105 protein-coding genes and 2 other RNA genes (2 of these 107 only partly in view) are annotated in these 115,343 nt (G+C 60.4%); 41 read left to right on the forward strand and 66 right to left on the reverse strand.

What is annotated here, in order from left to right:
* Together serB and ACQZ60_RS10080 are read left to right on the forward strand one after the other, a co-directional pair.
* Positions 1-868, forward strand: the 3' portion of a protein-coding gene (gene serB / locus ACQZ60_RS10075; protein WP_020812045.1) for a phosphoserine phosphatase SerB. It extends 23 nt beyond the left edge of the window; 868 of the gene's 891 nt are visible here — the last part of the coding sequence; its start codon lies off the left edge, out of view; the stop codon is at positions 866-868.
* Complete coding sequence (locus ACQZ60_RS10080; RefSeq protein WP_020812046.1) at positions 865-1,428, forward strand: GNAT family N-acetyltransferase; 564 nt, start codon at positions 865-867, stop codon at positions 1,426-1,428. The genes serB and ACQZ60_RS10080 overlap by 4 nt, the downstream gene beginning before the upstream one ends.
* Before the next feature lie 25 nt (positions 1,429-1,453).
* Here the strand turns inward: ACQZ60_RS10080 and ACQZ60_RS10085 are convergent, their stop codons facing one another.
* The 7 genes from ACQZ60_RS10085 to ACQZ60_RS10115 form a co-directional block, all read right to left on the reverse strand.
* The gene (locus tag ACQZ60_RS10085) at positions 1,454-2,203 is read right to left on the reverse strand and encodes an SDR family oxidoreductase (RefSeq protein ID WP_448735164.1); all 750 of its coding nucleotides are present in this window, start codon (positions 2,201-2,203) and stop codon (positions 1,454-1,456) included.
* A 90-nt stretch (positions 2,204-2,293) separates the two neighbouring features.
* Positions 2,294-3,838 carry a Do family serine endopeptidase gene (locus ACQZ60_RS10090; RefSeq protein WP_448735165.1) on the reverse strand — a complete coding sequence of 515 codons (1,545 nt, stop codon included), beginning with the start codon at positions 3,836-3,838 and terminating at the stop codon, positions 2,294-2,296.
* 192 nt (positions 3,839-4,030) lie between these two features.
* A complete protein-coding gene (hflC, locus tag ACQZ60_RS10095; protein ID WP_174057047.1) occupies positions 4,031-4,954 on the reverse strand; it encodes a protease modulator HflC in 924 nt (307 codons plus the stop codon).
* A 1-nt stretch (position 4,955) separates the two neighbouring features.
* Positions 4,956-6,074 (reverse strand): FtsH protease activity modulator HflK, encoded by a 1,119-nt coding sequence (hflK, locus tag ACQZ60_RS10100; protein ID WP_003522368.1) that lies wholly within the window; start codon positions 6,072-6,074, stop codon positions 4,956-4,958.
* 143 nt (positions 6,075-6,217) lie between these two features.
* Positions 6,218-6,745 carry a dihydrofolate reductase gene (locus ACQZ60_RS10105; RefSeq protein WP_448735166.1) on the reverse strand — a complete coding sequence of 176 codons (528 nt, stop codon included), beginning with the start codon at positions 6,743-6,745 and terminating at the stop codon, positions 6,218-6,220.
* Positions 6,742-7,536 carry a thymidylate synthase gene (locus ACQZ60_RS10110; RefSeq protein WP_104679532.1) on the reverse strand — a complete coding sequence of 265 codons (795 nt, stop codon included), beginning with the start codon at positions 7,534-7,536 and terminating at the stop codon, positions 6,742-6,744. The genes ACQZ60_RS10105 and ACQZ60_RS10110 overlap by 4 nt, the downstream gene beginning before the upstream one ends.
* 99 nt (positions 7,537-7,635) lie before the next feature.
* Positions 7,636-7,944 (reverse strand): DUF2853 family protein, encoded by a 309-nt coding sequence (locus ACQZ60_RS10115; RefSeq protein ID WP_003522365.1) that lies wholly within the window; start codon positions 7,942-7,944, stop codon positions 7,636-7,638.
* A 142-nt stretch (positions 7,945-8,086) separates the two neighbouring features.
* Between ACQZ60_RS10115 and ssrA the strand changes: the two genes are divergently transcribed.
* The 5 genes from ssrA (at position 8,087) to ACQZ60_RS10140 (ending at position 10,338) form a co-directional block, all read left to right on the forward strand.
* Positions 8,087-8,461: a transfer-messenger RNA gene (gene ssrA / locus ACQZ60_RS10120) on the forward strand.
* 229 nt (positions 8,462-8,690) lie between these two features.
* Positions 8,691-9,203: an SspB family protein gene (locus ACQZ60_RS10125; RefSeq protein ID WP_020812051.1), complete on the forward strand. Its 513-nt coding sequence runs from the start codon at positions 8,691-8,693 to the stop codon at positions 9,201-9,203.
* A gap of 44 nt (positions 9,204-9,247) precedes the next feature.
* Entirely contained in the window at positions 9,248-9,451 is a 204-nt protein-coding gene (locus tag ACQZ60_RS10130; protein WP_003522363.1) for a DUF4169 family protein, read from the forward strand.
* Between the two features lie 113 nt (positions 9,452-9,564).
* Positions 9,565-9,774: a ribbon-helix-helix domain-containing protein gene (locus ACQZ60_RS10135; protein ID WP_003522362.1), complete on the forward strand. Its 210-nt coding sequence runs from the start codon at positions 9,565-9,567 to the stop codon at positions 9,772-9,774.
* 234 nt (positions 9,775-10,008) lie between these two features.
* Positions 10,009-10,338, forward strand: a complete 330-nt coding sequence (locus ACQZ60_RS10140) for a hypothetical protein (RefSeq protein ID WP_020812052.1) — start codon at positions 10,009-10,011, stop codon at positions 10,336-10,338.
* A gap of 291 nt (positions 10,339-10,629) precedes the next feature.
* On the opposite strand, the gene ACQZ60_RS10145 is transcribed toward ACQZ60_RS10140, so the two are convergent.
* From ACQZ60_RS10145 to ACQZ60_RS10160, 4 genes are all read right to left on the reverse strand, one after another.
* Positions 10,630-14,355, reverse strand: a complete 3,726-nt coding sequence (locus tag ACQZ60_RS10145; RefSeq protein ID WP_448735167.1) for an AsmA family protein — start codon at positions 14,353-14,355, stop codon at positions 10,630-10,632.
* A gap of 91 nt (positions 14,356-14,446) precedes the next feature.
* Positions 14,447-15,859, reverse strand: coding sequence for an FAD-binding oxidoreductase (locus ACQZ60_RS10150; protein ID WP_448735168.1), 1,413 nt, complete (start codon positions 15,857-15,859; stop codon positions 14,447-14,449).
* Positions 15,860-15,993: 134 nt separating this feature from the next.
* The gene (locus ACQZ60_RS10155; RefSeq protein ID WP_448735169.1) at positions 15,994-19,143 is read right to left on the reverse strand and encodes an efflux RND transporter permease subunit; all 3,150 of its coding nucleotides are present in this window, start codon (positions 19,141-19,143) and stop codon (positions 15,994-15,996) included.
* Positions 19,140-20,306 (reverse strand): efflux RND transporter periplasmic adaptor subunit, encoded by a 1,167-nt coding sequence (locus ACQZ60_RS10160; protein ID WP_448735170.1) that lies wholly within the window; start codon positions 20,304-20,306, stop codon positions 19,140-19,142. Before ACQZ60_RS10160 ends, ACQZ60_RS10155 begins: the two co-directional genes overlap by 4 nt.
* A gap of 239 nt (positions 20,307-20,545) precedes the next feature.
* Here ACQZ60_RS10160 and ACQZ60_RS10165 point away from each other — a divergent pair, with 239 nt between their 5' ends.
* From ACQZ60_RS10165 to ACQZ60_RS10185, 5 genes are all read left to right on the forward strand, one after another.
* Entirely contained in the window at positions 20,546-20,956 is a 411-nt protein-coding gene (locus ACQZ60_RS10165) for a carboxymuconolactone decarboxylase family protein (protein WP_020812057.1), read from the forward strand.
* Between the two features lie 101 nt (positions 20,957-21,057).
* Positions 21,058-23,532, forward strand: a complete 2,475-nt coding sequence (locus ACQZ60_RS10170; protein ID WP_448735171.1) for an ATP-dependent helicase — start codon at positions 21,058-21,060, stop codon at positions 23,530-23,532.
* A gap of 102 nt (positions 23,533-23,634) precedes the next feature.
* Entirely contained in the window at positions 23,635-24,447 is an 813-nt protein-coding gene (locus ACQZ60_RS10175) for a glycosyltransferase family 25 protein (protein WP_448735172.1), read from the forward strand.
* A 272-nt stretch (positions 24,448-24,719) separates the two neighbouring features.
* Positions 24,720-25,202 (forward strand): DMT family transporter, encoded by a 483-nt coding sequence (locus ACQZ60_RS10180; RefSeq protein WP_269829055.1) that lies wholly within the window; start codon positions 24,720-24,722, stop codon positions 25,200-25,202.
* On the forward strand, positions 25,199-25,624 hold the full coding sequence (locus tag ACQZ60_RS10185; RefSeq protein ID WP_003522352.1) for a DMT family transporter: 426 nt from the start codon (positions 25,199-25,201) through the stop codon (positions 25,622-25,624). The genes ACQZ60_RS10180 and ACQZ60_RS10185 overlap by 4 nt, the downstream gene beginning before the upstream one ends.
* Positions 25,625-25,677: 53 nt before the next feature.
* On the opposite strand, the gene ACQZ60_RS10190 is transcribed toward ACQZ60_RS10185, so the two are convergent.
* Positions 25,678-26,964: a DUF2778 domain-containing protein gene (locus ACQZ60_RS10190; protein WP_020812063.1), complete on the reverse strand. Its 1,287-nt coding sequence runs from the start codon at positions 26,962-26,964 to the stop codon at positions 25,678-25,680.
* Positions 26,965-27,421: 457 nt separating this feature from the next.
* Here ACQZ60_RS10190 and pncA point away from each other — a divergent pair, with 457 nt between their 5' ends.
* On the forward strand, positions 27,422-28,048 hold the full coding sequence (pncA, locus tag ACQZ60_RS10195; protein ID WP_003522349.1) for a bifunctional nicotinamidase/pyrazinamidase: 627 nt from the start codon (positions 27,422-27,424) through the stop codon (positions 28,046-28,048).
* A 1-nt stretch (position 28,049) separates the two neighbouring features.
* On the opposite strand, the gene ACQZ60_RS10200 is transcribed toward pncA, so the two are convergent.
* Positions 28,050-28,286, reverse strand: a complete 237-nt coding sequence (locus ACQZ60_RS10200) for a DUF2164 domain-containing protein (protein ID WP_003522348.1) — start codon at positions 28,284-28,286, stop codon at positions 28,050-28,052.
* A gap of 183 nt (positions 28,287-28,469) precedes the next feature.
* Here ACQZ60_RS10200 and ACQZ60_RS10205 point away from each other — a divergent pair, with 183 nt between their 5' ends.
* Positions 28,470-29,189 (forward strand): AzlC family ABC transporter permease, encoded by a 720-nt coding sequence (locus ACQZ60_RS10205; RefSeq protein WP_020812064.1) that lies wholly within the window; start codon positions 28,470-28,472, stop codon positions 29,187-29,189.
* Positions 29,186-29,500, forward strand: coding sequence for an AzlD family protein (locus ACQZ60_RS10210; RefSeq protein WP_020812065.1), 315 nt, complete (start codon positions 29,186-29,188; stop codon positions 29,498-29,500). The genes ACQZ60_RS10205 and ACQZ60_RS10210 overlap by 4 nt, the downstream gene beginning before the upstream one ends.
* Here ACQZ60_RS10210 and ACQZ60_RS10215 read toward each other — a convergent pair.
* Entirely contained in the window at positions 29,497-31,338 is a 1,842-nt protein-coding gene (locus tag ACQZ60_RS10215) for an aminopeptidase P family protein (protein ID WP_035264392.1), read from the reverse strand. The two genes, ACQZ60_RS10210 and ACQZ60_RS10215, sit on opposite strands and share 4 nt — an antisense overlap.
* 293 nt (positions 31,339-31,631) lie before the next feature.
* Between ACQZ60_RS10215 and ACQZ60_RS10220 the strand changes: the two genes are divergently transcribed.
* A complete protein-coding gene (locus ACQZ60_RS10220; RefSeq protein ID WP_003522343.1) occupies positions 31,632-31,805 on the forward strand; it encodes a hypothetical protein in 174 nt (57 codons plus the stop codon).
* 146 nt (positions 31,806-31,951) lie between these two features.
* Here the strand turns inward: ACQZ60_RS10220 and ACQZ60_RS10225 are convergent, their stop codons facing one another.
* The 3 genes from ACQZ60_RS10225 to ACQZ60_RS10235 all read right to left on the reverse strand — a co-directional run bounded on the left by ACQZ60_RS10225 (position 31,952) and on the right by ACQZ60_RS10235 (position 33,962).
* On the reverse strand, positions 31,952-32,830 hold the full coding sequence (locus ACQZ60_RS10225; RefSeq protein WP_031234255.1) for a 50S ribosomal protein L11 methyltransferase: 879 nt from the start codon (positions 32,828-32,830) through the stop codon (positions 31,952-31,954).
* A 94-nt stretch (positions 32,831-32,924) separates the two neighbouring features.
* Complete coding sequence (gene sco / locus ACQZ60_RS10230) at positions 32,925-33,524, reverse strand: cytochrome oxidase assembly protein Sco (protein WP_003522341.1); 600 nt, start codon at positions 33,522-33,524, stop codon at positions 32,925-32,927.
* Between the two features lie 141 nt (positions 33,525-33,665).
* Positions 33,666-33,962, reverse strand: a complete 297-nt coding sequence (locus ACQZ60_RS10235; RefSeq protein ID WP_448735173.1) for a hypothetical protein — start codon at positions 33,960-33,962, stop codon at positions 33,666-33,668.
* 87 nt (positions 33,963-34,049) lie between these two features.
* Between ACQZ60_RS10235 and ACQZ60_RS10240 the strand changes: the two genes are divergently transcribed.
* Positions 34,050-34,517 (forward strand): chemotaxis protein CheW, encoded by a 468-nt coding sequence (locus ACQZ60_RS10240; RefSeq protein ID WP_003522339.1) that lies wholly within the window; start codon positions 34,050-34,052, stop codon positions 34,515-34,517.
* 234 nt (positions 34,518-34,751) lie between these two features.
* Here the strand turns inward: ACQZ60_RS10240 and ACQZ60_RS10245 are convergent, their stop codons facing one another.
* From ACQZ60_RS10245 to gcvA, 3 genes are read right to left on the reverse strand one after another with little or no spacing between them, the layout of a single operon-like run.
* Entirely contained in the window at positions 34,752-35,243 is a 492-nt protein-coding gene (locus tag ACQZ60_RS10245; RefSeq protein WP_448735174.1) for a CreA family protein, read from the reverse strand.
* Positions 35,244-35,289: 46 nt separating this feature from the next.
* Positions 35,290-35,898: a 3'-5' exonuclease gene (locus ACQZ60_RS10250; protein ID WP_448735175.1), complete on the reverse strand. Its 609-nt coding sequence runs from the start codon at positions 35,896-35,898 to the stop codon at positions 35,290-35,292.
* A gap of 43 nt (positions 35,899-35,941) precedes the next feature.
* Complete coding sequence (gcvA, locus tag ACQZ60_RS10255) at positions 35,942-36,844, reverse strand: transcriptional regulator GcvA (RefSeq protein WP_020810269.1); 903 nt, start codon at positions 36,842-36,844, stop codon at positions 35,942-35,944.
* A gap of 197 nt (positions 36,845-37,041) precedes the next feature.
* Between gcvA and ACQZ60_RS10260 the strand changes: the two genes are divergently transcribed.
* Together ACQZ60_RS10260 and ACQZ60_RS10265 are read left to right on the forward strand one after the other, a co-directional pair.
* The gene (locus ACQZ60_RS10260; RefSeq protein WP_031233882.1) at positions 37,042-37,971 is read left to right on the forward strand and encodes a DMT family transporter; all 930 of its coding nucleotides are present in this window, start codon (positions 37,042-37,044) and stop codon (positions 37,969-37,971) included.
* Between the two features lie 182 nt (positions 37,972-38,153).
* Entirely contained in the window at positions 38,154-38,687 is a 534-nt protein-coding gene (locus tag ACQZ60_RS10265; RefSeq protein WP_020810271.1) for a GNAT family N-acetyltransferase, read from the forward strand.
* Positions 38,688-38,693: 6 nt separating this feature from the next.
* Here the strand turns inward: ACQZ60_RS10265 and ACQZ60_RS10270 are convergent, their stop codons facing one another.
* From ACQZ60_RS10270 to ACQZ60_RS10310, 9 genes are all read right to left on the reverse strand, one after another.
* The gene (locus ACQZ60_RS10270) at positions 38,694-39,587 is read right to left on the reverse strand and encodes an aminoglycoside phosphotransferase family protein (protein WP_448735176.1); all 894 of its coding nucleotides are present in this window, start codon (positions 39,585-39,587) and stop codon (positions 38,694-38,696) included.
* Between the two features lie 64 nt (positions 39,588-39,651).
* Positions 39,652-41,826, reverse strand: a complete 2,175-nt coding sequence (ligA, locus tag ACQZ60_RS10275; protein ID WP_448735177.1) for an NAD-dependent DNA ligase LigA — start codon at positions 41,824-41,826, stop codon at positions 39,652-39,654.
* A 114-nt stretch (positions 41,827-41,940) separates the two neighbouring features.
* Entirely contained in the window at positions 41,941-43,614 is a 1,674-nt protein-coding gene (gene recN, locus ACQZ60_RS10280) for a DNA repair protein RecN (protein ID WP_020810274.1), read from the reverse strand.
* A 16-nt stretch (positions 43,615-43,630) separates the two neighbouring features.
* Positions 43,631-44,497, reverse strand: coding sequence for an outer membrane protein assembly factor BamD (locus ACQZ60_RS10285; RefSeq protein ID WP_060725092.1), 867 nt, complete (start codon positions 44,495-44,497; stop codon positions 43,631-43,633).
* 233 nt (positions 44,498-44,730) lie between these two features.
* Positions 44,731-45,690 carry a UDP-3-O-acyl-N-acetylglucosamine deacetylase gene (gene lpxC / locus ACQZ60_RS10290; RefSeq protein ID WP_004430769.1) on the reverse strand — a complete coding sequence of 320 codons (960 nt, stop codon included), beginning with the start codon at positions 45,688-45,690 and terminating at the stop codon, positions 44,731-44,733.
* A 272-nt stretch (positions 45,691-45,962) separates the two neighbouring features.
* On the reverse strand, positions 45,963-47,720 hold the full coding sequence (gene ftsZ / locus ACQZ60_RS10295; RefSeq protein ID WP_004430767.1) for a cell division protein FtsZ: 1,758 nt from the start codon (positions 47,718-47,720) through the stop codon (positions 45,963-45,965).
* A 91-nt stretch (positions 47,721-47,811) separates the two neighbouring features.
* On the reverse strand, positions 47,812-49,143 hold the full coding sequence (gene ftsA, locus ACQZ60_RS10300; RefSeq protein WP_004442783.1) for a cell division protein FtsA: 1,332 nt from the start codon (positions 49,141-49,143) through the stop codon (positions 47,812-47,814).
* Positions 49,140-50,072, reverse strand: coding sequence for a cell division protein FtsQ/DivIB (locus ACQZ60_RS10305; protein WP_035263162.1), 933 nt, complete (start codon positions 50,070-50,072; stop codon positions 49,140-49,142). The genes ftsA and ACQZ60_RS10305 overlap by 4 nt, the downstream gene beginning before the upstream one ends.
* Positions 50,060-50,986 carry a D-alanine--D-alanine ligase gene (locus ACQZ60_RS10310; RefSeq protein ID WP_059756663.1) on the reverse strand — a complete coding sequence of 309 codons (927 nt, stop codon included), beginning with the start codon at positions 50,984-50,986 and terminating at the stop codon, positions 50,060-50,062. The genes ACQZ60_RS10305 and ACQZ60_RS10310 overlap by 13 nt, the downstream gene beginning before the upstream one ends.
* Positions 50,987-51,529: 543 nt before the next feature.
* Here ACQZ60_RS10310 and ACQZ60_RS10315 point away from each other — a divergent pair.
* Complete coding sequence (locus tag ACQZ60_RS10315) at positions 51,530-52,834, forward strand: MFS transporter (protein WP_448735178.1); 1,305 nt, start codon at positions 51,530-51,532, stop codon at positions 52,832-52,834.
* A gap of 116 nt (positions 52,835-52,950) precedes the next feature.
* Here ACQZ60_RS10315 and ACQZ60_RS10320 read toward each other — a convergent pair whose 3' ends face one another.
* The 21 genes from ACQZ60_RS10320 to ACQZ60_RS10420 all read right to left on the reverse strand — a co-directional run bounded on the left by ACQZ60_RS10320 (position 52,951) and on the right by ACQZ60_RS10420 (position 74,456).
* Entirely contained in the window at positions 52,951-53,760 is an 810-nt protein-coding gene (locus ACQZ60_RS10320; RefSeq protein ID WP_031233977.1) for a GGDEF domain-containing protein, read from the reverse strand.
* A 192-nt stretch (positions 53,761-53,952) separates the two neighbouring features.
* Positions 53,953-54,918, reverse strand: coding sequence for a UDP-N-acetylmuramate dehydrogenase (gene murB, locus ACQZ60_RS10325; protein ID WP_448735179.1), 966 nt, complete (start codon positions 54,916-54,918; stop codon positions 53,953-53,955).
* The gene (gene murC, locus ACQZ60_RS10330; RefSeq protein WP_003522200.1) at positions 54,915-56,330 is read right to left on the reverse strand and encodes a UDP-N-acetylmuramate--L-alanine ligase; all 1,416 of its coding nucleotides are present in this window, start codon (positions 56,328-56,330) and stop codon (positions 54,915-54,917) included. The genes murB and murC overlap by 4 nt, the downstream gene beginning before the upstream one ends.
* On the reverse strand, positions 56,327-57,463 hold the full coding sequence (gene murG / locus ACQZ60_RS10335) for an undecaprenyldiphospho-muramoylpentapeptide beta-N-acetylglucosaminyltransferase (protein WP_448735180.1): 1,137 nt from the start codon (positions 57,461-57,463) through the stop codon (positions 56,327-56,329). The genes murC and murG overlap by 4 nt, the downstream gene beginning before the upstream one ends.
* A 6-nt stretch (positions 57,464-57,469) precedes the next feature.
* Positions 57,470-58,624: a putative lipid II flippase FtsW gene (ftsW, locus tag ACQZ60_RS10340; protein ID WP_003522198.1), complete on the reverse strand. Its 1,155-nt coding sequence runs from the start codon at positions 58,622-58,624 to the stop codon at positions 57,470-57,472.
* Between the two features lie 5 nt (positions 58,625-58,629).
* Positions 58,630-60,039, reverse strand: a complete 1,410-nt coding sequence (murD, locus tag ACQZ60_RS10345; protein ID WP_448735181.1) for a UDP-N-acetylmuramoyl-L-alanine--D-glutamate ligase — start codon at positions 60,037-60,039, stop codon at positions 58,630-58,632.
* Between the two features lie 3 nt (positions 60,040-60,042).
* Positions 60,043-61,143: a phospho-N-acetylmuramoyl-pentapeptide-transferase gene (gene mraY / locus ACQZ60_RS10350; protein WP_003522196.1), complete on the reverse strand. Its 1,101-nt coding sequence runs from the start codon at positions 61,141-61,143 to the stop codon at positions 60,043-60,045.
* 23 nt (positions 61,144-61,166) lie between these two features.
* Positions 61,167-62,600: a UDP-N-acetylmuramoylalanyl-D-glutamyl-2,6-diaminopimelate--D-alanyl-D-alanine ligase gene (locus ACQZ60_RS10355; RefSeq protein ID WP_448735182.1), complete on the reverse strand. Its 1,434-nt coding sequence runs from the start codon at positions 62,598-62,600 to the stop codon at positions 61,167-61,169.
* A complete protein-coding gene (locus tag ACQZ60_RS10360; protein WP_448735183.1) occupies positions 62,597-64,066 on the reverse strand; it encodes a UDP-N-acetylmuramoyl-L-alanyl-D-glutamate--2,6-diaminopimelate ligase in 1,470 nt (489 codons plus the stop codon). Before ACQZ60_RS10360 ends, ACQZ60_RS10355 begins: the two co-directional genes overlap by 4 nt.
* 57 nt (positions 64,067-64,123) lie before the next feature.
* Positions 64,124-65,866: a peptidoglycan D,D-transpeptidase FtsI family protein gene (locus tag ACQZ60_RS10365; RefSeq protein ID WP_003522193.1), complete on the reverse strand. Its 1,743-nt coding sequence runs from the start codon at positions 65,864-65,866 to the stop codon at positions 64,124-64,126.
* A complete protein-coding gene (ftsL, locus tag ACQZ60_RS10370; protein ID WP_020811527.1) occupies positions 65,866-66,420 on the reverse strand; it encodes a cell division protein FtsL in 555 nt (184 codons plus the stop codon). The genes ACQZ60_RS10365 and ftsL overlap by 1 nt, the downstream gene beginning before the upstream one ends.
* Before the next feature lies 1 nt (position 66,421).
* The gene (gene rsmH, locus ACQZ60_RS10375) at positions 66,422-67,447 is read right to left on the reverse strand and encodes a 16S rRNA (cytosine(1402)-N(4))-methyltransferase RsmH (RefSeq protein WP_020811526.1); all 1,026 of its coding nucleotides are present in this window, start codon (positions 67,445-67,447) and stop codon (positions 66,422-66,424) included.
* A gap of 14 nt (positions 67,448-67,461) precedes the next feature.
* Complete coding sequence (gene mraZ, locus ACQZ60_RS10380; protein WP_003522190.1) at positions 67,462-67,902, reverse strand: division/cell wall cluster transcriptional repressor MraZ; 441 nt, start codon at positions 67,900-67,902, stop codon at positions 67,462-67,464.
* Between the two features lie 430 nt (positions 67,903-68,332).
* Positions 68,333-68,686: a type II toxin-antitoxin system RelE/ParE family toxin gene (locus ACQZ60_RS10385; protein WP_020811525.1), complete on the reverse strand. Its 354-nt coding sequence runs from the start codon at positions 68,684-68,686 to the stop codon at positions 68,333-68,335.
* An 89-nt stretch (positions 68,687-68,775) separates the two neighbouring features.
* Positions 68,776-69,054, reverse strand: a complete 279-nt coding sequence (locus ACQZ60_RS10390) for a ribbon-helix-helix domain-containing protein (RefSeq protein ID WP_020811524.1) — start codon at positions 69,052-69,054, stop codon at positions 68,776-68,778.
* A 111-nt stretch (positions 69,055-69,165) separates the two neighbouring features.
* Positions 69,166-69,567, reverse strand: an RNA gene (gene rnpB, locus ACQZ60_RS10395) — RNase P RNA component class A.
* 56 nt (positions 69,568-69,623) lie between these two features.
* Complete coding sequence (locus tag ACQZ60_RS10400; protein WP_035263587.1) at positions 69,624-70,814, reverse strand: FAD-dependent oxidoreductase; 1,191 nt, start codon at positions 70,812-70,814, stop codon at positions 69,624-69,626.
* 59 nt (positions 70,815-70,873) lie between these two features.
* Positions 70,874-72,061, reverse strand: a complete 1,188-nt coding sequence (locus ACQZ60_RS10405; protein ID WP_448735184.1) for an FAD-dependent oxidoreductase — start codon at positions 72,059-72,061, stop codon at positions 70,874-70,876.
* 91 nt (positions 72,062-72,152) lie between these two features.
* On the reverse strand, positions 72,153-72,692 hold the full coding sequence (locus tag ACQZ60_RS10410; RefSeq protein ID WP_003522187.1) for a lytic transglycosylase domain-containing protein: 540 nt from the start codon (positions 72,690-72,692) through the stop codon (positions 72,153-72,155).
* A 247-nt stretch (positions 72,693-72,939) separates the two neighbouring features.
* The gene (locus ACQZ60_RS10415) at positions 72,940-73,719 is read right to left on the reverse strand and encodes an N-acetylmuramoyl-L-alanine amidase (protein ID WP_448735185.1); all 780 of its coding nucleotides are present in this window, start codon (positions 73,717-73,719) and stop codon (positions 72,940-72,942) included.
* Complete coding sequence (locus ACQZ60_RS10420; protein ID WP_003522185.1) at positions 73,716-74,456, reverse strand: J domain-containing protein; 741 nt, start codon at positions 74,454-74,456, stop codon at positions 73,716-73,718. The genes ACQZ60_RS10415 and ACQZ60_RS10420 overlap by 4 nt, the downstream gene beginning before the upstream one ends.
* Positions 74,457-74,775: 319 nt before the next feature.
* On the opposite strand from ACQZ60_RS10420, the gene ACQZ60_RS10425 reads away from it, so the two are divergent.
* From ACQZ60_RS10425 to ACQZ60_RS10455, 7 genes are all read left to right on the forward strand, one after another.
* Positions 74,776-75,987, forward strand: coding sequence for a pyrophosphate--fructose-6-phosphate 1-phosphotransferase (locus tag ACQZ60_RS10425; RefSeq protein ID WP_080816458.1), 1,212 nt, complete (start codon positions 74,776-74,778; stop codon positions 75,985-75,987).
* 52 nt (positions 75,988-76,039) lie between these two features.
* Positions 76,040-76,675 carry a LysE family translocator gene (locus tag ACQZ60_RS10430; RefSeq protein ID WP_448735186.1) on the forward strand — a complete coding sequence of 212 codons (636 nt, stop codon included), beginning with the start codon at positions 76,040-76,042 and terminating at the stop codon, positions 76,673-76,675.
* 136 nt (positions 76,676-76,811) lie between these two features.
* Positions 76,812-77,894: a transglycosylase SLT domain-containing protein gene (locus tag ACQZ60_RS10435; protein ID WP_448735187.1), complete on the forward strand. Its 1,083-nt coding sequence runs from the start codon at positions 76,812-76,814 to the stop codon at positions 77,892-77,894.
* Positions 77,895-78,093: 199 nt separating this feature from the next.
* Positions 78,094-79,344 (forward strand): BtaA family protein, encoded by a 1,251-nt coding sequence (locus ACQZ60_RS10440; RefSeq protein WP_059756626.1) that lies wholly within the window; start codon positions 78,094-78,096, stop codon positions 79,342-79,344.
* Positions 79,341-80,060: a class I SAM-dependent methyltransferase gene (locus tag ACQZ60_RS10445; RefSeq protein WP_020812113.1), complete on the forward strand. Its 720-nt coding sequence runs from the start codon at positions 79,341-79,343 to the stop codon at positions 80,058-80,060. The genes ACQZ60_RS10440 and ACQZ60_RS10445 overlap by 4 nt, the downstream gene beginning before the upstream one ends.
* 234 nt (positions 80,061-80,294) lie before the next feature.
* On the forward strand, positions 80,295-81,074 hold the full coding sequence (locus tag ACQZ60_RS10450; RefSeq protein ID WP_448735188.1) for a glycoside hydrolase family 25 protein: 780 nt from the start codon (positions 80,295-80,297) through the stop codon (positions 81,072-81,074).
* Between the two features lie 122 nt (positions 81,075-81,196).
* The gene (locus ACQZ60_RS10455) at positions 81,197-82,423 is read left to right on the forward strand and encodes a lytic murein transglycosylase (RefSeq protein WP_003522178.1); all 1,227 of its coding nucleotides are present in this window, start codon (positions 81,197-81,199) and stop codon (positions 82,421-82,423) included.
* A gap of 466 nt (positions 82,424-82,889) precedes the next feature.
* Here ACQZ60_RS10455 and metF read toward each other — a convergent pair whose 3' ends face one another.
* The 3 genes from metF to ettA form a co-directional block, all read right to left on the reverse strand.
* The gene (metF, locus tag ACQZ60_RS10460; RefSeq protein WP_020811805.1) at positions 82,890-83,783 is read right to left on the reverse strand and encodes a methylenetetrahydrofolate reductase [NAD(P)H]; all 894 of its coding nucleotides are present in this window, start codon (positions 83,781-83,783) and stop codon (positions 82,890-82,892) included.
* A 1-nt stretch (position 83,784) separates the two neighbouring features.
* On the reverse strand, positions 83,785-84,798 hold the full coding sequence (locus tag ACQZ60_RS10465; protein WP_031234190.1) for an ArsR/SmtB family transcription factor: 1,014 nt from the start codon (positions 84,796-84,798) through the stop codon (positions 83,785-83,787).
* A 160-nt stretch (positions 84,799-84,958) separates the two neighbouring features.
* Positions 84,959-86,608, reverse strand: a complete 1,650-nt coding sequence (gene ettA, locus ACQZ60_RS10470) for an energy-dependent translational throttle protein EttA (protein ID WP_003522791.1) — start codon at positions 86,606-86,608, stop codon at positions 84,959-84,961.
* Positions 86,609-86,756: 148 nt separating this feature from the next.
* Between ettA and ACQZ60_RS10475 the strand changes: the two genes are divergently transcribed.
* The 4 genes from ACQZ60_RS10475 to ACQZ60_RS10490 all read left to right on the forward strand — a co-directional run bounded on the left by ACQZ60_RS10475 (position 86,757) and on the right by ACQZ60_RS10490 (position 91,599).
* On the forward strand, positions 86,757-87,707 hold the full coding sequence (locus ACQZ60_RS10475; protein WP_035263583.1) for an alpha/beta hydrolase: 951 nt from the start codon (positions 86,757-86,759) through the stop codon (positions 87,705-87,707).
* Between the two features lie 101 nt (positions 87,708-87,808).
* Positions 87,809-89,011, forward strand: a complete 1,203-nt coding sequence (gene caiB / locus ACQZ60_RS10480) for a succinate--glutarate CoA-transferase (protein ID WP_035263582.1) — start codon at positions 87,809-87,811, stop codon at positions 89,009-89,011.
* Entirely contained in the window at positions 89,008-90,657 is a 1,650-nt protein-coding gene (locus ACQZ60_RS10485; RefSeq protein ID WP_020813635.1) for a thiamine pyrophosphate-binding protein, read from the forward strand. Before caiB ends, ACQZ60_RS10485 begins: the two co-directional genes overlap by 4 nt.
* Before the next feature lie 189 nt (positions 90,658-90,846).
* Entirely contained in the window at positions 90,847-91,599 is a 753-nt protein-coding gene (locus tag ACQZ60_RS10490; RefSeq protein WP_020813636.1) for a HugZ family pyridoxamine 5'-phosphate oxidase, read from the forward strand.
* 224 nt (positions 91,600-91,823) lie between these two features.
* Here the strand turns inward: ACQZ60_RS10490 and ACQZ60_RS10495 are convergent, their stop codons facing one another.
* The 3 genes from ACQZ60_RS10495 to ACQZ60_RS10505 all read right to left on the reverse strand — a co-directional run bounded on the left by ACQZ60_RS10495 (position 91,824) and on the right by ACQZ60_RS10505 (position 93,503).
* Positions 91,824-92,165: a RidA family protein gene (locus ACQZ60_RS10495; RefSeq protein WP_003494829.1), complete on the reverse strand. Its 342-nt coding sequence runs from the start codon at positions 92,163-92,165 to the stop codon at positions 91,824-91,826.
* Between the two features lie 48 nt (positions 92,166-92,213).
* Positions 92,214-92,552, reverse strand: coding sequence for a protein tyrosine phosphatase family protein (locus ACQZ60_RS10500; RefSeq protein ID WP_003494827.1), 339 nt, complete (start codon positions 92,550-92,552; stop codon positions 92,214-92,216).
* 117 nt (positions 92,553-92,669) lie between these two features.
* Entirely contained in the window at positions 92,670-93,503 is an 834-nt protein-coding gene (locus ACQZ60_RS10505) for an aldose 1-epimerase family protein (protein ID WP_448735189.1), read from the reverse strand.
* A gap of 155 nt (positions 93,504-93,658) precedes the next feature.
* Here ACQZ60_RS10505 and ACQZ60_RS10510 point away from each other — a divergent pair, with 155 nt between their 5' ends.
* Positions 93,659-95,047 (forward strand): L,D-transpeptidase family protein, encoded by a 1,389-nt coding sequence (locus tag ACQZ60_RS10510; RefSeq protein WP_020813638.1) that lies wholly within the window; start codon positions 93,659-93,661, stop codon positions 95,045-95,047.
* Positions 95,048-95,115: 68 nt separating this feature from the next.
* Here ACQZ60_RS10510 and ACQZ60_RS10515 read toward each other — a convergent pair whose 3' ends face one another.
* Genes ACQZ60_RS10515 through ACQZ60_RS10525 form a run of 3 tightly spaced genes read right to left on the reverse strand, consistent with a single transcriptional unit; the run spans position 95,116 to position 97,607 of the window.
* Positions 95,116-96,321, reverse strand: coding sequence for an MFS transporter (locus ACQZ60_RS10515; RefSeq protein WP_448735190.1), 1,206 nt, complete (start codon positions 96,319-96,321; stop codon positions 95,116-95,118).
* A 46-nt stretch (positions 96,322-96,367) separates the two neighbouring features.
* The gene (locus ACQZ60_RS10520) at positions 96,368-97,015 is read right to left on the reverse strand and encodes a TetR/AcrR family transcriptional regulator (protein ID WP_448735330.1); all 648 of its coding nucleotides are present in this window, start codon (positions 97,013-97,015) and stop codon (positions 96,368-96,370) included.
* A gap of 37 nt (positions 97,016-97,052) precedes the next feature.
* Positions 97,053-97,607: a Crp/Fnr family transcriptional regulator gene (locus ACQZ60_RS10525; protein WP_020813641.1), complete on the reverse strand. Its 555-nt coding sequence runs from the start codon at positions 97,605-97,607 to the stop codon at positions 97,053-97,055.
* Positions 97,608-97,664: 57 nt separating this feature from the next.
* Here ACQZ60_RS10525 and ACQZ60_RS10530 point away from each other — a divergent pair, with 57 nt between their 5' ends.
* Positions 97,665-98,183 (forward strand): Spy/CpxP family protein refolding chaperone, encoded by a 519-nt coding sequence (locus tag ACQZ60_RS10530; RefSeq protein ID WP_448735191.1) that lies wholly within the window; start codon positions 97,665-97,667, stop codon positions 98,181-98,183.
* 51 nt (positions 98,184-98,234) lie between these two features.
* On the opposite strand, the gene ACQZ60_RS10535 is transcribed toward ACQZ60_RS10530, so the two are convergent.
* The 6 genes from ACQZ60_RS10535 to ACQZ60_RS10560 form a co-directional block, all read right to left on the reverse strand.
* Positions 98,235-98,951 carry a ParA family protein gene (locus tag ACQZ60_RS10535; protein ID WP_448735192.1) on the reverse strand — a complete coding sequence of 239 codons (717 nt, stop codon included), beginning with the start codon at positions 98,949-98,951 and terminating at the stop codon, positions 98,235-98,237.
* A 379-nt stretch (positions 98,952-99,330) separates the two neighbouring features.
* On the reverse strand, positions 99,331-100,476 hold the full coding sequence (locus ACQZ60_RS10540; RefSeq protein WP_448735193.1) for an iron-containing alcohol dehydrogenase: 1,146 nt from the start codon (positions 100,474-100,476) through the stop codon (positions 99,331-99,333).
* Positions 100,473-101,861 carry an aldehyde dehydrogenase family protein gene (locus ACQZ60_RS10545; RefSeq protein ID WP_448735194.1) on the reverse strand — a complete coding sequence of 463 codons (1,389 nt, stop codon included), beginning with the start codon at positions 101,859-101,861 and terminating at the stop codon, positions 100,473-100,475. The genes ACQZ60_RS10540 and ACQZ60_RS10545 overlap by 4 nt, the downstream gene beginning before the upstream one ends.
* Positions 101,862-101,879: 18 nt before the next feature.
* Positions 101,880-103,247, reverse strand: a complete 1,368-nt coding sequence (locus ACQZ60_RS10550) for a glutamine synthetase family protein (protein WP_031234598.1) — start codon at positions 103,245-103,247, stop codon at positions 101,880-101,882.
* A 64-nt stretch (positions 103,248-103,311) separates the two neighbouring features.
* Positions 103,312-104,826 carry an amino acid permease gene (locus ACQZ60_RS10555; RefSeq protein WP_448735195.1) on the reverse strand — a complete coding sequence of 505 codons (1,515 nt, stop codon included), beginning with the start codon at positions 104,824-104,826 and terminating at the stop codon, positions 103,312-103,314.
* A gap of 226 nt (positions 104,827-105,052) precedes the next feature.
* Entirely contained in the window at positions 105,053-105,826 is a 774-nt protein-coding gene (locus ACQZ60_RS10560; protein ID WP_448735196.1) for an N-formylglutamate amidohydrolase, read from the reverse strand.
* Between the two features lie 175 nt (positions 105,827-106,001).
* Between ACQZ60_RS10560 and ACQZ60_RS10565 the strand changes: the two genes are divergently transcribed.
* The 6 genes from ACQZ60_RS10565 to ACQZ60_RS10590 all read left to right on the forward strand — a co-directional run bounded on the left by ACQZ60_RS10565 (position 106,002) and on the right by ACQZ60_RS10590 (position 112,254).
* Entirely contained in the window at positions 106,002-106,880 is an 879-nt protein-coding gene (locus ACQZ60_RS10565; protein ID WP_142779500.1) for a MurR/RpiR family transcriptional regulator, read from the forward strand.
* Between the two features lie 291 nt (positions 106,881-107,171).
* Positions 107,172-108,278 carry an ABC transporter substrate-binding protein gene (locus ACQZ60_RS10570; RefSeq protein ID WP_304981440.1) on the forward strand — a complete coding sequence of 369 codons (1,107 nt, stop codon included), beginning with the start codon at positions 107,172-107,174 and terminating at the stop codon, positions 108,276-108,278.
* Positions 108,279-108,379: 101 nt separating this feature from the next.
* Complete coding sequence (locus ACQZ60_RS10575) at positions 108,380-109,264, forward strand: ABC transporter permease (protein WP_020813650.1); 885 nt, start codon at positions 108,380-108,382, stop codon at positions 109,262-109,264.
* Positions 109,261-110,043: an ABC transporter permease gene (locus ACQZ60_RS10580; RefSeq protein ID WP_448735197.1), complete on the forward strand. Its 783-nt coding sequence runs from the start codon at positions 109,261-109,263 to the stop codon at positions 110,041-110,043. The genes ACQZ60_RS10575 and ACQZ60_RS10580 overlap by 4 nt, the downstream gene beginning before the upstream one ends.
* A 13-nt stretch (positions 110,044-110,056) precedes the next feature.
* Positions 110,057-111,115: an ABC transporter ATP-binding protein gene (locus ACQZ60_RS10585; protein ID WP_448735198.1), complete on the forward strand. Its 1,059-nt coding sequence runs from the start codon at positions 110,057-110,059 to the stop codon at positions 111,113-111,115.
* Positions 111,116-111,210: 95 nt separating this feature from the next.
* Positions 111,211-112,254: a zinc-dependent alcohol dehydrogenase family protein gene (locus ACQZ60_RS10590; RefSeq protein ID WP_035261253.1), complete on the forward strand. Its 1,044-nt coding sequence runs from the start codon at positions 111,211-111,213 to the stop codon at positions 112,252-112,254.
* Positions 112,255-112,298: 44 nt separating this feature from the next.
* Here the strand turns inward: ACQZ60_RS10590 and ACQZ60_RS10595 are convergent, their stop codons facing one another.
* Complete coding sequence (locus ACQZ60_RS10595; RefSeq protein WP_448735199.1) at positions 112,299-112,940, reverse strand: hypothetical protein; 642 nt, start codon at positions 112,938-112,940, stop codon at positions 112,299-112,301.
* A gap of 332 nt (positions 112,941-113,272) precedes the next feature.
* Here ACQZ60_RS10595 and ACQZ60_RS10600 point away from each other — a divergent pair, with 332 nt between their 5' ends.
* Both ACQZ60_RS10600 and ACQZ60_RS10605 read left to right on the forward strand, forming a co-directional pair.
* Complete coding sequence (locus tag ACQZ60_RS10600) at positions 113,273-114,049, forward strand: AAA family ATPase (protein WP_448735200.1); 777 nt, start codon at positions 113,273-113,275, stop codon at positions 114,047-114,049.
* A 78-nt stretch (positions 114,050-114,127) separates the two neighbouring features.
* Positions 114,128-115,343: the 5' portion of an MFS transporter gene (locus ACQZ60_RS10605; RefSeq protein WP_448735201.1), read on the forward strand. The gene runs 116 nt beyond the window's last position; only the first 1,216 of its 1,332 coding nucleotides appear in the window; the start codon lies at positions 114,128-114,130; its stop codon lies off the right edge, out of view.

The raw sequence follows: 115,343 nt of genomic DNA on the forward strand, positions 1-115,343 counted from the left end.
CGCCAATCCGTCAAATCCTGTTCTGACACCGGCCCTCGGCGAGGCGGCCGCAAAGGCCGTCAACGCATCGGGCCTTTATTGGCTGGCCGATGGCATCGCCTGCGATATCGCCCTGCCTTCCGGCACCGCAGCCGAACAGGCTCGCAGTGCCATTGCAGCCACGCTTGCCGGCCAGCCAGTCGATATCGTCATCCAGGAACAGGATCAGCGCCGCAAGAAACTGCTGATCGCCGATATGGATTCGACCATGATCGGCCAGGAATGCATCGACGAGCTGGCCGCCGAAGTCGGGCTGAAGGAAAAAGTTTCCGCTATTACCGCCCGCGCCATGAATGGCGAGATCGCCTTCGAACCCGCACTGCGGGAACGTGTGGCGCTGCTGAAGGGCCTGCCTGTCTCGGTTATCGACGATGTCATCGAAAAGCGCATCACGCTTACCCCCGGCGGCAGGGAGCTGATCGCCACCATGAAGGCCAAGGGCTATTACACCGCCCTCGTTTCCGGCGGCTTCACCGTCTTCACCGGCCGCGTCGCCGCCATGCTGGGTTTCGATGAGGACCGCGCCAATCTGCTCGGCGAAGCCAATGGCGAACTTGACGGCACCGTTGCCGAACCGATCCTCGGCAAACAGGCCAAGGTGGACGCGCTGAACGATATCGCCGCAAGGCTCGGCATCTCGCCGGAAGAGGCGATGGCGGTCGGCGATGGTGCCAACGATCTGGGCATGCTGCATCTCGCCGGCGCAGGCGTTGCCCTGCACGCCAAACCGGCCGTGGCCGCCGAGGCGCAGATGCGCATCGACCATGGCGACCTGACGGCGCTTCTCTACATCCAGGGCTATCGCAAGACGGATTTTGTCACTCCATGATCATCCGAGAGACGCCACGACTCATTCTGCGCGAGTGGAAGGAGAGCGACCGTGACCTGTTCCGCGAAATCAACGCCGACGAAAAAGTCATGGAGTTTTTCCCCTTCCGCCGCAGCCATGCGGAAGCGGACGCCGTGCTGGAAACCATCAACGGCATGATCCGCGGCAGCGGCTATGGCTTTTATGCGATGGAACTGCGCGAAACCGGCGAGGTCATGGGCTTCTGCGGCATCTCCCCCGTCATGAACCTCGATCCGCCCTTCCCGGTCGGCACCATGGAGATCGGCTGGCGGCTCGCCACCCGCTTCTGGGGGCACGGCTATGTCACGGAAGCGGCGCAGTCGCTGCTCGTCATGGCCTTCGATGAAAAGGAAACGCCGGAAATCGTCTCCTTCGCCGTCCACAACAACCACCGTTCGACGGCGGTGATGGAGCGCATCGGCCTGAAGCGCGATCCTTCCCGCGACTTCGACCATCCGCGCGTGCCGGAAGAGACGCATCCGCATCTGCGGCCGCACGTCACCTATGCGCTGACGCTGGAGGAATGGCGGGCACGATAAGACACCTGCCCGCCAGTTCCCAAGGTCATTTCACCGCGGCATTGCCGCCATCGGCGAACAGAGCGGCACCGGCGACGAAGCTCGCCATGGGGCTCGCGAGGAAAAGCGCTGCCCGCGCAATTTCCGGCGGCTCCGCGATACGTTTCATTGCATGCAGGCCGGCGGCCCATTCCTTCTGGGCGTCGTCTCCCGCAGCAGGTGTATCGACCCCGCCGGGCAGCAGCGCATTGGCGCGAATGCCTTTCACCGCATAATCGGCGGTAATGCCTTTCACCAGCCCCATCAACCCCGCCTTGGCCGCGCCATAAGCCGCCATGCCCGGTATGCCGGCGCTGGTGCCGACGAAGCTCGAGGTGAAGACGATGGAACCGCCACCCCGCATCAACATCGGCGGAATCTGGTAACGCGCGCCCAGAAAGGCGGAGGTGAGATTGACATTGAGCGCATGATCCCATTCCGCGGGCGAAATCTCCGCCAGCGGTTTCATGGCTCCCACCGCACCGGCATTGTTGACGGCGATATCGAGGCCACCGAAGACGCTTATGGCCGTATCCGCCAACCGGGAATGGGTTTCGGCAACACCGGCATCGCCGGCAACCGTGTGGACGCGACCGCCCGCCTCACGAATGTCTGCGGCAACCTCATGCAGGGCCTTTTCGCCGCGCGCATTGATGACAACGGCCGCACCTTCGGCGGCAAACAGCATTGCCGTCGCCCGGCCGATGCCGGATGACGCGCCGGTGATGATGGCAACCTTGTTTTCGAGTAATTTCATATCCTTGGCCTCCGTTCGATGGAGACCAAGAATTAGAGAGCAGCCGGGATCACAACCACCCGATTCCTGCCTGACCGGGCGGAAAGCGCCTTATTCCAGTGGCAGCGCCACGACGCGCAGATTGCCCTGCGCATCGGCCACCATCATATGCGCATTCTTGCGGCCTTCGGATTTCAGGCCGTTGACGCGCACCAGCACGTCGCCCGGAACTTCCATGAAGTCCTGCCCGACCTCGACGATGATATCGCCGGCCTTCATGCCCTTCTGCTCGGCGGGCGAACCCGGATCGACGCTCGCCACCAGCACGCCTTCAACGCTTTCGGCAATGCCCTTTTCGGTGCGCAACTCGTTGCTCAGCACCACGAGGTTCATGCCGAGCACGCTCTGCGGCGCCTCGCGCACTTCCGGCGTCTGGTCCTGCGCCTGATCGTCAGCGCCTCCATCATCTTCCGGTGCAACCACACCGCTATCGCCGTCTTCGCTCTGCTGATCTTCGGCCGAGGCCTTTTCGTCGGTCGTATCCTGCAATTGCCCGAGCTTGACCTTGACGGTCTCTTGCCTGCCGTCACGCAGGATCACCACATCGACCTCCTTGCCGACCGGGCTTTCCGCCACGATCCGCAAGAGGTCGCGCATCTCATGAATATCCTTGCCGTCGAATTTCAGCACGACATCGCCGGCCTGGATCGGGCCGTTCTCCACCGGTCCGCCCTTGGCGACGCCGGAGATAAGCGCACCCTTGGCGCTGTCCATGCCGAGGCTTGCCGCCACATCGTCGGTGACGGGCTGAACACGAACGCCGAGCCAGCCGCGACGCGTCTCGCCGAACTCGATGAGCTGCTGGACGATATTCTGGGCAAGCTCCGTCGGCACGGCGAAACCGATGCCGATCGAACCGCCGCTCGGGGAAATGATCGCCGTATTGATGCCGATCACCTCACCCTTCATGTTGAAGAGCGGACCGCCGGAATTGCCCTTGTTGATGGCCGCATCCGTCTGGATGAAATTGTCATAGGGACCGGCATTGATGTTACGCCCGCGCGCGGAAATGACGCCGACTGTCAGCGAGCCGCCAAGCCCGAAGGGGTTGCCGATGGCCATCACCCAGTCACCGATGCGCATGCTGCGCGAATCGCCGAACTTGACGGCCTTCAGCGGCGTTTTCGGCTCCACCTTCAACACCGAAAGGTCGGTCTTGGTATCGGTGCCGACCAGCGTCGCCTTGAGCTTCGAGCCGTTCGGGAAAATCACCTCGATGGCGTCGGCGCCCTCGATGACGTGGTTGTTGGTGACAACGTAGCCGGCCGGATCGATGACGAAACCCGAGCCCAGCGAACTCACCTTTTCGCCGCCCTCGGGCTTCTGGCTGTCGAAATAATCCTTGAAGAATTCCTGAAAGGGCGAGCCCTCCGGTAGACGCGGCGGAACCGGGCCCTTGCCCTCGGTCTTGACGTTCTGCGACGTGGAAATATTCACCACCGCATCGAGAAGCGGCTCGGCGAGATCGGCCACCGATTCCGGCCCATGGCTCTGCGCTCTCGCAACAACCGGTGCCGTCAGGCTACCTGCCACAAGCGCGATGCCCGCGACTGCGGCGATGCTGCTGCGAAAAGGCGAAAGAAGGGTCACGGCCATAAGCGTCCTCGCGTTTCAAATAGTCTTGCCCTGCATATATCGGCAAAGCATAAGGCGGAATGATGAAGTGTAAAAATACCTTTTCGTGAACAGGCGGGGGACGCCTTGCCCTTAGCCACAGCATTGGCACGAAAACGGACCAAAAAGAAAGGGCCGGTAAAACCGGCCCCTCCAAAATCATTTTATCCGCTATCAGTTCGCCGGTGCCGGCTGCGGGGCAGCCGGAGCGGCAGGAGCCGCACCGTCGATATTGTTGAAATAACGGAAGAAGGTCGAGTCCGGAGACAGAACCAGCGTCGTGCCGTTGCCGTTCAGCGCATTGGCATAGGCCGACATGGAGCGATAGAACTCGAAGAAGTTCGGATCGCGCTGGAAAGCCTCGCCGAACACCTTGTTGCGCTCCGCATCGCCTTCACCACGCAGCACTTCGGACTGACGGCGGGCGTCGGATTCCAGCTCGACGACCTGACGGTCGGCGATGGCGCGGCGGCGCTGCGCCTCTTCGTTACCGCGGGCGCGGATCAGTTCGGCCTCGGCCAGACGTTCCGACTTCATGCGCTCGAAGGTCTGCTGCGAGACTTCCTGCGTCAGGTCGGTACGGCGGATGCGGACATCGACGATGCTGATGCCGAGCGATTCCGCATCGGGACGCAGATCGTCGCGCACTTCCTGCATCATCGATGCACGTGCATCCGAAAGCGCCGATTCGAAACCGCGCAGACCGTAGACCCGGCGCAGCGATGCGTCGAGACGGGTACGCAGGCGCGATTCCGCCGACATCTGGTCACCCGAGACCGTCTGCCGGAAGCGGCGCGCATCCGTGATGCGATAAACCACGAAGGCATCGACCTCGTAGAACTTGCCGCCGGAAACCTGAACACGGATATTGTCGTGATCGAAGCGCAGCGCCCGGTTCTCGATATATTGCACCCGGTCGGCATCCATGAAGGCGAAGGGCAGCTTGAAATAAAGGCCCGGCGCGGTTTTCACATCCTGGATTTCACCGAAGCGGACGACGATGGCCTGCTGGCGCTCGTTGACGACGAAGATCGACGAATAACCGAGGAAAAGCACGACGGCGAGACCGACGAGAATGGCAGAAAGACGGTTACCCATATCAGTTGCCTCCCTGCTGTGCTGCGCCCGGATTGTTGCGCATGATCTCGTTCAGAGGCAGATAAGGCACCACGCCCTGTTTCTCGTCGATGATGATCTTGTTGGAGCCCTTCAGAACCTGTTCCATCGTTTCCAGGAACATGCGCTGGCGGGTCACGTCCGGCGCGGTGCGATACTGGTCATAGATGGAGACGAAGCGCTGCGCCTCACCCTGCGCCTCGTTGACGACGCGCGACTTGTACGCGTTCGCTTCTTCGAGGATCTGCGCGGCCTGGCCGCGAGCGGCGCCGAGCTTCTGGTTGGCGTACTGGTTGGCTTCCTGAACGAAGCGGTCTTCGTCCTGTTCGGCGCGCTGCACTTCGTCGAAGGCATCGGCCACTTCGCGCGGCGGCGCCGCATCTTCGATGGCCACGGCATTGATGGAAATGCCGGCGCCATAACCGTCCATGGTGGACTGGATGATGGTTCGCACATCCGCCGCAATCGCCTGACGGTTATCGCGGAAAATGTCCTGTGCCGGACGACGGCCGACGACTTCGCGCATGGCGCTTTCGGAAACCTGCTGCAGGGTTTCGGCCGGGCTGTCGACGTTGAAGAGATAGGATTTCGGATCCGAAACCGTATAGAGCACCGAGAACTGCACGTTGACGATGTTCTGGTCGCCCGTCAGCATCACGCCGCTCGACGAAGACGACGAGGCGCGCGAACCGATATTCTGCTGCTGCTCGGTAACCTTGACGATTTCAACCGTCTCGATCGGCCACAGATGGAAATGCAGACCGGGCATCGAGATTTCGTCCTTCGGACGTCCGAAACGCAGCTCCACGCCGCGCTCGTCCGGCTGGACGGTATAGATAGACTGGATGCCGAGGAAAACCAGCACGACGAGAACCACGATGGCAACCGCGCCGCCGTTGAAGCCGCCGGGCAGCACATTCTTGAAACGGTCCTGGCTGCGCCGGATGATCTCTTCCAGATCGGGCGGGCCGCCATTGCCGCCGCCACCGCCGCGAGGCCTGTTAGGCCCCTGCCCCCATGGGCCGCCACCGCCGCCCTGGTTGTTTCCTCCACCGCCGCCGCCCCAAGGGCCGCCGCCGCCATTCTGATTGCTCCAGGGCATCAATACCTCTTTATAAAAGCCTCTCCCGGTTCCGTTCGAAAGCGATTGCTCGCGTGCGGCGGGAATATCGACCCGTTATAGGAAGGAGAAGCGTCCGTTTCAACGCAGAGGTGGTAACTAAATACCCAATCAGGGTAAATAGTTCACTTTGACGCGGCTCTTCGCACATAAGTGGTAAACAGAACCGGATAATTGTCCTTTTCCCCTGCGGGAGCGGGGATTTCCTCGGTTTTCTCAAAAACGGCAGGATCGATTTCCGGAAAAAAAGTGTCGCCATCGAGCTTTACCGCGACATGGGTGACGGAAAGTTGATCGGCGAAGGGCATGGCCTGACGGTAAATCTCACCGCCACCGGCCACGAAGACCTCATCAACACCCAACTCCACAGCCTTGCTTCTGGCAAGCTTCAAAGCCTCCTCCAGCGAGGAGGCGACATTCACGCCTTGCGGCCGGTAATCGGCATTGCGGCTGACGATGATATGCGGGCGGCCCGGCAATGGACGCTCGCCGACGGACAAAAATGTCTTGCGGCCCATGATGAGCGGCTTGCCCATCGTCATCGCCTTGAAGCGCTTGAGGTCGGTGGAAAGCTTCCACGGCATGTCGAGGTCGCGGCCGATGACGCCGTTTTCGGACACCGCGACGATGATGGTGACGCGCTGCTCGCTCATACCGCGATCGGCGCCTTGATGCTTGAATCGGCCTCGTAGTTTTCCAGCGTAAAGTCTTCGAACTTAAAGCTGAAAAGGTCCTTCACATCCGGGTTGAGGCGCATCGTCGGCAGGGCCTTGGGCGTGCGGGTCATCTGCAGCTTCGCCTGCTCGAAATGATTGGCATAAATATGCGCATCGCCGAGCGTATGGACGAAATCGCCCGGCTTCAGACCGGTGACCTGCGCCACCATCAGCGTCAGAAGTGCATAGGACGCGATGTTGAACGGCACGCCGAGGAAAATGTCGGCCGAGCGCTGATAGAGCTGGCAAGAGAGCTTTCCATCGGAAACATAGAACTGGAACAGGCAATGGCAGGGCGGCAGCGCCATCTCGTCCACCAGCGCCGGGTTCCAGGCCGAAACGATGTGGCGGCGGGAGTTCGGATTGGTTTTCAGGCTCTCGATCAAAAGCGCGATCTGATCGACATGGCGACCGTCCGGTGCGGGCCACGAGCGCCACTGCGCACCATAGACCGGACCGAGATCGCCATTCTCGTCGGCCCACTCATCCCAGATGGAAACGCCGTTTTCCTTGAGATAGGCGATATTGGTATCGCCCTTCAGGAACCACAGCAGTTCATGAATGATGGAGCGCAGATGCAGCTTCTTGGTGGTGAGAACCGGAAAGCCTTCGGAAAGGTCGAAACGCATCTGGTAACCGAACACCGAGCGCGTACCCGTGCCGGTGCGGTCTCCGCGGTCGGAGCCGGTTTCCATCACATGCCGGAGAAGATCGAGATATTGTTTCATGCGTTCTGCCGCCGATTCCCTGATATCGAGGGAATATAATAGCACAGGGCGGCAGAACCAATCATCGGGGAAACGCTTATCCCCGCCTTTCAGGAAAAATCAGAGAGATTGCAGTTTCCCGAGTTCCTTGGCGACCAGATAATAAAAGGTCACGCGCGATTTGGAGCGGTCCGCAGCCATGGCCTTGGCGACAGCATCGATTGCCTGATCGGCCGTACCGTCGGTCACGCCGAGCTTCTTGCCGCACCAGCTCGCCTTCACACGTGCAAGCTCTTCCGGATCGGAAGCGGACACCAGCGAGGAATCCCGGTTGCGCAGGGCGATGCCGAGATGCTTGACGATCTTGCCGACCACGGCTTCGTCGGCTGCTGCGTCGTATTTCTTCACATCTGCGAGATAGTCAGTCATGTCCACTCCTTCGTGTGTCCCCGGCCCGGTGTTGCTTCTGGTGACCGGTTGCATGGACAATGGGACAGCAATCCCTCGTCGTCAAGAATTGTCTAAAGTGCGGACCGCAATCACGAAACCTTTTCATGGAATTGTCATCACCCCCCTTTTCTCAGGCGGTCGAAACGCCTATATGAGCCTTGCCGGGGCAACCCGGCTATGGCGATAAACGGTCGGTGTAATAAACCTATTGGACCCGGGGGCGGTACCCGGCGCCTCCACCAAAAACCGGCGGACTTTCATGAAGCGAAGGCCGGCTTTTGATGGGGGCGAAATAGGATCGACAAGGGCGTAAAGATCGAACTTTTGCTCGGCATGATACCGCCGTTATCGGGTCACAAGTGTAGTTGCAAACGACAACAACGCTAAGGAATATGCTCTCGCTGCCTAATGGCGGTGCGGGAATTCCGCTCTAAAGTCCTCACGGTTAGCCCCGTGAGGCGGGGTTCGGAGGTACCTGGCAACAGAAACCTCCACCTTCTCCATTTTGCCTGAATTGGTTATATGATAGCTGACTCGCAATCGGCATCGGCTTTTCCGTTGCTGCCGTTCAGGACATTGCGTATACTTGGCCAACGCGTGAGCGTCAGGATCGGAAATGATCCCGGCTCAAGGATTACGCGAAGATTCAAAGTGTTACAGCGTCCTTGGCGCGCAAGCCGCGCCGTGCATGAAAAGACGTTCGAATAAGGGAAAGACAGGACCGCATGGGGCAGGATCATATCCGTTACGACATTCTCGCACAGGATGCCCTTCGCGGCGTTATTCGTAAGGTTTTGGGTGAAGTGGCCGCAACCGGCCGTCTGCCCGGCGACCACCACTTCTTCATCACCTTCCTGACCGGCGCGCCGGGCGTGCGGATTTCCCAGCACCTCAAGGCGAAATATGCCGAGCAGATGACCATCGTTATCCAGCATCAGTTCTGGGACCTGAAAGTAACCGAAACCGGCTTCGAAATCGGCCTGTCCTTCTCGGATACACCGGAAAAGCTGGTTATTCCCTATAACGCCATTCGCGGTTTCTACGATCCTTCCGTCAATTTCGAGCTCGAATTCGACGTGCCTCTGGCCGAAGAGGAAGAAATCGAAGACGCGGAGATCACCGCTTATCCCGTTTCCCATGAGGCAAAGCCCGCTGCTGCTTCCGAGACGCCCAAATCCGGCGAGGAAAAGAAGGAAGGCTCGGTCGTTTCGCTGGATGCCTTCCGCAAGAAGCAATAACGGCTTTTACGCCGAGCTTACGAAACCCGAGGAGACATATCCCCATGGCGGCCGATATCGTCAATCTGCGTCAGTTTCGCAAACAGAAAGCCCGTAGCGAAAAAGAAAAGCAGGCGGAGCAGAACCGCCTGTCCTTCGGCCGCACCAAGACCGAAAAAAATCTTACCTCGGCCCTGAACGAAAAGGCCGAAAAGGCGCTCGATCAGGGGCGGCTCGAAAAAAACGATGACGGGACCGGCAAAGACTGACAGGCCGGCCGACCGTCGCGGATTTCGGGACTATCGGAAAAGAATCGCAAAACAGGGACTTGCCGGGGAGACATGATTCAGACCTCCAACCGGTTTCACCGGAGACCGATCTGATGATCCGCAAGCACTCCGCGACGTTGCACGGCCACCGCACCAGCATTTCACTCGAAGACGCCTTCTGGGACGAGCTGAAAACCATTGCGGAAAGACGCAAGATCAGTTTCGCGGCCCTGCTTGCAGAAATAGACGACAACCGCTCCGCCGACAGCAATCTGTCCTCGTCGCTGCGGGTTTATGTGCTGAACTGGCTGAAAACCCGCTGACCTTTCGCAAGCTTTCCTGTCAAAGACGCTCCGGCCACGAGCGGGCATCTCGCCCGCCGGATTTTACCCATCCAGCCACTACGAAAAATTCCGCCGAAAACTCGTAACGCCGTGAAAGTATTCATTAAACATTAGCGGCATAATCTGCGCTCCAAGGCATCCCCGTATTGCGTAGCCTTGCTTTCAGATTTTGTTTCATATCCTTCCATTCCACACATCCGCCACGAGGCGACCATGGTTTCTGCCGTTTCGGAAACGGGCACCGCTGTTTCCCTGCTGTCTTCTTCATCCACATCGTCTTCAAGCGTTTCCGAACTGAAAGCACAGATTGCCGAAAAGCAGTCGGAGCTTGCTGAGACCACGGAAGCGAAAGCACAGGAAGAGCTGAAGAGCGCAATCGCGTCCCTCAAAGCTCAGCTCGAGGCTCTCGAAAACAGTGGCGAAAAATCGGCATCGTCGAGCGAAAATGTGGAAAAGCCGAGCCTTTCCGGTGAAAGCGCCAGGATCGGCACCAAAAATTTCGACGCCGACACGCCATTCGGCGAACGCGAAACCTGGATTTGACAGTTTCGTCGGGATTTTTCCGTCAAAGCGATTGATGGGCGGCGCAAAATGCTCGCCGCGTAAGGCCGCAAACCTTTTGCGAGATTTGGCGCTATCGCTAGGTCAAGCCATTGCTGTCCGGTGCCCTTGAAGTCGCCCGTGACGAACGCACTTTCGTTCGATGCCCTCGGAACTGCGCCAAAAATCTAAACACGTTTTAAAACAAGCCGGAGCATGACGCGATATACGGAGGGAAGCCCCACGCCGTCCGTCAACTACTTAAAGGGAAATCGGCCTCCCTGCCACGCAAGCTTACGGCGTGGCGGGAGCGTTTTCCGGCGCCAGTTGCCGGATCGCGTTTTCCGTCGGAGGCACCACCAGAACCGGCGCGGATTGCCGCTCGGGCGTCGGTTGTTGCCCCTGTTCCTGTTGTTGCTGTTGCTGTTGCTGCTGCAACCGCTCCTGCTGTTCCTTTTCCTGACGCAGACGTTCTTCGGCCGCAGCCTTCAAACGCGCCTCTTCTTCGGCCTTGGCCTTGGCTTCCGCCTCTGCCCGTTCCTTCTCGGCCTGCCGCTCGGCCGCCTGCGAGCGATAAAGCGCCACTTCGCGGCGCAGGCGCTGCTTTTCGAGAACGCTGGCCTGCATGGCCTCCACCCGGCGGCGCTCCTTTTCGAAAGCCCGGAGCGATAGATAATTGCTGAGCGCCGAAACGTCGGTCGTCAAAGCCGGCGCGGCAAGCGGGCCGTTATAATTCAGGCGCACCGAAGGCTCGGCCCCCGCAACCGTTTCGGTGCCGGGATTGAACAGGAGATCGAGGTCGCCGTTCACCGTCGAAGCCGCGAGATCGACCGTTGCATCGGCCGTCAGCGTTACCGGATCGATCCCCGCACGCAAATTCTTGAAATGAAGCGCGCCGCCATTCAGCGAGAATGGCAAGGCCACATCGCCGAGGCCGATTTCACCCTGCCACAGGCTCTGGTCCACCAGCGGCCGCACCTTGGGCGCGTCGATCGGCTGCGGCAAGCCATCGGCCGCCTGCAGGATCGGCGGCAGGGTGCCGGGATTAAGCCCCTTCAGCACCAGCCCACCGACCCGGATTTCACCCGAACCGCCTGCCGATTTCAGCATTTCACCGACGCTCTTGCCGGTCGATTCGGCCGTCAGGTCGATGGCGACCCGGCCTGCCGCGACCGGCCCGTTGGCATTCGCCCACAGGATCGGCTCCGGATTGGCGTCGGTCACCGCGATCTTGGTGCGGAAAATGCCCGCCCCCTCGCCCGTGGACATGGCAAGCCGTCCCGTGAGTTTGCCGCCCATGAAGGTGCCGGCAACATCGTCGAGCGAGAGGCTGCCCGCATCATGCGTGACTTTGGCCGAAACACCCGTGACCGTGCCGAAGGGGCCCGCCTCGAAGCTTTCCGCTTTCAAGGCAAGCGAAGCCTTAAGCTGCGGGAAGGCGGCCATGGCCAGCGGCTTGGCGTTGAGCGCCCCGGTTTCCGGATCGATCACCGGCCCATAGATCGCATCACCCAGCCAGGCGAGATCGGCCGTTCTGACCGCAAGATCGCCGGTGACGGGATAGGGCGCGGCGCGCTGGAAGGTCAGATTGCCCGAGAACGGATTTCCGCCCGCCTGCCCGCCTATCGAGGAAAGCGCGATCTTTTGCCCATCCACCGCCACTTTCGCATTGGCCTTCAACGCCATGCCGCCGCCAAGCTGCGGCAGGCCGACGGCGTTCATGATGAGATAGGGCTCGATGTCGGCGCTTTCGAGCGCCACGTCAGCGCTGCCCTCACCGAAATTGGCCGACGAAACGGCAAAGGAACCGTTCATCGAAAAATGCGTGCGCTCCGTCGAGAAGCGCAGTTCCGTCTGGGCGGGCGAGCCGAGCGTGCCGTTGAGCTTGATGGACAAAAGCCCCTCGCCATCCGCATCGAAGGGCAGCGGATCGAGCCCCGCCTGCCCGAACAGGATGGCCGTCGACTGGTTTTTCAGAACCGCTTCCAGCGACATGGCGGTATCATCGGTGATCGACAGGAAATCCGGCATCTTGGCCACGGCCGACAGCCGGCTGCCATTGACGGTGCCGGAAACGGCGACATTGGCACCGCCATTTTCGCTATTGACCGAAACATCCATTGCCAGATCGGAATTGGCGTACCACGGCGCGCTCGCCGCCAGACGGCTGAGGAATGGATGGTTCGGCAATTTCTGCTGCAGCATGGTGAAGAACGGCTGCATATCCGCCGCATGCAGGTTCACCGTGCCCTTGCCCGCATATTTCAGCAGCGAACCCTGCAGCTCACCCCTTGCCCTGACTTCCGCACCGGCTATGTCTCCGGCCGTCATGTTCTCCAGCGAGAGAACGCCCCCCGCCATGGTGAAGGCGGTCTCGACATGATTGGCGGTCACACCGGCCATGTTGAACCGGTCAGCCTTGAATTTTGCGGTAATGCGGTGGTCGAGGACGGAACTGCCGACCTGATCGCCAAGCGCCAGACTGCCGAGCGCCTTCAGCGCATCGAGATCGATTTCGTTACCGGCAAGATCGATGGAAAGATTGGAGGTCTTGCCGTCGGAGCGCCGCTCCAGCTCACCCTTCAACGACGCATCGCCGACTGCAAGCTCCAGATTGTCGAAACGCTGGTTGAGCGTCGTCAGCGAGACATCAGCGGAAAAACCGGCGGCATTGAGCTGGCGGATCGCCGGATCGACGGAACCGGAAAGCCAGTTCGCCAGACCCGAAGGCTGGTTGGAGGCGAGAAGCAGATTGCCGTTGAAGGCGGGGCCGCCGAGAAGCGTCAGCGATCCCTTGGCTTCGAGCTGCGTCCGGCCCGGCAGGGTCGCCACGGCATTCACCACCTGCCAGCCGCTGCCTTCCGGGCGCACATCCAGCCTGATGTCGCGAATGGTCGTGTCATCGGAAACGAGCGCCGGAAGGCTGATACTGGCCTTGCCCGGCACCGGCGGCACCGGAATGCGGGCCACCATGGCCGCAAAGGCCTCGATACGCTGGCGCACCGAGGCGGTGGGCTGGCGCGAGGTCTTGCCCGCCTGCACAACGGGCGGCGCAAAGCGGGCGACATCGATCTGCTGGCCATCGGCCGTCAGCAGGAATTCCGGCTTGGCGCCGGTATCGAGCGTCGCTTCCCCGGTCACGACATAGGGATTTTCGCTACCACCGAGCTCCATGCGGTAGCTCGGGATGCGCACGCTTTCATTGGTGAGTTCAAAGCTGCCGCGGGTGCGCGGCGAGGAAAACAGCGATTGTCCGGCCTGCTGCTTCTGCTTTTCGTCTTCGCGGAAACTGAAGGAGAAAGAACCGCTATAGGCCGGCTTTCCCGCCGTTGCGGCAATTGCGCCATCGAGATCGACCTCGACCGGATGTTCGTCCGGCACCAGCCGCACCCTCAGCCCCATGCGGCCTGCGGCATAATCGGGCTCGCTGCTGGAGAGCGAGAAGGAGCCCGGATGTCCGTCAACGGCGGCGCGTCCCTCCGCCTTCCACGGCCCGGCCAGCGAATTGGCGGACATGTCGGCATTGAGACCGGTCACGACACGGTTGCGGCCGGATTGCTCGTCGATGAATTCGATCTGCCCGCCTTCGATCTGCACGCTCTCCAGAACCACGGTGCGGGCTGGAATTTCCGCGCGGCTGCCGCGCATCCAGTCCAGCGTGCCATCCTTCAGCAGCCTTATCTTGGCTTTCGGTTCCTCGATGCGCATGTCGAAGATGCGCGCCTCGCCGGAGAGGAACGGCGCAAGCTCGGCATCCATGGAAAAACGGGCGACCTGAATGAGCGGCGATCCATCCGCATCCGTTCCGGCGCGCACATCATGCAATGTTACCGAAGGGAAAGGCAGGAGACGGGCTTCGACGCGGCCATGCACCACCACCTTCTTGCCGAGAATGCGGCTTGCCTGATCCTCGAAATCGCGGCGGAAATCCGTCCAGTCGACGAAATAGGGAATAAGCAGCGCCGAAAACAGCACCACGGCCAGCAGTCCGCCCAGAAAAACCAGAATACGTCCGAGCACTGACCTGCATCTCCCTTCGCGAACGCTGCAAACCTATTCTTTTCTGCCTTAACGGCAAGCAGCCTTTTGTACCAATCAAATATGAGAATGATCAGACAAGACGGAACAACTTGCCCGGATTGAAGATGTTATCGGGATCGAGCGACGTTTTGATGGCACGCATCAGATCCAGTGCATTTCCCGCCTCTTCGGCAAGAAAACTCATCTTGCCCTGGCCGATGCCGTGTTCACCGGTGCAGGTGCCGTCCATGGCGATGGCGCGGCGGTTGAGGCGGGCGACGAAGGCCTCGGTTTTCGCAACGCTTTCCGCGTCCTTGCCGTCGAAGAGGATGAGGACGTGGAAGTTTCCATCGCCCGCATGGCCGACGATGGGGGCGAGAAAGCCGTTTTCCTCGATGTCCTGCTGGGTTTCCACCACGCAATCCGCCAACCGCGAAATCGGCACGCAGACATCGGTGGAAAGCCCGTCGAGATGGGGCGCGAGCGCGCGGGACGCCCAGTAGGCATCGTGCCGCGCTTTCCAGAGCTTGTTGCGCTCGGCCGCGTCACTCGTCCAGCGGAAGTCGACGCCACCGCATTCGGCGGCGATCTCGGCGAACTGCTGCGATTGCAGCGCCGCCGTTTCCTCGGTGCCATGGAACTCCACGAAGAGTGTCGGTTTCTCCGTGTAGTTCAGGCCGGAATAGGCGTTGCAGGCTCGCACCTGCACCTCGTCCAACAATTCGATGCGGGCGACCGGAACCCCCATCTGGATCGTCATGATGACGGCATCGCAGGCCGCCTTGATGCTGTCGAAAGTGCAGACCCCGCCGGCGATCTTTTCCGGAATACCCTGAAGCCGCAGCGTAACGGAGGTAATGACACCCAGCGTCCCCTCTGCACCGACGAAAAGCCGCGTCAGATCGTAACCCGCAGACGACTTGCGGGCGCGCCGCGCGGTGCGGATTTCCTCGCCATTGGCGACGACGGCCGTGACGGCCAGTACATTGTCCTTCATCGTGCCGTAACGCACGGCATTGGTGCCGGAGGCCCGCGTCGAGGCCATGCCGCCGATGGAGGCATTGGCGCCGGGATCGATGGGGAAGAACAGGCCGGTATCGCGCAGATAGACATTGAGGTCCTCGCGCGTCACGCCCGGTTCCACCGTCACGTCAAGATCTTCGGCGTTCACCTCAATGATGCGATTCATCCGGCTGAAATCGATGCAGATTCCGCCGTTCGGCGCATTCACCTGCCCTTCCAGCGAAGACCCCGTTCCGAAAGGAATGACCGGCACCTTGTATTGCGCGCAGACCTTCACCACGGCCTTCACATCGTCCGCACTCTCGGCAAAAACGACGCCGTCAGGCGCCTGCAGGGTGAGATAAGTGGTGGTGTGGCCGTGCTGCTCGCGAAACGCCTGTCCGGTCTGGAGCCTGTCGCCGAACTGCTGCTTCAGCACCGCGAGCGCAGACGCGATGCCCTCTTCGTTCCGCTTTCCCGCCACCACATCTTTCAGCGCCATCGTCCGTCTCCACCGCAACATCTGCCCGTAACGGATTCGATCCGTTACGAAATTCCGTCAGGTGGTATGGGATAAGGTTAACGCTTTGTCCAGCATCGCGATTGCGCCAGACACTGTTTGGCGGCAACCGTTTTTCACTCCGCCGCCAGCAACGGCTTGTCCTCTTCCAGCGCCTTGCGGCGGGCGGCAAGTTCAAGCTCACGGTGAAGGCGGATTTCCTCATCCGCCTGCGGTTTGGCGAAGCGGGCGATCAGCAGGTAAGAGACCGGCGTGATGTAAAGCGTCACCAGCGTCGCAAAGCCGAGGCCGCCGACGATAACCCAGCCGAGCGCGATGCGCGCTTCCGCGCCGGCACCCTGCGCCAGCACCAGCGGCACGCCGCCGAGAATGGTGGCGATCATCGTCATCATGACAGGACGCAGGCGGATGCTGGTGGCCTTTTCAATGGCTTCCCGCACGGTTGCGCCCTGATCGCGCAGATGATTGGCGAATTCGACGATGAGAATACCGTTCTTGGCCATCACACCGACGAGCAAGACAAGCCCAATCTGGCTATAGACGTTGAGGCTCGATCCGGTAACGAGCAGCGCGATGACGGCGCAGGCAAGACCGAGCGGCACCGTCGTCATGATGATGACCGAACTCAAGACGCTTTCGAACTGCGCGGCCAGCACGAGGAAGATGATGGCGATGGCAAAACCGAAGGTCAGCAACATGCCGCTCGAATTTTCCTCCAGCGTCGCAGCCTCGCCCAGCGGCAGGAGACGGGCGCCGGGCGGCATGACGGATTGCGAGAGCTCATTCACCTTTTGCAGCGCCTCACCCAGCGAGACGCCATCCTTGAGGTTGGCGGTAAAGCCGACGGAGGGAAGCTGCTGCTCGCGGTTGAGCTGCGGCGCAACCGCATTTTCCTTCAGCGTGGCGATGACCGACATCGGCACGATCTTGCCGTCGCCGGTTTTCAGGAAGACGTTTTCCAGATCGGTCGGATCGTTGATCGGCCGGGTAGAAGACAAAAGCCGCACGGGAATCGCATCGCCATCCACGAAGACATCGACAATCGAACGCCCTTCCAGCAGCGACTGCATGGCGCGCGACAGGCCGGTGATGTCGATGCCGAGATCCGACGCACGCTCGCGGTCGATGGAGACGGAAATCTGCGCCTGATTGGGTTCGTTGTCGAAACGCGGCGTGTCGAACAGGCCACTTTCCTCCATGGAAAGCAGCAATTTCTGCGTTGCCTCGGTCAGCGCCGCATAGTTGCTGCCAACCATCGCCATCTGCAGGCCGTTGCCGGCACCGCGAATTCTGAGGCTGTTTGGCTGCATCGCATTGCCGCGCAGCGCCGGCACCCTGTTGGCGGCGGAGGTGACATCGGCGGCAATCTGGTTCTGCGTCCTCTCACGATCGGCCCAGGGCGCCAGCGTCAGCACCATGAAACCGGTATTGGACGAGCCGTTCATGCCGGTGATGGAGTAAATATTGCGGATTTCACCGCTGTCGCGCAGCGGCTGCAGGTTTTCTTCGATCCGCTGCAACTGGTCGCGGGTATAGTCGAGGCTGACGCCTTGCGGCGCGGTGACCCGCATCATGATCGAGGCGCGGTCCTCGCGCGGCGTCAACTCGTTCTGGATCATGCCGAACGCGATCCACGACAGGCCGGAAAAGATGAGCGCCACGACGATGACGATCAGCGGATTGTTGAGGCAGGCGGAAAGGGTCGTTTTGTAGGTGGAGGCAAAGACATTGCCGAACCAGGCGAGCGGCCCCGTCGGCTCCTTCAGCCCCTCCTTCAGCATACGCGAGGCGAGCATCGGGCAGAGCGTCAGCGCCACGATGGAGGACAAGCCCACCGCGAAGGCCAGCACGAAACCGAATTCACGGAACAGGCCGCCAAGCTGGCCCGGCAGGAAGGAGAGCGGAATGAACACGGCGGCAAGCGTCGCCGTCGTCGCGATGACCGCGAAAAACACTTCCTGCGTGCCGAGAACGGCGGCGGCGCGCGGCCCCATGCCTTCCGCCCGGCGGCGCACGATATTTTCCAGCACCACGATGGCGTCATCGACCACCAGACCGGTCGCCAGAACGATGGCAAGCAGGGTCAGAATATTGACCGAGAAACCGACCATATAGATGGCGACAATGGTGCCGATCAGCGCCACCGGCATGGTGATTGCCGGAATGAGGGTGGCGCGCCAATCGCGCAGGAAGAGATAGAGCACGACGACGACGATGATCGCCGAGAGACCGAGCGCCAGCTCGACCTCATGAAGCGCGCCTTCGATGAAGACGGCGTCGTCACTGGTCACGACGATGCGCGTACCTTCGGGCAGATTGGCCGACATGGTATCGACGGCGGCCTTCACGCCTGTCGAGATACTGAGCGTGTTCGACTGCGCCTGACGGATGACACCGAGACCGACGCCCTGCACGCCATTGGAGCGCAGCGAGGTGGATTCGTCATCCGCCCCCAGCATGACGGTCGCGACGTCCCTGAGGCGGATATTGTTCTTGATGAGAAGATTGGAAAAGTCTTCGGGCTTCGTCAGGCTGGCCGTGGCACGCACGACAATATCCTGCGTCGTGCTTTTCAGCGATCCCGCCGGCACATCGAGGGCGGCGCTGGCAAGCGCGTTTGAAACATCGGTCACCGTCAGACCACGGCTCGCCAATGCCGCCTGATTGAGATCGACCCGGAAAACCTTTTCCTGATCGCCGTAAAGCTCCACATCGGCCACGCCGTCGACGGCGGCCAGACGGTCGATGATCTCGTCATCCACCAGCTTGGTCAGGTCTTCCATGCTGAGCGTGGAGGAGGTGACGGCAAGGCGCATGATCGGCTGGCTGTCGGAATCCGCCTTGATGATCTGCGGCTCGTCGGCATCGTCAGGCAACTGGTTGGTGACGCGGCCGATGGCGTCGCGCACATCGTTGGCGGCAACCGCCAGATCGACATTGTCGCCGAATTCCAGCGTCACGCGGCTGGTGCCGAACTGCGAGTTGGACGAGATGGACTTGACACCGCTGACACGCGCCACCGCACCTTCGATGGTCTGCGTCACTTCCTGATCGATGGTTTCGGGCGCCGCCCCCTCATAGGTGGTCCGGACGCTGATCGTCGGCCGGTCGACGTCAGGCAATTCGCGCACTTCAACGCCCACCAGCGCCGCAAGGCCGGCAACGACCAGCAGCGTGTTGAGAACCGCCGCCAGAATCGGCCGGCGCACGAACAATGCCGTAAAGGCGAGTTTGGAATCCTTAACCGAGGGCGGCTGCGTCGTCATTGGCTGGCAACCTCCTCGGGCTTCGGCTGGCTGCCGACACGGACCGCGCCGCCTTCCCTGACACGCTGAAGGCCCTCGATCACGACAGGCTCGCCATCCGCCAGCTCCGCCTTGACAAGAACGGCATCGGGATTGCGCTGCACGATCTGCACCCGCACCTTGTTCGATTTGTTGTCGGCCACACGCCAGACGTAGGAGCCTTCCGCATCCCACTGCACGGCCAGTGGATCGACCGAGGCATAGGTTTCTCCGGCGAAGCGCATGTTGACGCCGAAGGACATGCCCGCCCTCAGCTCGTCCTTCTCGTTGCTGAACTTCGCCCGGATACGGATCGTGCGGCTCGCCTCATCGACGCGGTTGTCAACGGCCTCGATCTCGCCCTTGAAAGTCTCACCGGGCCGGGAAATGGACGTCGCCTCCACCGGCATGCCGACCTTGATCGCGGTTGCGAACCGCTCGGGAGCCCAGAAATTGACGAGAATTTCGGATCGGTCGTCGATGCTGACGATGGTTGACTGCGTGGTGACGTTATCACCGATATTGGCGGCGACAATACCCGCCACACCCTCTATCGGCGCAACGATGTCGCGGCGCTTGAGATTGAGTTCGGCAGTGCTCAGCGCAAGTTTGGCGGCTTCCTCGGCAATCTGCGCATCCAGCACATCAAGGCGGGAAACGGATTTGAGGTTCTTGTAGGAATTGGATTTTTCAACGGCGCTGCGCAGCGCCACCTGCGCCTTGTCACGCTCGATCACCTGCTCTTCATCGTCGAGCCGCGCAAGCACCTGGCCTTTCACGACACGAGCGCCGGAGGAGGTGCGAATTTCGGAAAGCGTGCCGGAAACCTGCGGCATGACGACAACCGACTGGATCGCCTCGCCATTGCCGATGGCGTTCAGCCGGTCATTGACCGTGCCCTTCTTCACCGGGGCCGTCACCACCAGTGTGGCGTTGCCGTTGCGGCGCGCACCGCCGGCATTCTGCCCTGTGGACGCACCGGCTGCCGGGCCGCCGGATGCGGCGACTTCGATCGCCCCGGCAGGCGTTTTGCCAAGCCCCACGCTGGCGAGCACATTGCGGGCTTCGGGCGAATAGAAGCCCCAGAGACAGAGCCCCGCTCCCACCACGGCAACACTGACACCCACCTGTTTCCAGACCCGCATATATTTCTCCGGTTGATCCGCGCAGCACGATATGTTCCCAAAAACGACACGTTCCGGGACAGATGCAGTATTCCTGCTTGGCCAAGGCAAGGCAACGCACAAATCCGTTCCTTACGTAATTGTAATTTGGGCGCAATTGCCGCCAGAAGCAGCCAATCCGCAATCCATCCGTGCATTCCTGTCGCAAATATCCGCCATTGGGCTAATCTATCCCCGAGACGCCATAACCGGAGGAAGCCATGAGCACCGTGACGAAGACCGAAAACCCGGAAACCGATCCTCGCGTCAAGGCGGTGTTCGATGACATCCGCGCCACCCGCAAATCGGATTTCATCAACAATATGTGGCTCTACCTCGCCTTCGATGCCGATCTGCTTGAAAAGACATGGAGTGAGGTGAAGGCGGTGATGGCGACACCTTCCGCGCTCGATCCCGTGGTGAAGGAAATGCTCTATATCGCCGTTTCCGTCACCAATGGCTGCTCCTATTGCGCCCATTCCCACACGGCAGCCGCCAAAGCCAAAGGCATGACGACAGAGCAGCATGCCGATTTGCTACGCGTCATCGCGCTTGCCGCCAAAACCAACCAGCTTGCGGTGGCGCTGCAAGTGCCCGTTGACGCCGCTTTCGACGCCGACAGGCAGACATGAAACGAAAAAATGCCTTGGAATGGGCGTTTTGACGGTTGATACCGGAATAAAAGCAGAACACGGTTCTGGCCTTTATATCCCGAATCACTACATTGAGCCGCATGAGCAACAGTTTTGACGATATGCCGTTCTTCGATGAGGAACCCGCCGCACCGCGCAGGGCAACGAACAATGCCGGTGCGGAAAGCGGCGGCGGGCTTGGCATTGCCGCCCGCGCCATGGCGGCGCGCGATCAGACGCGTGCTGCGCCCGATTATCTTTCCGGCCTCAACCCGGAACAGCGCGAGGCCGTGGAAACGCTGGACGGACCCGTTCTCGTCCTCGCAGGAGCAGGCACCGGCAAGACCCGCGTTCTGACGACCCGCATCGCCCATATTCTGGCGACCGGCCGCGCCTATCCGAGCCAGATTCTTGCCGTGACCTTTACCAACAAGGCTGCCCGCGAGATGAAGGAACGTATCGGCGTTCTGGTCGGAGGCGCTGTCGAGGGCATGCCCTGGCTCGGCACCTTCCACTCCATCGGCGTCAAGCTTTTGCGCCGCCATGCGGAACTCGTCGGCCTGAAATCGGACTTCACCATTCTCGATACCGATGATGTCGTGCGGCTGATCAAGCAGCTCATTCAGGCAGAAGGGCTGGACGACAAGCGCTGGCCGGCAAAACAGTTCGCCGGCATGATCGACGGCTGGAAGAACAAGGGCCTGACGCCGCCGGACATTCCGGAGGGTGACAGCCGCGCTTTCGCCAACGGCAAGGGCCGCGAACTTTACACCGCCTATCAGAACCGCCTGAAAACGCTGAACGCCTGCGATTTCGGCGACCTTCTGATGCATCCGATCAGCATCTTCCGCCGCCACACCGATATTTTGAAGGAGTATCACCAGAAGTTCCGTTACATTCTGGTAGACGAATATCAGGACACCAATACGGCGCAATATATGTGGCTGAGGCTTCTCGCCCAGCGCGCCAAGGGCGAACCGCAGAATGTCTGTTGCGTGGGTGACGACGACCAGTCGATCTATGGCTGGCGCGGCGCGGAAGTGGACAATATCCTCCGCTTCGACAAGGATTTTCCGGGCGCCAAGGTCATCAAGCTCGAACGCAACTATCGCTCCACCGAGCATATTCTCGGCGCGGCCGGCCATCTTATCGCCCATAATGAGGGCCGTCTCGGCAAGACGCTGTTTACCGAACGCAGCAGCCTGGATGATGAAAAGGTCGTGGTTCATGCCGCCTGGGATTCCGAGGAGGAAGCCCGCGCTGTCGGTGAGGAGATCGAGCAGCTTCAGCGCAAGAACCATAATCTGAACGACATGGCGATCCTCGTTCGCGCCTCCTTCCAGATGCGCGAGTTCGAAGACCGTTTCGTCACGCTTGGCCTCAATTACCGCGTCATCGGCGGTCCGCGCTTTTATGAGCGTCTCGAAATCCGCGACGCCATGGCCTATTTCCGCCTTGTCTGCCAGCCGGCCGACGATCTCGCCTTCGAGCGGATCGTCAACACGCCGAAGCGCGGTCTTGGCGATACGACGATCCGCAATCTGCACGACTATGCCCGCGCCCGCGATATTCCGATGCTGGCAGCGGCCGCCGACATCATCGAGACCGACGAGCTGAAACCGAAGGCGCGCAAGGCGCTGTTCGATGTGGTGCAGGATTTCCGCCGCTGGCAGGGCCTCTTGGAAAACACCGAGCACACCACCCTTGCCGAGCAGATCCTCGACGAAAGCGGCTATACCGCCATGTGGCAGGCCGACAAGACGGCCGAAGCGCCCGGACGACTTGAGAACCTGAAGGAACTCATCCGCTCGATGGAGGCCTTCGAGAGCATGCGCGGCTTCCTTGAGCACGTTGCCCTCGTCATGGATGCCGAGCAGAACGAAAATCTCGATGCCGTCTCCATCATGACGCTGCACTCCGCCAAGGGGCTGGAGTTCGACACCGTCTTCCTGCCCGGCTGGGAAGAAGGCCTGTTCCCGCACCAGCGGGCGCTGGACGAAGGCGGGCGCTCCGGTCTGGAGGAAGAACGCCGCCTCGCTTACGTAGGTATCACCCGCGCCAAGAAGCTCTGCCATATCTGGTTCGTGTCGAACCGGCGCATTCACGGGCTGTGGCAATCCACCCTGCCCTCGCGTTTCCTCGATGAATTGCCGCCCGCCCATGTGGATGTCGCGGCATCCGACAGCAGTTACGGCGGTTATGGCGGACGCGGCGGCTACGGCCAGTCGCGCTTCGACAAGGCCGATCCTTTCACCAACAATTATTCCACCCCCGGCTGGAAGCGCGCGCAGCAGAACCGCAGCGACGCCACCCGCGACAATTGGGGCACGCGCTCCGGCCATGCGGTGGAACGGATCGGTTATGGCGAAAGCGGCCCGCGCACCCGCACGATCGACGGCGAACTGGTGGCGAAATCCGTCGCTGACACGCCATCGAAATTCTTTGTCGGTGACCGCGTGTTCCACCTCAAATTCGGCAATGGCAACATTTCCGCCATCGAAGGCAACAAGCTGACGATCGACTTCGATCGCGCCGGCCAGAAGCGCGTGCTGGACGGATTTGTGGAAAAGGTCTGATTCGACAACCATGAGTGCCTGAAGGCTGCTTTTTCCATAGCCCGTGTCATGCCGTTGCAATAAAGGAGTTGCAATGGGGAAGTGGAACTGGCGAGGACAGCTTTGCATATATTACCGAAAAGCCAGCGCAGGCTCGCCGTTTTCCTGATCAATATGGACAGCGCCACCAAACGCCTCGCGGATATGACCGCGCGCCTCGACGCCATGGGGCTCAAGGCGGAGCGTGTCCCCGGCGTCAATGGCAGGGAACTGAATTACCCCATCCCGGAATTCAGCGAGATTTCCTACATGCTCATGCATGGCCGCCGCACCTCGCCGCCGGAAATCGGCTGCTATCTCAGCCATGTCGCCTGCGCCAATAAATTCATGGCGGGCGATGCCGATATCGCGCTCATCCTTGAGGATGACGTGGTCTTCGACGATGATTTTCTCAACGCCATCGACGAGGCGGTGCTGAATGGCGGCGACTGGGATTTGCTGCGGCTCACGACGGTCAGCAATGGCCGGAAATTCCCGTTCCGCCCGCTTTCCAACGGTCGCTCGCTCGCCATTGCCATCACGCGGGAAAAAGGGTCGGGCGCCTATCTCGTCAACCGTCGCGCCGGAAAATGGATATCGAAGCTGATCCCCATGCGGCTCGCTTATGACATCGCATTCGATCTCGAATATCTCGCGGGGCTGAAGGCGGCCTTCCTCTATCCGCTCTGCGCCACGCAGGATGCGGATGGGGAAAGCCAGATCCAGAACAATCTGCGCATCTACCGCCTGCCGCGCTGGCGCTATTTCACCGTTCTGCCCTATCGCGCCTATCTGGAAACCAGCCGGTTCCTGCTGCGCGGCATTCGCTTCGCCGTCGCCAAGGCAAGCGTTGCGATGGAGCGCGGCAAGGGCAAGACCGCCCCGGCCGGTCATTGATCGATCGGTCTTACACTTCGCCGGGCGTGAAGCGGACGAGATAGACCGCCGCGACCACGGCTGCGAGAATGAAAATAGAAATGACGAAAATCGTCATCCGGTTCAATGGTTTGCGCGTCGTTTTCTTCATGGTGGAATAATGCGTGGCCGCATCGCTTGTTCCGCAACGCACAGGATAATGTCGTCTAAAACCGTGAGCCGCCGCAATTCGATTCCGCTTCAGGCACATATGGGCTAAAGCTCGTCTCCATCTTCAGCTTTGCCGGCCCGCCATGACAGACACGACGCATCCACGCCTCAACCCGCTGCATCTTGCCGCCGCCTTCGCCAGCGGCTGCCTTTTGACATTGATGGTGCATTTCAACGGTCAGCTTGCCCATTACGGCAATGCGCTGTTTTCCTCCTGGACGGCGCATGGCACCGGCACGGTGGCGGCGCTGATCTATCTCGCCATCATGCGTCCGAAGAAAGACGTGGGCGCGGCAGAAAAACCGAAAGCGCCGCTCTGGGCCTATTGCGGCGGGGTCGTGGGTGCGGCCATCGTCATCCTCACCTCCACCGCCGTCAATTCGCCGCTGGCGCTTTCCGGCACCATTGCGCTCGGGCTTGGCGGACAGGTGATCTTCAGCCTCCTGGCGGATCTTTTCGGCCTCTTCGGCCTGCCCAAAAGAAAGCCGGACCTGCGGGACATGGCGGCGGTGGCGCTGATCCTATGCGGCAGCGCCCTCATCATCCTTGTCGGGAGAACGGCATGATCGTCTGGATCGCCATGGCCTTTATCGGCGGCGTCTTCGTGGCGCTGAGCCGCCAGATCAACGGCCGCCTCAGCCTGTCCAACTCGCCGCTCATCGCATCGTTCTGGAACCACATTGTCGGTTTTGCCGTGCTGACGGTCATCGGCCTCATCGTCGGCGGCCTCATTCCGCCGGGCGCGGCCGATGCGCCCTGGCTTGCCTTTATCGGCGGGCCGATCGGCGTCGTCTTCATCGCTTCGGGAAGCTGGCTCATTCCGCGCATCGGTGCGGTCAATACCGCCCTTCTGGTCATCAGCGGCCAGATGGTCTCAGGCGTGGTTCTCGATCTTTTCGGCGATCATCCGCCGAAACTCTGGGCTAGCGCACTCGGCATCCTGCTCATCTTCGCCGGCATGGTGCTGACACAGCGGCGCGGTCGCTAGAGCATTTCCAGTAAAAGTGCGCAGCGGTTTTACGTCAGGAAAATACGGAAAGCTCAGGAATCGCTGCCGCGCGAAAACATGCCGAGCAGGGTCTTGCCGCCGCTTTTACCGCCGCTGCTCGCAAGTGTCGGCCGGTTGCCGTTCAACTTCGGCACCACCACCATGCGCTTGACTTCGCCGCGCTTGAAGGCCGCAAGAAAGCGCGGGTAATCCCGGAACACCACGCAGCCATTCGATTCGCCGCGTTTCGCCAGCATGTAGGTATGCGCCAGAAGACCGTCTCGACCATGCGGGTTGACGCCGTTTTCCGGTGTCAGGCGAATGGCCTCGACGCCATGGAACCGCGCCTCGCGCATCGTCAGACGATAGCTGGAAGGCGGCGTCGAACCGCGCATTCTCACATGCACGTAATCGGGGTTGTCGCGCATCTTGCCGATGCCGGAATGCGCTTCGAGCTTCTCGCCATTCGGCATGTGCACCACGCCGGAGGAAATATCGTAGATCGCCGTACCGTTGCCGCGATCCGGCCACGGAACCGCATCCATCTTGCTCGGCTCACGCATCGGATTGTCAGGCTTTGCAAAGGCGAGCATGGCGCCGGTGCTCTGCTTCGCCGGCGCAGGCGCGCGAAGGGGAACCGGCGCATCGAAAGCCGGTGCCGAAGCGACGGCCGGAACATGTTCCTCGGTCTTGGACGATGTCGCGGGACGCGGTGACGGCTCGACCGTCTGAGCCGTCGCCACCTCGGGACGGAAGCTCGGCAGCGGCACATCATCGGGCAGCAGGCTGCTTGCCTCTTCCTCGATCTGCGGCCGTGCCAGCGCCACTTCAAATGCCGGATGCTGCGGAACGGCGCTCTGATAGGCAACCTCGGAGGTACGCCCAAGCGCAGAATCGACGATCGCCGACGGCTTGAGCGCGGCAAGTTGCTTCACCGTCGCCTGCCCCTTGGCATTGACAGCTGCGCCAAAGCGTTCGCCGAATTCCTTCGCGCCGATCTCGGGCATGATGCCGGCGAGGCGAACCGCCTTCTGCTGGCCGTGGCTGTGGTCGCTCAGGCGGGAAAACTTGCGCACGTGAATATCCCGCGCGGCCGCATGGGCAATTGCCGTCTCCGTGGAAGCGAATCGCGTCACCAGCGTCTTTTCAAACTGCCCGACACCATGCGAAGCGGCGGCCATGCTGTGCAGCGAGGCAAAGGCGGCGAAGGCGAAAAGGCCGGCAAAGGCGCCGCCGCCAAGGAGGGCGGACATTCGGCCGAACGCAAAGGATTTGCCTCTCTTGACGGAAGACGAACCGGCAAGACCGGCGCCATTATAGGCCGCAGCAGAAAACGCCATGATACTCGTTACTCGAACCGTTCACGCACACCCGGCCGACGCCGGAGGGATTTTGGGACATCCGAAGGGCGGGCAAACACCGCGCCGGTTTCGGAACTGACTGGTTCGAAGCATGACGAATTATGGTAACCAAAGTGTTTACGAGTCCCTGCAAAAATAATTCGTTAAGGTCTGCGCATTGTAAGGCGAAGGCAAAACAATGACTTGCGCCGAGACTGCGTGCATCCGCACTGCGTCGTCCGGGGAAATGCCCCTTAGAGGGTCGTCATCGGCCTAAAAAATTTCCGTCGCCGCATTGTCAGGTAAATTCCGACTTGGCCGGAAATTTGCTGCAATTGCGGCAGGACTGCGACAGGGCAAGCCCCTGCCCGAAACACCCGTGCCTGCCGGAGAGGTCGAAAGGGGCTTGATCCGTTAAAGCCGGCTTGGCATCCTGCCCTAAAAAGGGAGGCACATCATGAAGGCGCTGCTGCTCATCGATATCCAGAACGGTTTTTGCCCTGGCGGCAATCTGGCCGTTGCCGATGGCGACAGGGTCGTGCCCATCGCCAATGCCCTGATCGACAATGGCGGCTACGATCTCATCGTCGCCTCGCAGGACTGGCACCCTGAAAATCACGGCAGCTTCGCCTCCCAGCATCCCGGCAAGAAGCCCTTCGACATGGGCGAACTCTCCGGCAAACCGCAGATGATGTGGCCTGACCATTGCGTGCAGGGCACGCCGGATGCGGAATTCCATCCCGACCTCAAGACGGACGCCTTCGATTATATTCAGCAAAAGGGCGAAAACCCCGCCGTCGACAGCTATTCAGCCTTTCGCGACAATGACCAGGGCGCGACGACGGGACTGGCCGACTATCTCAGCCGTCAGGGTGTCACGCAACTCGACGTCTGCGGCCTTGCCACCGATTATTGCGTCAGTTTTTCGGTGCTCGATGCCCTCGACATGTTGCCCGGTGTGAATGTCCGTTTCATCGAAGATGCCAGTCGCGGCATCGATCCGCAGGGCATCAAGGCCGCGATTTCGACGATGCGGGAAAAAGGCGCGGCGATTCTCAAAAGCCGCGACATTTTGCGGGACTAGTTTAGCGCGGCTTCGGCTTCTCCAGCACGTCGATATCGCCTGCTGCATCCTCAAGGCGTCTCAGGATCGCGGCATGCGCATCCCTGAGCCCCTCATTATAAAAAACATGCCCCAGCTCCTCGGCCAGAAAATCCACGAAGATTTCCGCCTGCAGATGCCCGATCTCGGCTTCGGTCTCCCGGGCAAGATAATCCCGGATACGTGCGGCCAAGGCGGCCTTTTCCTGCTTTTCCAGCATCGATCTTCCATCGTCTGACTGTTGAGGGGTACGGGAGGAAGGCGGTGAAACCGTCCGTCCGGCACCGGCCTTATGGGGCGTTACCGTAACGGAAGCTTCAAGGGAATCAATCGATCCATTCATGCAATTCGTTTGCCAGCCGGGCGGGACGGCGATAGAGCGGCGGGCAAGGAGTTTCCAGAAATGTTCAATGCAGATTTTCGCGAGGGATTGAAGAGCGGTTTCCCGATCGCCCTCTCCGCCGCCCCCTTCGGTGCGCTGTTCGGCGCGGTCGCAGTCGATAACGGGCTCAGCGTCACCGAAGCCACGATCATGAGCGGCACCGTCTATGCGGGCGCGAGCCAGCTCGTGGGTATCGAGTTGTTCGGCCAGAAGGTTGCCCCCTGGCTGATCGTTCTATCCGTCTTTGCCGTCAATTTCCGCCATATCCTCTATTCGGCCGCCATTGCCCGGATGATCTCGAACTGGTCTTTCCTGCAAAAAGCCGCGGGCTTCTTCGTGCTGGTCGATCCGCAATTCGCCGAATCGGTCAGGAAATACGAAAATACCGGCGCGGTCGGCTTTTCCTGGTACATGGGCTTTGCAGCGCCGGTCTATGTGCTGTGGCTGGCCATGACCATTCTCGGCGCATCGCTCGGCAATATGGTCGGCGATCCCAAAGCCATCGGTCTCGATGTGCTGCTGCCGATCTATTTCATGGGTATGGTCTTGAGCTTCCGCCAGCGGGAGAATTTCTACCCTGTCATGCTGGCAAGCGCGGTGGGTGCAACGGTTGCCTATCACATCGTCGGCTCGCCGTGGCATGTCAGCCTCGGCGCTGTCGCCGGAATTCTCGTCGCGGTCCTCTATCCACCGAAGCCGAACGACGGGACGAATTCTGAAAGCAGGGTGGAAACGCCATGAGCGACATGCTGCACACCGATACGCTGATCCTGATCGCGCTCGCCGCCATCGCCACCTATCTGACCCGCATCGGCGGTTATGTGCTGATGACGCGGATGAAATCCATCCCGCCGCGCATGGAGGCGGGACTGAACGCCGTTCCCGTGGCGGTTTTGACCACGCTCGTCGCACCCGCCTTTTTTGAAGGCGGATACGAGGTGAAGATCGGCATGGTGGCAGCGCTTCTGGTCTGCCTGCGCTTTCCCGGCCTGACGATGCTCGCCATCGGCTGGGCCATCGTCATCGCCATCAGGCATTTCGGGCTGCTCTAAGCGCCCCGCTCCAATGGCTTCGTCGCGGCAACGAGCCACGCCTTAACCTCCTCGTCGGTGATCAAGGGAGAAAGCTTCTCCAGAACCCCGGCGTGATAGGCGTTCAGCCAGCCCAGTTCTTCATCGGTCAGGAGAGCGGCAACGACCAGTCTGCGGTCGATGGGGCACCAGGTCAGCGTTTCGAAGGAGAACATCGGCTGGTCGCCGCCGGCGACCTCCTCCGCCTCGCATACATAGATGAGGTTCTCGATGCGGATGCCGAAAGCGCCAGGCCGGTAATAACCCGGCTCGTTTGACAGGATCATGCCGGGCAGAAGCTCCTGCGTCGAAAGCCGTGAAATACGCTGCGGCCCCTCATGCACCGAAAGATACGACCCGACGCCATGGCCGGTGCCATGGGCGTAATCCGCTCCCGCCTTCCAGAGCGCGATACGCGCCAGCGGATCGAGATCGCAACCGCGCGTTCCCTTCGGAAACCGCGCGGTGCTGATGCCGATCATGCCCTTCAGCACCAGCGTAAAGAAACGCTTCTGCTCTTCCGGAACGGTACCGATTGCGACGGTACGGGTGATATCCGTGGTGCCGTTGACATATTGCGCGCCCGAATCGACGAGGAACATCTCCCCCTCCGCAAGTGTGCGGTCGGTATCGGTGGTGACGCGGTAATGGATGATGGCGGCATGTTCGCCGGCACCTGAAATCGTATCGAAAGACACGTCCTTGAGCGGGTTTTGCAGCCCCTGCCCCACCTTGACCCGAGCGGCCTCCAGCGCCTTGACGGCGGCGATTTCGGTAATGCTGCCCGGTTGCTGGCGGTCCAGCCAGCAGAGATATTCGACCATGGCCGCGCCATCCTGCACATGGGCGGCTGCCGAGCCGGCCAGCTCCGCCTTGTTCTTCCGCGCGCGCGGCAGGCGAACGGGATCGGCCTCCTCTATCAGCGAGCCGCCCGCCGCGGTGATTGCGCCGGTCAGCGCCACCGGGGTCAGATCGGCATCCACCATGACGCGGCCCTTGGCGCTGGCGATTGCATGCAGACGGTCAGCGATCTTCGACGACGGCAATTGTGTCGAGAGCTGCGCCAGATAGGCCTCAGTCTCGATGCCGGTCTTGCGCTTGTCGAGAAAAATATCCGCCCTGCCGTCGGCGTAGATGATGGCGCGCGCCAGCGGATGCGGCGTATGCGGCACGTCGTTGCCGCGAACATTGAAAATCCAGGCGATGGAGGATGGATCGGTAACCAGCAAGGCATCCGCGCCCTTTGCCGAGACCGTCTCCGCCAACGAGGCGATCTTTTCCTTCGCCAGCTTGCCGGTAAAGGCCTCGGGCTGGATAACGACGGGCTCCAGCGGCTCGGAGGGACGGTCCTGCCACAGGGCATCGAGCGGGTTCTTTTCCAGGAGAACGACCGAACCGCCCTTGCCGGCAAGCACCTTTTCCAGCCGCTTCAACTCCGCACCAGTGTGCAGCCACGGATCGATGCCGAGCCGGAAACCCTGTGGAGCATGTTCGGCCAGCCAGACGGAGGGCGGCGCGCCAACCAGATCGCCGCCGCTGAAGACCGATTGGTCGACCTGCGATTTGAGCTGCGTCGTATAACGGCCATCGACAAAAACCACCGCCTCCGTGCGCGTCACCAGCGCAATGCCGGCGGAACCGGTAAAGCCGGTCAGCCAGGACAGGCGCTCGGCGCACTCCGGCACATATTCCCCCTGATATTCATCGGCGCGCGGCACCAGAAAACCGTCGATACCAAGGGCATCGAAACCGGCGCGCAGCGCCTCGACGCGGGCCTTGCCAAATTGCGGCGCGGATTTGTTTTCGAAGGTCTGGAACATAGGCGTCTTTCGGGAACTGTCATGAGAAAAGCTGCAAGGTTGCGCCGTCAAATCATTGGCGCGCAACGACAATGCCATGCGGACAAAGCCGGTTTCAAGCCATATATGACAGACCGGATTGCGGCGATAAATTGTGCACATTTTGCGAAATAAGTAATACTCAAGGCGAAGTGACATGCGATAAATGCATATCTACCCTGAGATATCCCCTCTAACTAAACAAAAACACATCGCTTATCTTCAGATCAACACAGCGAGAGAGACACTCTCCTGGCAAACAAGGATTTGAAGCAATGGCAAAATCTTTCCTCCGCACCGCCTTCGATCGCGTCGTTGAAGCACGCGAGCGTCAGGTCAGCCGCCATGTCAACGCCGCCCTTCTGAACCTCGACGACAAGTCGCTCGAAGCGCTCGGCATGAACCGCGCCGATCTTCGTCGCAAGGCAAAGTCTAGCTACGTATTCTGATGACGTCCGGCGCGGCGATCCTCCCTCCACCGCGCCGAACAGGAATACGTCGACCCGCTTGAGCAAGCTCCTCCCATGCTCGCGGGTTTCCAGGCGGCGCGAAAGCGCCGCCTTTTCTTTTGCCTGAAAGGAATATTGCCGCTGGTTCAGTCCCTGCGCAGATGCAGCGTGACCCAGCCATTGCGCCAGATGGTGCGGACATGGGAAAGCCGGGCGCCATTATAAGCGGAAAGCACCTTCCAGCGCTGCGACGCCAGAATGCCCGACAGGATGACGGTGCCGCCGGGCGCCAGATGCGTGACGAGCTGCGGCGCCATCTTGATGAGTGGCCGCGCGAGAATATTGGCGATGATGAGATCGAACGGGCCATGCTTGCGGAAGGCGTCCGAGTGGAAGCCCGGCGCGGTCTCCAGCGCCATCCCGGAGACGATGCCGTTCAGCCGCACATTCTCCTTCGCCACCTTGACGGCGATGGGGTCGATATCCGTCGCCAGCACGGGAATGGGGCGCATCTTGCGCACCGCAATCGCCAGAACGCCGCTACCGGTGCCGAGATCGAGTGCATTGCGCACGGTCCGCGCCCGCAGAACCTCCTCGATCATCTCAAGGCAGCCGGCCGTCGTGCCGTGATGGCCGGTGCCGAAAGCCTGTCCGGCCTCGATTTCGATTGCCAGATCGTTCGCCCGCACCTTGTCGCGATCATGGGCGCCATGCACGATGAAACGCCCTGCCCTGACCGGCTTCAGCCCCTCGAGCGACTTGGCGATCCAGTCGACATCCGGAACGGTCTCCTTTTCAATGACGAGACCGGGAAAGGCAGGAGCAAGCAGGGCGCTGACACGCTCGCGGAACTCTTCCTCCTGTTCGGCCATCAGATAGACCGAGGCTTCCCAGATATCGCGCTTCTCATCCACCTCGGTCGTGGCAATCGCGACATCCTCCTCGCCGAAATAGTCCGACATGAGATCGAGGATTTCACCCGCCTGGATTTCGGTCGTGGTGACGTAAAGTCGGATTTCGCTCACGGCGGGCTGCTTTCTCTGGATGAGGTTATTGTTCTTGCCTTTGCCACAAAACCTCGGCCAGTCCAATAAGCCCGGCGCAATTATGCCGCCTCTATCAGCCCTTCAGAAGATTCTGAAGCTTCTGCTCGGCAACTTCGGGGTTTTCACCATAAGCAATGGTGCCGGAAAAACGGCCATTGGCATCGAGCAGGATGACGGACGCCGTGTGATCCATGGTGTAATCGCCATTCGGATCCTTCTCGTCCACCGGCACCTTTTTGGCATAGATGCGGTAGCCCTTCAGCGTTTCGGCGATCTTGTCCGCCGGGCCGGTGATGCCGGTGATGCGCTTCGAGACGTTCGAGACATATTGCTGCATGATTTCAGGCGTATCGCGCTCGGGATCGACGGAGACGAAATAGGCCTGCAGCTTGTCGCCGGCCGGGTCCACCTTCTCCATCCAGCCGTTCAATTCGAAAAGGGTTGTCGGGCAGACTTCCGGGCAATGGGTGAAACCGAAGAACAGCGCTGTCGGCTTGCCCTGAAACGCCTTTTCGGTGATCGGCTGGCCGTTTTGCGCCGTGAGTTGGAAGGGCACGCCATAGGCCGTCTCCACCATTTCATTACGCGTCTTCGTCATTTCGATCGTCAACCAGCTGACGACGCCGGCGAGAACGAGCACGACGGCCCACAATACGATGCGAATATTTCTCATTGTCCAATCCTACCCCGAAAGCCGGCGGCACATCGCAGGCCCTGGCAGACAGATAACGAAAGGCGACGGGGACGGCAAATCAACTGGGCGTATTTGCGGGAACCGCGCTGATTTGTCACAAATCCGCAGCCGGAAAACGCGTCACAGGCACCAGGCGATGCCGCTCTGTACCGTGGACAGGAAAATATCCGTGCCGTGCCGCACCCAGCCGTCAAAGGCAAGAAGCACGATGGCAAGCGAAGCCATGGCTGCAAGACTTGCCAGAATAAACTTCAGCGGATGGGAAACGAGCGCGTTCATATGCCCATCATAACCTGTTTGCGTGAGCGCGAAAACCGCCAAAATACTGGGTTTTGCCGGCGGGGCAGCAGCAATTGTTAGGGAAAGTTTAAAATCTTGCTGTGCATTATGACCATAGCGGTTTTTAAGCCTCGACATGATGTCTCCCGGTCCATTCTCCGGCCACCGCATAAAGCTCAATCCTGCGCGGGCCTGTTAGAGAGCCATCAGAGGAAACCTGCCGCCATGTCCAACGCCATCAAGCAATCCGGCGCATATCTCGAAATCGTTTCCTTCCATCTGGGCGATCAGGAATTCTGCATCGACATCATGGCGATCCGCGAAATCCGCGGCTGGGCGCCGGTTACCCCGATGCCGCACACCCCGCCTTATGTTCTCGGCCTCATCAACCTGCGCGGCGCCGTCATTCCCGTCATCGACATGGCCGGCCGCCTCGGCATGAAGATGACCGAACCGTCCGAACGCTCCGCCATCATCGTCACCGATATCGGCGGCAAGCTGGTCGGCCTGCTGGTGGAACAGGTCTCCGACATGATGACCATCCGCTCCGAGGATTTGCAGCCCGCGCCCGATATCATTCCGGAAGAACAGCGCAGCTTCTGCCGCGGCATCGTGGCGCTGGAAAAGAGCATGGTCTGCTTCCTCAACCTCGATACAGTGATTGCGGACGAGCTGGCACGCGAAGCGGCCTGATTAAGCCGGCTCTTGCCTCTTGATAGGATTTGGAGCGCCTAGCGCCAGCGCCGTTGAAGCGGCGCGGGCTGCATAGTCTGGCAGTCCCGTTTCAGAAGTACTCCGTCACCCCGGACCCGATCCGGGGTCCAGCGCGATCAAGTCCTTGATCGCGAAAGACTCTTTCACGGCGCAGACGCGCCGTGGCTGGATGCCGGATCAAGTCCGGCATGACGGACAGAGTCGGACAAAATCTTACGGCTTGCCCTTCTGCCACATCACCTGCTGATTATAGAGCGGCACCGTGGAAATCGCCATCTTGGCCGAACCGTCGGTCAGCTCCCGCGCATGCACCAGATAGATCAGCGTGTCATTGGCCTTGTCATAGACGCGGCTGACGACGAGCTTCTTCCACACCAGCGACATGCCCTGCCGGAACACCTCTTCCCCGCCCTTCGACAGATCGATATCGCCGATCTCCACCGGCCCCGTCTGGCTGCAGGAAATGGCGTTGTTGGAAGGGTCTTCGAACCAGTTGCCGTTCTTCAGGCGGTCGATGACGCCGCGCTCGAAATAGGTCACATGGCAGGTCACGCCCTTGATCTTCGGATCGGCGATCGCCTCGATGACGATATCGTTACCGATCCAGTCGACGCCGACCTCTCCCACCACCTGCGAATGCGCCGCTGTCACCGGAAGCAATGCCAGAAAGCCCGCAAACAAACCCGACAGAGTTTTCATCGTCATCGCATCTTCTCCGTTACGCTGCTTCAAACATAAGTGCGGGGAACGGTTACGCAACCCGGGAGGCGGCGCGTTTTTTCATGCTGCAGGGCTGGTAACCGGTGGAGGTGAGACGCCCCGCGACCATGCCGATCTTTTCAGGCAGGTCGCGGATATGGGCGACGCGCAAAGCCCTGGCCGCCGCAATCGAAGCGGCCGCGCAGACGACGGCATCTTCGGCGGCATTGTGATGCACAAAACGCAGCTGGAGGTGATGGGCGATTACATTCAGCTTGTGCGAGGCCAGATTGGGCCAGACATGCCGGGCGATCTTGACGCTGCACAGATAGGAAAGATCGGGATAGGACTGCCGGTATTTATCGAAAGACGCCCGCATGACGCTGAAATCGAAGGCGGCATTATGGGCGATCATGGTGGCGCCGTGGAAGTCGTCGATGAACTCCTCCATAACCTCGGGAAATTCCGGCGCATCTTCGACATCGGCCGGGCGGATGCCATGCACGGCGATGTTGAAGGGCGAAAACCGCATGTCCTTCGGCCGGCTCAGCCGTTCCTCGACGCGAACGATCTCGCCGCCCTCTATCCACGCAAGTCCGACGGAGCAGGCGCTGCCCCGTTCCTCATTGGCGGTCTCGAAATCGATGGCGATGGTTTTCAAGAGTGATTCCCGTTGTTTCATTCCGGCATAGACCGGATTGACGTCAAAGAGAACCGGCCTCGGCAGAACCCGCTTCCGAAAGCATCCAGTCGATGAGCGTCACCAGATCGGGATTGTCCAGCATCCGCCGCGGATAAACGAGGAAATAGGCGAGCGTGCTGGCCATGTCCTTGCCGAAGGGCGCAATCAATGCGCCTTCCGCAAGCTCGCGGGAAACCAGCGAACGCCGGGTCAGCGCAATGCCGTGCCCGGCCTTGGCCGCATCCAGCGCACCATTGCTGTCGATGAAGACGGTGCCGCCGGAGGCATCCACATCCGAAACCCCCGCCGCCTCCAGCCAGCGCCGCCATTCATTGCGGTTTTCATCGTGCAGAAGCGGAATGGATTTCAGGTCCCCCGCCTCCTGAAGCGGCCCATATTTTTCCAGAAGTTGCGGCGAACAGACCGGCAGAGTGCCGTCATCGATGAAGCGGATGCTCTCCAGCCCCTCATACCGACCGAACCCGTGCCGTACCGCCAGATCGACGTCGTCCCTCGAAAAATCCACCAGCCGGTTCGTCACGCTGATGCGGACATCCACCTGCGGATGTTGCTGCTGGAAGGCAGGCAATCGCGGCATCAGCCATTGAACGGCGAAAGTCGGCGTGCAGCTCAGCGTCAGAACCGTAATCTCGGAGCGCGCCGTCAGTTCCGCCGTCGCCTCGCGCATCATCCGAAAGGCGGTGCGAAGCGCGCCGTAATAACGCTCCCCTTCACGCGTCAGCTGGATGCTGCGCGGCTTGCGGAAAAACAATTGCACCCCAAGCCGCGCTTCCAGCTCCCGGATTTGCAGGCTGACGGCACCGGGCGTGACATTCAACTCATTGGAAGCAAGCGTGACGCTGCGATACCGCGCTGCGGCCTCGAAGGCCTGCAACCCTTTCAAAGAAGGAAGTTCGACTGCCATGGTTTAGCTCATCTCAATTATCGAACGAGAAACAATCGTTTGAAAGCATCATAAAACAGGGAGTAAATAGACGCAACAAGACCTGAAACGCAGTGAAAACCACCCATTTCCAGTTTGAGCTAAACTCAACCGATATCGGGTGGATGGCGGCGATCCCGCCTGCGATCATGTCGATACTCATGCTTTGGGAGATGACGATGGCGATACAGAAACAGATGGATGCCGGTGAATGGGCAATGCTTGTCGCGCTTTCGCTTCTCTGGGGCGGATCGTTCTTTTTCATCGGTGTCGCCGTCAAGGAACTACCGCCCGTCACCATTGTCACGCTGCGCGTCAGCCTGGCGGCAATCGCGCTTCTCATCGTCTGCCGCATCATGGGCCTTCGCCTGCCGCGTGAATGGGCGGTATGGCGCGCCTTTTTCGGCATGGGTCTGCTCAACAACATCATCCCCTTCTGCCTGATCGTCTGGGGTCAGACCCACATTGCCAGCGGACTGGCCTCGATTCTTAATGCCACCACGCCCCTCTTCACCGTCATCGTCGCCCATTTTCTCACCGCCGACGAGAAGATGACCGGCAACAAGCTTACCGGCGTGCTGATCGGCTTTGCCGGCGTGGCGACCATGATCGGCCCGGCTGCCTTCACCGGCTCATCCGGCCTCTGGGGCCAGATCGCCATTCTCGGCGCGGCCATCTCCTATTCCTTCGCGGGCATATTCGGCCGCCGTTTCAAGGCCATGGGCGTACCGCCGCTGATGACCGCCACCGGCCAGATCTCCTCTTCAACACTGATGCTCATCCCGGCCGCCCTTCTTATCGATAAACCATGGACGCTCGCCATGCCGGGCCTCGGCACCTGGGGCGCGCTTGTCGGCATCGCCCTCTTGTCGACGGCACTCGCCTATCTGATCTTCTTCCGCATCCTCGCCAGCGCCGGCGCCACCAACCTCGCCCTCGTCACCTTCCTCATTCCCGTCAGCGCCATCCTGCTCGGTTCGCTGCTTCTCGGCGAGCAGCTGGAGATGAAACACTTCGCCGGCATGGCAATGATCGCCGCCGGTCTTGCGGCGATCGACGGCAGGCTGCCGGCAAAACTCAGAAGCCTGCTGCGCAACGCACCCGCTTGACAGGGTCATGCGGCAAAAGCATTCTGCGCGCATGATCGCAACGAAACAGAACATCACCCGTCGCCATACCATCACCGGCCACCCGGCAGGCAGAGGTATGTCGTCGCGTTAAGCGATCCATTTCCACCCTGCCACTAGAGCAGGGTCCGCAAACCTGCTCCCATACGCCCAAGGAGACAGGCATGCAGAACATGAAATTTGCCGATAGTGAAGATTCGCAATTCAGCTTGAACGAAGTCGTCCTGCGTGCGGCGCGTCTGGACGATGCCGAAGCCCTGACCGAAATGTTCAACCTACCCGGCGTCCGTCACGGCACGCTCCGACAGCCGTTTCAGTCCGTTGAAAAAACGCGAAAATCGATGGAAAACCGCGGCCCGAACGATATCGCCATCGTTGGCGAATGGCGTGGAAAGATCGTTGCCAATGCAGGACTGTTTCGCAGGGCGGGAAGGCAGTCCCACATCGCCGATCTGGTGATCAGTGTTCACGACGATTTTGCGGGCAAGGGCGTCGGATCATATATCCTCACGGCGTTGATCGACACGGCCGACAATTGGCACGATATACGCCGCATCGAGCTCAACGTATTCACCGACAATCTCCCGGCAATCCGGCTCTACGAGAAATTCGGTTTCGAACGTGAAGGCACCCTGCGCAACGACGCCTATCGTGACGGAAAATACGTCGATGCCCACGTGATGGCGCGTCTTCGATAGTTCCGGTCAGTTGCCCAGGTGATCCGCAAACAATTCCCGAATGGTCCGCCGCGACCATTCGGCCATTTTGTCGTTACGTCCGCGCTCCGCATCCAGCACGATCAAAGCCTTCCACAGCGCCCAGCCACGCCCGCGCTGCCATGTCGCCTCATCCAGCTCCAGCGCCCGGCGAAAAACGGCACGGCTTTCCGCATCGAGCACATTCCACGCGAGGATGAGATCGGAAGACGGATCGCCGACGCCGGAACTACCGAAATCGATGACAGCCGAAAGCCGGCCGTCCTTCACCAGCAGATTGCCCTCGGCAATGTCTCCATGCACCCACACCCCCTGCTTCCGCCAATGGCTTGAAAGCGCAAGCTGCCATATCTCCATGGCCAGCGCCTGATCCACCTCATCGGCAAGCCGCGCCGCCGAAGCCTTCGCCTCCCCGTCATAGACCGAAAGCGAGCCGCCGCGATGGAAATTATGCGCGCCTGCGGGTGGGCCATCCGAAGCATCCACCCCGTGCAATGCCCTTAAAAACGCGGCAACATCGATGGCGATGGTTGAAAGATCAACGCGATCCAGATCCCGGGCGAGCGGTTCGCCCTCAAGCCAGCGATAGACGGACCAGCGGAACGGATAACCCTGTCCCGGCTGCCCGAGCGCCAATGGCGCAGGGATCGGAAAAGGCAGCAGCGGCGCAAGCGCCGGCAGCCACCGGTGCTCCTTCTCCACCTGCGCAACATACCGGGCGGCACTTGGCATGCGGATCAGCATCTCATCGCCAAGACGAAAGCTGCGATTGTCCCAGCCGCTCAGTTCCACCGGTCGGATATTTAACCCCGCCCATTGCGGAAACTGGCTGTCAACCAGCGCCCGGACCTGCTCTGTACTCACGACAATGCGGTCATCCATGCTGTGCTCTCCCTGTCAGGCGCAAAGCTCTAGCGGCAGAGAACAACATTGCCATGACTATGCATCAGCCGCCGATCAAGGCCAGCCATTCGTCCTCGTCCATGGTCTGCACGCCCAGTTCCGTCGCCTTGGCAAGCTTGGAGCCAGCTCCCGGCCCTGCCACCAGAATATCAGTCTTTTTCGAGACGGAACCGGCCACTTTTGCACCAAGGCTTTCGGCCCGGGCTTTCGCCTCGTCCCGCGTGAATTTTTCCAGTGAGCCGGTAAATACCACCGTCTTGCCCGCCACCGGGCTGCCATCGGTCGAGGGCTTTTCGGCTTCCTTCGGGCGAAGCTCCCGTATCAGCCGGTCGATGACATCGAGATTGCGCGGCTCCTTGTAGAATTCGATGATGGCGCGGGCCACCACCTCGCCGATGCCGTCGATGCTGTTGAGTTCGGCCCAAGCATCGCTCGTCAGGTCGGCTGCCGCCTTCATGCTCTCTTCGAAATGCTCATAGGTGCCATAGGAGCGCGCCAGAAGCTTCGCCGTGGTCTCACCCACATGGCGGATGCCGAGCGCGAAGATCAGCCGGTGGAGATCGATCTCGCGGCGGGCATCGATGGCGTCGAACAGCTTTCTGACGCTGACCTTGCCGAAGCCATCGATATTCTCGAGCTTGGTCAGATGCGAGGCTTCCTGCCGCGCCTTGAGGGTGAAAATCTCGGGCGCGGTCTTGATCGAGAGCGCCGGATCGTCGCTTTCGAAGAAGAAATCGATCTGCTTGGTGCCTAGCCCTTCGATATCGAAGGCATTGCGCGAGACGAAATGTTTGAGATGTTCAACCGCCTGCGCGCGGCAAACGAACCCGCCCGTGCAGCGCGTGACCGAATCGAGCTTACCGGTCTTCTCATTACGCTCCCGCACCGCATGGCTGCCGCAGACCGGACATTTTTCCGGGAATGCATATTTCACCGCCTCGGGCGGGCGCTTTTCCAGAAGCACGTCCAGCACTTGCGGAATGACATCGCCGGCGCGCTGCACGATGACCGTATCGCCGATACGGATATCGTGGTCCTCCGGGCGGATACGCTCGCCGCTATTGCCGATGCCTTCGATATAATCGGCATTGTGCAGCGTCGCATTGGTGACGACGACACCGCCGACGGTGATCGGGGTGAGACGTGCCACCGGCGTCAAGGCACCGGTGCGCCCCACCTGGATTTCGATATTCTCAACGGTGGTAAAGGCCTGCTCAGCCGGAAACTTGTGCGCAGTGGCCCAACGCGGGCTGCGCGAACGGAAGCCCAGCCGCTCCTGCAGATCGAGCCGGTCGACCTTATAAACCACACCGTCGATATCGTAATCGAGATCGGGCCGTGCGACGCCGATTTCATTATAATGCTCAAGCAATTGCTCGGCAGAGGTGAATCGCTTCATCAGCGGGTTGACCGGAAAGCCCCACTCCCGGAATTTCTCCACGATACCATATTGCGTATCGGCGATCCGCGCCGGCTGGCCGCCATTCGAGACCTCACCCAGCGCATAGGCGAAGAACCGCAGCTTGCGTTTCGCCGTCACATTGGCGTCGAGCTGGCGCAGGGAACCGGATGCCGTGTTGCGCGGGTTCACATAGGTCTGCTTGCCTTCGGCCTCCATCTGGGCATTGAGCGCCAGAAAATCGCTCTTGGCCATATAGACCTCGCCGCGTACTTCCACCACATCGGGCGCATCGGCGGGCAGTTCGTCCGGAATTTCCTTGATGGTCCTGATATTGGCGGTGACATTCTCGCCCGTCGTGCCGTCTCCGCGCGTCGCCGCCGTCTTCAGCCTGCGGTTTTCATAGCGGATGGACATGGAAAGCCCGTCGATCTTCGGCTCGGCGGTGAAGGCGATGGAATCGTCCGGCAGATGTCCGAGGAAGCGATAGACGGAACTCACGAAATCCCGCAGATCCTCTTCCGAAAACGTGTTGTCGAGCGAAAGCATCGGCCGCGCATGCACAATGGGCGCAAAGGTCGGAAGCGGTGCGAAGCCGACTTTTCTCGACGGGCTGTCGGCCCGCACCAGCGCCGGAAAAGCCGCTTCGATCGCATCGTTGCGCCGCTTCAGCGCGTCATAGTCCGCGTCCGAAATCTCCGGCGCGTCCTTGCCGTGGTAAAGCGCATCATGGCGCGCAAGCTCGGCCGCCAGAAATGCAAGCTCGGAAGAGGCTTCAAGCTCGGTGAGGTTTTCGACGGATTTCTGGTCTTTCGACATGACGGCCTCTTTTCGGAATTACCGAACGCTTTTAGCCGAAATAACAAACATTAAAAACAGTTTTGCCGTTGGACTCACAAGCCGAATCCGCTCGCCCAACGCAGCGGGCAGCCGTCAGTCCTTGGCCGCCAGCAGGCGAGCCGCCGCAGCCCTCGCCTCGTCCGTCACCGACGCGCCGGCGAGCATGCGGGCAATCTCTTCGGTGCGGTGTTTCGGCTCCATGGTGGCTACGCGCGTGGCGATTCGCTCGCTGCCGTCGCCCGAGGGCCCCTTGGAAATGAGTAGATGGGTCGCCGCCCGTGCCGCCACCTGCGGCGCATGGGTAACGGACAGAACCTGCACGGTTTTCGACAGGCGGCGCAGCCGCTGGCCGATGGCATCCGCCACCGCGCCGCCGACACCCGTATCGATTTCGTCGAACACCAGCGTCGGTGCTGAGCCGCGATCCGCCAGCGCCACTTTCAGCGCCAGCAGGAAGCGGGACAATTCGCCGCCCGAGGCGACCTTCATGATCGGTCCCGGCCGTGTGCCCGGATTGGTCTGGACGTGGAATTCCACCGTGTCGATACCGTCGGCCGTCGCCTGTTCGGCATCGGAGGTCACCTCGACGGTAAATCGCGCCCGTTCCAGCTTCAGCGCCGGCAGTTCTGCCATCACCGCATTGGAAAGCGCATCCGCCGCATGGCGGCGTTTGTCGGAAAGCGATTGCGCGGCACGGTCGAAATCGGCCTTCACCACCCCGAGATTGGCCTCGAGCTTGCCGAGCTTTTCTTCGCCGGCATCGAGATCAGCGAGATCGGCCACCATTTTTTCGGCGAGAGCCGGCAGATCGGGCACGGCAACGTTATATTTGCGCCCGGCAGCACGCAGCGCAAACAGCCGCTCCTCCACCCGCTCCAGCTCACGCGGATCGAATTCGGTGCGGCGCAGCGCCGCCTCCACTTCCATCTGCGCATTGGAAAGGCTGTCGAGCGCGGCGTCCAGCAATTGCACGGTGTCTTCCAGCAATCCCGGCGCTTCATGGCTCTTGCGCTCCAGACGCCGCATCATCGAGGCGATGACAGGCACGGGCGAGGCATTGCCGTTCAGAAACTCGCTTGCCTCGGCGATATCGCCGGCGATGCGTTCGGATTTCTGCATCACCGCCCGACGTTCGGCCAGCTCGTCCTCTTCACCGTCGCGCGGCGAGAGCGTTTCCAGTTCCTCGACGGAGGAGCGAAGGTAATCCGCCTCGCGCGCCGCCGCTTCCACCTTGGCGCGATGCGTCTTCAGCGCACGCTCGGCATCCTTCCAGGTGCGGTATAGGCCCTGAACGGCACGAGCCTCATCGCTCAGCCCAGCAAAGGCATCCAGCAGCGTGCGGTGTGCATCGGTATCGACAAGCGCGCGATCATCATGCTGACCGTGAATCTCGACCAGCAATTGCCCGAGCTGACGCATCATCTGCACGCTGATGGCCTGATCGTTGATATAGGCCTTGGTGCGACCGTCAGAGGATTGCACCCGGCGGAAAATCAGGTCGCCATCGTCATCGAGACCGTTTTCGCGCAGGAGAAGCCGTGTCGGGTGATTGTTCGGGACCTCGAAAGTGGCCGTAACCTGCCCCTTCTCTTCACCGTGGCGCACAAGGCCGCCATCGCCACGGCCGCCAAGCGCCAGCGAGAGACTATCGAGAAGAATGGATTTGCCCGCACCCGTCTCGCCCGTCAACACGGAAAGGCCTGCCTCGAAACCGAGGTCAAGCCTTTCGATCAGAACGATATCGCGAATCGAGAGCTGGACCAGCATGGCCTATGCCCCGGTCTCAGGCGCCGATAAGCTTCTTGCCGGCGCGCGAAATCCAGGACCCCTTGTTTTCACGCGGCTCCAGCCCCTGACCCTTCAGCAGCTTGTAGGAATCCGCATACCATTGGCTATCAGGATAGTTGTTGCCGAGAACGGCGGCCGCCGTCTGCGCTTCGTCCACCAGGCCCATAGCGTAATAGGCTTCGGTCAGACGCGCCAGCGCTTCCTCGATCTGGTTGGTGTTCTGGTACTGCTCGACGACGATGCGGAAACGCGAAACGGCGGCGAGATATTCCTTGCGCTCAAGGTAATAACGACCGACCTGCATTTCACGGCCGGCGAGCTGGTCGCGGGCGAAACGGATCTTGGCCTGCGCGTCAGCGACATATTCCGAATCGGGATAGTCATTGACGACCTTGTTCATCGCCTCGACGGTGCGCTGTGCTGCGCGCTGATCCTGCGTCACGTCGGAAATCTGCTTCGAATAGGCAAGGCCGATCATGTACTGAACATAAGCGGCGTCCTTCGAGCGCGGATATTGCCGCAGGAAGCGGCTGCCGTTCGTGATCGCCACATCGTTCTTGTTGGTGCGCGTGGCAATGAAGGTCTGCATGACAAGCGCCTTCTGGCCCCATTCGGTAAAGGGATATTGCTTGTCGATCGCCTCGAACTTGCGTGAGGCCTCCGTCATGTTGCCGGCGTTCATGTTGGCAAGCCCCTGCTTGTACAGAACGTCAGGCGGATCGGTCTCGACGCCGAGCTTGGTAATGTCGATATCCGGATCGGACTGGCAGGCCGTGACGACGACACTCGCGCCGACCAACATCAACGAAACGGCGATCCCCCGCATCGTACCCTTCATTGCACCAGACCCTACATGCTTCATTCGACAGTTCCCACTTCCCGCGCAAATACATAAGCATCGGCTTTGCACTGGCGTTCTAGCCATAAAAGCATCCGCAGGGCAACGCAATGATGACGCATTAACGCATTTTTATGGCATCGACCCATGCAATCGCATGAATATCAGACGATATAACGCAACTTCTTGTTCGCATCACGAAAAAGCCGCCCCAAGGGGAGCGGCTTTTTCTGTCAATTGATAGCCTGCGAAGGAACTCAAGCAGACCAGGGTGCGAATTCCGGCATGTTGACCGCAACGAATTCGCGGGCGCGTACCATCTGGTTGCGGGCAGCCGGAGCCTCGACGATCTCGTAAGCGGTGCGGTCGCTCAGCAGGGCCTTCAGCGCATTCGCATTGACCTTGTGGCCGCCGCGATAAGAGCGGTAGCAGCCGATGAACTGCGCGCCGGCAAGCGCCAGGTCGCCCACGGCGTCCAGCGTCTTGTGACGGACGAATTCGTCCTTGGCGTAACGCAGGCCTTCCATGTTGATGACGCTGTTGTCGTCGGAGATGACGACCGAGTTCTCAAGCGAGGAACCGAGCGCATAACCGGCGGCCCACAGACGCTCCACGTCACGCATGAAGCCGAAGGTGCGGGCGCGCGACAGTTCATTCTTGAACGTATCCGCCGTCAGGTCGCCCTTCCAGGACTGCTTGCCGATCAGCGGCGTATCGAAATCGATGTCGACTTCAAAACGCGTGCCGTCATAGGGACGGAACTCCGCCCAGGAGGCGCCCGAATCGATGCGCACCGGCTTGGTGACGCGGATGTAACGGCGCTTCACGCCCAGGTTCTTGATGCCAACAGATTCGATCGCCTCGATGAAAGGTGCGGAGCTGCCATCCATGATCGGCGCTTCCGGACCGTCAACCTCAACGACGAGGTTGTCGAGGCCCATGGCGTAGATGGCAGCCATGACGTGCTCGATCGTCGCTACCGACTGGGAGAGCGAACGGCCGAGCACGGTGCACAGATCGGTATTGCCGACATTGGCCGAAACCGCCTTAAGCTCTGTAACACTGCCATTATCGTGAAGGCGGTGAAAGACGACGCCCGTTCCGGCTTCTGCAGGCTGGAAGGTCATCGAGACCGGATTGCCGGAATGCACGCCAATGCCTTTAAGCTGAACAGCATGTGCGATAGTTGTCTGAAATCCGAGCAGTCCGATAGTCATGCGTCTATGCCTTGTTTTGCAAACCGCGCTGCTTCAGCCAGCGCCGTTCAAGTTTTTCAAGCCGGTTTTTAACGACCGGAAAAGTCAATCTGTTCCTTCACCCAGCCTCATACATACGCACATGTAGGTGCCACGACAAATCACTGTTCGTTTCGGATTGTTACATGCGCAAGCCATTGAAAACGCGAATTAATTTAGTGTTAATAACGTAAAATAAACAAAACGCCCGGATCGTGTGATCCGGGCGTTTCAAGGGGCTTATGGAATCGCCTTTAGTTGGACTGGCGGCGCAGGAAGGCCGGGATTTCCAGCTGGTCATCGTCGTGATGGCTGGACGAAGCAGGCGTTGTACGGCCGTGGTCGTCAAGCTGGCCACGACGCGGTGCGTAGAGGCTTGCTTCCGGCGAAAGCGGGGCGCGGCGCTGCTGCGGTGCCATGCTCGGCGCATCCATCATGTCGGAAGGAACTTCTTCCTCTTCACGGCGGCCAAGCGAGTTGGTGATGCGCTTCAGAAGACCCATCGGGCCGCGCTCTTCCTGTGCGGCAGGAGCGGCATGGGTGCGGTGGTCCAGCTCGGCCTTCACGACCGGCGGGAAGTCTTCGACCTTCGGCATGCGAACCGGCTCGGGCTGACGGGCAACCGGCGCGGGTTCCTGGTAGACAGGAGCCTGCGGCTGCTGCATCCGCGGAGCCTGAGCGGCAACCTGTTCCGGAGCGTGATAGACCGGCGCCTGCGCAACCGGTGCCGGAGCGGCCTGCTGAACCGGCTGGGCCGGACGGAGGGCAGCCGGTGCTTCAGCCGGGGAAGATGCGAACAGCTTGCTCTGCGGACGGAAATCCTGGGCGGGCTGCTGGTGTGCGGCGAAACCGAGTTCACGTTCCATTTCGGCTTCCGCCGAACGGATGGTCTGGGCGATCGGGTCTACGGCCTTCTGTGCCTGCGAGACTGCTGCAGGCTGAACTGCGGCCGGAGCGGGAGCAACGGCCGCGGAAGGACGGATAAGCGGCTTGGCAACAGCAGCTGCGGCGCGCATCTCGGCAATGTTCTGTTCGCCAACGCCAGCAACGCGGTCGATGCCGGTTGCGACGACGGAGACGCGGATGAGGCCTTCAAGCGCTTCGTCGAAGGTTGCGCCGAGGATGATGTTGGCATCCGGATCGACTTCTTCGCGGATACGGGTCGCCGCTTCGTCGACTTCGAAGAGGGTGAGGTCGCGACCACCGGTGATGGAGATCAGGAGGCCCTGCGCGCCCTTCATCGAGGTTTCGTCGAGCAGCGGGTTAGCGATCGCCGCTTCCGCAGCCTGCATTGCGCGGCCCGGACCGGAAGCTTCGCCGGTGCCCATCATTGCGCGGCCCATTTCGCGCATGACCGAACGGACGTCGGCGAAGTCGAGGTTGATAAGACCTTCCTTCACCATCAGATCGGTAATGCAGGCAACGCCGGAGTAAAGAACCTGGTCGGCCATGGCGAAGGCGTCCGCAAAGGTCGTCTTGTCATTGGCAATACGGAAAAGGTTCTGGTTCGGAATGACGATCAGCGTATCGACGGACTTCTGCAGTTCCTCGATACCCTGTTCGGCAAGACGCATGCGGCGGCCGCCTTCGAAGTGGAAAGGCTTTGTGACGACGCCGACCGTCAGGATGCCCTTGTTGCGCGCAGCCTGTGCGACGACCGGGGCAGCACCCGTGCCGGTGCCGCCGCCCATGCCGGCGGTGACGAAGCACATGTGGGTACCGTTCAGGTGATCGATGATCTCGTCGATGCACTCTTCAGCAGCCGCGCGGCCGACTTCCGGCTGGGAGCCGGCGCCGAGGCCTTCGGTGACGTTGACGCCGAGCTGAATGACCCTGTCTGCCTTCGTCATGGTCAACGCCTGCGCATCCGTGTTGGCGACGACGAAGTCGACGCCCTGGAGGCCGGCCGTGATCATGTTGTTGACAGCGTTACCACCACCGCCACCGACACCGAAGACGGTGATGCGTGGCTTCAGCTCTGTGATATCAGGCTTCTGCAGCTGTATCGTCATTTTAACATTCCTTCTTTCTCTGGCCGCATCGCCCCGCTGGCCGATTCTTGAAACTCAACTCTGAAACCTCCGGCTTGCGCCACGAGGCCACTCAAAAACTCTCTTTCAGCCATTGCCCCACCCGGGCAATCCGACCGCTACCGTTACCAAACGGCGAGAACATTCCGCCTTGCGCCGCATGAATTTCGATGTCCGCCACCTGCGGGTAGATCATCAGTCCGCAGGCGGTTGAAAATGCCGGTCCCTTCGCCGCCACCGGAAGACCGGCAACCCCCATGGGGCGGCCGATGCGAACGTTGCGGGCGAGAATGCGCCGTGCCGTTTCCGGCAGCCCCGTCAGCTGGCTTGCGCCGCCGGTCAGGACAACGCGCTTGCCAACGATGGGACTGAAGCCGGACTTCTGGATACGATCACGGATCAATTCCAGCGTCTCTTCGATACGCGCCCGCACAATGCGGGTTACAAGTGCTCTTGAAACTTGCGATGGTTGATCGCGATCATCTTCGCCAATCGGCGGGATCGAAATCATGTCGCGCTCATCCGCGCCATTCAGCAAAGCCGAACCATGCACCACCTTCAGTCTCTCCGCATCTTCGATTCGTGTCGAGAGGCCACGTGCAAGATCTGTCGTAACGTGATGGCCGCCAAGGCCGATCGCGTCGGTGTGAATGAGACGGCCTTCGGCGAAAACCGAGATGGTCGTGGTGCCGCCGCCCATGTCGATGGCCGCGCAGCCGAGTTCGACTTCATCATCCACCAGCGCCGCAAGACCGCTGGCATAGGGCGTCGCCACCATGCCTTCCACGGAAAGATGCGCGCGGTTAACGCAAAGCTCGAGGTTCTTCAGCGCCGTGCGTTCGACCGTCACGACATGCATATCGACGCCGAGCAGATCGCCATACATCGACAACGGATCGCGAATGCCGCGCTCACCATCCAGCGAATAACCCGTCGGCAAAGAATGCAGGATCGCCCGGTCCTGACGCATGGACTGCTGGCTTGCCGCCACCAGAACCTTGCGCAGATCGCTTGCTTCCACTTCCTGGCCGCCGAGATCGATGCTCGCGGTATAGATATCGCTCGCCAGCCGTCCGGCGGAAACATTGACGATCAGGCTGTCGACGGTAAGGCCCGCCATGCGCTCGGCCGCATCGACCGAAAGACGGATGACGCCTTCCAGCGCGTCGAGATCGGCGATCACGCCGGATTTCACGCCGCGCGAACGCTGGTGGCCGATGCCGATGATTTCGACCTTATGGGTACGGCCGGGCAGGATTTCGCTTTCCTGGCGCGGCGTCAGCCGGCCGATCATGCACACGACCTTGGTCGAGCCGATGTCGAGCACTGAAACGATATGGCTACGCTTGGAAGAAAGCGGCTTCAGGCGAGGCAGGCCGAAATGGGAAGAACCGAAAAAGCTCATGTGTTCTTCTCCGCCTTCTTGAGAGCCTTGGTGCGCGCATCGACAGCGGCCTGGCGGCGCTCCGTGGCGCCCTCGGTCAGCTGGATCGTGGTGCGGTCCGCGAGCCGGAGATCGACGGCGGCGACATCGCGCGACAGCACCTTTTCCTCGAGATCGAGCCGCGCCAGCAATTGCAGCGCCTGCGGCAGGTTTTCTTCCGGCAGCTTGACGACGATGCCGTTATCGAGATGCAGATCCCAGCGGCGGCCGGCAATGCGGACATAGGCGCGGACACGATTGCGGATTTCCGGCCAGTCGGCCAGCTGCTCAACGAAACCGGCAGCACCCGTTTCCGCGTCGCGGCCGACGAAGAGCGGCAGGGAGGCGAATTTATTGTCCCGCAGCGGCGCAATCACGCTGCCGCTTTTTTCGATCAGCGACAGTTCCGTTCCATGCTGCCAGATGCCGAAGGCCTGACGCTCCTTCAGCCGGACTTCCACGGTCTTGGGGTACACCTTGCGAATATCGACATCTTCCACCCAGGGAAGCTGCACCAGCTTGCGGCGCGCCGCATCGATATCGAGCGCGATCAGCGAGGTGCTGCCATCGAGGCCGAGAAGCTGGAACACTTCGATTTCGGAGGTCTGCAGATTGCCGGAGACCTTCACGTCCTCGACCGCAAAGCCTGCTGCCGATGTCGTGGTCTGGGTAACGATATTGGTGTGCCCGCCGAGCGACATGCCGTAAAGCCCGGTCACCGCGTAAAAGGCAACGGCCGAAATCGTACCGGTATGGGCTGGAATGTGAATGCGTCCGGTCGCAAGGCTGACACCGAAACGCACGAAGCGACGCAGAGGACGCGGCAATACCATGCGGTCGTCGGCGCTGGCCGCCGCCGCGAATTGTTCGCGCTTTTTTGCCGTCGACTTTTTGCCGATCACCGCAAACACGAAGCGTCCTCCACCATCCAGCTGACAAGGTTACCAAAGGAGCGGCCAGCATGGGCCGCCATTTCCGGCACCAGGGAGGTCGGCGTCATGCCCGGCTGCGTATTCACTTCAAGCCAGATAACTTCGCCATCTTCTGAGAAACGGTCGTCGTAACGAAAGTCTGAACGGCTTACGCCACGGCATCCGATCGCCCGATGCGCCATAACCGCCAGTGTTTGAATTTTTTGGTAAATTTTCGGTGAAATTTCTGCGGGAATGACATGTTTCGAGCCACCAGCCGCATATTTCGCATCATAATCATAGAAATTGTGACCCAGCGGCACCACTTCGGTGACGCCCAGCGCCTCGCCGTCGAGCACACCGCAGGTCAGTTCGCGCCCATGAATATAGCGCTCGACCATGACCTGATCGCCGTAGCGCCATTCCGACGAGGTGAGAATCTGTGGCGGATGCGACTGGTCTTCCTTGACGATCACGACACCGAAGCTCGAACCTTCACGCACCGGCTTCACCACATAAGGGGGTGCAAGCGGATGCTCGCTAGTGAAATCGAAACGGTTCATGACGCGCTCGGCAGCCACCGGGATGCCGGCAGCAGCGGCAACCTTCTTGGCCTGCGCCTTGTCCATGGCGAGTGCGGAAGCGAGCACGCCGGAATGCGTATAGGGAATGGCGAGATATTCGAGGATGCCCTGAATGGTGCCGTCTTCGCCAAAGGGACCGTGCAGCGCGTTGAAAGCCACATCCGGGCGCAGCTCGGCAAGGACGGCAGCGATATCGCGCCCCACATCGACCCGGGTGACCTTGTAGCCCTCGTCTTCCAGAGCCTGCGCGCAAGCGTTGCCCGACGACAGGCTGACCGGCCGCTCCGACGAAAATCCACCCAAAAGAACAGCTACGTGCTTGCCGCTCATCGATACCTCTGACACCAACTCTCCGTTACGAACCACGCTCCGAACCGACCGAATTTGACGAACGGTGATTCTGGCACATGACCCTTGAGATCAGTTAAACGCCATTAAGGTTAATGAATCGTTTACTTTCGTTAACCGCCGCGTCCAACGTGCCGAGTTTCGTTAAAGAATCAGCACCGATCCGGATTCCCTCCTTGGAATCAGAGAGTTGCATGGATTGCAACATGCAGGTTTTCAATGATCGGAAATAAAACGGTGCTCGTGCGTCTGCCGCTCAGCGATAAAGGCAAGGCCGAAACGTTAACAGACGGGATTATTCCCCAGGGAAAATTATCTGGCGTTTCAGCGTTTTAAAACCGCGGCCTGAATCAGTCTCTCAATCGCCAAAGCATCCCCGAGAGGCATAACCACACGTGTCGCACTGATGGATCACATTATCTGCATTATTTCTTTTTTAGCATTCCATAAGAACAAAAATTGCGTTAACGCAGTCATCGCCTCCCAAGGCATGACATTGCAATCATCCAAAATGGAACCAATACCATGACCGACGCGATATCTCCGGTATCGCCGACCGCTGACACTTCGAACGTTGTAAAGACAAATTCGCCTGCACGAGTTCTCACTGCCAGCCTGGTCGGCACGACCATCGAGTTTTTCGATTTCTACGTTTACGCCACGGCCGCAGTGCTCGTGTTCCCCACTTTGTTCTTCCCGAACAATGACCCGATGACCGCGCTTCTGGCTTCCTTCGCCACCTTCTCCATCGCCTTTTTCGCCCGCCCGCTGGGCGCTGTGGTCTTCGGCCACTATGGCGACCGCGTCGGCCGCAAGACTACCCTTGTCGCCGCCCTGCTCACGATGGGCGTTTCCACGGTCGTTATCGGCCTCCTGCCCTCCTATGAGACCGCCGGCGTTCTAGCCCCGCTGCTGCTCGCGCTTTGCCGCTTCGGTCAGGGTTTCGGCCTCGGCGGAGAATGGGGCGGCGCCGTCCTGCTCGCCACGGAAAACGCACCTCCGGGCAAGCGCAGCTGGTACGGCATGTTCCCGCAGCTCGGTGCACCCGTTGGCCTGTTCCTTTCGTCCGGCGTGTTCTGGATCCTGCTGCACTTCATGTCGCAGGAAGCGCTTTTGAGCTGGGGCTGGCGCATTCCCTTCGTCGCTTCGATCATCCTGATCGCGGTCGGCATGTGGGTTCGCCTGTCGATCACCGAAACGCCCGACTTCCAGAAGGCAATCGAAAAGGAAGAACGTGTGGCCGTGCCGGTCGCGGAACTGTTCCGCAACCACAAGCGCAGCCTCGTGCTCGGCACCTTCGTGGCGCTGGCCACCTTCGTGCTCTTCTACATCGGCACCGCCTATCTTCTGTCCTACAACGTCAAGGTTCTGAAAATCCCGTTCCTCGACGCGCTGGAAATGCAGATCCTCGGCTCCATCGTTTTCGGCATCTTCATTCCGATCGCCGGCAAGCTTGCCGAAAAATTCGGCCGTCGTGAAATCCTGATCCTGACGACGGTGCTGATCGGCCTGTTCTCCTTCCTGCTGCCCGGCCTGATGTCCGGTGGCGAAGGCTCGATCTTCGTTTTCGCGGCTCTGGCCATGATGCTGATGGGCATGACCTACGGCCTGATCGGAACGGCGCTCGCCGCCCCCTTCCCGACCCGCGTGCGCTACACCGGCTCGTCCATCACCTTCAACATGGCCGGCATCTTCGGCGCATCGCTGGCGCCTTACATCGCCACATGGCTGCAGGTGAATTACGGCATGGGTTATGTCGGCTATTATCTCTGCGTATCGGCGCTCATCACGCTCGCCTGCATTCTTCTGTCCCGCAAGGACGAAGTCTGAGCCACGCAGGGTTCCAAATATAACAAGGCCCGCGGAACTTGAGGTTTCGCGGGCCTTTTCATATCTGCGCCCGACAGCGCAACAGCGCATCTCTTCCCGGCTTTGTTGAAAATACGCTAGGCAACGGATTGGCGGATGTCGCGCTGGCCTGACACGCAGATGCGGTTACGCCCCGTTCCCTTTGCCTGATAGAGCGCCAGATCGGCATTGTGCAGGACTTTTTCGAAGACTTCGGCATCCTTCCGGACAGCCACGCCAATCGATATGGTGACACCGATCCGCATCTCCTGATAATCGACCGGCACGGCCTCAATACTCGCACGCAGCCTTTCGCAAACATCCAGGAACGATTGCAGCCCGGTTTCCTGCACCACAACGAACTCCTCACCGCCCATTCTGGCAACGCTGGCGGAGGCAGCGAAGGCGGCGCGTATCCGCTGTGCGACACTGGAAATCACCGCATCGCCTGCCAGATGGCTGAACCTGTCGTTCACGGACTTGAAATGATCGATATCGAGGAAGGCGACGCAATAATGCGGGCCGAGATCGATACATCCGGCATAAAGCCCAAGGCGATTGCTGAGGCCCGTCAAGGCGTCCGTATGGCTCAGATACAGAAATCGCTCATGCGATTGCGCCAGAAGCTTCACTTCCCTGGCATTCAGCCAGCAAACCAGCAGCGTTATCGTAAACGAGATTGCGGCGGACAGCGTGATGCCAAGGATAAGCCCGTTGACGAGATCCGTTACCAGCCCGAACTCCGCCAGCAGAAGCAGACCGAAGAAACAGATAAGAACAGCTATAACCGTGACGACACAGGCGACCCGGATTGCAAATTCCAGCGGTTCAAGCCGCCGGCGGCGCTCCGACGTCGCAATCGAAAAACTCATCATCTCGATCAGTTTTTTCCAGAGACCCAATACCATCCCCAGCAGCGCCCAATCATCTAACGTCGTCGAAAACTCTAATATAAATCGTCTAAAATATGGGAGAGGGCCGACACCCTCTCCACTTTCATCTTGCTATAGACCATAACCATTGATCGACCGTTACGATAAACGCCAACGGCCGCATCAACGCAAGGTTTTGTCGCCAACCATACCGGCCAACACCGGATTTCAGCTTCCGAGGAAAGGCTCCACCTCACGGCCCGGCATGAAAAGGCCAAGCCGCTTGATTTCCCATTCCAGCCGGATGCCCGACTTTTCGAACACGCGCTTGCGGATGGTCTCACCCAGATATTCCAGATCGTAACCGGTCGCATGGCCGGTATTGATCATGAAATTGCAATGCAGCGACGACATCTGCGCGCCGCCGATGACCAGACCGCGACCGCCCGCCTCATCGATCAGTTCCCAGGCGGAATGACCTTCGGGATTCTTGAACGTGGAACCGCCCGTCTGCTCGCGGATCGGCTGCACGGTTTCGCGGTGGTGGCGCACGGCATCCATATCGGCACGGATTTTCGCCTTGTCTTCGGGATAACCCTCAAACAGCGCGCCCGTGAAGATCAGGCCCGCATCGGCGCCGGAATGGCGATAGCTGTAGCCCATATCGGCGTTCGAAAGCACATGCTGATTGCCCTGACGGTCGACCGCATAGACCTCCACAACACGCTCGCGCGTCTCGCCGCCATTGGCGCCCGCATTCATGCGCAGCGCACCGCCGATGGAGCCAGGAATGCCGTAATAGAAATGGAAACCGCCGATGCCATTATCCATGGCCATAGCGGCAATATGCTTGTCCGGGCAGATCGCGCCCGCCTTGATGCGGTTTTCACCGGCAAGCTCCACCTGGCCGAAGCCCTTGGCGGACAGACGAACAACGATGCCCGGAATGCCGCCATCGCGCACCAGAAGGTTCGAGCCGACGCCAACCACGGTCAATGGCACGTCTTCCGGCAGAATTTTCAGAAAGGCAATCAGATCGTCGGTATCGTGCGGCTGGAACATGACTTCCGCAAGACCGCCGGCTCTGAACCACGTCACGCGGTCCATGGGCGCATCCGGTGTCAGACGTCCCCGCAATTCATTTACCCCGTCGCCGAGCCTCCCCAGCAATTTAACCCCATCGACCTGTCTCATTCAGACTTTCCTGATATGCTCTTCAATTCCGAAGGCAGTACTGCTGCCCATTGCGTGATATTTCCAGCCCCCAAGAGAACCACGAAATCACCCGGATTCGCAATGCCTGCAACCACTGAGGCGAGATCTTCCCGTTTCTCGAGAAAACGGGCGTCACGGTGGCCGGCGGCCTTGATGGCCGAAACCAGCGCTTCCGAGCTTGCGCCCTCAATCGGATCTTCGCCCGCGGCATAGACCGGAGCAAGGATAATCGTGTCGGCATCGTTAAAACAATGCGCGAAATCGTCGAACAGGCTGGAAAGGCGGCTATAGCGGTGCGGCTGGTGCACGGCGATGATACGGCCCTTGCAGGCCTCCCGCGCCGCCTTCAGCACGGCCTTGATCTCCACCGGATGGTGACCGTAGTCGTCGAAAACCTGCACCCCATTGGCTTCGCCCGTCAGCGTGAAGCGTCGCTTGACGCCGCCGAAGGAGGCAAGGCCCTTCTTGATGTCGGCTTCCGAAATGCCGAGACGATTGGCAACCGCAATCGCCGCCGTCGCATTCGACACATTGTGGCGGCCGGGCATCGGCAGGACGAGGTCCTTGAAGGAGAATATCTTGCCGGTGCGGCGACGGCGGATTTCCACGTCGAACACCGAGCGCGTGCCGTCGATGCGCACATTAGAAAAACGCACATCAGCCTGCGGGTTCTCGCCATAGGTGATGACCTTGCGGTCCTCGATGCGGCCGACCAGTGCCTGCACTTCCGGATGATCGAGGCACATGACGCCGAAACCGTAGAACGGCACGTTCTCGACGAACTGACGGAATGCGGCGCGCACGGCATCGAAATTGCCGTAATGGTCGAGATGTTCCGGATCGATATTGGTGATGACGGCCACATCGGCTGGCAGCTTCAGGAAGGTGCCGTCGGACTCGTCGGCCTCCACCACCATCCATTCGCCCTCGCCCATGCGGGCGTTGGTGCCGTAAGCATTGATGATGCCGCCATTGATGACGGTCGGGTCGAGATTGCCGGCTTCCAGCAGCGTCGCGACCATGGAGGTGGTCGTGGTCTTGCCATGGGTGCCGCCAATGGCGATGGCGTTACGGAAACGCATCAGCTCGGCCAGCATTTCGGCCCGGCGAACGATCGGCAGGTGCTTTTCACGCGCCGCGATGAGTTCCGGATTGTTCTTTTTAATGGCGGTGGAAACGACCACGACCTCGGCATCGCCGATATTATCCGCCGTATGACCGACGAAAACCTCGATGCCCTTGTCGCGCAGGCGCTGCACATTGGCGCTGTCGGCCTGATCCGACCCCTGAACGCGGTGGCCGAGATTGTGAAGCACTTCGGCAATGCCGCTCATGCCGATCCCGCCTATGCCGATGAAATGCACAAGGCCTATGGCTTTCGGCATCTTCATGCCCCGACTCCTTCATTCTTCTTCTTGAATTCCTGTACGGACCGACCGGAAGCAATCGCCTCCACCAGATCGGCCAGCACATCCGCCGCATGCGGTTTGCCCGTCGCCTTCGCCGCCGCCGCCGTTGCCGAAAGACGGTCCGGCTCCGAAAGTGCCGAGGACAGCAGGCCGGAGAGCTTCTGCGGCGACAGTTCCGCCTGCTTGATGACGCTTGCCCCGCCCGCCGCCGAAAGCGCTGCCGCATTGGCGGCCTGATCGTGATCGAGCGCATGCGGATAGGGAACGAGGATCGACGGGCGGCCGATCACCGAAAGCTCCGATACCGTCGAAGCGCCCGAGCGGCTGATGACCAGATCGGCCTCGCCGATACGCGAAGCCATGTCGCCGAAGAAGGGTGAAACATCCGCCTTCACGCCGAGCTTCTGATAGGAGGCGATCACGCTGTCCTTGTCTTCCGGCCGCGCCTGCTGGGTAACGACGATGCGCTTGCGCTGCTCATCCTTCAGCAGGCAGATCGCTGCAGGCACGGCGCTGGAAAAGAACTGCGCACCCTGGCTACCGCCGAAAACGACAAGCTGGAATGCCTCACCCGTCTGCGAGGGCGTATAGGGTATCTCCGACGCCGCCAGCACCGCCGGGCGAACGGGGTTGCCGGTGGCCACGGTCTTGTCGGAATATTGGCCGTTGGCGGGCGGCAGGAAACCGCCGGCGATTGCCTTCACCCGGCCTGCCAGCGCCTTGTTGGCGCGGCCCATAACCGCATTCTGCTCGTGAATGATCGACGGCACGCCAAGCCCGGTCGATGCCAGAAGCGGCGGCACGGTGGGATAACCACCGAAGCCGACGACCGCAACCGGCTTCAGCTTCGTGACCAGCCGGCGCGCTGAACGCAGCCCCGTCCACAGTTTCCACAGCGAACGCGCCACGGAAATCGGGTTTTTCGAGCCGATGGTGGCGGACGGCACGACATGGATTTCGTCCGCCGGGAACTTGCCGGCATAACGCTCGGCGCGGCTGTCAGTGACCAGATGCACCTGATAACCGCGCGCTTTCAGCGTATGCGCCAAGGCCTCGGCTGGAAAGACATGGCCGCCGGTTCCCCCGGCGGCAAGAAGAACAATACCCTTGCTCATGATCGTTTACTCCGCGGGAACGCCGGAACCGACGCGGAAGAAACTCCGCTCCTGCGCCCGCTTTTCGGGTCTGTGGCGTGTCAGCGCCAGAAGGAAGCCGGCGGTCACGCAGATCGCCATCATTGACGAACCGCCATAGGAAATCAGCGGCAGCGTCATGCCCTTGGCGGGCATCAGTTCCAGATTGACGCCGATATTGATCATCGACTGCATGCCGATCTGCAAAACGAGGCCGGCCACGGCGAAGCGGCAGAAATCGTCCTTTTCCTTGAAGGCATGCGAGAGGCCGCGCAGCACGATGAAGGCGAAGATCGCGACGAGGAACATGCAGAAGACGATGCCGAACTCTTCCGCCGCCACCGAGAAGATGAAGTCGGTATGGCTGTCGGGAATGATGCGCTTGACGATGCCCTCGCCTGGTCCGCGCCCGAACCAGTCGCCGCGAATGATCGCCTCGCGCGCCGTATCCACCTGGAACGTATCGCCTTCGCCCGTCCAGAAACGGTCGATACGACCGGCCACGTGCGGCAGCATCAGATAGGCGGAGATGATGCCGCCGACGCCGACGCCGCCGAGCATGATGATCCAGAACCACGGCACACCGGCCATGAAGAACATGCCGCCCCAGACCACCGACGTCAGGATCGTCTGGCCGAAGTCGGGCTGGGCGATCAGGAGCGCCGCGACGATGCCGAATGTGATGATGGCGAAGAGGTTGCCGGGAATTTCAGGATGGCGCGCCCGCTCGGCAAACAGCCAGGCGCAGACGATGACGAAGGCCGGTTTCATGAATTCCGATGGCTGGATGGAAAAGGTGCCGATGGAAATCCAGCGTCTCGCACCCTTGACCTCGATGCCGAAGAATAGCGCGAAGATCATCATCAGCAGCGAAGCGATGAGCATGATGACCGCGACGCGGCGCACCTGACGCGGCGACAGGAAGGACAGGCCAACCATGATCGCCAGCGACGGCACCATGAACATCGCCTGACGCTCGACGAAGAAGAAACTGTTGAGGCCGATACGCTCTGCAACCGCAGGCGAGGCCGCGAACGACAGCATCAGACCGATGCCCATCAGCGCGATGAACGCCGCCAGAAAGAAACGGTCGATGGTCCAGAACCACTCCGCGACCGGACCGCGATCAACTCGGCTTACCATGGCCTTCAGCCCCCTTTTCCAGAGTCAACCAGCATCGTCATGCCATCGAGCGCCGCGACCTGCGCGACGAACGAATCACCTCTGATCTCAAAGTTCTTATATTGATCGAAGCTTGCGCAAGCCGGGGATAACATCACGATATTGCCGGCAGTCGCATCTTTTTCCGCATCCGCCGCCGCATGTTGCACAGCCTTGTCCAGCGTGCCGGATATTTCGTAAGGCACGGCTTCGCCAAGCGTCGCGGCAAATTCCGCCGCCGCCTCGCCGATCAGATAAGCCTTGGCGATGCGCGGGAAAAGCGGCGAAAGACTGGTGATGCCGCCTGCCTTAGGCAGACCGCCGGCGATCCAGTAGATGCGGTCGAAACTTGAAAGCGCCGGTGCCGCAGCATCGGCATTGGTGGCCTTGCTGTCATTGACGAAGGTGACATTGCCACGTCGGCCGACCGGCTGCATACGATGCTTGAGGCCGGGAAAAGACTTCAGGCCTGCGCGAACTTCCTCTTCGGAAACCCCGACCGCAAGGCAGGCGGCGATTGCCGCCGCCGCATTCTGCGCATTGTGGCTGCCGCGAAGGGTCTGGATACCGTCGAGATCGGTGAGCAGCGAAGAAGTGCCGCCATGCGCACGGAAAATGCGGCTGCCTTCGGCATAGAGACCTTCGGAAACGACATTGCGCTTGGAAATGCGCTCCACCTTGACACCGGTGCGTTCGATACGGTCGGCGATCAGCGTCGAATGGCTGTCATCCACACCGACGATGGCCGTTTGACTGCCAGCCACCAGCCGTTCCTTGACGTCGGCATAGTGCTGCATCGTCCCATGCCGGTCGAGATGATCGGGCGTCAGATTGAGCAGAATGCCGGCGGTCGGATTGATCGTCGGTGCGAGATCGATCTGGTAGGACGAGCATTCCACAACATAGAAGCGCTGCGCCTTCGGCGGATCGAGGCTCAGCACCGCCGTTCCGATATTGCCGCCGAGCTGCGTATCGCGGCCCGAAGCCTTGAGAATATGCGCGATCAGCGCCGTCGTCGTGGACTTGCCGTTGGTGCCGGTAATCGCGATGAAAGGGCAATCCGGAGCATGCGCACGGCGCTCGCGGATGAAAAGCTCGATATCGCCGATGATCTCGACGCCCGCAGCTTTCGCAAGGTCGACCGACCAATGCGGTTTCGGATGCGTCAGCGGCACGCCGGGCGCCAGAACGAAGGAAGAGAAGCTCGGCCAGTCAATCGTCCGAAGATCCGCCGTCTTGATGCCTTCGGCCTCGGCCTTCGCAACACTGTCGGGATTGTCGTCGAAAGCAACGACATCCGCCCCGCCGGCCACCAGCGCCCGGGCCGTGACGAGACCCGAACCGCCAAGCCCGAAGAGAGCGACCTTCTTACCTTTGAACGACGTGACCGGGATCATCGCTCACCTCAGCTTCAGGGTGGCGAGGCCAAGCAGCGCGAGACCCACGGAGATGATCCAGAAACGGATCACCACCTGGCTTTCCGTCCAGCCCTTTTTCTCGAAATGGTGATGGATCGGCGCCATCAGGAAGACGCGCCTGCCGGTGCGCTTGAACCAGAAGACCTGGATGATGACCGACAGGGTTTCCATGACGAAGAGACCGCCGACGATGACCATGACGATCTCGTGCTTCGTGGCGACAGCGATGGAACCGATGAGGCCGCCGAGCGCCAGCGAACCCGTATCGCCCATGAAAATGGCGGCGGGCGGCGCATTGAACCACAGGAAGCCGAGGCCCGCGCCGATGACCGCGCCGACAATGACGGCGAGTTCACCCGTGCCGGGCACGAAGTTGATCTGCAGGTAATTGGCGAAAACCGCGTTGCCGGCAAGATAGGCGATCACGCCGAAGGTGGCGGCCGCGATCATGACAGGCACGATGGCGAGCCCGTCGAGACCATCCGTCAGGTTCACGGCATTGCCCGCGCCGACGATGACGAAAGCACCGAACAGCACGAAGAAGTAGCCGAGATTGATCACGAATTCCTTGAAGAAGGGAAAGGCGATGGAGCTGCCGAGCGTGCCGCCATGCGGGGCGGAAGCAAGCGCCATCTTCATCATGAAGAACACGGCAATCGCCGCAATCAGGAATTCGATGCCGAGACGGGCCTTGCCGGAAAAGCCCTTGTCGCTCTGCTTCGTCACCTTCAGGTAATCGTCATAGAAGCCGATGGCTCCGAAACCGAGCGTCACCATCAAAACGGCAACGACATAGACATTCGAAAGATCGCCCCAGAGCAGCGAACCGCCGAGAATGCCGGCAAGGATCATCAGCCCGCCCATGGTCGGCGTGCCGGCCTTCTTGAAATGCGTCTGCGGACCATCCGCGCGGATGGGCTGGCCCTTGCCCTGGCGCACGCGCAGCGAATTGATGATCGCCGGTCCGAACAGGAAGACGATCAACGCAGAGGTGAACATCGCAGCACCCGCCCGGAAAGTGATGTACCGGAACAGGTTGAAGATTTGAATTTTATCCGACAGTTCGACGAGCCAGATCAGCATAATTGCCCTTTCAAAAGGCTATTTCAGACTTGGCGTTCCGTCTCGGGGAATGCCGGATACTTGTCAAGCAGGGCGGCGACAATCTTGCCGAAACCGAGGCCAAGTGACGATTTTACCATCAGCGCGTCTCCCGGTTGCACCCATTGCAGGGCAAAATCGGTCAGTTCCGCCGTCGTCGGGAACCAGATGACGGTCACACTATCAGGCAGCGCGTCGCGCAGCGCCGCCATCGCCTCCCCCGCCAGCCAGACATGTTCGATACCGGCCGCGAGCAGTGGGCCCGCCAACTCTTCATGCAATTGCGCGGAAAACTCGCCCATCTCCAGCATGTCGCCGAGAACGGCGACGCGCCGACCGTGACCCTGCGTTTCCGTTTCCGCCAGCACGGCAATCGCCGCCCGCATGGAGGCCGGATTGGCATTGTAGCTTTCGTCGATCAGCAGGAAGGTGCCGCCGTTGATTGCCAGCTGATGGCGCTGGCCGCGCCCCTTTACCGCCTCGAGCGTTCCCAGCGCCTCGAAGGCGCGGTCGAGATTGGCGCCGGTGACGGCAACGGCGCCGAGCACGGCCATGGCGTTATCGGCAATGTGCCGGCCGGGAATATTGATGTGCAATTCGCTGGTTTCACCGTTCAGGATCGCCCAGATCGTCGAGCCCGTCGTCGTGCTCTCGAAATCCGCGAGGCGGAAATCCGCCTTGGCATGCTGCCCGAAGGTGAGGATATGTTCGATGCCCTGTTCCTGCGCCGCTTCTTCAAGCTGTTCGAACTGGGCGTTATCGCGGTTGAGGATGACGGAACCGCCCTCCTCCAGACCCTCGAAAATCTCCGCCTTGGCGGCGGCGATCTCCTCGATGTTCCTGAAATTGCCGAGATGGGCCGGCGCGATGGTCGTGATGATCGCTACATGCGGGCGCACCAGCTTCACCAGCGGCCGGATTTCGCCGGAATGGTTCATGCCGATTTCGAACACGCCGAATTCGGTGTCGGCAGGCATGCGCGCCAGCGTCAGCGGCACGCCCCAGTGGTTGTTGAAGGAGGCCACCGCCGCATGCACCCGGCCTGAAGGGGCGAGCGCCTGCCGCAGCATTTCCTTTGTCGTGGTCTTGCCGACCGAACCGGTTACCGCAATGATGCGCGCCGACGTTCTTTCACGCGCGGCGATGGCGAGCTTGCCGAGTGCGGCAAGCACGTCTTCCACCACGATCATCGGCACGGTCAGGCGGCCGAGCGCCGGCAGCTTGGCCTCGGCAACGACCAGAAGTCCCGCCCCGTTCGCAACGGCGAAGCTGGTGTAATCATGACCGTCCACCCGGTCGCCTTTGATGGCGAAGAACGCTTCGCCCGGCTTGACCGTCCGGCTGTCGATGGAAATGCCGGTGATTCCGGTCGGCAGGTTGCCCACGGGGCGTCCTGCCGTGATGGCGATCATGTCGGCGACTGTCCATAACCAGCTCAAATCTTCGATCCTTCCAGCCCTGCCAGTGCAGCGCGCACCTGTTCATGATCGGAAAACGGCAGTGTTACCGAACCGACGATCTGCCCCTCTTCATGCCCCTTGCCCGCGACGATCAGCGTGTCGCCATGCGAAAGCAGCGACACCGCATGGCGGATAGCGTCCGCCCTGTCGCCGATTTCCAATGCGCCGGGCGCTGCCGCCATGACTTCGGAACGGATCGTTGCAGCATCTTCCGAACGCGGATTGTCGTCGGTGACGATGACGATGTCGGAAAGCCGCGTCGCAACCTCGCCCATGATCGGGCGCTTGCCCTTGTCGCGGTCGCCGCCGCAGCCGAAGACGGTGATGATGCGGCCCGAGGTGAAGGGCCGGACCGAGGTGAGCACATTTTCCAGCGCATCCGGCTTGTGGGCATAATCCACATAGGCAAGCGCGCCGTTCTTCGTCTGGCCTACGAGTTCCAGACGGCCGGCAGCGCCGATCAGCTTTTCAAGCGCCTTCAGCGCGGTTATCGCGGGAACGCCGGTGGACATGGCAAGACCGGCTGCGACGAGAGCGTTCGCAACCTGAAAATCACCCGCCAATGGGATGTCGACTTCATAAATCTCGCCGTCATGATGCACTTCGATCATCTGCTTGTGACGAAAGTGCTCCACCCGCTTCAGGGCCAGATATTCGCCCTTGCGACCGACCGTGCGCACATCAAGACCGGCTTCGCGCGCCGCGCGGATCGCCTGTTGCGACCATGGATCGTCGGCGAAGATCACGGCGGGAGCGCCCTTTTCCATCAGCGTATCGAAGAGGCGCATCTTCGCGGCCATATAGTCCTCGACGGTCGGATGATAATCCATGTGGTCGCGGCCGAGATTGGTGAAACCGGCGGCTGCCAGTCTCACTCCATCGAGACGGCGCTGGTCGAGACCATGGCTGGACGCCTCCATCGCCGCATGCGTCACGCCTTCGGCCGCAAGTTCGGCCAGAAGCGCATGCAGCGTTACCGGATCGGGCGTGGTGAGCGCGCCGTAGTCCTCGCGGCCGGGTGCAATCACACCTGTCGTGCCGATCTGCGCTGCGGCATGGCCGGCGAAAGCCCAGATTTGCCGCACGAAGGAAGCAACGGACGTCTTTCCCGCAGTACCGGTGACGGCGACCATGGTTTCCGGCTGTTTTCCATAAAAACGGGAAGCGGCAAGGGAGAGATAAAGGCGTGGATCGGTGACCGAAAGCACCGGCACATCGGCATCCAGCGCGTGTCCGGAAACGACAGCGACCGCGCCCTTGGCGACCGCGTCCTTCACATAGGCCGCGCCATCCGCCCTGGTGCCCGCAACCGCCACGAACAGGCTGCCGGGCGCAGCCTTGCGGCTGTCTGCGGTGATCCCCCCGATTTCGATCGCCCCGATCTCAGACAGGAGCAATTCTTTCAATTCCGGAAACGCATTTCCGGATATATCTCGCAAATTCATCGACTGTGTCCGTCTTGTCCCCCCGGCGCGAATCGCCGGAACATCATAAGCTAACAATCAATAAGACACGAGCAAGGCCGAGCCATCCTTGCCGAACTTCGGCTTCACGCCCAGCACCGCCGCCGTGCGGGTGATGATATCGCGCACCATCGGCGCTGCGGATGTGCCGGCGAGTGCCGCGCCATTGCCCTTGTCCGTCTTCGGCTCGTCGATGAAAGACAGCACGACATATTGCGGATCGTCCATTGGAAAGGCCGAGAGGAAGGCGTTGAAGTTCTTGTCGTGCACGTAACGGCCGTTGACGACCTTGTCGGCCGTGCCGGTCTTGCCGCCGACGTTGAAACCATCGACGCGCGCGTTGCGGCCCGAACCGTTGACACCGTTCCACTCGAACAGGAAACGCATGTCCTTGCTGGCGCCCGGCTTCAGAACCTGCTTGGCCACCTGATCGGCCTGTTCGCGGGTACGCGGCAGGAAAGTCGGTTCGATCAGTTTGCCGCCATTGACCAGTGCGGCGCCGGCAACCGCCGTCTGCAGCGGTGTCGTGGAAACGCCGTGGCCGAAGGAAATGGTAATCGAGTTGATCTTCTTCCATTCGCGCGGCTGCGACGGCAGAGCCACTTCCGGCAATTCGGTCTGCATGCGGGTCAAAAGGCCAAGCCGGGTGAGGAATTCCTTGTGGCCTTCCGTTCCCACCGTGTCGGCAATCTTGGCTGTACCGATGTTGGAGGAATACTGGAAGATTTCCGGCACCGAAAGCATCCGGCCCTTGCCGTGGAAGTCCTTGATGGTGAAACCGCCGATGCGGATCGGATAACGCGCATCGAAGGTGTCGCCGAGACGGACGCGGCCCGAATCGAGGCCCATGGCGATGGTGAAGGACTTGAAGGTGGACCCCATTTCGAACGTACCGTTCGACATGCGGTTGAGCCAGCCTTCCTTGGCGCCTTCGGCCGGGTTGTTCGGATCGTAATCCGGCACGGAGGCCATGGCGAGGACTTCGCCGGTATGCACGTCCAGAACCACCGCGCCGGCGCCGATCGCCTGGAACTTGGTGATGGCCGAGGTCACGACTTCGCGGACAATGGACTGCACGCGCAGATCGATGGAAAGCTTCACCGGCTCCAGCGGCTGGTCGCTGGTCATGCCGAGCGCCGTCAGATCGGCAAGGCCCTGGCTGTCGACGTAACGTTCCATGCCGGCAACGCCGCGATTGTCGATATTGACGTGACCGACGACATGCGCGGCGGTCGGCCCGCCGGGATAAAAGCGGCGCTTTTCCGGGCGGAAGCCGACGCCTGGAATGCCGAGCGCCAGAATCTGGCTCTGCTGCTTCGGCGTCAGCTGCCGGCGCAGCCACTGGAAGCGCGAATTGGAAGAAAGCTTCTGATAGGTGCTGCGCTGGTCGAGATCCGGCAGAACCGTCCGCAGCTTCTCGATAGCCTCATCGATATCGACGATGCGATGCGGTTCGGCAAACAGCGAGACGGTGCGAATATCGGTGGCCAGAACCTCGCCATTGCGGTCGAGAAGATCGGGGCGCGACGCCATCAAACGGTCGGCGGGTGCGATGCTCGACACCGTTTCCTGCTCGGCCATGCCATATTGCACAAGACGCCCGCCAACGACGGCGTAAAAGGCGACGAAACCGAAAATGATCAGGCCGACGCGGCTTTTCGCCTGGGCGGCGCGCTTCTTGCGCGCGCCTTCAAAGGCCGCATGATCGGTATAGACGCCGGTGGTGCTGGCGGAAAAATGAGCCTTGCTCTTCAAAACCATGACGCGGGAGAGAAAAGACATCAGCGGTTCACCGATCCTGTTATCGTGTCATCCATGTCGTCGGTTTCATCGCCCGCGACGGCGGAGACGGCCGGAGCCGCTGTGGGACGGGAAACACGCGCCCGAGGTGTCGGAACCGGAGTGCCGTTGACGGCAATCTGACCCGCCGGCGGTGATTTCTTTTTGGTGGCCGCGCCAAGCGTCGCACCCGGCTTGGAACCGTTGACGGCGGCGGCAATGACATCCTCGACGCTCATACCTTCCGGCTCGGGCGGCTGCGGCAGTTGCGAGCGCAGCATCGGCAGCTCGCGCGGTTGCGCCAGTTGCGTCGGCAGCGTCGGCGAAAGGCCAAGCTCGTCCTGATAGGCATTCACGAGCCGGTGCAGACGGTTCGGCTGCGTCAAGAGCGCCCAGTCGGCTCTCAAAAGATCGATCGTATCCTTCTCAAGCTTGATTTCGGCCTCCAGCTTGCGGACCTCCTCAAGCTTCAGATCGGCCTTGTGCTTGATCGAATAGGTGACGACGGCCGCGGCGACCATCACACCCATCAAGATGACATCGAAAGTGCGCAGCATATCAGCCTCCCATCTTTTCAAGGCTGGCGAGATCGGGAAGCTCGAAGATCGAATAATCCGCCGCGCGCGCCGGTGCGGTCGTGCGCAGACCGGCCCGCAGTTTGGCGGATCGGGCACGCGGATTGAGTTCCGCCTCCTCATCGCTGGCGGCGATCATCGGCTTGCCGATGTTATCGAAAATGGCGGGCTTGTCCTCCACCATCGGCAGGTGCCGGGAACCAGCGGCCTTGCCCGAACGGTCGGAGAAGAATTTCTTGACGATACGGTCTTCCAGCGAATGGAAGGTGACGACGACCAGCCGGCCGCCGGGTTTCAAAACCTGCTCGGCGGCAAAAAGCGCCTGCGCCAGCTCGCCCAGCTCGTCATTGACGAAAACGCGCAGCGCCTGAAACACCCGCGTTGCGGGATGAATCTTGTCTTTGGCCTTACGCGGCGTGACAATTTCGATGAGGCCCGCCAGATCGCGGGTGGTGCGGAACGGCTCTTCGGCCCTCTTCTTCTCGATGGCGCGGGCGATGCGGCCCGGCTGCTTTTCTTCGCCGAGAAAACCGAAGATGCGGATCAGATCGCTGACCTTCGCACGATTGACGACATCGGCCGCCGAAACGCCGGAACCCGACATGCGCATATCGAGGGGGCCGTTTTTCTGGAAGGAAAAACCGCGCTCGGCCTCGTCGATCTGCATGGAGGAAACGCCGATATCCAGAACGACGCCATCGAGCCCGCCTTGCGGGGCATGCTTCGCGAGATCGGAGAATTGCGACTGGATGAGGCTCAACCGGCCGCCATTGGCGGCAACCATCGCCTGACCGCCGGCGATCGCGGTCGGATCGCGGTCGAGCGCGATGACGTCAGCGCCCTGATCGAGAATGGCCTGGGTGTAGCCGCCGGCGCCGAACGTGCCGTCGAGGATGACCTTGCCGGATGATGGCTCCAGCGCGGCAATGACTTCGCGAAGCAGGACCGGTATGTGACGCTGAGGTCCGCCATCGGCATCAGAAGATCGTCCGCCAGAATTCGCCGCCATTCCGTGTCCCCGTCCTAGGCGGGGCGAGCAGCCGAAAAACCGCGCCCCGCTCTTGCTTCCGCCTGCGCCGCCAAAAACGCATTCGGTTGCCAAAGCTGAAAATGATCCGCCCGTCCGACGAAGGTGACCTCGGTGGATATGCCGGTGAATTCCCGCACGAAATCCGTCACCATCAATCGACCTTCCTGGTCGAGCTTCATGAAAACGCCGCCGCCGTGAACCAGCAGCGACATCGCGTTCGCCTCGGGCGAGAAGGCATCCATCGACGCGATCTGCCGCTCGTAGCGCTCCAGCAAATCCGGACCGCCGACACTGATGGCCGGAAAGGCGAAATCCTGAAGACAATAAAGCTCCTGAATGCCGCGCCTGACCAGCACCGAACGAAACGGAGACGGAACCGAAACGCGCCCCTTGGCGTCGATCCTGTTCGTCACGTTCGATAAAAAGCGGTCCATTACTCAACTCGCCAAAACCGCATTCCGCAAAGCGAACCATCCACTTTGCAGACGACACCGGTACGCACGACACATCGCCAAGCGCCAGGGCGACGTGCCCTGCAGCAGCCCCTCGCAGGCTCCTCACTCGTTTCAGCGATTGCGGGTCAAAAACACGACCCAATGTGGTGTGCATTTGGGATATCATGGGACACTATGGGCGTCAATGGGAGAAGCCGGCACGATACCGACTTCGCATCGGAAATTCATAAGCCGTTAAGTTTAACGAATGGTTTACCGAGCCGCGCGGCGATGCGCTTTCACGGCACGGGAAGATGCGGTGAAGGCGCTGTTTTTCTTTGTTAAAACAAGGAGATGGCCACATTATCCGGCTTCACGGGCAGATGGGTCAGGCCGTCAACGTCAGAAAATAATGGAATCGATGAGAAGCTCAGTCACGATGGTTTCCATCGCTGCGCTCTATAACCGCATTCTCAGGGCGCAGTGCTTCCTCATCAAACTCCTGGCCTTTAGCCAGAAGACGCAGAACAACCACATCGTCCTGCTCCACCACAAAAGCGACACTGGCGCTGCGTTCAAAACCGATTATGCGGAGTCCCACACGCAGTTCGTTACGCACCGTGCCCCGTTCGGGAAAGACATTCAAAGTTGAAAGAAATATGCCGATGCGATCAATGTACCGATCTGCGACAGCGGACGACCCTGATTTGCCGGCGATATTTTGATGGATATGCACCAGATCGGTCTGCGCTTCGGGTGACAGGCGCACAACGTAATACTTCATTTAAAAGCGTTTCCAGCAAAAACATGCGGCAACTTGGCATTACGAATTGCATAAATATAAATAGATAAAGGGTTTCCGAGAGGTGGGAGCTACGTGCGCCCCTCACCCTTGGCAATACGCGACCTGACCTCAGCCAAACCTTCACTGAGAGGCTTGGCCCTGCCCGGGTCTGCTTTGTGAGCATCGTATGCGGATGTCACTTCTTCCTGCAACCACCGCTCCACGGCCGCATCGCGGGCTGCCAGGGTGCGAAGGCCATCACGGATAACCTCGCTCTCCGTCGCATATTCGCCGGAAGCGACCTTTGCCTTGACCATTTCCGCCATTTCCAGGGGAAGTGTGATGCTGAAAGCTTGGGTGGTGCGCATGGTTTTCGCCTTTCATTCACCCTTGTATCACACGGTATGATTTAATCATACACATTCCTGATTAGCCATGGGGGAAGCGGCATGTAGGAGCCGCCGCAAGATTGAGGAAAATTCGCCAGTTGGCCTGTAAGCCGGGTTCTGTATGGCCCCGGTTTGACCCGGAACGTGGCAGCCATTCATCTGGGACGGCATTTGCATGCCGCCTCGCGCAACCCACCCGGATGACGGGCCTGGAAACCGGCTGTGAACGGGCTTTCGCCCGCCCCGTGTCATCCCTATTCGGTCTTGCTCCCGGTGGGGTTTACCTTGCCGCCGCTGTTACCAGAAGCGCGGTGGGCTCTTACCCCACCCTTTCACCCTTACCATGCGATGCATGGCGGTTTGCTCTCTGTGGCACTTTCCCTGGGGTCGCCCCCGCCGGACGTTATCCGGCACCGTATTTCCGTGGAGCCCGGACTTTCCTCACCTTACCGTCTTTCGACATTGGTAAAGCGCGGCTGCCCGGCCAACTGGCATGGGCTCAATAACCATGTTCCGAGGCGAAAGCCACCGAAAAGCGCAGGCAAGGATCAAAGAAATGCCGGCTTGAAATCCGTAGCAAAGGCGCCGTCGGCGATTTTTCCGTCCCGCAGCAGCACAGCACCGAGCCGTCCGATCTCATCGGAACTCTTGGCCGCCGTACCGTTACCGCCGGTCAGAACCGCAATCTTCGGCGAGGCGGTGAAGCCGATGGCCGGATAACCGCTTTGCGTTTTGGAGACGACGCAGGCGGCCATCGAGACACGCGAGAGATCGATGGAAGGCACCAGCGATCCGACGATCTCCGAGAGATGATCACGCACACTTTCGCGTCCGCCGGAGCGGAACCATTCCCGGATTTCCGGGTCGCTGCCGAGCCTCTTGTCGTCGGGATCGCCGCCGATCTTCAGATAGAATTTGCCATCCGGATAACGCACCGGCGGCAGAAGATAGATATGTTTCGTCGTGTCGCGCGGCTCATAGATCAACGACGGCATGTCCGCATATTGATCCAGATCGCCCTCATCTACTTCGAAGAAAGCGACGGTGCGCGCATAAACATCGAGGGCCACCGGCTGCGGCAGCAGATCTTTCGTGATCGAGAAGCCGCCGGCCGCCACCAGCACCCGGTCTGCGGTATAAACCGCGCCCGAGGCCGTCTCCACCCGTGCGCGACCACCCTCTTCCCGCGTCGAGACGACGATATCGTCAATAAGCGTGACACCCGCCTTTTCAGCGAGAACAGCCTGCGCCTTCACCAGCCCACGCGGATTGACGTATCCGGCATTGTTTCTCTCGAATACCCCCTCGCAACCCGGCTCGAAGGAGAAATAGGGAAAGCGGCTTTCGAGGCCTTCCCCGTCCAGCAGTTCCGTCGAAACCCCGAGCCGCGCCGCCGCCTTGCGGACATCGTCGACAAAAGGATTATCGCCGCCCCGTTCGGGCCCCACCATCAGGCAGCCGACCGGCGCATAAAATTCAACGCCGCTTCTTGCGGCAATATCGGCGTAACGCGCTATCGAGCGGTTGGCGAGCAGCGCCCAGTCGGCATCACCATCGATGGTGCGGGTAATCCGCGCCTCGTCATAGTGACTGGCGAAGACGCCTCGATGCGATTTGATGTCGGCAGGTTCGCCGGGGCCGATCAACGCGACGCCATCGACCGTTTCAGCCAGATGGCGGGCGGCGGCGGCACCCATCATGCCGCGACCCACGACGATGTATCTGAAATGTCCCGACATGCCGCCCTCTTCACCCGCTCACTTCCATCGCAACCTTGTAGCTGCTTCGCCCCTGAATGTCAGACGAAAACCGGCGACATTTCGGCGGCGAATTCATCCTCGGTCAACTGGCCGTTCAAAAGCAGCATGGCGCCCAGTCGGCCGATTTCGTCCGAAGACTTGGCGGAGACGAAATTGCCGCCGGTCAGAACCGCGATATTGGAGGATTGCGTATAGCCGATATAGGGATAGCCGCTGCGGGTGATGGAGGCGACACAGGAACCTGAAGTGACCGGGCAGCCGGCAAGCTCCGGCATCAAGGAGAGCGCCCGCTGTTTCAGAAATTCCACCTCACCCGGCGTGCCGTCCGAATGGAACCAGTCAACCGCGTCAGTGAGCGTTTCAAGCCTGCCCTTTTCGCTCTCGCCGCCGATCTTCAGATAGACCTTGCCATCGGGATAACGCACCGGCGGCAGGATATAGACGATGTCGTCCTCGGTCTCCGCCAGTACGATGGTAGAAGGCATCGCACCGAACAGCACCTGCCGCGCCTCATCCAGCTCAAAAAAGACGATGGTGCGGCCCGTGGCCGCCATATCGACCGGAGAAGGCAGAAGCTCGGCCATGTTGGTGAAACCCCCGGCCGCTACGATGACCTTTTCAGCCGTATGAACCGCCCCTTCTCGAGTAGAAACTTCGACGCCATGGGAAGTATCGCGAATATGCGCCGCCGTCTGGCGCACAAGCCGCGCGCCCTGTGCGACGGCAATCGTGCATTGCGCCTTCACCAAGGCGCGCGGATTGACGTGGCCGGCATATTGCGCCTCGAAATAACCGCTGTGATCGGCCGGCAGGGAGAACATCGGAAACCGGCCAGCCAGCGCATGAGTGCCGAGTGTCTCGACACCGAGACCGAGGCGGTCGGCCGAGGCAAGCGCGCGCGAGACATAGTCCCCCGCAAGCCCCTTGCCGTTTCCGGTGAACAGGCAGCCCGCTTCCGTGAAAAAGCGGATGCCGCTTTTGGCCTCGATCTCCGCATAACGGCGGATGGAGCGCTGCGCCAGTTCCGCCCAGACCGGATCGCCATCAAAACCGCGGGTAATGCGCGCTTCGTCGTAATGGCTCGAAAACACACCCTGATGGGTCTTGCGATCGGCGGGTTCGTCCGGGCCGATCAGCGCCACGCCATCCGTTTGCACTGAGAGATGCCGCGCCGCAGCCGCTCCCATCATTCCGGCCCCGACGACGATATATTTGAAATCCGGCATGTCATGCTCCGTATCAGATTGCTTCTGACTACAGCATGCCGGGCCGAACCGGAATCGCTTTTCGCAATTTCGCAGACGATCGATGGCGGCCTCAGCCGGCCAGCAGCGCCTGCACCTTGCCGCAATAACGCTTGGAGACCGGGTTCATCCGGGTGGCGCCATGGCCTGCATTGTAACGCAGGATCGTGCTGCACACCTGGCCGCCGCCAAGCTGATGCGCCGTCGCCAGATATTGCATGCCCCAGCGAATATTGGTCTCGGGATCGTAGAGCGCCTTGGTCGTACCGCGATAGCCCATCATCCGCGCCGTCGCCGGCTTGATCTGCATCAGCCCAACCTCGCCTGCGCTGCCGCGAGCCTTCGGATTGAACTTGCTTTCCACCGAAACCACGGCATGCGCCAGATTGGTGGGAACGCCGTAACGCTTGGCATATTTGACGATCAGATCGGAATAGTCGTTCCTGAGCGAGGATGGCAGGCTCTTTTCGGGAATGGGATAACCGGGCTTGCGGAAGAAGGTCTCCAGCGTCACGGTTTTGGTCTTGACGTCCTCGTCTTTGGCAAAAGCAATCCCCGCCTGCGAAGCGAGCATAACAACGCCCGCCACGACAGCAACAACAACCCTGTTCATATGTAGAAAAAGTCTCCAGATCGGATGACAGAAACAATGAAGCGACACAAATAATCTGCGCCCGGAAAGTCGATCACGACCTTCCGCTGTCCGGTCTCCTTGATTGATATTGACGGCAGGTTCCCCTGAAGAACGACACCGCATGCAGTGACGTTCTTAAACTTCCTCAATGCGGATTAACTGTGGCACGGTAAAAAAAGCGACTTGAACGGCAAGAAAATCGGGAACGCTTTTCCAGAATTCGCGTTCAGGCGGCCGAAAATCTCGGCAGGCTGGCAATCAGCCGATGCAACGTGTCGATGGTGGAGAAATCCGCGATGCCATCCACCAGAGCGGGACGGAAATGCCGCTGGAAGGCAGCCACGGCGCCTTCGGTTTTCTCGCAATAAGCGCCTGTAATTTCAACGCCATAACCATAGATGGACAGCATCGACTGCAGCGCTTCGACCGGCTGGCTATGATCGCCGCGCTGAAAAAAGCGGCCGCCACGGATCGGCGCAGGCTCCACCCAATGGCCGACACCGTGCTGCGACAGGATGTCCCACGGGAATTTTTCACCCGGATCGACCTTGCGGATCGGCGCGACATCCGAGTGCGCCAGCACCCTTTCAGGGGCGATAGACCAGCGCTGGCCGCAATCGCGACACAATTCGATGACGGCTTCCACCTGTTTTTCCGGAAATTCCGGCAGGCCGCCGGGATGGCCCTGATTGGCGATCTCGATGCCGATGGAGCGGGAATTGATGTCCTCATCCCCCGCCCAGATGCTTTTGCCCGCGTGCCAGGCACGGCGGGTTTCAGGAACCATCTGAATGACGCGCCCGTCTTCGAAGACGAAATAATGGCTGGAAACCTGACTTTCCGGATTGCAGAGCCACGACAGCGCGCCGTCGGCCGTCGTCATGCCGGTATAATGCAGCAGAATAATATCGGGGCCGGCCACCCCCAGCCTTTCGCCATGGTTAGGCGAAGGCGCAACGGCTGCGCCCCCGAAATCCGGGGTAAAATCCGGCAGACATTCACTCATGCGACGCGGCGTTCTTTCTCGATGGCCGCATAGGCGGCGTTGAGAGCCGCCATACGCTCATTCGCGGCCGCATGCAATTCCATGGGAACGCCGCGTGCAATGAGCTTGTCAGGATGGTGTTCGGCAACCAGCGAACGATAACGCCGGCGAATATCGGAAAAATCGTCGGAAGGCGAAACGCCGAGCACGCGATAGGGGTCGCGCCCGTCCATATGGACATGCCGCGCCATGATCGTTTCGAAGTGATCTTCGGTGATGCGGAAGATCTCCGCGATCCGGCCGAGGAAGGCCAGTTCCCGCTCATGGATCAGCCCATCGGCCTTGGCGATGTGGAACAGGCCGTCGATGACGCTTTCCAGCATCTCGCAATTGGCGTGCCCGGAGCCGCACAGACCGGCAAGCCGCTCCGCATAGGCCTCGTAACCGGCAACGTCCTGACGGGCGAGATTATAAAGACGGGCGACGTTCTTGGCTTCTTCTTCCGGAAAATCGAAGATTTGCCGGAAGGCGCGCACCTCGGCATCGTTGACGACACCGTCGGCCTTCGCCATCTTGGCGGAAAGCGCGATGATGGCCACGGAAAAGGAAACCTTGCGGCGCGTTTCCGGATCACCCTCGAAAAGGGTGCGGATGGCTTCCACCACGCGCCCGAGCGCACCGCCTGCGGCGTCGCCGATTGCGCCGAGCAGCCGTTCCCACAGGGATGAAATTTGCAGACAGGCGAAATCGAACATCATGCGACAAGCATGACGGGATATTGCCGCGAATGCAATATGTCCAGCGGACCGGCGGCATTAACTTTTATTCATCTTTGCGACAGTTTTGCTTCAGGAACAAGAGTGCCGCAGACGATGGGGCCATGGTTTTCCACAGACGACGGGGAGCCGGCCACCGGCTATGCCGATTGAAACGATTATATTCCACCACTTTGCTCAAGCCGCTGAAAAACCGCGAGAAATCGGCGTTTTTCTTCATAAATTCACTTTACACCTAAACGCGGCTGTCGCATCCATTTGCCAGACATGTCTTTGGGTATATGTGAAAAGGAGAGCCATGATGGCCAAACAGAAAGTCGCAATGCTGACCGCGGGTGGCCTTGCGCCCTGTCTCTCTTCGGCCGTGGGCGGCCTGATCGAGCGTTATAGCGACATTGCGCCTGATATCGACATCGTGGCCTATCGCTCCGGTTATCAGGGCGTACTTCTGGGTGACCGTATCGAGATCACCAGGGATATGCGGGAAAAGGCGCATCTGCTGCACCGTTACGGCGGCTCGCCGATCGGCAACAGCCGCGTCAAGCTCACCAATGCCGCAGATTGCGCCAAGCGCGGTCTGGTCAAGGAAGGCGACAATCCGCTTCGCGTCGCAGCTGACCGGCTGGCGGCTGACGGCATCACCATTCTCCATACCATCGGCGGTGACGACACCAACACGACGGCTGCGGACCTTGCCGCCTATCTCGGCGCCAACGGCTACAATCTCACCGTTGTCGGCCTGCCGAAGACGGTGGATAACGACGTGGTGCCGATCAAGCAATCGCTCGGTGCCTGGACGGCCGCCGAAGTCGGCGCCTCCTTCTTCGACAATGTCAGCAACGAGCAAAGCGCAGCACCCAAGACCTTCGTCATCCACGAAGTCATGGGCCGCCATTGCGGCTGGCTGACCGCCGCCACCGCTCGCGCCTATATCCAGAAGACCAGCGGCAACGACTATGTCGAAGGCCTGATGATGAACACGCAGATGAAGAACATCGACGGCATCTACCTGCCGGAAATGGCCTTCGACATCGAGGCGGAAGCCGAGCGACTGAAGGAAATCATGGACAGGAACGGTTATGTCACGCTGTTCGTTTCCGAAGGTGCGGGCCTCGATTCCATCGTCGCCGAACGCGAAGCCTCCGGCGAGGCCGTCAAGCGCGACGCTTTCGGCCATGTGAAGATCGACACCATCAATGTCGGCGGCTGGTTCCAGAAGCAGTTCGCCAGCCTCATCGGTGCGGAACGCTCCATGGTGCAGAAATCGGGCTATTTCGCCCGCTCCGCCGCCGCCAATGGCGACGACCTGCGCCTCATTCAGGGCATGGTCGATCTCGCCGTCGAAAGCGCGCTCAACAAGGTCTCCGGCGTCACCGGCCATGACGAAGACCAGAATGGCAAATTGCGGACCATCGAGTTTCCGCGTATCAAGGGCGGAAAGCATTTCGACCTCTCTGCAAAATGGTTTACCGAAGTGATGGAACACGTCGGTCAGCCGTTCACAGCGGCCTGATTTTACGATAGGCTAAAATAATGCGGCGACAGGGAGGGCAAGGAGGAAGAGAATGTCTGGACAGGCCTGGCTGATTTTTTGTGCAGCATGTGCCGTTGTGTTCGCACTCCCCTCTCCCCTTGTATTCTCTGTCGCCTCCTATGCCGCCATTCGCGGCAAAAAGACGGTCTTCGCCTCCGTCAGCGGCGGCGCGCTCGGCATCGTCACGGCCATGACGATTTCCGCCATTCCGGTGGCCGGTCTCGCCTGGCTGCCGCAATCCTTCGTGGAAATCGTGCAATGGGCCGGCATCGGCTGGCTGATGCTGTTCCTTCTGTGGACCTTCGCCACGCCTGCCGCCCAGGCCGCCAATGCCGATAATGACAATCTTCCGGGCAAATCCTGGAGCGGCATTTTCCGCGATTGTTACGCCATTGCCGCCCTGCGCCCGCGCTACTTCGCTTTCTTTCTGGCGTTGCTGCCGCAATTCGTGTCCACCTCCGGCAATGCAATTGAAACGCTTGCCACGGCGCAAGCCGCCATCCTGCTTCTGGCGCTGGTGATTCTGACCGCGCAGGCGCTGTTTGCCGGGCCTACTCTGGCGATGGTGCGCCGCATGTCGGGCGATAAGAAAATCCGACCGAAATACCGCACCCACTTCATTTCCGGCCGCGCCGTCAGCGCCGGATACAGGCGCATCGCGGCCTGAAAAACCGCCCGAAAGCCGGGGAGAAACGTCCCGGCTTGCCGCTATCCTTACAATAGGTTAATGAAGGCGCGACGGGACACTGCCTGCTTCGCTCGACGCGGGGGTATCGAAAGACAGGCATAACGAAGGCGGCAACATGCGAAATTCGGGAAAATTCCGCGGAAGAAGTGCACTTCTTCTGTCTTCCACCGTGGGTCTGGCACTGGCATTAAGCGCATGCACCAGCGTCGAATATACCGCAAAGGAAGGGCCGAACGGCCCGAAGATCGCAACAGTCAATCCCGCGACCACTCCTGCGCAAACATCGGCGCAGCCGGCAACGGCCGAAGCAGCAGCGGGCGCGACCCCGGCAGCAGCAACGGTGCAGACCGCCGAAACCACAACCCCTTCCCAGCCTGCAGCACTTCCTACCGCCGTCGCCGTTAAGGGCGGACGCGTGGCGCTGCCGCCGGCTTCTGAAATTGCTGCAGCCGCAGCCATCGCCGCCCAGATGCAGCCGCAGCAGAACGAAGTCGCCCAAGCTGGTGTGACGACATCTGCGCCGACCACGGCCACGGCGCTCGCACCGACAAGCGCCACTGCGGCGGCCGCAGCCATCGAAACGGCTGACGTGGCGGCCAAGCCGGCTGCCCACAATGCCGCTGCCGATCTGCCGCAGGTGGTTGCCGTCAAGGGCAGCTTCCCGCCCGCACCGCCGCCGCCCGGTTCGCCCTCCATCGGCACCGAGCTGACTGCGGAACGCAAAGTCATTCCGCTGCCGAAGCCGGACAGCACGGTTCTGGCCTATGCCGCCGGCCCGACCAATGCCGCGCTGGCCGCCATCCGCCAGAACGAATCGATGACGACGCCGCTCAATTCGGCCCCGGCCGGACGCGAAAAGCTGAGCGGCCTTATTACCAAATACGCCACCATGTATGATGTGCCGGAAGATCTGGTTCACCGCGTGGTGCGGCGCGAAAGCATGTATAATCCCGGCGCCTATAGCAGCGGCAATTTCGGCCTGATGCAGATCCGGCACGCCACGGCCCGCTCCATGGGCTTCGATGGCCCCGCCTCCGGCCTGTTCGATGCCGAAACCAACCTCAAATACGCCGTCAAATATCTGCGCGGCGCATGGGTTGTGGCAGGCAACGACCGCGACAACGCAGTCCGGCTTTACGCGCGCGGTTATTATTACGACGCCAAGCGCAAGGGCATGCTGCACGTTCTGCGCAAGTGATGGCCTCCGGCTCTGTTATGCGAATGCAGCCGCGCGGCTTTTCTTAAGCCGCCGGGTATTTTCATTTCGTCATCCTGATTGGGCGGCGCGGGCTGGTTTTCCACCGACACCCCTATTCCCCGCCTTTGCCCACAGCCCCTGTCATCAAATTGTAGTGTCACGGCTGTAGACGCCTCTCAATCGACTGAGAGGTGAACATATGACGAGTGCGGCACCCAAGACCGGCTTCAGCAAGAACACGAAACTGAAGTCCGCATTGCTCCAGCACAAGGCACTCTCCAAAAGCGGTCTGTCCGAGCGCTTCTTCGGCGTCCTCTTTTCCGGCCTCGTCTATCCGCAGATATGGGAAGACCCGGAAATCGACATGGAAGCGATGGAGCTTGGCGAAGGTCATCGCATCGTCACCATCGGCTCGGGCGGCTGCAACATGCTGGCCTATCTCTCGCGCAATCCGGCCAGCATCGATGTCGTGGACCTCAACCCGCACCACATCGCGCTGAACAAGCTGAAGCTCGCCGCCTTCCGCCATCTGCCTGCCCATCAGGACGTGGTGCGTCACTTCGGCCGCGCCAATACGCGCAGCAACAGCCACGGCTACGACCGCTTCATCGCCGAGCATCTCGACGCCACGACCAAGGCTTACTGGTCGAAGCGCACCCTTTCCGGCCGCCGCCGCATCTCTGTCTTCGACAGGAATATCTATCGCACCGGCCTGCTCGGCCGTTTCATCGGCGCCGGCCATCTCATGGCCCGGCTGCACGGCGTGAAACTCACCGAAATGGCCAAGACCCGCACGCTGGACGAACAGCGCCAGTTTTTCGACAGCAAGGTGGCACCGCTGTTCGACAAGCCGGTCGTGCGCTGGCTGACGAAGCGCAAAAGCTCGCTCTTCGGCCTCGGCATTCCGCCTCGGCAATATGACGAGCTGGCCAGCCTTTCCGCCAATGGCACGGTTGCATCCGTGCTGAAGGAGCGGCTGGAAAAGCTCGCCTGCAACTTCCCGCTCAGCGATAATTATTTCGCCTGGCAGGCCTTTGCGCGCCGCTATCCCGAACCGCATGAGGGCGCGCTGCCCGCCTATCTCAAGCCGGAATATTACGAGACGATCCGCAACAACACGGCCCGCGTCGCGGTGCACCACGCCACCTATACCGAGCTTCTGTCCAGAAAGCCGGCAAGCGCCGTCGACCGTTATATCCTCCTCGATGCGCAGGACTGGATGACGGACACACAGCTCAACGAATTGTGGTCGCAGATCAGCCGCACCGCCGCATCGGGCGCGCGCGTCATCTTCCGCACCGCGGCCGAAAAGAGCGTCATCGAAGGCCGGCTTTCGCCCGATATCCGCAACCAGTGGGTCTATCTCGAAGAGCGCTCCAATGAGCTCAACGCCATGGACCGCTCGGCCATCTACGGCGGCTTCCATATCTATCAGAGGGCTATGGCATGAAAACCGTCGGCGAGAATGTGGGCCTTGCAGACAGCGCGCATGCGAGCCTGATGGACCGCATGTATCGCCACCAGCGGCATATCTACGATATCACCCGCAAATATTACCTTCTCGGCCGTGACCGGACCATTTCCGGCCTCGACGTGCCGAAGGGCGGCACGCTGTTAGAAGTCGGCTGCGGCACCGGCCGCAACCTGCTGCTGGCCAGCCGCAAATTTCCGCAGGCAAGACTGTTCGGCCTAGACATTTCGGCCGAAATGCTGCTGACCGCAGCCGAGAATTTCGCCGGCAAGGCGGAACGCCCCATTCTGCGCGTGGCCGACGCCACCGCTTTTCGCGCCTCCGAATTCGGCCAGCCCGACGGCTTCGACCGCGTCATGATCCCCTATGCGCTGTCGATGATACCGGACTGGGAAAAGGCGATCGAACAGGCGCTTACGGCGCTGAAACCCGGCGGCTCGCTGCATATCGTCGATTTCGGCCAGCAGGAACAATTGCCGAAGTGGTTCCGCACCCTTCTGCAAGCCTGGCTTACCCGTTTCCACGTCACGCCCCGCGCCAATCTCCGCTATGTTCTGGCCAATATGGCCGGCCGTTTTGACGGTAATCTCGAATTCGAGGAAATCGCCCGGGGTTATGCCTGGCGGGCTGTCATCACGCTTCCGGTTGCCGAAGCGCAGCAGCCGAAAATCCACCGTATCTTGGCCGACGCCTGATTCCCGGTGGATTGCGAAACCCGTCTGCACGCCCGTGGCGTAGCCTTCAAGGCTCCGCCCGGCGAGGTTTCAGCAGTAAAAATCGCAAATCGCTTCAAATCCAGCGGCTTGCGAGATGCAAAAAGCACCTTTGCCCTTGCCATAACCGCTTGTTTACCATGTTATGCGTAAATCGGGAGATACGGCGCGCCGTTTTGCGGCCGCGGGATGGGCAACACTTTCATCAGGGTTTCAATGCGGCTGCGTTTATCGGCACTATTGTCGGCTTTGCTGTTGATCGGCGGCTGCACCTCCACCAGCTATGACCTGCTGGAAACCGCATCCGTTTCCAGGCCGAAATTTTCCGATACCGATCCGCAGGATTTCGGCACGAACAACCCGCACCGCCATGAGGTGCACGGCATCGACGTGTCCAAATGGAATGGCGATGTCGACTGGCCGACCGTGCGCAAATCAGGCGTGTCCTTCGTCTTCATCAAGGCGACGGAGGGATCGGACCGCATCGATCCGAAATTCGGCGACCATTGGCGCAGCGCGGCGGCGGCAGATGTTCTGCACGCGCCCTACCACTTCTATTATTTCTGTTCGACAGCAGACGCCCAGGCCGACTGGTTCATTCGCAACGTGCCGAAGGAGGCCGTCACCCTTCCCCCGGTTCTCGACGTGGAATGGAACCCGGCCTCGCCCACCTGCAAGACGCGCCCGGCACCCGGCATCGTTCGCGCCGAGATGCAGCGTTTCCTCGACCGCATCGAAGCCCACTATGGCAAGCGTCCGATCATCTATACCTCGGTGGACTTCCACCGCGACAACCTCGTCGGTCAGTTCAAGGATTACCATTTCTGGGTCCGCTCCGTCGCCGCCCATCCGGCCAAGATTTACGAAGATCGCAAATGGGCCTTCTGGCAATATACTGCAACCGGCGTCGTGCCCGGCGTGAACGGTCCGACCGACATCAATGTCTTTGCCGGAACGGATAAAAACTGGCGGAAATGGATTGCTTCCGCCAAATAACACGGCCAAGAAGCAACACTTTTGAAAAATCGGCGTTGTTCTGCAGCGTCAGATCATTCGGTCCGTTTTTTTGTCGCAAACATATGGGTAAAGCGGGCTAACAACCTATCGAGGAAATTCCCATGCCCACGTTCCGGTCGCGCAGCATCGTTTTTGCCGCCGCTTTGTCGCTTCTTTCCACCGGCTCCGCCCTCGCCACACCGCCAGTGGCCGCGCCCGATGATCCCAAGCAGGTTGCCTGCGGCGGCGATCTCGGTGCATTCCTCGAAGGCGTGAAAGCCGACGCGCTTGCCAAGGGCATTCCGGCCGACGCGATCCAGAAGGCGCTTGCCGGCGCGCAGATCGACCCGAAGGTGCTCTCGCGTGACCGTGCACAGGGCGTCTTCCGCCAGACCTTCCTGGAATTCTCCCAGCGCACCGTCAGCCAGGCGCGTCTGGATATCGGCCGCAAGAAACTTCAGGAACTCTCCTCCACCTTCGCCCGTGCCGAAAACGAATTCGGTGTTCCGGCTGGCGTCATCGCCGCCTTCTGGGCCATGGAGACGGATTTCGGCGCCGTTCAGGGCGATTTCAACACCCGCAACGCGCTGGTGACCCTTTCGCATGATTGCCGCCGTCCGGAACTCTTCCGTCCGCAGCTGCTGGCGCTGATCGAAATGGTTCAGCACGGCGATCTCGATCCCGCCGCCAATACCGGCGCATGGGCCGGTGAAATCGGCCAGGTGCAGATGCTGCCCAAGGACATCATCGCCTTCGGCGTCGACGGCGATGGCGACGGCCACATCAACGTCAAGAGCAGCGCCCCGGATGCGATCCTGACGGCTGCGAAGTTCATCCAGCATCTCGGCTTCAAGAAGGGCGAACCCTGGATTCAGGAAGTCTCGCTGCCGGAAAACCTGCCCTGGGAAAAATCCGGCCTCGGCGGTCCGCTGACCGCGGGTGACTGGTTCGCACTGGGCGTCACCCCGCGCGACGGCAACAGAAACTTCGCCACCCTGCCCGCTGCCCTCATCATGCCGCAGGGACGCAAGGGACCGACCTTCATCACCTATCCGAACTTCAACATCTATCTGGAATGGAACCAGTCGTTCATCTACACGACCTCGGCCGCCTATTTCGCCACCCGCCTCATGGGCTCTCCCGTCTACAACAAGGGCAACCCGGAGCCCGGTTTCGATGATGCGACCATGAAGGAGCTTCAGACCAAGCTCGAAGCGCGCGGACACAATGTCGGCAAGGTGGATGGCATTCTCGGTTCTGGCACCCGCGTCGCCATCCAGAAGGAGCAGCAGCGTCTCGGACTGCCCGCCGATGGCTGGCCTTCGACCGCCCTTCTCCAAGCGCTTTAAGCAATCTTAACGGCGCCTTCCGGCCCTTAATCTGTCGGACGGAATCAAGGCATAAAGTGTTAATCTCGACCTGATGACTGGGGATAACACCCCGGTCATTTACTTTTTTTAAACATATGAAGCACTGCGTGATAAGAAAATAATCTTTTATTTTCAAATAATTACAGAAATTTCTTTTTTATGCTGCCTAGAGACGTGCTGCACTGCATCACAAAAACCGCTTTTCAACTGCCACAAAACGGTCATATTATCGAACCTGTCAACAAGAGGAGGCACCCATGGGACTTACAAAATCTCTCAATGCCTTGGCAGTCGGTTTGGCGTTTTTGTTCGTAGCGATGATGCTTTTCATCTGACGAGACGTGAAGACCAAACGCAGATAAGAACCGTAGATGACACGAGTTTAAAAAGCGCAGGCCCTAAGGGACCTGCGCTTTTTTCATGTCGGTAATCCGCTGCGGTAAAATCAGGCGGCGCTGCGGCGCAGACGCTCCAGCCCGAGATTTTCAAGCACCGCGTCAACCAGCGGCGCGCGGTTCATGGTGTAGAGATGGAACTCATTGACGCCACGCCGCTGCAGATCGGCGATCTGCTCGGCGGCAACCTCCGCGGCCACGCGGGCGCGACCTTCCAGATCGTCGTCATAACCTTCGAAACGCTCATCCAGAAAACCGGGAATGCTGGTGCCGCAGCGACCGGCGAAACGCTTGAGCTGGGTGAGGTTCTGGATCGGCATGATGCCCGGAACCACCGGAATGGTGATGCCTGCCGCCGTCACCCGCTCCATATAGCGCTCGAACACGTCATTATCGAAGAAGAACTGCGTCAGCGCCCGCGTCGCGCCATTATCAGCCTTGCGCTTCAGCATATCGATATCGACCTCTTCGCTTGCGCTTTCAGGGTGTTTTTCCGGATAGGCCGACACGGAAATCTCGAAATCGGCAATTTCACGCAGCCCCTTCACCAGAGCGGCAGCGTTCTCATACCCTTCCGGATGCGGCTTATAGGCCGTACCGATGCCCGTGGAGGGATCGCCGCGCAGCGCCACGAAATGACGAACGCCGGCATTGCGAAACTCTTCAATGACCTGATGCACGTCCTCACGGCTGGCATCCACGCAGGTCAGATGCGCGGCGGTTGCCAGATGGCTGTCGCCGATCATGCGGCGCACCGCATCCAGCGTCGGTGCCTTGGTGGATCCACCGGCGCCATAGGTGACGGACACGAAATCCGGGTTCCATTTCTTCAGCTCGGCAACCGTTTCCCAGAGCTGGGTTTCCATCTCGGGATTCTTGGGCGGGAAAAACTCGAAAGACAACCGGATATCGCCATTTTGGCGCGCGGTTTCCGACCTCAACATATCATGCCCTCCCGGCAGCAAGTAAAACGGCCTCTTGCACCACATCGTCTGCCATCAGCAGCCGCTGGTCACGGGCAACCCATATCGTCACGTCCAGAGCTTCGTCGGACGCTTTTTCAGAATGAAGATCGACAGCGCGCTCCAGAGAAAGCCCGGCCTTCTTCAGCCATTCTTCCATCAGCGGATGCGAGAAACCCAGCCGCACATGCGCATGCTCGTCGCGCAGATATTCGAAGGAATGCGGCGCAAGATCGATGACGATCAGCCGCCCGCCGGGACGCAGCATGCGCGCGGCTTCGGCCAGCGCGATTTCCGGCTGGTCGAGGAAATGCAGAACCTGATGGATGACGATCAGATCGAAATCCTGGCCTTCGAGCGGCAGATTGAGAATATCGCCATGGCGCACGGATGCATTGACCACGCCCGCCTTGTCGAGATTGGCGCGCGCCACCGAAAGCATGTCGCGGCTGGCATCAACGCCGATCGCGCGGCGATAGATACCGCTCAGAAGCTGCAGAATGCGGCCGGTGCCGGTGCCGAGATCGAGCAGCGAATCGACCGGCGTGGTGCCCACCAGCTTCAGGAGCGCGCCTTCCACGGCCTCGTCGCTGACATGCAGGCGGCGCAGCTCGTCCCAGGCGGAGGCGTTGCGGCTGAAATAATCCTGCGCCCGCTCCGCCCGCACCCGCTTGACGGTTGCAAGCCGCTCGCTGTCACGCTGGAGAACGGCATCGGAGGGCGATGCGGCGCCAAGCAGCTGCCGGACCACAATGGCGGGCTCACCATCCTGCCGCAAGCGGAAATAGGCCCAGGCGCCTTCCTGATAACGCTCGATCAGCCCCTCTTCCGTCAAAAGCTTGAGGTGACGGGAGATGCGCGGCTGCGACTGGCCGAGAATTTCGGTAAGATCGGTAACCGTCAGATCGCCGGCCGAAAGAAGCGCCAGCAAGCGAAAGCGCGTCGGCTCACCCGCTGCCTTCAGAAGATCCACCAATTTGTCCAGACCGAACGCCACTCTGCCGCGCCTCGCAAGCTAATCAAGATATAAAGATATCTTTATGTCGATGTGGCGTTCGATGCAAGCGCAAAGTGTTCCGTGAGGCGATCATGTCAACTTATTACATGGAAAAAGGCCCGCTTTGCGGCGGGCCTTTCTGAAGGGATCCGGAAAAGGATCAGCGCGTCAGGCGCTTGTAGCTCACCCGGCCGGGCTTGATGCTTTCCGGGCCGAGGCGGCGGACCTTGTCCTTTTCGTAGTCTTCGAAGTTGCCTTCGAACCATTCCACATGGCTGTCACCCTCGAAAGCGAGGATGTGGGTGGCCAGGCGGTCGAGGAACATGCGGTCGTGGCTGATGATAACGGCGCAACCTGCGAAGGCTTCCAGCGCTTCTTCAAGCGCTGCGAGCGTTTCCGTATCAAGGTCGTTGGTCGGTTCGTCGAGCAGCAGAACGTTGCCGCCGGCCTTCAGCATCTTGGCGAGGTGCACGCGGTTACGCTGACCACCCGAGAGATTGCCGACCTTCTGCTGCTGATCGCCGCCCTTGAAGTTGAAAGCGCCGCAATAGGCGCGCGAATTCACTTCGAACTTGCCGAGCTTGATGATGTCGTTGCCGCCGGAGATTTCCTCCCAGACGGTCTTGTCACCCGCCAGCGTATCGCGGCTCTGGTCGACATAACCGAGCTGAACCGTCTCACCGACAGTCACCGAACCGCTATCCGGCTTTTCCTGACCGGTGATCATCTTGAACAGCGTGGACTTACCCGCACCGTTCGGACCGATGACGCCGACGATGCCGCCGGGCGGCAGCTTGAAGGACAGGTTTTCGATCAGCACGCGGTCGCCATAGGATTTCGTCAGATTGTCGGCTTCGATGACGACGCGACCGAGACGCTCGGCAACCGGAATGACGATCTGCGCATCGCCGGGACGGCGGTTTTCCGCTGCTTCCACCAGCTCGTCATAGGCCTTGATACGTGCCTTGGATTTCGTCTGGCGTGCCTTCGGGCTGGAGGCGATCCACTCGCTTTCGCGGCTGATGGCCTTCTGGCGCGAGGCGTCTTCGCGGGCTTCCTGCTGCATGCGCTTGGCTTTCGCCTGCAGGTAAGCGGAGTAGTTGCCTTCGTAAGGAATGCCGCGGCCACGGTCGAGTTCGAGAATCCAGCCCGTGACGTTGTCGAGGAAGTAGCGGTCGTGGGTGATCATCATCACGGCGCCGGGATAGTCGCGCAGGTGCTTTTCAAGCCATGCGATGGTTTCCGCGTCGAGATGGTTGGTCGGTTCGTCGAGCAGCAACAGGTCCGGCTGCGACAGCAGCAGACGGCAGAGCGCCACACGGCGGCGTTCACCACCCGAGAGACCTGTTACGGCCGAGTCGCCGGGCGGGCAACGCAGCGCGTCCATGGCCATTTCGACCTGGTTTTCCAGATCCCAGAGATTCTGGCTGTCGATGATGTCCTGAAGCTTCGCGCCCTCATCCGCCGTTTCGTCGGAATAGTTCATCATCAATTCGTTGTAGCGGTCGACAATGGCCGTCTTGCTCGCCACACCTTCCATGACGTTTTCCATCACGGTCTTGTTTTCGTCGAGCTTCGGCTCCTGCTCGAGATAACCGAGGGTCGCGCCTTCTGCCAGCCAGGCCTCACCGGTATATTCCTTGTCGAGGCCGGCCATGATTTTCAGAACAGTCGACTTACCGGCGCCGTTCGGGCCGAGGATACCGATCTTGGCGTCGGGGTAGAAGGAGAGATGAACGTTCTCCAGAACCTTCTTCGCGCCATAGGCCTTGTTCAGTCCGGCCATGTGATAGATGAATTGACGTGCCATTGTAGCGAATGCTCCACATCGGATTTTTAAGAGTACGTATCGGGAAATTTGCCGCTATGTAGGGTAAATAGGACCTTGGGGCAACCTCTGGCACGATTATGACCCCATGATTATGACAAGGGATGTTATGGCAGGGACAGGCGCGATCATGAATGAAACGACCGACGACTTGGCCTTCAGCCGTATTGAGAGGCTGGAAGCCCCCTCCGGCGCATCCATCGCCTTTCGCCACCAGCCCTCCGCTCTTGCCCCCGCGCGCGGCGTGCTGATGATCTGCCACGGGCTGGTTGACCACGCGGGCCGTTATCGCCGGCTTGCGGATGTGATGTCGAAGCAGGGTTTCGAAGTCTACGCCCACGACCATCGCGGCCATGGCCGCACGAGAGCGGCGGATGCGCCTCTCGGCCGTTTTGGCTGGAAGGACGGTGCGGAAAAGGTCGTTGCCGATGTCATGGCGATGCGCCAGATGGTCGGCGAAAGGCATCCCGGCCTGCCGGTAATCCTGTTCGGCCATTCCATGGGCGGCCTCGTGGCGCTGAACACCGCCGTCAGCCATCCGGATGCCTTCGATGGCCTGTCTATCTGGAATTCCAACCTCAATCCCGGCTTCATGGGCCGTTTGGCACAGGTTCTGCTGCGGCTGGAAAAAATGCTGAAAGGCTCGGATGTGCCGAGCGCCATTCTGCCGAAGGCAACCTTCCGCGTGTGGAATGCGAAAATGCCGGAAAGGCGCACCCATGCCGACTGGCTGAGCCACGACAGGGCGGCGGTGGACGCCTATGTGGAAGACCCGCTCTGCCAGTTCGAAGCGAGCGTTTCCCTGTGGCAGGATGTCTTCGAACTCTCCTATCGCGCACCGAAACTCATCGAGCGCCTGCCGAAAACCCTGCCGCTTCTGCTTGTCAGCGGCGATCAGGACAAAGCCACCAATGACGGCAAAGAGATCGTCTGGCTCGCCGAACGTTTCCGCGAGGCGGGTTTCAGCCATGTCGAGCACACGATCTACAAGGGCATGCGGCACGAGACCTTGAACGAAATCGGCTGGCAGGCCGTCGCGGCGGATTTCGCCGCCTGGTGCAGCCGCGTCGTCGGCGATTGAGGCGGCCTTTGCCGAAACGGAATAAGTCCATGAGATAAAATCACATGCGACGCGGCAAGCAGCGGTCTATAAACCGGCAGACACAAAATACCGGGGGACCGATGACCGACATGCCGAACAGGAAACCGCCGCTATCAGGCATTCGCGTCATCGAGCTGGCGCGTGTTCTGGCCGGTCCCTGGGCAGGGCAGATGCTGGCCGACATGGGTGCCGACGTCATCAAGGTGGAAAACCCCGAGGGCGGCGACGATACCCGCGCATGGGGACCGCCCTTCGTCGAAAGCGATGATGGCGAAAACCTCTCCGCCGCCTATTACCACGCCACCAATCGCGGCAAACGCTCCATCGTCGCCGATCTGAAAACGCCCGAGGGCTGCGAGCTGGTGCGCCGGCTGGTGCGCACCGCCGATGTCGTCATCGAAAATTTCAAGCGCGGCGGGCTTGCCAAATATGGCCTCGATTACGAGAGCCTGAAGGCGCTCAATCCGAAGCTGATCTATTGTTCCATCACCGGCTTCGGCCAGACCGGGCCTTATGCCGATCTCGCCGGATACGACTATATCGTTCAGGGCATGTCCGGCTTCATGTCGATTACGGGCGAAGCCGACGGCCAGCCGATGAAGGCGGGCGTGGCGGTTGCCGATATCTTCACCGGCATCTATTCCGTGTCAGCCATTCAGGCGGCGCTGATCCATGCCATCCGCACCGGCGAAGGCCAGCATATCGACATGGCGCTTCTCGATGTGCAATCGGCCGTGCTCGCCAACCAGAACATGAATTACCTGATTTCCGGCAGGCCACCCGTCCGGCTCGGCAACGCCCATCCGAATATTTCCCCCTATGAGGTGGTGCCGACGGCCGACGGTTTCCTCATCCTCGCGGTCGGCAATGACGGCCAGTTCCGCCGCCTCTGCACCATTCTCGGCATCGGCGCGATTGCCGATGACGAACGTTACGCGACGAACAAGGCCCGCGTGGCCCACAAAGCGGAAGTCCGGCAGATCGTTTCCACCGAAACGCTGAAATGGCAGAAGCGCGATCTTCTGACCGCCTGCGAAAAGAATGCCGTGCCGGCCGGGCCGATCAATTCCATCGAGGAAATGTTCGCCGATCCGCAGGTGAAGGCCCGTGGCCTTCGCGTCGATCTGGAGGCGGAAGACGGCACCGTCATCCCCGGTGTCCGCACACCCATTATCATGTCGCAAACGCCGCTGCGCTATGAACGCCCGAGCCCGAAGCTCGGCGAACATCAGGCGCAGGTGCTGGCCGAACTGGAAAACATCGAAAGGACCACGACGCCATGAAGAGAACAGGCGGGCAATTGATCGTCGAAGCGCTGAAGGCCAATGGCGTTTCCCGCGTTTCCTGCGTTCCGGGCGAAAGCTATCTCGCCGTGCTGGATGCGCTTTATGAAAGCGGCATCGAAACCGTGGTCTGCCGCCAGGAAGGCGGCGCCGCCATGATGGCCGACACCTGGGGCCGGCTGACCGGTGAACCCGGCATCTGCATGGTGACGCGCGGACCGGGCGCGACCAACGCCTCGGCCGGCCTGCACATCGCAAGGCAGGATTCCATTCCGATGATCCTCTTCATCGGTCAGGTGCAGCGCGAAGCGCGCGAGCGCGAGGCCTTTCAGGAAGTGGAATATCGCCGCGCCTTCACCGAATTCGCCAAATGGGTGGGTGAGATCGACGATGCGCGCCGCATCCCCGAATTCGTCACCCGCGCCTTCGCCGTCGCCACCTCCGGCCGCCCCGGCCCGGTGGTGCTGACGCTGCCCGAAGACATGCTGGTGGAAGAGGTCGAAGCGCCCAAGGCAAAGCCCTATACTCCGGTCGAAGCGCATCCCGGCCCGTCACAGATGGCCGCCTTCGCAAAAATGCTGGGCGAGGCGAAGCGCCCGGTCTTCATCATCGGCGGCACGCGCTGGTCTGAGGAAAGCGTCGCGGGCTTCAAGGCTTTTGCGGAAAACAACAAGCTGCCTGTCGGCTGTTCCTTCCGCCGCCAGATGCTATTCGATCACCTCAGCCCCTCTTATGCGGGCGATGTCGGCATCGGCATCAACCCAGCGCTGGCGAAGGAGATCAAGGAGGCCGATCTCGTGGTGCTGCTCGGCGGCCGCCTCTCCGAAATGCCGTCTTCCGGCTATACGCTGCTCGACATCCCCTACCCGTCGCAGAAACTCATCCACATCTATCCGGAAGCCGAAGAGCTTGGCCGCGTCTATCGACCGAATCTGGCGATATGCGCTGCACCGGATGACTTCGTTGCCGCCCTCTCCTCGCTTACGCTTTCCGCAAATGCATGGGCCGATCGCACCGCCGCCATGCATGCGGCCTATCTCAGCTGGTCCACCCCACCGCAGACCGGCCCCGGCGCTGTGCAGATGGGTCCGATCATGGACTGGATCGAGGCCAATGTGCCCGAGGACGCGATCTTCACCAATGGCGCCGGCAACTATGCCACCTGGGTCCATCGCTTCCACCGTTTCCGTCGCTACAATACGCAATCGGCCCCGACATCAGGCTCGATGGGTTACGGCCTGCCGGCGGCGGTCGCGGCCAAGCATCTGTTCCCGGAACGCGAGGTGATCTGCTTTGCCGGCGACGGCTGTTTCATGATGCATGGGCAGGAATTCATCACCGCCGTGCGTTACGGCCTGTCGATCATCACCGTGCTGGTCAATAACGGCACCTATGGCACGATCCGCATGCATCAGGAGCGGGAATATCCCGGCCGTGTCAGCGGTACCGATCTTGTCAATCCGGATTTCAACGCCTTTGCCAAAGCCTATGGCGGCCACGGCGAAACGGTGGAAAAGACCGAAGACTTCGCCGCCGCCTTCGAACGGGCGCGGGCCAGCGGCAAGCCGGCCATCATCGAGGTGAAGCTGGATGCCGAAGCGATCACGCCGACGCGCACCCTGACGCAGATCAGGACCGGAAGCTGATATGACGCATGGACACGGCTCCGGCATGGTGTAAATCCTGACGCTCGCACGACGTCATCCTCGGGCCTGTCCCGAGGATCCAATCACGTATCGTAAAGTTCATCGGTTGCAGATGCTCGGGACAGGCCCGAGCATGACGAAGGAGGGGTCTCACACTTCTTTCAGCAGCCCTTTGGATCAGGAAACGACATGCCGGATGCAGCCCCTCCCGTCATCACCCCGCGCGGCGCAAAGATCGAGCCCTCGGCCGGCGCGCCTTTCGAGGCCGTGCGCGTGGCCCGCGATGTCCTGCACACTTCCCGCACGGCAGCACTCGCGACCCTCGATCCCGTCAGCGGCTATCCCTATACGACCGCCACCAATATCGGCATCGAGCCGGACGGCACGCCCTTCTTCTTCGCGGCCGGGCTGACGCTGCATGCCCGCAACATGGAGACAGACGCGCGCATCTCACTGACGCTCGCCCCTTTCGGCAAGGGTGACGCGCTGACGCTGCCGCGGCTGACACTGGTGGGCACGGCGGAACAAATCGGTCCGGATGAAGTGCCGCTCGCCATCGCGCGCTACATTGCCCGCTACCCCAAAGCGAAACTTTATCTCTCCCTTCCCGACACGCGGCTTTACCGGCTGCGGACGGAAGGTGTGCAGATCAATGGCGGCCCGGCCCGCAATGCCAGCAACATCACCCCGGCCGATCTGCGCACCGATCTGTCAGGCGCAGCCGAACTGATGGCGGCGGCGAAAAGCGAAGCGATCCGCCTTAACGCCATCAAGGGCGAAGCGTCCCGGCTTGCCGTTCTGGCCGGCGCAAAGACTGGCCGCTGGACGATCACCTCCATCGACCCTGAGGGCATCAATCTCGCCTCGGCCAGCGATCTGGCCCGGCTGTGGTTTGCGGAGCGGGTGACGACGTTGAAGCAGTTTGAGAAGGCGCTTGCTTAGCTTTTGAAGTGAAGTTTCCAAGCGATTCACAAACCTGGGACAATCCCCTCTCCTCCGTCATGCTCGGGCCTGTCGCGAGCATCTGCTACCTATCAATTTGCGATAGGTGATTGGATCCTCGGGACAAGCCCGAGGATGACGAAACGAACGTTTCGAATTTCCCATCAAAAAAGGCCGGGCCGCATTCCGCGACCCGGCCTTTTCTTAAAAATTCAGACGGATGCTCAGAGAGCAGCGGTCACGATGAACTCAACCTTGTAATCCGGCGTTGCCAATGGTGCGCCGCTGGTGGCGCGGGCCGGCGGGTTTGCCGGGTCGATCCAGCCTTCCCAGACGGCGTTCATTTCGCCGAAGGTGGACATGTCGGAGAGATAGATGATCGTCTGCAGGATCTTCGACTTGTCCGAACCGGCAGCGGCCAGCAGGCGGTCGACTTCAGCGAGAGCGGACTTGCTCTGTTCCGTAACGCTCGTGCCTTCGCCAACCTGGCCGGCCAGATAAACGGTGTTGCCGTGAACGACGGCGCCGCTCATGCGCTTGCCCGGCTCGATACGCTTGATGGTCATGGAAAACTCCTGTTGATTGGCATTTAAAATAGAATGACGCGCGGAAAATCAGCCGCGCAGGTGATGGGTCTTTTCGTAAATCGCCGTCGAGCGCGCGCCGGAACGGCAATAGCCGAGCATCGGGCGCTGCAATTCGTCCAGTGCATCCACCATACCGGTAACGGCGTCCGCATCGACGCCATAACGGCCAACCGGCACATGCATGATGGTGAGGCCAAGCTGTTCGGCACGCTCGGCAATATCGGCAAAAAGCGGCTGGCCGTCTTCTTCGCCGTCAGGACGGTGGCAGACGATCGACTTGAAGCCGAGCGCCTTGATCTCGTCGAGATCGGCGACGCTGATCTGTCCCGTTACCGAATATTCGTCGTCTATGCGCCTGATATCCATGTCATGCCTCCGCTGAAACCGGCGTCCGCGCCGCTGGCTGTCACCCTTGAAATCCGCATCCGATGTAAGCGGTCAAACCCCGTGCGTCAATGACGGCGCACCGTCATTCGCTACAGTTCAGAGGATGGAAAAGCGCAGGCCGAAGGAACGGCTTTCGCCCGGCTGGAGAATATTGAACTCGCCGGAAGCCTCAAGCTCGCTCCGCCCCACCCAGCGATGCGAAACCGGCTCGATGCCGAGCACATTGGCCGGCGCCTGCTGGTTGCGCCACATCTGCAGATAGGGCAGCGTTTCCGTGCGAAAACGTACGGTCAGCGTTTTCCCGCCGATGGCCGCAATCGGTCCGAGCGCGAGCGACGCCCACTCGTCATCACCGGCGGGAACGCAGAAAACGGTGCCCGACTCTTCGCCGAAACGCCAGCGGTGGCCGCCACCATCCAACATCGCGCCTTCAAGCCGCACGGCATCGTCGAAGAGGCGCGCGCCGACATTCATATGATACATCAGAAACACCGGGATGGGCCGCGCCGAGGTGTTGACGATCTTATCATCGAGGCTGACTTCGCCGCTTTCCCCGTCGATGCGCCATGTCCGTTCCAGAAGGGCCGTGCCGCCATCTGCAAGCTTCACGGGAACCTCGACGCGCGCCAATGCATTGGACTCATGAACATCGAACGCGATGATCGTCGCGGGATGCGAGGAAAAGGATCCATGCAGCGGATATCGACGCCCCTCACCGTCGCCATCGATCGGTTCGGGATGGCGGATATGGTCGGGACCGCAGGTGAACAGAAAGCCTTCCAGCGAATGGTCGATGCGCGCATCGCCATCGTCGGGAATGGCGCGACCGGGCGCGATGTCGATACCATCGACGACGCAGGCGCCGATATCGAAAACGGAGGTTTCATCGAGGAAAATGCGTGGCGATCTGCCAGCCTGAAACGAACGCAAGATAACCTCCCTGTGACCCTAAAAACGCATGCTTCACGGAAACGCTACTAACCGTGACGGAAATTAAGATTGCATTAACCGCGAATTCACCTTTTTCACAATAGGGTCAAGATTGCGGTGTGTTTATCGGTGAACAAGCAAGGGATAGCAGAATCGTGAAACAGTTTCTTAACGCAGCTCTGGGTCTGACAGTCGCGCTGGCGGCAGCTATCGCCCCGCTACAGGCTGGCGCGCAGCAGCGTTATGGCGATCAGCAGACGATGCTGGTGACCCCGGACGGTCGCGTGCTCGACTTCATGCCGGAGCGCGGCGATATCGTCATCAGCCGCGATTCCATGGGACGCACGGTGTTTTACGACCAGTACGGCAATCTCCTCGCCACCGAAATGCCCTCCGGCTACCAGCAGCGGCAGCAGGCGCGCCAGCGCGACACCACCTATTATCCGCCCGCCCCCGGCGGCCAGTATCGTGAGCCGCAGCGCGACTACGGCTATCAGGACAATGGCAGCGTGCGCGATTACCGCGAATATCGCGGCGACGGCTCCGACGAGAATTTCTACACCGGCTCCGTTCCCGCACCCGGTGCGGTGGAAAGCGGTCCGCTCGGCCAGCCGATGCCGGGCGAAAGCACCACGGCCGCCGTTCCGCAGCCGGACCACCTGATTGAGCGCCATACACCGGTGACAACGCCGGTCAATCGCTCGCGCCAGGAAATCGTCGCGCTCCAGACATTCCTCGACCGTGAAGGCATCTCGCCCGGCGTTATCGACGGCAAGATGGGCGACAACGTCAACAAGGCGATTGCCGCCTGGCAGGACATGACCGGCGAGAAGCTCGACCCCAACAATTCCGATGACATTCTGGAGCGTCTGCGCGCTTCCGGCGGCATGCCGATCGTCGACTACACCATCACTGCCGCCGATGCCGCCGGCCCTTATGTCGCCTCCATTCCGGACGACTATGCCGAGAAATCGCAGCTGCCTGCCCTCTCCTTCACCTCGACTTCGGAAGCGCTCGCCGAACGCTTCCACATGGATGAGAACTATCTGAAGGAACTCAACCCCGGCATCGATTTTTCCGTACCCGGCACCATCATCAAGGTCGTCAATCCCGGCGAGACGAAAAAGGGACAGGTGGCCCGCATCGTCGCACATAAGGGTATCAAGCAGGTCTTCGCCTATGGTCAGGACGGCAATCTGATCGCCGCCTATCCCGCCACCATCGGTTCCACGGATACGCCCTCGCCGAGCGGCACCCACACGGTGGAGCGCATCGCGCTCAATCCCGGCTACACCTATAATCCGAAGATCAACTTCAAGCAGGGCCAGAACGACAAGATTCTGCAGATCCCGCCGGGCCCGAACGGCCCGGTCGGCACGGTCTGGATTGCGCTGTCGAAACCGACCTATGGCATTCACGGCACGCCGGAACCCTCGAAGATCGGCAAGACCAACAGCCACGGCTGTATCCGCCTGACCAACTGGGATGCGACCGAACTGGCAAAAATGGTCCGCCCCGGCGTGGTGGTCGAATTCGCGGAATAGGATCGACCGAAAGAAAAAGAAAAAGCCCGGTGGTTTGGTCCGCCGGGCTTTTTTCATTTAATGGCGTTTCAGTCGCGTTTTTCCGTGAGGAAATAAAGCAGGGCTGCCACTGGCAAGGCGAAGCCGATCCACGAGGCGGCTTGCCATTCGCCGAAGGCATAGGCCCAGCCGCCGACGGCGGAACCGATTGCGCCGCCCATGAAGAACGTCGCCATATAGATGCCGTTCAGGCGGCTGCGGAATTCCGCTCCGAGCGCGAAGATGGCACGCTGGCCAAGCACCAGATTGGTGGTGACGCCGAAATCCAGAACGATGGCGGCGACGACCAGAATGGCGAGCGCCAGATGCGAGCCTTCGGGTGCAAGATGCGTAACGGTGAAGGAGAGCGCCACCGCCACCAGGGCAAAGAAGGTGGCCGCACGCGTCCAGCCACGATCCGCCATCCGCCCGGCAATCGGCGCGGCCACGGTGCCGGCCGCACCGGCCAGCGCGAAAAGCGCGATCTCACCCTGGCTCAGATTGAAATGCGGTCCGCTCAGATAAAGCGGCGTCGTGGTCCAGAACAGGCTGAAAGCCGCAAACAGGAAGGCGTGATAGATCGCCCGCCGCCGCAGGATCGGCGTGTGAAGCGCCAGCCGGCCCATCGAAGCCATCAATGCGCCGTAGCTCAGCCGCGCATCGGGCATACGGGCGGGCAGAAGCCGGAAAAGCACCACGGCAAGAAGCGCCATGACGGCCGCCGAGGTCAGAAACACACCCCGCCAGGAGACCACTTCCGACAAAAGGCTGGAAACCGGCCGCGCCAGCATGATGCCGGCCATCAGCCCGCTCATGACATTGCCGACCACCCGGCCGCGAATGGCGTGCGGCGCCATGTGGGCGGCATAGGGAACGATGACCTGCACCGCCACGGAACTGACGCCGACCAGAAAGGCCGCAATCAGAAACGGGGCCGCATGCGGTGCGAATGCCGCCGCCACAAGGGAAAGCACCGCCATCGCGACAGCGCTGACCACCAGCTTGCGGTTTTCAACGAGATCGCCGAGCGGCACGACAAACAGCAGACCGATACCGTAACCGATCTGGGTCAGGGTCACGATCAGCCCCGTCGCACCGGCAGAAAGACCGAGTTCCGCCCCGATGATGCCGGCCAGCGGCTGGCCATAATAAAGATTGGCGGCAATCAGTCCGCAGGCTGTCGCCAAGAGGAACGTCAAGGCCGGGGAAATGGATGTTGCCTCGACATCATCCCCTTCAATTACACGCGTCGTCATCATTTTCTCCAATATGGAAACAATCGTTTCCTAAATAGTCACAAAATCAATCGGCAAGCTTCATGGCGATATCCACCACAGCCACCATGTCTTTAAGGCTGCGCCCCGTCTTTCCCACCACGCGCATGCCGTACATCATGCACAGCATCGCCCGGGCGAGATCGTCGGGATCGGCCTTCGAACGCACGGAACCATCCTTCTGCCCTTCAGCAACGAGGCGGGCGACAATTCGCTCCCTCGCCTTCACCGCCCGCTCGACCACGATTGCAATATCGTCATCCAGAGCCGCCAGATCGGCAGCAGCACCAACCACCAGACATCCATCGGAACCGACACCGCCATGCGACCGTTCCGCATAGAACATTAGGCCTGCCCTCAGGCGCTCATAGCCGGTGTCACAACCGGCCACCGCCGCCTCGAAACGCTCGGTCTGCACGATCCTGTAGCGTTCCATCGTGGCGATGAAGATGGCTTTCTTGTCCTTGAAGGCCTTATAAAGACTGCCCTGCGCCAGTTCCATCGCATCGGTGAGATCACCGACGGAGGTGGCATGATAACCGCGTCGCGAAAAAACGCGGATCGCGCCATCGAGTGCACGGTCGACGTCAAACTCGCGCGGCCTGCCGCGATGGCGCTGTTCCGGTGAATTGGTGTGGTTGATATTGCTCATGGCCGGAATATAGGAAACGATCATTTCCAAATCAAGCAAATAATTTTATCCTCTGTGCGAACTAGCGCGATGAAGCCGGGCGCCTGGCTATTTCCCGATACAACGCCTCGGGAGAAACGCCTATTTCAGCAGCGAGGCTCTTCCATTGCCCCTTGGGCGGAAGCAGACCTTCATTGACGGTGATCCAGGCATCGAGCCGTGCGCCAACCGAGCGCAGCGCCAATATTTCCGCCCGCGTCCTGACCTTTTTTAGCTCGCCGGAGATATGATTTATCCATTCGAGTGCGAATGCGGGTTCGCGTTCCAGCAATTGCCGCAGCGTGCCGATAGGCACGAACAAGGCACGTCCGGCTGTCATGGCGATGGCGTCGCAGTGATATTTCTCCGAAAACACCGAGGCTTCGGCAAGAACCGACATCGGCCCCGCCCGTTGCAACACGGCACTATGTCCATCCTCCTGAAACCGCATCAGATGGACATAGCCCTCGACCACCAGCGCCAGCACGTGAATGGAATCGCCTTGATGAAAAAGGTATTCGCCTTTTTCAAAGGATCTGGACGCGGACGCCTTCGGGCGAAGCTGGTCAAAAATCGAACTCGACATGATTTCTATCATGTCCGGCAAACCGGCCTGCTGACAAGCTCAGGGGATCGCAACAACCCAAGTAGCCCCATGAAATCCACGGTTCTTATCTTCCTCACCGCTCTTCTCCCCCTCTCAGCCGCCGGGGAAGAGCAGCATCTCCACCAATCTCCCTATGCGGGCCAGCAGAGCCGAACCATCAAGAGCCTGTCGGCTGAAGATATTGCCGAACTGGAACAGGGAGGCGGATGGGGCTTTGCGAAAGCCGCCGATCTCAACGGTATGCCGGGTCCCTCACACGTCAGCAAGATGGCGACCGAACTGGCGCTGACGACCGAGCAGGCCGCCGCCGTCCAACAGCTGTTTCAAACCATGCGGAAAGATGCTGCGACAGAAGGCAGGCAAATGATCGCCCGCGAAGCGGCACTGGATGCAGGCTTCCGTAATGGCTCAATCGATGCGGATCAATTGCGAGCGCAACTCGACCGTATTGAAGAAAGCCGCGCCAGACTGAGATACATCCACCTTGCCGCTCATCTCGAAACGGTAAAGCTGCTGACCAAGGAGCAGGTCGCACGGTACAACAGGCTGCGCGGCTTTGCACCTTAACGAGCGCGCGGACGGAGCCGGTCCTCCCTGCCCTGGCGGCAGCTCCGGCTTTCAGGCGGCCTTGCGGGTGAAAAGGCGCGCGGGTTGCGTGCCGAGCCGCAAAAGACGTTTCGGCAGCAGGCCGACGACTTCGGTGGCGAAGGCTTTCGCGTTCTCCACCGCCTTGTCGATATTGCTGACCTTGTCCTTATCGAGACAGAGAAGCGTGCCGCCATAATCGAAAATATCGCGATAGGCCGCTCTCTCGACAATCGGCGTATTGAGCACCGAGACGTTCTTTTCCACCAGCAGCATTTTGACTAGCAGCAGCGAGCGCGTCGCCACCATGGCATTCACCCGTGTCAGTACGATGGAATGGGCGATGGCCTTGCCCATCTTGCGGTTCAGGAATTCGATGTGATCCAGAACCTCGGCAGCGCCGCGCGCATCCATGGCTGAGCCCTGCACCGGGATCAGCACGTGATCGGAAATACCGAGCGCCATGGTCAGAAGCGGGCTTTTCGCGCCCGGCAGGTCGATGATGAAACAGTCAGTATTGGTTTTATTCTCGCGAATATGGCCTTCAAGCGAAGCCATCGTTACATGCGAAATCACCGAGAGATTTTCGATCTCGCCGGACAAGTCGTGCCAGCGGGAAATCCACAATTGCGGATCGGCATCCAGAACCGTCACGCGGTGGCCGCTGCGGGCGAGTTCGGTTGCCAGAAGCAGCACGGCGGTCGTTTTTCCGGCGCCGCCCTTGGTGTTGGCAAAAGTAATGACAGGCATGATATCCCCGATTGATCAGAGCCATTTCATGCTCATTCACGCACCGAGCCAATCATGGTGCTTTCCATAACCTTAACGAACATGGTTAAGAAAAGACTAAGATCGTTTTTGGAGACAACAAAAAGCCCGCGATAAATCGCGGGCTTCATGGATTAGAAATCGTACGTGGCTCGCTCCCCGCGCAGGGCACGACGTTGCCACTCGTTTCTTCTCCCCGCCGGGGAGAAGGTGGCCCGAAGGGTCGGATGAGGGGGCAACGTCAGCGAGAGACCGAGAGCTTGCCCCCTCATCCCGCTGCCGCGACCTTCTCCCCGGCGGGGAGAAGAAACAAGCGGCACCCTCTCAACCTCTCACAAACCTGACGAATAAAGGTCGCTCCTTAAAAGCAGTCCTCGAACAACTTCTTCGTATTCTCCAGCGTCATCGGCACCGGATTACCACCGCAGCTCGGATCCTTGATCGCTTCCGCCGTCAGTTCGTCGATGCGATCCGGCTTGATACCCATGGCGGTCAGGTTTTCCGGCACACCGAGTTCCCTGCGAAGCTCCAGCACATAGTCATAGAAGCCGTCGAAACCGCCAGAGATACCGAGATAGGCGGCCGCGCGGGCAATCTTGTCTTCGATGGCGGGGCGGTTGAAGCGCAGCGCCGCCGGCATGACGACGGCGTTGGTCATGCCGTGATGGGTGTTGTAGACCGCGCCGATCGGGTGCGAGAGCGAGTGAATGGCGCCGAGACCCTTCTGGAAGGCCACCGCCCCCATCGCCGCCGCCGCCATCATATTGGTGCGCGCTTCGATATCCGTGCCGTCCTTATAGGCGCGCGGCAGGAATTCCTTGACGAGCCGCAGGCCCTCCAGCGCAACACCAGCGCTCATCGGATGATAGAAGGGCGACGAATAGGCCTCGAGGCAATGGGCAAAGGCATCCATGCCCGTGCCCGCCGTGATGACCTTCGGCATGCCAACCGTCAGTTCCGGATCGCAGATGACGACGCCGGGCAAGAGCTTCGGATGGAAGATGATCTTCTTCACATGGGTCTGCGAATTGGTGATGACGCTGGCGCGACCGACTTCCGAACCGGTGCCCGCCGTCGTCGGCACGGCGACGATGGGCGCGATCTTCGAAGCGTCCGCCCGGGTCCACCAGTCGCCGATATCCTCGAAATCCCAGACCGGGCGTGTCTGCCCGGCCATGAAGGCGATGGTCTTGCCGAGATCAAGGCCAGAGCCGCCGCCGAAGGCGACGACGCCGTCGTGACCGCCATCGCGATAGGCTTTCACGCCGGCTTCCATGTTGATCTCGTTGGGGTTCGGATCGACCTCGGCGAAGATCGCCCGGCCGAGACCCGCCTCTTCCAGCACATCCAGCGCATGCGCGGTGATCGCCATATTGGCAAGGCCGCGATCCGTGACAAGCAGCGGCTTTTTTATGCCGAGCGTCTTGCAGGCTTCCGCCAGTTCCTTGATCCGGCCACGGCCAAGCTTGACGGCGGTGGGATAGCTCCAGTTGGCGACGATATTCATTTCGTGACTTTCTTCAGATGGTAGGATTTCGGGCGGGTCAGGTTCTGGAAACCGAGGACGGAGAGCGAGCCGCCACGGCCGGTTTCCTTCACGCCGGTCCAGCAAAGGGCGGGATCGAGATAATCCGCGCGGTTCATGAACACAGTGCCGGTTTCGATCTCGCGGCCGATGCGACCGGCGCGGGCGGCATCCTGCGTCCACAGCGAGGCGGTAAGGCCATATTTGCTGTCATTCATCAGCGCGATGGCTTCATCGTCGTTCTTGACCTTCATGATGCCGACGGCCGGGCCGAAGGTTTCTTCGGTCATGAATTCCATGGAATGATCGACATTGACGAGAACTTGCGGCGCGACATAAGCGCTTTCGCCGTCATCGGCGGGGAAAAGCTTCGGATCGACCAGCGCTTTGGCGCCCTTGGCGACAGCATCGGCGACCTGCGCGCGCACCACCTTGGCGAAACGCTTGTTGGCCATCGGCCCGAGCGTGGTTTCCTCAACCAGCGGATTGCCGAGCTTGTAGTTGGAGACCCACGCCACGGACTTTTCGACAAAGGCGTCATAGAGGTTTTCATTGACGTAGATGCGCTCGATACCGCAGCAGCATTGCCCGGAATTATAGGTGGCGCCATCCATCAGCGTATCGACGGCGGCGTCGAGATCGGCGTCCTCCATCACATAACCGGGGTCCTTGCCGCCAAGCTCAAGCCCGAGACCGGTGAAGGTGCCGGCCGCGGCGCGCTCGATGGCGCGGCCGCCTTCCACCGAACCGGTGAAATTGACGAAGTTGAACAGGCCCTCGGAAATCAGCGCCGAGGTCGTGCCGTGGTCGAGGAAAACATTGATGAAGACATCGTCAGGCACACCGGCCTCGACGAAAGCCCGCACCATGCGCTCGCCCACCAGCAGCGTCTGCGCCGCATGTTTGATGACGACCGTATTGCCGGCCATCAAGGCGGGTGCGACGGTGTTGATCGCCGTCATGTAAGGATAGTTCCACGGCGCGATGACGAAGACCACGCCATGCGCTTCGCGCTCGATGCGGCGTTCGAAATTGCCGCTTTCCTCGATGACGAGCGGCGCCAGCGCATCGGCGGCGATGGAAGCGACATAGTTGGAGCGCTCGTTGAACCCCTTGAACTCGCCGCCATAACGCACCGGACGGCCCATCATATGCGCCAGTTCCGGCACCACTTCCGCCACCATTTCGTTGAGGCGGGCGACGCCCTTCAGAACCAGCTGAACGCGGTCCTCAAGCGGACGCCGCGCCCAGTCCTTTTGCGCCTTGCGCGCTTTCGAAACGGCGGCCCGCGCCGCCTCCAGCGACATCGCCTCCCGCTCGGCATAAACCGAGCCGTCGATGGGCGAGATATTCTGGATCATGGTCATGATGTTTTCCCGTAATGATTAGGCTCGTTCGAAACCGCGCGCCACTTCCCAGTCGGTCACGCGGCGGTCGTATTCTTCCTGCTCCCATCGTCCGGCATGGACGTAATGATCGATCACATCGTCGCCAAAGGCGTTGCGCAGCATTTTCGATCCATCCAGATAGGCAGTGGCGTCACGCAGGGTCTTGGGTATCTCGCGCACGTCCTTGCCGCCATAGGCATCGCCGACAAAAGCGGGCTCAAGTTCGAGTTTATTTTCGATGCCGTCAATGCCCGCCGCAAGCAAAGCCGCCATGGCGAGATAGGGATTGAGGTCCGAGCCGCCGACGCGGCATTCGATGCGGATACCCTTGGTGCCTTCGCCGCAGAGACGATATCCCGCCGTGCGGTTGTCGAGGCTCCAGATCGCCTTGGTGGGCGCAAAGGTGCCGGCCATGAACCGCTTGTAGGAATTGATATAGGGCGCGAGGAAATAGGTGATCTCGCTGGCATGGGCGAGAAGCCCGGCAACATAGTGCCGCATCAGTTCCGACATGCCGTGCTTGGCGTCCTTGTCGAGGAAGGCCGGCGTCTTGCCATCGGCGCTCCACAGCGACTGGTGAATATGCGAGGAGCTGCCGGCGGCGTTGTAATTCCACTTGGCGAGGAAGGTCACCGCCTTGCCCTTGGACCACGCAATCTCCTTGGTCGCGTTTTTGATGATGGCGTGCCGGTCGGCCATGGTCAGCGCATCGGCATAACGCACATTGATTTCCGCCTGACCTGCGGACGCTTCGCCCTTGGAATTCTCGACCGGAATGCCGGCGCCTTGCAGGCCCTTGCGCAGCGCCCGCATGACATCCTCTTCCTTGGTCGTCTGGAAGATATGGTAATCCTCATTATAACCGCTGGCGAGGTTCAGGCCCTTGTAACCGTTAGCGCGTGCCGCGTCGAAGGTCTGGTCGAACAGGAAAAATTCCAGTTCGGTTGCCATATAGGCCTTCAGCCCCATGGCCTCCAGCCGCGCCACCTGCTTTTTCAGGAGCGCGCGAGGCGAATGCGGCACTTCTTCATGGGTGTGATGATCGAGCACGTCGCACAATACCAGCGCCGTGCCTTCCAGCCACGGCACACGCCGCAGCGTGGAAAGATCGGGCTTCAGCACATAGTCGCCATAACCCTTTTCCCAGCTGGAGGACTTGTAACCGGGAACGGTTTCCATCTCCATGTCGGTAGCAAGCACGTAATTGCAGCTATGGGTTTCCTCAAAGGCGCTTTCAACGAAGAATTCCGCCTGGAACCGTTTGCCCATCAGACGCCCCTGCATGTCGACAAGGCAGGCCAGAACCGTGTCGATGCGCCCCTCGGCGACATCCATTTTAAGCGCGTCGAATGTGTAGCTCGTCATTTTGTCCGTTCCCTTTATTGTCGTGGCCGGGCGGCCGGAATGCGGCCGCCCGTTTGTTTGAACATCAGGCCTTTGCAGCCGCTGCGGCAACCGCAGCCTGCTTGTGCTCCAGCGCGAATTCCTCTTCCGGCGACAGGATGAGGCGATGGCGTCCGACAAAGGCGAAGTAGGCAATCGCCACGGCGAACCAGACGGCGACCCAGAGCACGCCCTTGGTGAAGTTCGGATCCTGGATCTGGTAGAGCAGCGTGACGATGGCGATGATGACCGTCAGAACCGCGCCCGGAATGCCGAAGGGCGAGCGGAACGGCCGCTCGATATGCGGCAGGTTCTTTCGGAGCAGAATGAAGGAAATCGCCTGCATGATGTAGGAGAACATCGCACCGAATACGGCCATGTTCAAAAGCACGCTGCCGATGATGCTGCCGCCCTGTTCCGCACCCAGCGCGAACCAGATGACGAGCATGACCGCCAAGCCGACAATCGCGCCGGTGATGTTGGCAACGTATGGCGTGCGGTACTTGGAATGGGTGATCGACAGCACGGTCGGGAAGTAACCCGCACGCGACAGCGAATAGATCTGCCGGCCCTGCGCGTAGAGGATCGTATGGAAGCTGGCGATCAGGCCGGTCAAGGCAACGAGACCCAGCACCACCACGCCGCCATCGCCATAGATCGCCTTGAAACCATCGAGCAGCGGCTCAAGCGAGGAGCTGAGATGGAAGGCGCCGACGCCCGGCAGGGATGGGTTGAGCAATACGATCATGAAGGCCGAAACCATCAGCGTTATCATGCCGAGGATGATGCCCTTCGGCATGTCGCGCTTGGGATCGACCGATTCTTCCGCCGCCAGCGGCAGTTGCTCGATGGCAAGGAACAGCCAGACCGCGAAAGGCAGCGTCGCGAGAACGCCCGAGAACCCGAAGGGGAAGGAGGAACCGCCGCCCTCCGGCAGCTCCACCGCCTTGCCGTCAGGTCCGACACCGATGTTGAGCGCGAAACGCGAAAAATCGATGTTCGGGATGGCGCTGATCCAGAAGAACACCAGAACGGCAAGCGAAATCAGCGTGATAACCAGCGTCACCTTGAAGGAAAGCTCAAGCCCGAAGACATTGAGCGCAAGGAATATCGCGTAGAACGCTATCCACACGAAGGGTGAATAAGCGGGATCGAGGCCGAGAATGGAGTTCACATAGGCCGTGATGAAGGTGACGACGACCGCCGGCGTCAGCACATATTCGACATTCTCGCAAAGCCCGGTGATGAAGCCGCCCCATGGGCCCATGGCCGTGCGGGCAAAGGAATAGGCCGCACCGGTATGCGGCAAGGCCGGGCTCATTTCCGCAATCGAAAATGTCAGCCCGAGATACATGATGGCGATGATGATGCCCGCCACCAGCATGCCGCCCCAGCCGCCGGTGGAGAAGCCGAAATTCCATCCGGAAAAATGCCCGGAAATGACCGCGCCGACGCCGAGCGACCAGAGCGACCACACGCCCGCATAACGGGATAGTCCGCGTTTTTCGAAATAGGATGCATCAGCCTTCTTGTAGCTGACGCCTGACGATGAACTGTCCATGCCCTTCTCTCCTGAATAAGAAAAAAACAAGCCAGTCAGCCGTTATTGGCCGATTGTGCCCCAGTTTCCGGCTTCACCCGGGAATTTCCCGCGATTGGCCGCACGCACTTGCTGTTCCCTTGCCGCTTTATGTTTTTCCGGCTGCATGGCCGGTTTTTATAAAATGGCGGCAGTCTCATCTGGCAGCCGACCCCGGTGTTTTCACCATCGGCCGGCCATAGCTCCCTCACTCATCGATCGATGAGAGCGCCTTCCCCATAAGCTCGTAAAGAAAACCGGCGATTGCCGCCTGCTCTCCTTCATTGGTGATGAGATCGTTGCGGATCTCGATCATGACGTTCAAAAGCCCGTCCGGCAGCGCATGCAGCCGCAGCGTATGCGTCACGCCGTCTTCCGGGCCATAGGGATCGTTGCGATTGACCGTGAGCGTGGACCCTTCGGCGCCCGCCAGCATCGCATCCGCGAGGCGGCTGTCGGTATCGTGCAGGATGCCGATCTCAACTTTTCGGAACCGGCCGTGATAGACCGGGGTGAAACTGTGGATGGTTACCACCACCACGTTGCGGCCATCCGCCTGCCGCGCGGCGATGATCTCGCTCACCCGGTCATGAAACGGCACATAAAGTGCTGAGGTGCGGGCGAACCGCTCCGCTTCGCTGAGATCGAAATTGCCGGGAATATCGTAAATCTCGCTTTTCACCGGCATGGCGGAAGGCGATTCGGGCGGCCGGTTGCAATCATAGACGAGACGTGAAAACCGCTGATAGACGAGCGTGGCGTCAAACTTTTCCGAAAGCAGCCGGGCGACGGCCAGAGCGCCCGGATCCCAGGCCGCATGGCTCGAAAGCACCTCCGGCGAAAGACCCAATGTGCCGAATTTCTGCGGAATGGTGGCGGAGGCATGTTCGCAGACGAGAAGGACGTCGCCCTTCGCCGCAGCATTCTCGATGCCGACGGCCTGCCCTTCCGCTTCTGTGAAAAACCGTGACCGCACCGTCATGCACGAACCCCGCCCGGAAACCCCGTCGCTCCGTCAACGCCGAAAAGAATTCTTCACATTATTGCGAGTGTCAAATGGAATTTTGAAATTTTCTCTTCATTTTCCCATTGACTCGATAGCTGGCACAGATGTTTATTTTAGCCATGCACCGGCAGAAGACCGGAAGGGGAAAAATTTGCGCAGCACGACGGCGACCGTGTCGGATGTCATTCATGCCCATTACGACGCACTGACCCGTTCGGAAAAACGGCTGGCGGAGAGCCTGCTCGGCAACTACCCCGTCTCCGGCCTCGGCAGCATCACCACCATTGCGGAAAATGCCGGCGTTTCGACGCCGACGGTGGCGCGCATGGTGCAGAAGCTCGGCTACAAGGGCTATCCGGAATTTCAGGCGCATCTGCACCAGGAGTTGGAAGCGACGATCTCCGGCCCCATCGCCAAACATGACCGCTGGGCAACCAATGCCCCCGGCCTGCATATTCTCAACCGCTTCGCCGATGCCATCACCGGCAATCTGCGCGATACGCTGAGCGATCTCGACACCGCCGTCTTCGACAATGCCGCAGCGCTGCTTTCCGACCGCAAGCGCAGCATCTATTTCGTCGGCGGGCGCATTACGGGTGCGATCGCCGAATATTTCTTCACCCACATGCAGGTGATCCGGCCGAAGACGACGCTGATGTCGTCGAATTCCAGCGCCTGGCCGCAATATATGCTGAACATGAGCGCCGGCGACATACTGGTTATCTTCGACATCCGCCGTTACGAGCACGACATGACGACGCTGGCCGAAGTGGCCAAGGCAAACGGCGTACAGATCATTCTCTTCACCGATCAATGGACATCGCCGGTGGCGCGCCACGCGCTGCACACTTTCCGCGTCAGGATCGAAGCTCCCTCGGCATGGGATTCCTCGGTCGTCACGCTGTTCGTGGTCGAAGCGCTGATCGAAGCGGTGCAGAACGGCACCTGGGATGAAACCAGGGAACGCATGAATGCACTGGAAGGCCTGTTCGAACAGACGCGGCTGTTCCGCAAGCCGGACAGAACATGAAACTACATAGCCGGGCAACTTGCTTGACGCGGATGCCGCACGCTGATTGGATACCTGTCATCGCTACCAGCACGATAAAACAGGATAAGAAACCAAGCTGGGGAACGTATCTGGCCACCACGGATCATGAAGGGAATCTCCCGCAATTGCAGGCAAAAAGCCGGGTGATGGCGGAAAACGGGCGTAAAGTGACGGAATCCGGATAAATAAATTGCAATCCAGCCGTCACATTAGCTTCATCGAGAATCCGTATCAGCGTCCGCAATATGAGAACACGAAGAGGAGAAAAAAGTGATCTCTCACTGCCGCCGACTGCTCGCTACGACCACTGCACTGGTCATCGCCTCCACCGCAATTGCCGCCGCTGAACCGAGCGCCGAGCTGATCGCCGCCGCCAAGAAGGAAGGCATGCTGACCACCGTCGCGCTGCCGCACGACTGGTGCGGTTACGGCGACGTGATTGCCGCTTTCAAGGCGAAATATCCGGAAATCACCGTCAACGAACTGAACCCCGACGCCGGCTCCGCCGACGAAGTCGAAGCGGTGAAGGCCAACAAGGACAATAAGGGCCCGCAGGCGCCTGACGTCGTTGACGTCGGCCTCGCCTTCGGCCCGCAGATGAAGGCCGAAGGTCTGCTGCAGCCATACAAGGTCTCCACCTGGGACGAAATTCCCGACAACGTCAAGGATCCGGAAGGTTACTGGTACGGCGACTATTACGGCGTGATGTCCTTCTTCGTGAACAAGGACCTCGTCAACAACGCACCGAAGGACTGGGCCGACCTGCTGAAGCCGGAATATTCCGGTCAGGTAGCGCTTGCCGGTGACCCGCGCGCTTCCAACCAGGCCATCCTCGGCGTTCTCGCCGCCGGTCTTGCCACGGGCGCGAAGTCCGGCAAGGAAGCCGGTGAAGCTGGCCTGAAATATTTTGCCGATCTCAACAAGGCCGGCAACTTCCTGCCGGTCATCGGCAAGGCTGGCACGCTGGCGCAGGGCGCGACCCCGATCATCGTTGCCTGGGACTATAACGCGCTGTCCTGGAAGAAGACACTGAACGACAACCCGCCGACAGAAGTTGTCGTCCCTGAGAAGGGCGTTCTGGCCGGTGTCTACGTTCAGGGCATTTCCGCTTACGCGCCGCATCCGAACGCTGCCAAGCTGTGGATGGAGCACCTCTACTCCGACGACGGTCAGCTCGGCTGGCTGAAGGGCTATTGCCACCCGATCCGCTTCAACGCCATGGTCAAGGCCGGCAAGGTTCCGCAGGAACTGATCGACAGCCTGCCGCCGGCAGCAGCCTATGAAAAGGCTATCTTCCCGACACTCGAGGAAGTCGATGCCAACAAGGCTGCCGTCACCGGTGGCTGGGACAGCGTTGTCGGCGCGAACGTGAAGTAAACTGTTGAAAATGCACCCCGGCCGATCAAAAGCCGGGGTGCTTCTTTTATGATGTAGACCTTTATATACAGACCGTTTGAAAACGGCGTTTGGGGACAAGGATGCCATCAACCAACACCGGCGGACCATCCGACGCGGGCAGGAAACTGCCGCTGCACTGGATTGGCGTCGTACCTTTTGCCGTTTTTGTTTTACTGTTTCTGATTATGCCGACGATGAAGATCGTCATCGGCGCATTCCAGCATGCCGATGGCAGCTTTACGCTGGAAAATATCGCCGGGCTTTTCACCTCCTCCATCCTTGCGGCCTACTGGATTTCGATCAAGATCAGCCTCGCCTCGGCGGCGCTGGGCTGCCTGATCGGCTTTGCCGTCGCCGCCGCCGTGGTGCTGGGCGGATTGCCGCAGCGCATTCGCGGACCGCTTCTGACCTTTTCCGGCGTCGCTTCGCAATTTGCCGGCGTGCCGCTCGCCTTCGCCTTCATCGCCACGCTTGGCCCGGTCGGCCTTCTCACCGTCTTCCTGAAGACGCAGATCGGCATCGATCTGAGGCTGCTCGGCTTCAACATCCTGTCCTTCTGGGGTCTCACCGTCACCTATCTGTTCTTCCAGATACCGCTGATGATCCTCATCATCACGCCTGCGCTGGACGGGCTGAAGCGCGAATGGCGCGAAGCGGCGGAAATCCTTGGCGCCACCGGCCTGCAATATTGGCGCATGGTGGCCTTCCCCATCCTTTTGCCGTCGCTGCTTGGCACCATGTCGCTACTCTTCGCCAACGCCTTCGGCGCGGTGGCCACCGCAATCGCGCTCACCGGCTCCTCGCTCAACATCGTGCCTATCCTGCTCTTCGCGCAGATCCGTGGTGACGTTCTCGGCAATCCGCATCTCGGTTACGCGCTTGCCTTCGGCATGATCGTCGTCACCGGCATTGCCAATGCGCTTTATATCTGGCTGCGCGCCCGCAGCGAAAGGTGGCTGAAATGAAGCGTTTCTTCGCCTGGGGCGCGCTGGTCTTCGGCCTTCTTTATTTCGCCCTGCCGCTGATCGGCATGACCAACTTCTCGCTGAAAATGCGGCGCGGCGAATATTCCTTCGACGCTTATGCCAGAGTGCTCAGCGATCCTCGCTTTCAGGAAACCTTCAGCTATTCGGTAGTGATGGCGCTGTTCACCATCGTCTTCGGGGTTCTGCTGGTGGTGCCCACCGCCTATTGGGTGCGCCTGAAACTGCCAAGCCTGCGCCCCTATATCGAATTCATCACGCTTTTGCCGCTGGTCATCCCGGCCATCGTCATCGTCTTCGGTTATATCCGGCTTTACAACACCTCGAGCTGGCTGCCGCTGACCGGCACGAGCTTCGGCACCAACCTGCTTTTGATGTTCGGTTATGCCACGCTCGCCTTGCCCTATATGTACCGCGCCGTCGATACCGGCCTCCGAACCATCGATGTGGCGACGCTGACAGAAGCGGCGCAGAGCCTCGGCGCGGGCTGGGCGACCATCCTGTCGCGCATCATCCTGCCCAATGTTCTGGTCGCCGTGCTGTCTGGCGCGTTTTTGACCTTCGCCATCGTCATCGGTGAATTTACCATGGCGGCCCTTTTGAACCGCCCGGCCTTCGGCCCCTACATGCAGCTGCTCGGTGCAAACCGCGCCTATGAACCGGCCGCACTTGCCGTGATTTCCTTCGGCATCACCTGGGGTTGCCTGGGTCTGATCCAACTCGTTTCACGCTACCAGAAGGGCGCGCCTCCCAAGGCCTGAGGACAATATTTTCATGAGCTTTTTGACACTTAGCAACATCAAGAAATCCTTCGGCTCCGTGCAGGTCGTGCATGATTTCAACATGGCCATCGAAAAAGGCGAGTTCGTCTCCTTCCTCGGGCCATCGGGCTGCGGCAAGACCACCGTGCTGCGCATGATCGCCGGCTTTGAAAGCCCTACCGGCGGATCGATCGTCATCAATGGCAAGGACCAGACGGCGCTCAGACCGAACCAGCGCAATATCGGCATGGTGTTTCAGGCCTATGCGCTGTTCCCCAACATGAATGTCTATGAAAACGTCGCCTTCGGGCTCAAAGTCGCCGGCAAGCCGAAAGCCGAGATCGATGCGCGCGTGAAGGAAATGCTCCAGCTCATCCATCTGGAACATCTCGCGGACCGTTACCCCTACCAGATGTCGGGCGGCCAGCAGCAGCGCGTGGCGCTCGCCCGCGCGCTCGCGCCGAAGCCGGAAGTGCTTCTGCTGGACGAGCCGCTCTCCGCGCTCGACGCCAAGATTCGCGTGTCGCTGCGTGAGGAAATCCGCCAGATCCAGCAGAAACTCGGCATCACCACCATTTTCGTGACCCACGATCAGGAAGAGGCCCTGTCGATTTCCGACCGCATCGTCGTCATGAATGGTGGCCGCGCCGACCAGATCGGCTCCCCCTTCGATATCTACAACAAGCCCGCGACCCGCTTCGTCGCCTCCTTCGTCGGCACGCTGAACCTCATCGACGCCACCGTGGTCGATTCCTCATCCAACACCATCCGTGTCGGAGAGCAGCAGATCACCCTGCACAAGCCGGTCAATGCGGCGAACGGCGAAAAAATCACCCTTGCCCTGCGTCCGGAAGCGGGCGCGCTCGGGGCCGATGCGAAGGGCGATGTCGCCATTTCCGGCCTCGTCACCTCCAGCCAGTTCCTCGGTTCCGTCATCCGCACCCGTCTCGATCTCGGCGGCTCGACCCTGTCTTTCGACATGTTCAATGATCCCGGCACAGCACCGCCCGCCGTCGGTGAGCAGGTGACGCTGAAATTCGCAGCCGGCGACCTGATGGTCATCAAGGACTGAAGCGCTTTTCCAGACGCAAAACCGCTTCGCCCATTTGCGGGACATGGTAGAGCAGGTATGACTTCGAACCTGCATACCAACCATGTGAGGCCATGATGCGCGCGCTTTTTTACGAACTGTTCGGCGAAACCCCGGTTGTTGCGTCCCTGCCAGATCCGGAACCGACCGATGGCGGCGTGGTCATCGAGGTAAAGGCGACCGGCCTCTGCCGCAGCGACTGGCACGGCTGGATGGGGCATGACCCGGATATCCGCCTGCCGCATGTTCCCGGCCACGAATTCGCAGGCGTGATCGCCGCTGTCGGCAAAAACGTCACCCGCTTCAAGACCGGCGACCGCGTTACCGTGCCCTTTGTTTCCGGCTGCGGCCATTGCCATGAATGCCGCTCCGGCAACCAGCAGGTCTGCGAGGCGCAGTTCCAGCCCGGTTTCACCCATTGGGGCTCCTTCGCCGAATATGTCGCCATCGATTATGCCGACCAGAACCTCGTGCATCTGCCTGATACGATGAGTTACGCCACCGCTGCCGGCCTCGGCTGCCGTTTCGCCACCTCCTTCCGGGCCGTGACCGATCAGGGACGCCTGAAGGGTGGCGAATGGCTGGCGGTGCATGGCTGCGGCGGCGTCGGCCTCTCCGCCATCATGATCGGCGCCGGCCTCGGCGCGCAGGTCGTCGCCATCGACATTGCGGAAGACAAGCTCGAACTTGCGCGGCAGCTGGGCGCGACCGCCACCATCAACAGCCGCTCGGTTGCCGATGTTGCCGAGGCGGTACGCGAAGTGACGGGTGGCGGCGCGCATGTCTCGATCGATGCGCTCGGTCACCCGCAGACCTGCTGCAACTCCATCAGCAACCTGCGTCGGCGCGGCCGCCATGTGCAGATCGGGCTGATGCTGGCCGATCACGCCATGCCCGCCATTCCCATGGCGCGGGTGATCGCGCATGAGCTGGAGATTTACGGCAGCCACGGCATGCAGGCGTGGCGTTACGAGGACATGCTGGCGATGATCGAAAGCGGCAGGCTCGCGCCGGAAAAGCTGATCGGCCGCCACATCACGCTTTCCGAGGCAGCAACCGCCCTGCCCGCCATGGACAGCTTTAAGGAAAGCGGCATCAGCATCATCGACCGGTTCGAATAGTGCGGGCTCCCGAGACCGTCTGAGGTTTAGGGATTTCACACCGCTCAGGCGCTCCTGCGTCCGAATGTCCGGACGGGCGTGGTTCCTCGGGCAGACGCATGGGCCGGCGATGCTGCCGGGATACGCGCCGCGTGATCCGTCTGGCTATCGCTCCATTGACGGTTTACCAGCTGTTTCTTGCGGACCTCCAGCGGGTCGGGGGTGTCCTCCTCCTGCCGCTTACTTCCCGCAATTGCGGAGGTCGTCGCCAATCGCGAAATCCACCGCACCAGCTGCATGCCCTTGTGAACAAGCACAAAGATACCAGCAATTGTGACCGCTATGATAATAACGAGGTTCCAGGGCGCGTCGCTGCCCCTCGCCGCCCGCTCCATGCGGTCTTTTGTCGTCGGATCAAAACCAAGCGTCGCCTTCAGCCTGACGATATCCGCATCGCTGAGCCTGCTGTACCGCTCGCCGCGATACAGCACATAACCGCTCCTATCCCCGCTTTTGAGATAACCAATGTCGAATGCTTCCCCGTCGCGAAGAAAAGGCTCGTTATCCGGCAGATCGTAAACGAGATCGATTGTCTCGCCGCCGCCGAATCCGGGGATGGCAAAAAACCGGGACTTCCGCGCCTCAGCTTCGCTCACGAATATCGCGGAAAATAGAAACCCAACCGAAAAAAGCGCAATATGCTTCATTCACTCTCTCCAACAACAACGAGAATGACAACAACTGGCATTACTAAATTAATTTGAGATTTATACTTACGATAACATCTTAAATTTAAGATATATATTGAATATATCTAATATTGATAGATTTATTACAGGAATTAACTGTGCTAATTTATAATAAAATGAAATTCGAAAGATGCGGCATGACGTATCTCCGCCGACGCTGCAAACCATTGGCGCGAACAGCGCCCCACGTTAAGCCGCAATCACACGCGATTGCTTTGAGCATAACGCCACGATGATGCGACAGAGCGCAACGTCGGCGAACATGACGGATTAGATACAAGGAACGCGACATGCTGTTTCTCGACAGCGTAACCATGAAAGAGACCCCGGACGGAAGAGACGACTATCCCTTCTCCGTTCCGGCGCTGCGCCATCTGGAACGCCTCGAATTCAAGACGCCGATCACCTTTTTTGCCGGCAATAACGGCTCTGGCAAATCGACGCTGCTGGAAGGGCTGGCGGCGGGAATGACGGCCTATGCCATCGGCAATCACGGCCAGGTTGCCGGCGACCTCTACCTTCAGCATGCCGAGACCGTGGCGAAGTCCTTCTATTTCGCCCGCAAGAAATATCCGAAAATCCGCATGTTCATGCGCGCGGAAGACGTGCTTGGTTATATCCGCCGGCAGAACGAGAACGCGCTGGACGATTTTCGCTGGGAGCGGGAAAAGGCGCTCAAGAAGGGTGAAGACTTTCCGGAAGAAACCCCGGATACGTTTCCCAGGATCGTCAGGAACAATGTCATCGACCGGCGTTCGCATGGCGAAGGATTTCTCGATATCATGCAACAGCGGCTGCATGGCGCCGGCCTCTATTTTCTCGACGAACCGGAAAGCCCGCTTTCGCCGCAAAAGCAACTCGAGCTGGCAGCCCTTATCCGCGACGCCGCCGATAGTGGCGGGCAATTGATCATCGCCACCCATTCGCCGGTGCTTTTGGCCATTCCCGAGGCGACCATATATCATTTCGACGCGGACGGCATCACCGAGCGCCTCTATGACGAGCTGGAAAACATCAGTTTCCTGCGCCGCTTTCTTGATCGCCCTTCGAAATACCTGAGCGATTGAACGTCGATTAGGCTTGAAATCGCGCCGCGCTTGCCGCATGCCCATAAGTAATACGTAATTTAGAAAAGAAGCAGCCTTATGTCTCCCACCACCACACCGGCGGCAGCCCGGCCCCTCAACGGTCAGGATTACAGAACTCTTGGCCTTTCGGCCCTCGGCGGCGCGCTGGAATTTTACGATTTCATCATTTTCGTATTTTTCGCCACCGTCATCGGCCATCTGTTCTTCCCGCCGGAAATGCCGGACTGGCTGGTGATGATCCAGACCTTCGGCATCTTCGCCGCCGGTTACCTGGTGCGGCCGCTGGGCGGCATCGTGCTGGCGCATTATGGCGACCGTTACGGCCGCAAGCGGGTTTTCGCCTTCTCCATCCTGCTGATGGCGCTTTCCACGCTGGGCATGGCGCTTATGCCGACCTATGCCACCATCGGCGTGGCCGCCCCCATCCTGCTCATCATCCTGCGCATGCTGCAGGGCGCGGCCATTGGCGGTGAAGTGCCGGGCGCATGGACCTTCGTTGCCGAACATGTCCCCTTCCGTCGCGTCGGGCTCGCCTGCGGCTTCCTCACATCGGGCCTTTCCTTCGGTATCATGCTGGGATCGCTGATCGCCTTCGCCATCAACTCGCTTTTTACACCGGAGGACGTGGCCGGTTACGCCTGGCGCATTCCCTTCCTGCTCGGCGGCATTTTCGGCCTCATCGCTGTCTATCTGCGCCGCTGGCTGGAAGAAACGCCGATCTTCACCGAGATGAAGAAGTCGAAATCGCTGACGGACAAGCTGCCGCTCGGGCTGGTGCTGAAGCACCATATGCGCGGCGTGGTCATTTCCGCCCTGCTGACCTGGGTTCTCTCGGCCGCCATCGTCGTCACGACGCTGATGACGGCCACCTTCCTGCAGAAGCTTTACGGTTATACCCCGACGCAGGCGCTGGCCGGCACCAGCTTCGGCACGCTGTTCCTGATCTTCGGCGTCATCATCGCCGGCGCGCTGATCGACCGCGTCGGCTCCGGCATCTTCTTCATGGGGGCGAGCATCTTCTTCGGCCTCGCCACCTTCACCTTCTACAGCTATGCCGGCACATCGCTTCAAACCATGTTCGTGCTTTACGGCGTCATGGGCCTATCGGTCGGCATGGCGGGGGCCGTACCCTATGTCATGGTGCGCGCCTTCCCGGCCTCGGTGCGCTTCTCCGGCCTCTCCTTCGCCTATAACGTCTCCTATGCCGTCTTCGGCGGGCTGACGCCGATTGGCGTGACGACCGCACTTGCCATCAACCCCATGGCCCATGCCT

It is taken from the genome of Agrobacterium sp. 22-223-1 (assembly GCF_053522385.1).

Coding starts and splice junctions, on each gene's coding strand:
- ACQZ60_RS10205 (WP_020812064.1), top strand. CDS start 28,470: ATGTTCAATGCAGATTTTCGCGAGGGATTGAAGAGCGGTTTCCCGATC.
- ACQZ60_RS10440 (WP_059756626.1), top strand. CDS start 78,094: ATGACGAGTGCGGCACCCAAGACCGGCTTCAGCAAGAACACGAAACTG.
- murC (WP_003522200.1), bottom strand. CDS start 56,330: ATGAAGATGCCGAAAGCCATAGGCCTTGTGCATTTCATCGGCATAGGC.
- ACQZ60_RS10400 (WP_035263587.1), bottom strand. CDS start 70,814: ATGTCGGGACATTTCAGATACATCGTCGTGGGTCGCGGCATGATGGGT.
- ACQZ60_RS10210 (WP_020812065.1), top strand. CDS start 29,186: ATGAGCGACATGCTGCACACCGATACGCTGATCCTGATCGCGCTCGCC.
- ACQZ60_RS10090 (WP_448735165.1), bottom strand. CDS start 3,838: ATGGCCGTGACCCTTCTTTCGCCTTTTCGCAGCAGCATCGCCGCAGTC.
- ACQZ60_RS10585 (WP_448735198.1), top strand. CDS start 110,057: ATGAGCTTTTTGACACTTAGCAACATCAAGAAATCCTTCGGCTCCGTG.
- ACQZ60_RS10170 (WP_448735171.1), top strand. CDS start 21,058: ATGAGCAACAGTTTTGACGATATGCCGTTCTTCGATGAGGAACCCGCC.
- ligA (WP_448735177.1), bottom strand. CDS start 41,826: ATGTCGAAAGACCAGAAATCCGTCGAAAACCTCACCGAGCTTGAAGCC.
- ACQZ60_RS10245 (WP_448735174.1), bottom strand. CDS start 35,243: ATGACGATGAAAACTCTGTCGGGTTTGTTTGCGGGCTTTCTGGCATTG.
- ACQZ60_RS10520 (WP_448735330.1), bottom strand. CDS start 97,015: ATGATCGTTTCCTATATTCCGGCCATGAGCAATATCAACCACACCAAT.
- rsmH (WP_020811526.1), bottom strand. CDS start 67,447: ATGGCGGCGAATTCTGGCGGACGATCTTCTGATGCCGATGGCGGACCT.
- ACQZ60_RS10160 (WP_448735170.1), bottom strand. CDS start 20,306: ATGCGGGTCTGGAAACAGGTGGGTGTCAGTGTTGCCGTGGTGGGAGCG.
- ACQZ60_RS10125 (WP_020812051.1), top strand. CDS start 8,691: ATGGGGCAGGATCATATCCGTTACGACATTCTCGCACAGGATGCCCTT.
- ftsZ (WP_004430767.1), bottom strand. CDS start 47,720: ATGACGATACAGCTGCAGAAGCCTGATATCACAGAGCTGAAGCCACGC.
- ACQZ60_RS10550 (WP_031234598.1), bottom strand. CDS start 103,247: ATGACGAGCTACACATTCGACGCGCTTAAAATGGATGTCGCCGAGGGG.
- ACQZ60_RS10220 (WP_003522343.1), top strand. CDS start 31,632: ATGGCAAAATCTTTCCTCCGCACCGCCTTCGATCGCGTCGTTGAAGCA.
- ACQZ60_RS10360 (WP_448735183.1), bottom strand. CDS start 64,066: ATGAATTTGCGAGATATATCCGGAAATGCGTTTCCGGAATTGAAAGAA.
- ACQZ60_RS10105 (WP_448735166.1), bottom strand. CDS start 6,745: ATGAGCGAGCAGCGCGTCACCATCATCGTCGCGGTGTCCGAAAACGGC.
- ACQZ60_RS10285 (WP_060725092.1), bottom strand. CDS start 44,497: ATGAAGCATGTAGGGTCTGGTGCAATGAAGGGTACGATGCGGGGGATC.
- ACQZ60_RS10200 (WP_003522348.1), bottom strand. CDS start 28,286: ATGCTGGAAAAGCAGGAAAAGGCCGCCTTGGCCGCACGTATCCGGGAT.
- metF (WP_020811805.1), bottom strand. CDS start 83,783: ATGTTGAGGTCGGAAACCGCGCGCCAAAATGGCGATATCCGGTTGTCT.
- ACQZ60_RS10455 (WP_003522178.1), top strand. CDS start 81,197: ATGCCCACGTTCCGGTCGCGCAGCATCGTTTTTGCCGCCGCTTTGTCG.
- ACQZ60_RS10580 (WP_448735197.1), top strand. CDS start 109,261: ATGAAGCGTTTCTTCGCCTGGGGCGCGCTGGTCTTCGGCCTTCTTTAT.
- recN (WP_020810274.1), bottom strand. CDS start 43,614: ATGCTGGTCCAGCTCTCGATTCGCGATATCGTTCTGATCGAAAGGCTT.
- ftsW (WP_003522198.1), bottom strand. CDS start 58,624: ATGGTAAGCCGAGTTGATCGCGGTCCGGTCGCGGAGTGGTTCTGGACC.
- ACQZ60_RS10310 (WP_059756663.1), bottom strand. CDS start 50,986: ATGAGCGGCAAGCACGTAGCTGTTCTTTTGGGTGGATTTTCGTCGGAG.
- ACQZ60_RS10235 (WP_448735173.1), bottom strand. CDS start 33,962: ATGTCGAGGCTTAAAAACCGCTATGGTCATAATGCACAGCAAGATTTT.
- ACQZ60_RS10240 (WP_003522339.1), top strand. CDS start 34,050: ATGTCCAACGCCATCAAGCAATCCGGCGCATATCTCGAAATCGTTTCC.
- murG (WP_448735180.1), bottom strand. CDS start 57,463: ATGAGCAAGGGTATTGTTCTTCTTGCCGCCGGGGGAACCGGCGGCCAT.
- ACQZ60_RS10430 (WP_448735186.1), top strand. CDS start 76,040: ATGTCTGGACAGGCCTGGCTGATTTTTTGTGCAGCATGTGCCGTTGTG.
- ACQZ60_RS10445 (WP_020812113.1), top strand. CDS start 79,341: ATGAAAACCGTCGGCGAGAATGTGGGCCTTGCAGACAGCGCGCATGCG.
- hflK (WP_003522368.1), bottom strand. CDS start 6,074: ATGCCCTGGAGCAATCAGAATGGCGGCGGCGGCCCTTGGGGCGGCGGC.
- ACQZ60_RS10485 (WP_020813635.1), top strand. CDS start 89,008: ATGAAGAGAACAGGCGGGCAATTGATCGTCGAAGCGCTGAAGGCCAAT.
- ACQZ60_RS10215 (WP_035264392.1), bottom strand. CDS start 31,338: ATGTTCCAGACCTTCGAAAACAAATCCGCGCCGCAATTTGGCAAGGCC.
- ACQZ60_RS10180 (WP_269829055.1), top strand. CDS start 24,720: ATGACAGACACGACGCATCCACGCCTCAACCCGCTGCATCTTGCCGCC.
- ACQZ60_RS10080 (WP_020812046.1), top strand. CDS start 865: ATGATCATCCGAGAGACGCCACGACTCATTCTGCGCGAGTGGAAGGAG.
- hflC (WP_174057047.1), bottom strand. CDS start 4,954: ATGGGTAACCGTCTTTCTGCCATTCTCGTCGGTCTCGCCGTCGTGCTT.
- ACQZ60_RS10545 (WP_448735194.1), bottom strand. CDS start 101,861: ATGACCATGATCCAGAATATCTCGCCCATCGACGGCTCGGTTTATGCC.
- ACQZ60_RS10365 (WP_003522193.1), bottom strand. CDS start 65,866: ATGTCTTTTCTCTCCCGCGTCATGGTTTTGAAGAGCAAGGCTCATTTT.
- ettA (WP_003522791.1), bottom strand. CDS start 86,608: ATGGCACGTCAATTCATCTATCACATGGCCGGACTGAACAAGGCCTAT.
- ACQZ60_RS10130 (WP_003522363.1), top strand. CDS start 9,248: ATGGCGGCCGATATCGTCAATCTGCGTCAGTTTCGCAAACAGAAAGCC.
- caiB (WP_035263582.1), top strand. CDS start 87,809: ATGACCGACATGCCGAACAGGAAACCGCCGCTATCAGGCATTCGCGTC.
- ACQZ60_RS10390 (WP_020811524.1), bottom strand. CDS start 69,054: ATGCGCACCACCCAAGCTTTCAGCATCACACTTCCCCTGGAAATGGCG.
- ACQZ60_RS10525 (WP_020813641.1), bottom strand. CDS start 97,607: ATGATAGAAATCATGTCGAGTTCGATTTTTGACCAGCTTCGCCCGAAG.
- ACQZ60_RS10165 (WP_020812057.1), top strand. CDS start 20,546: ATGAGCACCGTGACGAAGACCGAAAACCCGGAAACCGATCCTCGCGTC.
- ACQZ60_RS10420 (WP_003522185.1), bottom strand. CDS start 74,456: ATGATGTTCGATTTCGCCTGTCTGCAAATTTCATCCCTGTGGGAACGG.
- ACQZ60_RS10595 (WP_448735199.1), bottom strand. CDS start 112,940: ATGAAGCATATTGCGCTTTTTTCGGTTGGGTTTCTATTTTCCGCGATA.
- ACQZ60_RS10150 (WP_448735168.1), bottom strand. CDS start 15,859: ATGGCGCTGAAAGATGTGGTGGCGGGAAAGCGGAACGAAGAGGGCATC.
- ACQZ60_RS10135 (WP_003522362.1), top strand. CDS start 9,565: ATGATCCGCAAGCACTCCGCGACGTTGCACGGCCACCGCACCAGCATT.
- ACQZ60_RS10110 (WP_104679532.1), bottom strand. CDS start 7,536: ATGAAACAATATCTCGATCTTCTCCGGCATGTGATGGAAACCGGCTCC.
- ACQZ60_RS10590 (WP_035261253.1), top strand. CDS start 111,211: ATGCGCGCGCTTTTTTACGAACTGTTCGGCGAAACCCCGGTTGTTGCG.
- ACQZ60_RS10600 (WP_448735200.1), top strand. CDS start 113,273: ATGCTGTTTCTCGACAGCGTAACCATGAAAGAGACCCCGGACGGAAGA.
- ACQZ60_RS10560 (WP_448735196.1), bottom strand. CDS start 105,826: ATGACGGTGCGGTCACGGTTTTTCACAGAAGCGGAAGGGCAGGCCGTC.
- ACQZ60_RS10320 (WP_031233977.1), bottom strand. CDS start 53,760: ATGGTATTGGGTCTCTGGAAAAAACTGATCGAGATGATGAGTTTTTCG.
- ACQZ60_RS10515 (WP_448735190.1), bottom strand. CDS start 96,321: ATGACGACGCGTGTAATTGAAGGGGATGATGTCGAGGCAACATCCATT.
- ACQZ60_RS10495 (WP_003494829.1), bottom strand. CDS start 92,165: ATGACCATCAAGCGTATCGAGCCGGGCAAGCGCATGAGCGGCGCCGTC.
- mraY (WP_003522196.1), bottom strand. CDS start 61,143: ATGCTGATCTGGCTCGTCGAACTGTCGGATAAAATTCAAATCTTCAAC.
- murD (WP_448735181.1), bottom strand. CDS start 60,039: ATGATCCCGGTCACGTCGTTCAAAGGTAAGAAGGTCGCTCTCTTCGGG.
- mraZ (WP_003522190.1), bottom strand. CDS start 67,902: ATGGACCGCTTTTTATCGAACGTGACGAACAGGATCGACGCCAAGGGG.
- ACQZ60_RS10575 (WP_020813650.1), top strand. CDS start 108,380: ATGCCATCAACCAACACCGGCGGACCATCCGACGCGGGCAGGAAACTG.
- ACQZ60_RS10530 (WP_448735191.1), top strand. CDS start 97,665: ATGAAATCCACGGTTCTTATCTTCCTCACCGCTCTTCTCCCCCTCTCA.
- ACQZ60_RS10115 (WP_003522365.1), bottom strand. CDS start 7,944: ATGACTGACTATCTCGCAGATGTGAAGAAATACGACGCAGCAGCCGAC.
- ftsA (WP_004442783.1), bottom strand. CDS start 49,143: ATGAGCTTTTTCGGTTCTTCCCATTTCGGCCTGCCTCGCCTGAAGCCG.
- ACQZ60_RS10555 (WP_448735195.1), bottom strand. CDS start 104,826: ATGGACAGTTCATCGTCAGGCGTCAGCTACAAGAAGGCTGATGCATCC.
- ACQZ60_RS10385 (WP_020811525.1), bottom strand. CDS start 68,686: ATGAAGTATTACGTTGTGCGCCTGTCACCCGAAGCGCAGACCGATCTG.
- ftsL (WP_020811527.1), bottom strand. CDS start 66,420: ATGCTGCGCACTTTCGATGTCATCTTGATGGGTGTGATGGTCGCCGCG.
- ACQZ60_RS10450 (WP_448735188.1), top strand. CDS start 80,295: ATGCGGCTGCGTTTATCGGCACTATTGTCGGCTTTGCTGTTGATCGGC.
- ACQZ60_RS10270 (WP_448735176.1), bottom strand. CDS start 39,587: ATGGATGACCGCATTGTCGTGAGTACAGAGCAGGTCCGGGCGCTGGTT.
- sco (WP_003522341.1), bottom strand. CDS start 33,524: ATGAGAAATATTCGCATCGTATTGTGGGCCGTCGTGCTCGTTCTCGCC.
- ACQZ60_RS10535 (WP_448735192.1), bottom strand. CDS start 98,951: ATGCCTGTCATTACTTTTGCCAACACCAAGGGCGGCGCCGGAAAAACG.
- ACQZ60_RS10185 (WP_003522352.1), top strand. CDS start 25,199: ATGATCGTCTGGATCGCCATGGCCTTTATCGGCGGCGTCTTCGTGGCG.
- pncA (WP_003522349.1), top strand. CDS start 27,422: ATGAAGGCGCTGCTGCTCATCGATATCCAGAACGGTTTTTGCCCTGGC.
- ACQZ60_RS10410 (WP_003522187.1), bottom strand. CDS start 72,692: ATGAACAGGGTTGTTGTTGCTGTCGTGGCGGGCGTTGTTATGCTCGCT.
- ACQZ60_RS10540 (WP_448735193.1), bottom strand. CDS start 100,476: ATGAATATCGTCGCCAACTGGAGCTATCCCACCGCCGTCAAGCTTGGC.
- ACQZ60_RS10085 (WP_448735164.1), bottom strand. CDS start 2,203: ATGAAATTACTCGAAAACAAGGTTGCCATCATCACCGGCGCGTCATCC.
- ACQZ60_RS10475 (WP_035263583.1), top strand. CDS start 86,757: ATGAATGAAACGACCGACGACTTGGCCTTCAGCCGTATTGAGAGGCTG.
- ACQZ60_RS10500 (WP_003494827.1), bottom strand. CDS start 92,552: ATGGATATCAGGCGCATAGACGACGAATATTCGGTAACGGGACAGATC.
- ACQZ60_RS10140 (WP_020812052.1), top strand. CDS start 10,009: ATGGTTTCTGCCGTTTCGGAAACGGGCACCGCTGTTTCCCTGCTGTCT.
- ACQZ60_RS10315 (WP_448735178.1), top strand. CDS start 51,530: ATGACCGACGCGATATCTCCGGTATCGCCGACCGCTGACACTTCGAAC.
- ACQZ60_RS10415 (WP_448735185.1), bottom strand. CDS start 73,719: ATGAGTGAATGTCTGCCGGATTTTACCCCGGATTTCGGGGGCGCAGCC.
- lpxC (WP_004430769.1), bottom strand. CDS start 45,690: ATGACTATCGGACTGCTCGGATTTCAGACAACTATCGCACATGCTGTT.
- gcvA (WP_020810269.1), bottom strand. CDS start 36,844: ATGGCAGTCGAACTTCCTTCTTTGAAAGGGTTGCAGGCCTTCGAGGCC.
- murB (WP_448735179.1), bottom strand. CDS start 54,918: ATGAGACAGGTCGATGGGGTTAAATTGCTGGGGAGGCTCGGCGACGGG.
- ACQZ60_RS10155 (WP_448735169.1), bottom strand. CDS start 19,143: ATGACGACGCAGCCGCCCTCGGTTAAGGATTCCAAACTCGCCTTTACG.
- ACQZ60_RS10265 (WP_020810271.1), top strand. CDS start 38,154: ATGCAGAACATGAAATTTGCCGATAGTGAAGATTCGCAATTCAGCTTG.
- ACQZ60_RS10405 (WP_448735184.1), bottom strand. CDS start 72,061: ATGCCGGATTTCAAATATATCGTCGTCGGGGCCGGAATGATGGGAGCG.
- ACQZ60_RS10425 (WP_080816458.1), top strand. CDS start 74,776: ATGGCCAAACAGAAAGTCGCAATGCTGACCGCGGGTGGCCTTGCGCCC.
- ACQZ60_RS10435 (WP_448735187.1), top strand. CDS start 76,812: ATGCGAAATTCGGGAAAATTCCGCGGAAGAAGTGCACTTCTTCTGTCT.
- ACQZ60_RS10260 (WP_031233882.1), top strand. CDS start 37,042: ATGGCGATACAGAAACAGATGGATGCCGGTGAATGGGCAATGCTTGTC.
- ACQZ60_RS10490 (WP_020813636.1), top strand. CDS start 90,847: ATGCCGGATGCAGCCCCTCCCGTCATCACCCCGCGCGGCGCAAAGATC.
- ACQZ60_RS10190 (WP_020812063.1), bottom strand. CDS start 26,964: ATGGCGTTTTCTGCTGCGGCCTATAATGGCGCCGGTCTTGCCGGTTCG.